This window comes from Dyella jejuensis, from assembly GCF_044904675.1.
GTDB lineage: Bacteria > Pseudomonadota > Gammaproteobacteria > Xanthomonadales > Rhodanobacteraceae > Dyella_B > Dyella_B jejuensis.
In genome coordinates this window covers 1-115343 of record NZ_JADIKJ010000005.1, presented here as the reverse complement: position 1 = coordinate 115343, position 115343 = coordinate 1, and the positions used below count along the sequence as shown (strand labels likewise).

General features: G+C 63.4%; 90 protein-coding genes and 1 riboswitch (1 of these 91 running past the window's edge). Of the genes, 43 read left to right on the top strand and 47 right to left on the bottom strand.

The features are described 5' to 3' along the window. From ISP15_RS06315 to ISP15_RS06290, 6 genes are all read right to left on the bottom strand, one after another. A protein-coding gene (locus tag ISP15_RS06315; RefSeq protein WP_404546217.1) for a hypothetical protein crosses the window boundary here: on the bottom strand, positions 1-1176 show its 5' portion. 156 nt of this gene lie to the left of the window's left edge; only the first 1176 of its 1332 coding nucleotides appear in the window; its start codon is at positions 1174-1176; its stop codon lies beyond the left edge, outside the window. Positions 1177-1221: 45 nt separating this feature from the next. Beyond that, positions 1222-1749, bottom strand: coding sequence for a molybdopterin-dependent oxidoreductase (locus ISP15_RS06310; protein ID WP_404546215.1), 528 nt, complete (start codon positions 1747-1749; stop codon positions 1222-1224). A 98-nt stretch (positions 1750-1847) separates the two neighbouring features. Continuing rightward, positions 1848-2642 (bottom strand): TOBE domain-containing protein, encoded by a 795-nt coding sequence (locus ISP15_RS06305; protein ID WP_404546213.1) that lies wholly within the window; start codon positions 2640-2642, stop codon positions 1848-1850. Positions 2643-2853: 211 nt separating this feature from the next. After that, positions 2854-4359, bottom strand: a complete 1506-nt coding sequence (locus ISP15_RS06300; RefSeq protein ID WP_404546211.1) for a hypothetical protein — start codon at positions 4357-4359, stop codon at positions 2854-2856. Between the two features lie 226 nt (positions 4360-4585). After that, entirely contained in the window at positions 4586-5482 is an 897-nt protein-coding gene (locus tag ISP15_RS06295; protein WP_404546208.1) for a terpene synthase family protein, read from the bottom strand. A gap of 614 nt (positions 5483-6096) precedes the next feature. Then, on the bottom strand, positions 6097-7719 hold the full coding sequence (locus ISP15_RS06290) for an alpha-glucosidase family protein (RefSeq protein ID WP_404546206.1): 1623 nt from the start codon (positions 7717-7719) through the stop codon (positions 6097-6099). Positions 7720-8167: 448 nt separating this feature from the next. On the opposite strand from ISP15_RS06290, the gene ISP15_RS06285 reads away from it, so the two are divergent. From ISP15_RS06285 to ISP15_RS06265, 5 genes are all read left to right on the top strand, one after another. Next, positions 8168-11065, top strand: coding sequence for a TonB-dependent receptor (locus tag ISP15_RS06285; protein WP_404546204.1), 2898 nt, complete (start codon positions 8168-8170; stop codon positions 11063-11065). 191 nt (positions 11066-11256) lie between these two features. Continuing rightward, positions 11257-12819 (top strand): alpha-amylase family glycosyl hydrolase, encoded by a 1563-nt coding sequence (locus ISP15_RS06280; protein WP_404546203.1) that lies wholly within the window; start codon positions 11257-11259, stop codon positions 12817-12819. 140 nt (positions 12820-12959) lie between these two features. Beyond that, on the top strand, positions 12960-15329 hold the full coding sequence (locus tag ISP15_RS06275) for a TIM-barrel domain-containing protein (RefSeq protein ID WP_404546201.1): 2370 nt from the start codon (positions 12960-12962) through the stop codon (positions 15327-15329). 116 nt (positions 15330-15445) lie between these two features. Then, on the top strand, positions 15446-17626 hold the full coding sequence (locus ISP15_RS06270; protein WP_404546199.1) for an alpha-L-rhamnosidase-related protein: 2181 nt from the start codon (positions 15446-15448) through the stop codon (positions 17624-17626). Beyond that, entirely contained in the window at positions 17623-19098 is a 1476-nt protein-coding gene (locus ISP15_RS06265; protein ID WP_404546197.1) for an MFS transporter, read from the top strand. Before ISP15_RS06270 ends, ISP15_RS06265 begins: the two co-directional genes overlap by 4 nt. A 358-nt stretch (positions 19099-19456) precedes the next feature. Here ISP15_RS06265 and ISP15_RS06260 read toward each other — a convergent pair whose 3' ends face one another. From ISP15_RS06260 to polA, 3 genes are all read right to left on the bottom strand, one after another. After that, complete coding sequence (locus tag ISP15_RS06260) at positions 19457-20524, bottom strand: LacI family DNA-binding transcriptional regulator (RefSeq protein WP_404546195.1); 1068 nt, start codon at positions 20522-20524, stop codon at positions 19457-19459. A gap of 247 nt (positions 20525-20771) precedes the next feature. Then, a complete protein-coding gene (locus ISP15_RS06255) occupies positions 20772-22772 on the bottom strand; it encodes an alpha/beta hydrolase family protein (protein ID WP_404546193.1) in 2001 nt (666 codons plus the stop codon). 303 nt (positions 22773-23075) lie between these two features. After that, the gene (gene polA, locus ISP15_RS06250) at positions 23076-25835 is read right to left on the bottom strand and encodes a DNA polymerase I (protein ID WP_404546191.1); all 2760 of its coding nucleotides are present in this window, start codon (positions 25833-25835) and stop codon (positions 23076-23078) included. 193 nt (positions 25836-26028) lie between these two features. Here polA and ISP15_RS06245 point away from each other — a divergent pair, with 193 nt between their 5' ends. Together ISP15_RS06245 and ISP15_RS06240 are read left to right on the top strand one after the other, a co-directional pair. Then, positions 26029-26559: a DUF2782 domain-containing protein gene (locus tag ISP15_RS06245; RefSeq protein ID WP_404546189.1), complete on the top strand. Its 531-nt coding sequence runs from the start codon at positions 26029-26031 to the stop codon at positions 26557-26559. A gap of 105 nt (positions 26560-26664) precedes the next feature. Further along, complete coding sequence (locus ISP15_RS06240; protein ID WP_404546188.1) at positions 26665-27096, top strand: EamA family transporter; 432 nt, start codon at positions 26665-26667, stop codon at positions 27094-27096. Positions 27097-27132: 36 nt separating this feature from the next. Here ISP15_RS06240 and ISP15_RS06235 read toward each other — a convergent pair whose 3' ends face one another. Further along, entirely contained in the window at positions 27133-27843 is a 711-nt protein-coding gene (locus ISP15_RS06235; RefSeq protein ID WP_404546186.1) for a glutathione S-transferase, read from the bottom strand. A 45-nt stretch (positions 27844-27888) separates the two neighbouring features. Continuing rightward, complete coding sequence (locus tag ISP15_RS06230) at positions 27889-28791, bottom strand: LysR family transcriptional regulator (protein ID WP_404546184.1); 903 nt, start codon at positions 28789-28791, stop codon at positions 27889-27891. A gap of 91 nt (positions 28792-28882) precedes the next feature. Here ISP15_RS06230 and ISP15_RS06225 point away from each other — a divergent pair, with 91 nt between their 5' ends. Continuing rightward, positions 28883-29890 carry a bile acid:sodium symporter family protein gene (locus ISP15_RS06225; protein WP_404546182.1) on the top strand — a complete coding sequence of 336 codons (1008 nt, stop codon included), beginning with the start codon at positions 28883-28885 and terminating at the stop codon, positions 29888-29890. A gap of 43 nt (positions 29891-29933) precedes the next feature. On the opposite strand, the gene purH is transcribed toward ISP15_RS06225, so the two are convergent. From purH to ISP15_RS06160, 13 genes are all read right to left on the bottom strand, one after another. Continuing rightward, a complete protein-coding gene (purH, locus tag ISP15_RS06220; protein ID WP_404546180.1) occupies positions 29934-31544 on the bottom strand; it encodes a bifunctional phosphoribosylaminoimidazolecarboxamide formyltransferase/IMP cyclohydrolase in 1611 nt (536 codons plus the stop codon). A gap of 119 nt (positions 31545-31663) precedes the next feature. Beyond that, positions 31664-31951: a helix-turn-helix domain-containing protein gene (locus ISP15_RS06215; RefSeq protein WP_404546356.1), complete on the bottom strand. Its 288-nt coding sequence runs from the start codon at positions 31949-31951 to the stop codon at positions 31664-31666. Between the two features lie 203 nt (positions 31952-32154). Then, entirely contained in the window at positions 32155-32952 is a 798-nt protein-coding gene (locus ISP15_RS06210; RefSeq protein ID WP_404546178.1) for a zinc-ribbon and DUF3426 domain-containing protein, read from the bottom strand. A 154-nt stretch (positions 32953-33106) separates the two neighbouring features. Then, positions 33107-34015, bottom strand: a complete 909-nt coding sequence (gene prmA, locus ISP15_RS06205; protein ID WP_404546176.1) for a 50S ribosomal protein L11 methyltransferase — start codon at positions 34013-34015, stop codon at positions 33107-33109. Positions 34016-34200: 185 nt separating this feature from the next. After that, complete coding sequence (gene accC, locus ISP15_RS06200; RefSeq protein ID WP_404546174.1) at positions 34201-35574, bottom strand: acetyl-CoA carboxylase biotin carboxylase subunit; 1374 nt, start codon at positions 35572-35574, stop codon at positions 34201-34203. A gap of 14 nt (positions 35575-35588) precedes the next feature. Continuing rightward, on the bottom strand, positions 35589-36029 hold the full coding sequence (gene accB / locus ISP15_RS06195; RefSeq protein WP_404546173.1) for an acetyl-CoA carboxylase biotin carboxyl carrier protein: 441 nt from the start codon (positions 36027-36029) through the stop codon (positions 35589-35591). Between the two features lie 73 nt (positions 36030-36102). Further along, the gene (aroQ, locus tag ISP15_RS06190) at positions 36103-36555 is read right to left on the bottom strand and encodes a type II 3-dehydroquinate dehydratase (protein WP_404546171.1); all 453 of its coding nucleotides are present in this window, start codon (positions 36553-36555) and stop codon (positions 36103-36105) included. Between the two features lie 148 nt (positions 36556-36703). Then, positions 36704-37249 carry a TlpA family protein disulfide reductase gene (locus ISP15_RS06185; protein WP_404546169.1) on the bottom strand — a complete coding sequence of 182 codons (546 nt, stop codon included), beginning with the start codon at positions 37247-37249 and terminating at the stop codon, positions 36704-36706. Positions 37250-37319: 70 nt separating this feature from the next. Next, the gene (locus ISP15_RS06180; protein WP_404546167.1) at positions 37320-39482 is read right to left on the bottom strand and encodes a protein-disulfide reductase DsbD family protein; all 2163 of its coding nucleotides are present in this window, start codon (positions 39480-39482) and stop codon (positions 37320-37322) included. A 78-nt stretch (positions 39483-39560) separates the two neighbouring features. Beyond that, the gene (locus ISP15_RS06175) at positions 39561-40469 is read right to left on the bottom strand and encodes a DMT family transporter (RefSeq protein WP_404546165.1); all 909 of its coding nucleotides are present in this window, start codon (positions 40467-40469) and stop codon (positions 39561-39563) included. 95 nt (positions 40470-40564) lie between these two features. Continuing rightward, positions 40565-41272, bottom strand: a complete 708-nt coding sequence (locus ISP15_RS06170; protein WP_404546163.1) for a glutathione binding-like protein — start codon at positions 41270-41272, stop codon at positions 40565-40567. Positions 41273-41382: 110 nt separating this feature from the next. Next, entirely contained in the window at positions 41383-41724 is a 342-nt protein-coding gene (cutA, locus tag ISP15_RS06165; protein ID WP_404546161.1) for a divalent-cation tolerance protein CutA, read from the bottom strand. 21 nt (positions 41725-41745) lie between these two features. Further along, positions 41746-42426 carry a class II aldolase/adducin family protein gene (locus ISP15_RS06160; protein ID WP_404546159.1) on the bottom strand — a complete coding sequence of 227 codons (681 nt, stop codon included), beginning with the start codon at positions 42424-42426 and terminating at the stop codon, positions 41746-41748. A 232-nt stretch (positions 42427-42658) separates the two neighbouring features. Between ISP15_RS06160 and ISP15_RS06155 the strand changes: the two genes are divergently transcribed. Beyond that, on the top strand, positions 42659-42952 hold the full coding sequence (locus ISP15_RS06155; protein ID WP_404546157.1) for a co-chaperone GroES: 294 nt from the start codon (positions 42659-42661) through the stop codon (positions 42950-42952). Positions 42953-43062: 110 nt separating this feature from the next. Next, positions 43063-44706 carry a chaperonin GroEL gene (gene groL / locus ISP15_RS06150; protein ID WP_404546155.1) on the top strand — a complete coding sequence of 548 codons (1644 nt, stop codon included), beginning with the start codon at positions 43063-43065 and terminating at the stop codon, positions 44704-44706. Positions 44707-44893: 187 nt separating this feature from the next. Here groL and ISP15_RS06145 read toward each other — a convergent pair whose 3' ends face one another. From ISP15_RS06145 to cysG, 3 genes are all read right to left on the bottom strand, one after another. After that, positions 44894-45670 carry a M23 family metallopeptidase gene (locus ISP15_RS06145; RefSeq protein ID WP_404546154.1) on the bottom strand — a complete coding sequence of 259 codons (777 nt, stop codon included), beginning with the start codon at positions 45668-45670 and terminating at the stop codon, positions 44894-44896. 301 nt (positions 45671-45971) lie between these two features. Next, positions 45972-47876, bottom strand: coding sequence for an LTA synthase family protein (locus ISP15_RS06140; RefSeq protein WP_404546152.1), 1905 nt, complete (start codon positions 47874-47876; stop codon positions 45972-45974). Between the two features lie 164 nt (positions 47877-48040). After that, positions 48041-49480 (bottom strand): siroheme synthase CysG, encoded by a 1440-nt coding sequence (gene cysG, locus ISP15_RS06135; RefSeq protein ID WP_404546149.1) that lies wholly within the window; start codon positions 49478-49480, stop codon positions 48041-48043. A gap of 295 nt (positions 49481-49775) precedes the next feature. Between cysG and ISP15_RS06130 the strand changes: the two genes are divergently transcribed. Together ISP15_RS06130 and ISP15_RS06125 are read left to right on the top strand one after the other, a co-directional pair. Next, positions 49776-50783 carry a LysR substrate-binding domain-containing protein gene (locus tag ISP15_RS06130; RefSeq protein ID WP_404546146.1) on the top strand — a complete coding sequence of 336 codons (1008 nt, stop codon included), beginning with the start codon at positions 49776-49778 and terminating at the stop codon, positions 50781-50783. A 217-nt stretch (positions 50784-51000) separates the two neighbouring features. Next, a complete protein-coding gene (locus tag ISP15_RS06125; protein ID WP_404546145.1) occupies positions 51001-51507 on the top strand; it encodes a DUF4019 domain-containing protein in 507 nt (168 codons plus the stop codon). Between the two features lie 96 nt (positions 51508-51603). Here ISP15_RS06125 and ISP15_RS06120 read toward each other — a convergent pair whose 3' ends face one another. The 4 genes from ISP15_RS06120 to ISP15_RS06105 form a co-directional block, all read right to left on the bottom strand. Then, positions 51604-53349 (bottom strand): bifunctional sulfate adenylyltransferase/adenylylsulfate kinase, encoded by a 1746-nt coding sequence (locus tag ISP15_RS06120; RefSeq protein ID WP_404546143.1) that lies wholly within the window; start codon positions 53347-53349, stop codon positions 51604-51606. Between the two features lie 62 nt (positions 53350-53411). Then, a complete protein-coding gene (locus tag ISP15_RS06115; RefSeq protein WP_404546142.1) occupies positions 53412-54134 on the bottom strand; it encodes a phosphoadenylyl-sulfate reductase in 723 nt (240 codons plus the stop codon). After that, positions 54131-55828: an assimilatory sulfite reductase (NADPH) hemoprotein subunit gene (cysI, locus tag ISP15_RS06110; RefSeq protein WP_404546140.1), complete on the bottom strand. Its 1698-nt coding sequence runs from the start codon at positions 55826-55828 to the stop codon at positions 54131-54133. The genes ISP15_RS06115 and cysI overlap by 4 nt, the downstream gene beginning before the upstream one ends. A gap of 9 nt (positions 55829-55837) precedes the next feature. Then, positions 55838-57667: an assimilatory sulfite reductase (NADPH) flavoprotein subunit gene (locus tag ISP15_RS06105; RefSeq protein ID WP_404546138.1), complete on the bottom strand. Its 1830-nt coding sequence runs from the start codon at positions 57665-57667 to the stop codon at positions 55838-55840. Positions 57668-57864: 197 nt separating this feature from the next. Between ISP15_RS06105 and ISP15_RS06100 the strand changes: the two genes are divergently transcribed. The 6 genes from ISP15_RS06100 (at position 57865) to glnE (ending at position 66141) form a co-directional block, all read left to right on the top strand. Beyond that, complete coding sequence (locus ISP15_RS06100) at positions 57865-59073, top strand: OprO/OprP family phosphate-selective porin (protein WP_404546136.1); 1209 nt, start codon at positions 57865-57867, stop codon at positions 59071-59073. Between the two features lie 189 nt (positions 59074-59262). After that, positions 59263-60264, top strand: a complete 1002-nt coding sequence (locus ISP15_RS06095; protein WP_404546134.1) for a sulfate ABC transporter substrate-binding protein — start codon at positions 59263-59265, stop codon at positions 60262-60264. 5 nt (positions 60265-60269) lie between these two features. Further along, complete coding sequence (gene cysT / locus ISP15_RS06090) at positions 60270-61094, top strand: sulfate ABC transporter permease subunit CysT (RefSeq protein ID WP_404546132.1); 825 nt, start codon at positions 60270-60272, stop codon at positions 61092-61094. After that, the gene (cysW, locus tag ISP15_RS06085) at positions 61094-61948 is read left to right on the top strand and encodes a sulfate ABC transporter permease subunit CysW (protein WP_404546130.1); all 855 of its coding nucleotides are present in this window, start codon (positions 61094-61096) and stop codon (positions 61946-61948) included. The genes cysT and cysW overlap by 1 nt, the downstream gene beginning before the upstream one ends. 23 nt (positions 61949-61971) lie before the next feature. After that, positions 61972-63117, top strand: a complete 1146-nt coding sequence (locus ISP15_RS06080) for a sulfate/molybdate ABC transporter ATP-binding protein (RefSeq protein ID WP_404546127.1) — start codon at positions 61972-61974, stop codon at positions 63115-63117. Between the two features lie 171 nt (positions 63118-63288). After that, positions 63289-66141: a bifunctional [glutamate--ammonia ligase]-adenylyl-L-tyrosine phosphorylase/[glutamate--ammonia-ligase] adenylyltransferase gene (gene glnE / locus ISP15_RS06075; protein ID WP_404546125.1), complete on the top strand. Its 2853-nt coding sequence runs from the start codon at positions 63289-63291 to the stop codon at positions 66139-66141. A gap of 18 nt (positions 66142-66159) precedes the next feature. Here glnE and ISP15_RS06070 read toward each other — a convergent pair whose 3' ends face one another. After that, on the bottom strand, positions 66160-67131 hold the full coding sequence (locus ISP15_RS06070; protein ID WP_404546123.1) for a mitochondrial fission ELM1 family protein: 972 nt from the start codon (positions 67129-67131) through the stop codon (positions 66160-66162). Positions 67132-67262: 131 nt separating this feature from the next. On the opposite strand from ISP15_RS06070, the gene ISP15_RS06065 reads away from it, so the two are divergent. From ISP15_RS06065 to ISP15_RS06035, 7 genes are all read left to right on the top strand, one after another. Next, a complete protein-coding gene (locus tag ISP15_RS06065; protein ID WP_404546121.1) occupies positions 67263-67856 on the top strand; it encodes a malonic semialdehyde reductase in 594 nt (197 codons plus the stop codon). Positions 67857-67902: 46 nt separating this feature from the next. After that, positions 67903-68619, top strand: a complete 717-nt coding sequence (locus tag ISP15_RS06060) for an MgtC/SapB family protein (RefSeq protein ID WP_404546119.1) — start codon at positions 67903-67905, stop codon at positions 68617-68619. 15 nt (positions 68620-68634) lie between these two features. After that, positions 68635-69228: a YceI family protein gene (locus tag ISP15_RS06055; RefSeq protein ID WP_404546117.1), complete on the top strand. Its 594-nt coding sequence runs from the start codon at positions 68635-68637 to the stop codon at positions 69226-69228. 202 nt (positions 69229-69430) lie between these two features. Continuing rightward, on the top strand, positions 69431-69637 hold the full coding sequence (locus ISP15_RS06050; protein WP_404546115.1) for a zinc-finger domain-containing protein: 207 nt from the start codon (positions 69431-69433) through the stop codon (positions 69635-69637). Between the two features lie 87 nt (positions 69638-69724). After that, a complete protein-coding gene (locus ISP15_RS06045; protein WP_404546113.1) occupies positions 69725-70849 on the top strand; it encodes a glycosyltransferase in 1125 nt (374 codons plus the stop codon). A 51-nt stretch (positions 70850-70900) separates the two neighbouring features. Further along, complete coding sequence (locus tag ISP15_RS06040; RefSeq protein WP_404546111.1) at positions 70901-72160, top strand: O-antigen ligase family protein; 1260 nt, start codon at positions 70901-70903, stop codon at positions 72158-72160. After that, a complete protein-coding gene (locus tag ISP15_RS06035) occupies positions 72150-72935 on the top strand; it encodes a glycosyltransferase family 2 protein (protein ID WP_404546109.1) in 786 nt (261 codons plus the stop codon). The genes ISP15_RS06040 and ISP15_RS06035 overlap by 11 nt, the downstream gene beginning before the upstream one ends. 80 nt (positions 72936-73015) lie before the next feature. Here the strand turns inward: ISP15_RS06035 and ISP15_RS06030 are convergent, their stop codons facing one another. The 3 genes from ISP15_RS06030 to lpxL form a co-directional block, all read right to left on the bottom strand. Then, a complete protein-coding gene (locus ISP15_RS06030; RefSeq protein WP_404546107.1) occupies positions 73016-74092 on the bottom strand; it encodes a glycosyltransferase family 4 protein in 1077 nt (358 codons plus the stop codon). Then, positions 74089-74865, bottom strand: coding sequence for a polysaccharide deacetylase family protein (locus tag ISP15_RS06025; protein ID WP_404546105.1), 777 nt, complete (start codon positions 74863-74865; stop codon positions 74089-74091). Before ISP15_RS06025 ends, ISP15_RS06030 begins: the two co-directional genes overlap by 4 nt. A 419-nt stretch (positions 74866-75284) precedes the next feature. Continuing rightward, positions 75285-76220: an LpxL/LpxP family Kdo(2)-lipid IV(A) lauroyl/palmitoleoyl acyltransferase gene (gene lpxL, locus ISP15_RS06020; protein WP_404546354.1), complete on the bottom strand. Its 936-nt coding sequence runs from the start codon at positions 76218-76220 to the stop codon at positions 75285-75287. Between the two features lie 106 nt (positions 76221-76326). Between lpxL and waaA the strand changes: the two genes are divergently transcribed. Next, positions 76327-77592 (top strand): lipid IV(A) 3-deoxy-D-manno-octulosonic acid transferase, encoded by a 1266-nt coding sequence (waaA, locus tag ISP15_RS06015; RefSeq protein WP_404546103.1) that lies wholly within the window; start codon positions 76327-76329, stop codon positions 77590-77592. Between the two features lie 72 nt (positions 77593-77664). Here the strand turns inward: waaA and ISP15_RS06010 are convergent, their stop codons facing one another. Together ISP15_RS06010 and ISP15_RS06005 are read right to left on the bottom strand one after the other, a co-directional pair. Beyond that, positions 77665-79002 carry a TolC family outer membrane protein gene (locus ISP15_RS06010; protein ID WP_404546102.1) on the bottom strand — a complete coding sequence of 446 codons (1338 nt, stop codon included), beginning with the start codon at positions 79000-79002 and terminating at the stop codon, positions 77665-77667. A 34-nt stretch (positions 79003-79036) separates the two neighbouring features. Then, entirely contained in the window at positions 79037-79696 is a 660-nt protein-coding gene (locus ISP15_RS06005) for a protein-L-isoaspartate O-methyltransferase family protein (protein ID WP_404546100.1), read from the bottom strand. 467 nt (positions 79697-80163) lie between these two features. Between ISP15_RS06005 and ISP15_RS06000 the strand changes: the two genes are divergently transcribed. The 4 genes from ISP15_RS06000 to ISP15_RS05985 all read left to right on the top strand — a co-directional run bounded on the left by ISP15_RS06000 (position 80164) and on the right by ISP15_RS05985 (position 84201). Beyond that, positions 80164-80814, top strand: a complete 651-nt coding sequence (locus ISP15_RS06000) for a TetR/AcrR family transcriptional regulator (RefSeq protein WP_404546098.1) — start codon at positions 80164-80166, stop codon at positions 80812-80814. A gap of 42 nt (positions 80815-80856) precedes the next feature. Beyond that, positions 80857-80951, top strand: a riboswitch (TPP riboswitch). A gap of 91 nt (positions 80952-81042) precedes the next feature. Beyond that, positions 81043-82920, top strand: coding sequence for a phosphomethylpyrimidine synthase ThiC (gene thiC / locus ISP15_RS05995; RefSeq protein ID WP_404546096.1), 1878 nt, complete (start codon positions 81043-81045; stop codon positions 82918-82920). A 202-nt stretch (positions 82921-83122) separates the two neighbouring features. Next, complete coding sequence (locus ISP15_RS05990) at positions 83123-83512, top strand: DUF3224 domain-containing protein (protein ID WP_404546094.1); 390 nt, start codon at positions 83123-83125, stop codon at positions 83510-83512. Positions 83513-83628: 116 nt separating this feature from the next. Continuing rightward, positions 83629-84201: a ferritin-like domain-containing protein gene (locus ISP15_RS05985; protein ID WP_404546092.1), complete on the top strand. Its 573-nt coding sequence runs from the start codon at positions 83629-83631 to the stop codon at positions 84199-84201. Positions 84202-84340: 139 nt separating this feature from the next. On the opposite strand, the gene ISP15_RS05980 is transcribed toward ISP15_RS05985, so the two are convergent. Together ISP15_RS05980 and ISP15_RS05975 are read right to left on the bottom strand one after the other, a co-directional pair. After that, the gene (locus ISP15_RS05980; RefSeq protein WP_404546353.1) at positions 84341-85357 is read right to left on the bottom strand and encodes a zinc-binding alcohol dehydrogenase family protein; all 1017 of its coding nucleotides are present in this window, start codon (positions 85355-85357) and stop codon (positions 84341-84343) included. A 184-nt stretch (positions 85358-85541) separates the two neighbouring features. Beyond that, positions 85542-86729, bottom strand: coding sequence for an MFS transporter (locus tag ISP15_RS05975; protein ID WP_404546351.1), 1188 nt, complete (start codon positions 86727-86729; stop codon positions 85542-85544). Between the two features lie 124 nt (positions 86730-86853). Here ISP15_RS05975 and ISP15_RS05970 point away from each other — a divergent pair, with 124 nt between their 5' ends. Beyond that, complete coding sequence (locus tag ISP15_RS05970) at positions 86854-87813, top strand: LysR family transcriptional regulator (protein WP_404546090.1); 960 nt, start codon at positions 86854-86856, stop codon at positions 87811-87813. 508 nt (positions 87814-88321) lie between these two features. Further along, positions 88322-90820 carry a YadA family autotransporter adhesin gene (locus ISP15_RS05965; RefSeq protein ID WP_404546088.1) on the top strand — a complete coding sequence of 833 codons (2499 nt, stop codon included), beginning with the start codon at positions 88322-88324 and terminating at the stop codon, positions 90818-90820. Positions 90821-90966: 146 nt separating this feature from the next. Here ISP15_RS05965 and ppa read toward each other — a convergent pair whose 3' ends face one another. The 5 genes from ppa to ISP15_RS05940 all read right to left on the bottom strand — a co-directional run bounded on the left by ppa (position 90967) and on the right by ISP15_RS05940 (position 98652). Further along, positions 90967-91497 carry an inorganic diphosphatase gene (gene ppa / locus ISP15_RS05960; protein ID WP_404546086.1) on the bottom strand — a complete coding sequence of 177 codons (531 nt, stop codon included), beginning with the start codon at positions 91495-91497 and terminating at the stop codon, positions 90967-90969. A gap of 113 nt (positions 91498-91610) precedes the next feature. Beyond that, positions 91611-93044 (bottom strand): MocR-like pyridoxine biosynthesis transcription factor PdxR, encoded by a 1434-nt coding sequence (gene pdxR / locus ISP15_RS05955; RefSeq protein WP_404546082.1) that lies wholly within the window; start codon positions 93042-93044, stop codon positions 91611-91613. A gap of 339 nt (positions 93045-93383) precedes the next feature. Then, a complete protein-coding gene (locus ISP15_RS05950; protein ID WP_404546079.1) occupies positions 93384-94235 on the bottom strand; it encodes a 2OG-Fe(II) oxygenase in 852 nt (283 codons plus the stop codon). 70 nt (positions 94236-94305) lie between these two features. Beyond that, a complete protein-coding gene (locus tag ISP15_RS05945; RefSeq protein WP_404546077.1) occupies positions 94306-96429 on the bottom strand; it encodes a prolyl oligopeptidase family serine peptidase in 2124 nt (707 codons plus the stop codon). A 195-nt stretch (positions 96430-96624) separates the two neighbouring features. Continuing rightward, positions 96625-98652 carry a sodium-translocating pyrophosphatase gene (locus tag ISP15_RS05940; protein WP_404546075.1) on the bottom strand — a complete coding sequence of 676 codons (2028 nt, stop codon included), beginning with the start codon at positions 98650-98652 and terminating at the stop codon, positions 96625-96627. A 314-nt stretch (positions 98653-98966) separates the two neighbouring features. Here ISP15_RS05940 and ISP15_RS05935 point away from each other — a divergent pair, with 314 nt between their 5' ends. Both ISP15_RS05935 and ISP15_RS05930 read left to right on the top strand, forming a co-directional pair. Next, on the top strand, positions 98967-99773 hold the full coding sequence (locus ISP15_RS05935; protein WP_404546073.1) for a class I SAM-dependent methyltransferase: 807 nt from the start codon (positions 98967-98969) through the stop codon (positions 99771-99773). Positions 99774-99860: 87 nt separating this feature from the next. Further along, the gene (locus ISP15_RS05930; protein WP_404546071.1) at positions 99861-102344 is read left to right on the top strand and encodes a LapA family protein; all 2484 of its coding nucleotides are present in this window, start codon (positions 99861-99863) and stop codon (positions 102342-102344) included. A 332-nt stretch (positions 102345-102676) separates the two neighbouring features. On the opposite strand, the gene ISP15_RS05925 is transcribed toward ISP15_RS05930, so the two are convergent. Continuing rightward, entirely contained in the window at positions 102677-103948 is a 1272-nt protein-coding gene (locus tag ISP15_RS05925; protein ID WP_404546069.1) for a 6-phosphofructokinase, read from the bottom strand. A gap of 209 nt (positions 103949-104157) precedes the next feature. On the opposite strand from ISP15_RS05925, the gene ISP15_RS05920 reads away from it, so the two are divergent. The 7 genes from ISP15_RS05920 to ISP15_RS05890 all read left to right on the top strand — a co-directional run bounded on the left by ISP15_RS05920 (position 104158) and on the right by ISP15_RS05890 (position 112143). Next, positions 104158-104742, top strand: coding sequence for an adenylate kinase (locus tag ISP15_RS05920; RefSeq protein ID WP_404546067.1), 585 nt, complete (start codon positions 104158-104160; stop codon positions 104740-104742). Positions 104743-104804: 62 nt separating this feature from the next. Beyond that, the gene (gene mpl, locus ISP15_RS05915; protein WP_404546065.1) at positions 104805-106175 is read left to right on the top strand and encodes a UDP-N-acetylmuramate:L-alanyl-gamma-D-glutamyl-meso-diaminopimelate ligase; all 1371 of its coding nucleotides are present in this window, start codon (positions 104805-104807) and stop codon (positions 106173-106175) included. A gap of 46 nt (positions 106176-106221) precedes the next feature. After that, positions 106222-106824: an LON peptidase substrate-binding domain-containing protein gene (locus tag ISP15_RS05910; RefSeq protein WP_404546064.1), complete on the top strand. Its 603-nt coding sequence runs from the start codon at positions 106222-106224 to the stop codon at positions 106822-106824. A 10-nt stretch (positions 106825-106834) separates the two neighbouring features. Next, complete coding sequence (locus ISP15_RS05905) at positions 106835-107653, top strand: SDR family oxidoreductase (RefSeq protein ID WP_404546063.1); 819 nt, start codon at positions 106835-106837, stop codon at positions 107651-107653. Between the two features lie 249 nt (positions 107654-107902). Beyond that, positions 107903-109243 carry a sigma-54 dependent transcriptional regulator gene (locus tag ISP15_RS05900; protein ID WP_404546061.1) on the top strand — a complete coding sequence of 447 codons (1341 nt, stop codon included), beginning with the start codon at positions 107903-107905 and terminating at the stop codon, positions 109241-109243. 1210 nt (positions 109244-110453) lie between these two features. Then, entirely contained in the window at positions 110454-111689 is a 1236-nt protein-coding gene (locus ISP15_RS05895; protein ID WP_404546059.1) for an acetylornithine transaminase, read from the top strand. 34 nt (positions 111690-111723) lie between these two features. After that, the gene (locus ISP15_RS05890) at positions 111724-112143 is read left to right on the top strand and encodes a VOC family protein (RefSeq protein ID WP_404546057.1); all 420 of its coding nucleotides are present in this window, start codon (positions 111724-111726) and stop codon (positions 112141-112143) included. Between the two features lie 12 nt (positions 112144-112155). Here the strand turns inward: ISP15_RS05890 and ISP15_RS05885 are convergent, their stop codons facing one another. Both ISP15_RS05885 and hemL read right to left on the bottom strand, forming a co-directional pair. After that, the gene (locus tag ISP15_RS05885; protein WP_404546055.1) at positions 112156-112977 is read right to left on the bottom strand and encodes an ion transporter; all 822 of its coding nucleotides are present in this window, start codon (positions 112975-112977) and stop codon (positions 112156-112158) included. A 46-nt stretch (positions 112978-113023) separates the two neighbouring features. Next, positions 113024-114307: a glutamate-1-semialdehyde 2,1-aminomutase gene (hemL, locus tag ISP15_RS05880; RefSeq protein ID WP_404546053.1), complete on the bottom strand. Its 1284-nt coding sequence runs from the start codon at positions 114305-114307 to the stop codon at positions 113024-113026. Between the two features lie 148 nt (positions 114308-114455). Between hemL and ISP15_RS05875 the strand changes: the two genes are divergently transcribed. Continuing rightward, complete coding sequence (locus ISP15_RS05875) at positions 114456-114650, top strand: rubredoxin (RefSeq protein WP_404546051.1); 195 nt, start codon at positions 114456-114458, stop codon at positions 114648-114650. A gap of 95 nt (positions 114651-114745) precedes the next feature. Next, positions 114746-114922: a hypothetical protein gene (locus ISP15_RS05870; protein WP_404546049.1), complete on the top strand. Its 177-nt coding sequence runs from the start codon at positions 114746-114748 to the stop codon at positions 114920-114922. Positions 114923-115343: the final 421 nt, after the last annotated feature.

The window sequence follows — 115343 nt, the reverse complement described above, 5'->3', positions numbered from 1 at the left end:
ATGGCTGCGGCCACGGTAATCGGTGATGTATTTCGCGTAGGCGGTAGTCAATTCCAGCTTCTTTTCGAAAAAGTCGTAGGTGAACTTGCCCTTCCAGGCGCGGCCCGGGCCAGCTTCCACCAGGCCGCGGATCATCGAGGTGGTGAACAGCGGATCGGTGCCGTAATTGGTGGTATAGGGCGAGATCAAGGCGCCGCCGCCTACCGCGCCATCTTCATGCGCGAGCTTGTTGTAGAGCACATCGAAGCGGCCGTCGGGAATCACCAGGCCCAGGTCGCCGCCGATCGCCTGGCTTTTCACGTGGGTGCCCGGTACGCCGAACAGGCTGGTGTCCGTTTGCGTGAAGCGATTGTCGGAACCGTCGTTCTGCGACAGGTATTGCGCGCCGATGACCGGGTCGAAGCCCGTACCGGTGTTGAAAACGTAGCTTCCCACCGCATAGCCGGTGCGTGCGAAGTGCATGAAGTCGTAATAGCGCAACTGCGCGCTGAGGCCGCCTTTGACGTAAGTGGTGCCGCCCTCCCAGGTGCCTGGCGCGGAACGCGAGTCGAGCGGCAGCGAGCCGTTGTTGCCGTAGGACGAATCGCCGTCGTACTTGGACGGGTAATACAGGTTGTCCGGATACATGCCATACGAGGTACGGCTTTTCCAGCTGTACTCGCGCAGGGCGAACACATTCCATCCGGCCAGCGGCGTCACCTGCACCAGCAGCGCGTTATACGAGGAGGGGATCACGCGCGAATCGTTGTTGCCCATCCACGGATCGTCGGCAAGGTACTGGTAGCCGCCGCGGAACAGGAACATGTCGTTCTTGTATTGCAGGTAGGCCTGGCTGAAGGCGCCGATCGAATTGTTCGGTCCGGCCAGGGTGGTGTCGATTTTCGCGGCATTATCCGAATGGGTGCCGAGCGAATTGGCGGTGACGAACGATCCGCCGATGCTGAAGCCGCCGAAGAATGTGCCGGTCTGCGCATTGATCAGCGCGGCGGCGGAAAACGCGCTTGCGTTGGGCGTGGTCTTGCTGTCGTACAGGCGATTGAAGTTGTACAGCCGCAGGTCGCCATCGACGTGGCCGTTGGTGAAGATGTCATCCAGGCCATAGTCGTCCGCATATGCGCTGGCGCCGGCAAGCGCCAGGACCAGGACGGTGGCGGCAATCGTGCATGACTTCAACATGCGGAATTCTCCTTGCGGATGGATGCGCGTTCGGTATGGAAAAAATCAGTGCACCGAGGCATCGCTGCCTGCCTCGACAGTGGTCACGCTACGAACCCATCTGGCCGGGCGCCGGTCGCCGGGCACGATCAGCCGGAACGGGCCGCTGGTGGTCAATGCGTGGCCGTCCTGCGTATCGGCCAGCAGCACGGGCTCGTGGCCGAGCGAAGGATCGAGTTCGCCCAGGCTGAAAACCACCTGATAGTGATCGGCAGCGATAACGCGCACGATGGTAGTCATGGCGTGTCCGCGCAGGTGTTCGCCACCGGGCGCGCCGGCGCGTTGCAGCAGTTCTTCCAGCGCGACGCCCTGCCATTGCGCGGCGGGTTCGTGATGGATCGCCGGCGTATTGACGGTGGTGCGCGGCATGGCTGCCAGCGCGGCGCGATCCAGCGTGATGGCCGCTCGGCCATCGACCAGTACGCGAATGGATGGCGCCGATGGCGCTGCGTCCCGCCCCAAAGCCGGCCAGGCAACGCAGGCCAGCGCAAAGGCTGCCGACAGCGAGCGAGCGTGCCCCTTTCCGGACCCCATCAGGTGCCTTCCCCTGCTATCTGACGTTATAAAGTCGAGTATATGACGACTCATTGTGAAGGAAAGGACTGCGCTGCGCTCTGGCCGGAGCGCTGAATTCAGCGGGTCGTGCCGATGATCACGCTCGATGCCTTGACGATCGCCACCACCGCCAGGCCTTCCCGCAGTTGCAGTCGCGATACGCTTTCGGTCGTCACGATCGCGCTCATGATGCTGCCGCCGGCCAGCTGGATGCGTACATCCGCATTCACGGCCCCGGCGGTCACCCGGATAACCGTGCCCGCGAACTGATTGCGCGCCGACAGCCGCAAGCCATCGTCCGGCAATCCCACCAATACCGAGGAAGCCTTGATCAGCGCGATGGCTTCGGTGCCGACCTGCAGGCCGAGGTCGACGGTACTTTCGCAAGTAAGGGTGGCGACGAGGCGTTCGCCGCCGCCAAGTTGCAGCTCAACGGTGTCGTTTACCAGGCCCTTGTGGATGGCTACGACCTGGCCTGAAAGCTGGTTGCGGGCACTGGTGCGGAACATGAGGCCTCGTATCAGTTTGATGTCGGAAGCCGATGCTTCCGTCAGCGTGTCGAACTGTTCCAGGAAACGCCGATGCATCTCTTCCAGCGCGGTGAACGCCTCGACCAGCCGCCTGCCGCGTTCGGTCAAGCGCGTGCCGCCCCCGCCCTTGCCACCGGTGGCGCGCACGACCAGGGGTTCGTCCGCCATATTGTTCATGGCATCGACCGCGTCCCAGGCGCCTTTGTAGCTCATTCCCACGGCCCGTGCCGCCGCCGTGATCGAGCCGGTTTCGGCGATCTTCGCCAGCAACGCGATACGGTCCGCGCCGCCCAGCGCGTGATCGCCGGACTGCAGCGAAAGCACGCCTTTCAGCTTGAACATGTCGCACCGGCTCCGTGCATGGCATCGCGATGGAGCGAGTCTACTCGCCAAGCGCGCACCACGAACAAGCCGAGCTTGTCGTGCCTGCCGCGTGAGCGAAAGGCTTGCTGTCCGGGCGAGCACAGACGCTTTTTCACGCGCAAAAAAAAAGAGGACTGGCATGCCGTCCTCTTTTCGTTGTGGGCGACGGCGCGAGGCCAGGCGAGCACGCTTATTGGGCGAACTCGTAGTAATCGACGCCAAGGTCCTGGAAGCTCGTCTCGTAAGTGTCGCCCGTGCGAGCGATCACGAACTGGTCGCGCGCCGGGCAGTCAAGTTCGACGTGCTTGCCATCGTGCAGTGCCTCGTACTGGTGTTGGGACAGGTCGACGGAAGCGGCCAGCGCGCTGCGGAAATTGATCTTGGCGGCGGCTTCGCGCCATGCCGGCACCACTTTCAGCGGCACGGATTCGGCGGCATCGCCGCTGCCGTAGCCGATCGCCACCAGCTGGGCATTGGCCAGTTCCGTGTCTTGCGCCAGCGCCTGCTCGAAGCCTGCGGCGATCCAGGCGGGCAGGGCCGCGGTGTAGAGGTTGCCCAGTTCCATCGCCCAGTCGGTGCCAAGATGCACGCGCGTGGCGAGCAATTGCTGGAACGCGGGGCTCTTGCGGACCATGCCGGCGAGCTTGGTGGTGAGCGGATGCGGCTCCTGTGCCGCCTCGGCATGGCCGCCCAGGCGCAGGAATTCGCCGAACAGGTCCGGCTCGTTGCGGCATTCGTCGCGCACGCCTTCCGCCGGCACGCCGGCCTGTTCGCACAGCGCCTGGAATTCCGCATGCGGCTGCGGCGCGCGTGCCAGCGCGCGGGCATAGATAAAGGCCAGCGCCTGTAGCGGCATCATGTGGTAGGGACGATGGAAGAACATGCCGCGCACGGAGGCGAGGAAGTCGATATCGGAAATGCCCAGCCGCTCGATCATGGCATCGAAAGCCTGGCCTGTCTCATCCAGATAGGCGAAGGTGGAATACTTGCCGCTGAAGATCGGAAAGTCATGCAGCCGCTTGCCGCGCTCGGCATATTCGTGGTCGAAATGGCGCGCGAACGGCTTGCGGAAATCCGGGCCGCGGTAGTCCGAGGCGCTGCCGGCGTGGGCCAGGTCCACTTCGAACAGCTTGGGCTCGGCTTCCACCAGCATGGCGACAGCGCCAGCGCCCTGGGTCTGTTCGCCGGTGGAGCCGCGTTCGTATTCGGCGATGTCGCTGCACACCACGATCGCCTGCCGTCCCTCGGCGTCGAACGCCGCGTAACGCAGCGCGCTCTTCAACGCATAGATGCCGCCGAGGCAGGCATGCTTGAACTCGGGCACTTCCAGCTGGCGGGAAAGGCGCGGCAGGCCCTGGCGTTCCAGCTCGCGATCGACCATGCCGCGCACGATCACCGCGCCGGCGGAATTGTCCTTGCTGCTCTCGGTGCCGAGCGCAAGCTGGCCGATCCGGCGCGGGTCGAGCCGGTAATTGCGGATCAGCCGCAGCACGGCGGTCGCCGCCATGGTGTAGGCGTCTTCGTAAGGCGCCGGACGCCGGAAGCTGCGGCCGACCACGGCTTGCACCTTGTCCCAGGAGTTGCCCGTCCACTCGCACCAGTCGCGCAAGGGCACGCGAGGCTGGGGTACGTACAGGGCCATGCCGCTCACGCCGGGGTTGCGCCGCTGTGCTGCCGTATCGTTCGCTGTATTCAAAACCTGAGTTCCTCGGTGATGTCGGGCAATGGCCGGCCGCTACGTCCACGCCATGCACGCGCGGGCGTGCACAGTACATGGGCATGGGGAGCGCGTCGAATGCCGGATCTCAGGATCTGCCTGCGGTCACTAAAGAGCCGTCCAAACGGGGATGATGCGTGCGCCCGGCCGGAACTACGGGATTTTAACCGCTTATCCGTCCTTGAGCGAATAGATCGGCGCATTCTCAGGTATGTACAAGGTCGCGGTCATCCGCGTCCTCGCCGACGAATGCGCGCGCATAGCGCCGCGTATCGTTGGTGACCCACGCTTCGTAGCCTGCCATCCACCGTTCCAGGCCTTCGATATAGCCGAGGATGGCGGTACTGGCGTGGTCCCGGAGAGCCGTCGCCTCATTTACGAACGCCTGGATCTCGCCGCGGATCCTATCCGCGGTGCGGTCGACGCCCGCCTGGATCGAACAACCCTGGGCCATGTAGATCGCCACCATGTTCTTGTTCTGGCCGGGCTGGCTGATTTCCATCGCAAGGCTATGCAGGTCATTGCTCCAGGAAATGACGTTGTTGGCGTGCCGCCTGAGCTGCTGCACGTCCGGCCGATGGTACTCATCGGGTGAGAGCGGGTTCCCGTTGGCGAAGTCGATCAGGTCGAGGCTGGGGTTTGCCCCGCTGATATGACGCCGGATGGTCTCGTATTGGCGAAGCCCGATCGGTTGATTGTGGATGTGCTCGATGATCTGCAAGCCGGCAGCGCCTGCCCACATCTGCATGCCGTGGGCAAAGCGCCAAAAGTGTTCTGCCGACATGTGCGGCTTCATCCGCTGGCAAAGGTCCACCCAGGCCGCCTCGCCGTAGACCGGTTCGCTGCCCAGGCGATCCAGGTCAAACAGGGCGATGATGGCAGTGAGGTTGGGGATGGTTTGCGATGAAACGGTTTCGACGCGATCGACAAACAGATCATCGGTAAGAAAATACAAGCCGAAATAGCAGGCGATGATCTGCAGGCGCTCGATGGATGCATAAGGGTAGCAACGCGCGGCCAGCCAGCCATAATTCGCCCTGGCAATGCGGGCGCGCATGCGATCGCTCTGCACGAGCCCGTAATTTTCCAGCCATTCCCTCATCCGAAGTTCGATCGTCGGCGCGAATGGGGCACATGCATGGGCCCATGGACAGTCTGGCTCTGGCATGCGTAGGCCTTCGAGCACGTTCCCGGATGCATGGTGTTCGAGCAGAGAATTCGTGGGCTCGATGGTGGCGGAAGCCTGGTTCGTCGAAGGAATCACGGTGATCTCTCCTTGAAGTTCGATGTCGCATTGCATCGGAAGCGCACGGAAGGCGCCCATCCTCGACGGATGCTGGTTGAATCGCAGAGTCGTACCAAATGCTATGCGCGCAACGCGGCGCGGATCAGGGGTTCTTCTGCCGTGGCGCTCGTCGGTGAAACATAGTGACGCAAGCGTTTTGACGCGGTGAATTTAGACGTCCAAACGTGTTTAAAGGCATGCTTCAAGCACGGAATAAGCGGGACGGATCGCGAGTAACGGGGACGTGTCGGGTTAGGAGTGGCTTATGGCTTTGCGCGCCGCGTCGCGGGGTTGCCGGGTTGTTGCCTATGGCGTGGCCGTGGCCGCGATCGTTGTCCTGCCGGAGTGATCGCGCATGCGGCACCGCCGGCATTTCTGCGGATAACGATGCATCGACTGTCAGCTATCGCAGACGATGCGGATCGTTTTGCTCAGCTGCCGGCAAGGCGTGCAAACAAAACGCCATGTCCAGGCAGTTGCAGCTGGCTGCCCTGCAACGTGCCCTGTGGCAAGCCATGTCCGGCAAGGAGCTGGGCTGGGCCGATGCTCGCAAGGGCAAACGCCTGCGGCTGTTTGCCGAGGTTGAATACCGCCAGCACTTGCTCGCCGGCATGGCTGCGCACGAAGGCCAGCACGGGTTCGGGTGTGTCGAGGAAGCGGATGCTGCCGCGACGCAGGCAGGGCTGAGTGGCTCGCCATTGCATGAAGCGGCGAAAACCTTGCAGCACCGACTCCGGATCGGCTTCCTGCCGCGTGACCGCCAGCAGCTTGTGCGCTTCGTCGATCGGCAGCCATGGAACGGTGTCGCTGAAGCCGGCGAGCGCGCTGTCATCCCACGGCATCGGCGTGCGGCAACCGTCGCGGCCCTTGAAATTGGGCCAGAAGGTAATGCCGTAGGGATCGCGCAGGGCCTCGAATGGCACCTCCGCTTCGTTCAAACCAAGCTCTTCGCCCTGGTAGACGCAGACCGATCCGCGCAGCGAGCACAGCATGGCGGTGAGCAGGTTCGCCAGGCGCGGCGACGCATCGCCATTGCCCCAGCGTGTGAGCACGCGCTCCACGTCATGATTGGAGATGGCCCAGCACGGCCAGCCTTCGCTCATCTGCGCTTCGAGCTGTTCTACCGTGCGACGGATGTATGCGGCACTGAAGTCGCTGCTCAGCAATTCGAAGCTGTAACCCATGTGCAGGCGCTGGCCGCGCGTGTATTCGGCCATCGTCGCGAGCGAATCTTCCGAGGAAATTTCGCCCAGCGTCACGGCGGCCGGGTAGCGATCGAGCAGGGTGCGCAGCTCGCCGAGGAAGTCGAGGTTTTCCGGCTGGGTGTTGTTGTACAGGTGATATTGGAAAGCATACGGGTTGTCCGCGCTGAAACCGCGGCCAATCCGCTTTTCCTTGGGCTTGGGCGGATTGTCGCGCAAGGCACGATCGTGGAAGCAGAAATTGATCGCATCCAGGCGCAACCCATCCACGCCCTTGTCCAGCCAGAAGCGCACATTGTCGAGCACGGCGACGCGCACATCCGGATGATGGAAGTTGAGGTCCGGCTGGGAGGCCAGGAAATTGTGCAGGTAGTACTGGCCGCGCCGGGGCTCCCATTGCCAGGCGGAGCCGCCGAAAATCGATAGCCAATTGTTCGGCGCGCTGCCATCGGGCTTCGCGTCCGCCCACACGTACCAGTCGGATTTTGGGTTGTGCCGATTCTCGCGGCTTTCCTTGAACCAGGCGTGCTGGTCGGAGGTATGGCTCAATACCTGGTCGATCATCACCTTCAAGCCGAGGCGATGGGCCTTGGCAAGCAACTGCTCGAAATCCTCGAGCGTGCCGAACAGCGGATCGACATCGCGATAGTCGGCGATGTCATAGCCGAAATCGGCCATCGGCGAGCGGAAGAACGGCGCGATCCAGATCGCATCGACACCCAGGCTCGCGACATAGTCCAGCCGCTGGATGATGCCGGGCAGGTCGCCCACGCCGTCGCCATTGGTATCCAGGAAACTGCGTGGATAGATCTGGTAGATGACGGCACCGCGCCACCAGGATGCATCGCTCATGAAAAACCCCACTGTAAGCGGCCGGCTTCCGTAGCCGTCCACTGCGAACGGTGTGCAGCTTAGCCGCTGCCCTGCAACGGATCGCAGAGGTTTGCATACGTATTCATTTATGCTGCGATTGCGTCAAAAAGGCGGAGCGTGCAAGTCCCGCTTCGTTTCCCGGCTATCGCCCGAGACTGGAAAAACGCGATAATTGCCGACTTTTCCCGCGGTTTTACCATCGTCACGGCAGATCGCGCGAACGTCATGTTGCAATGCGACGACCGCGGCAGGGGTGCGGTTATGAATACGTATGCGTGAAGTGGTTTGCACCGAAATGCACGCCCTACCATCCGCTCACGCGCCGGCATGATCCGTCTGCGTGCAAGCGGCCAGGTTATCGAACGAGCCATGGCGGCTGGCGATCAAGAACGAGGCGACTACAAATTTTTTTGGGGGAGGGGAACACGTGATTCTCAAGCGCAATTTGCTCGCGGTGGCATTGGCAACGGGACTGTGCACGGCATTCGGCGCGCAGGCGGCAACCGGCGATACCGGCCAGACTGTGCCGGGCTCGACCGCGCAGACCAGTGCGGCCGGTACCACCACTACGGCCGCGACGACCAATGCCGATACCAGCACCACCACCAGCAACCAGAAGAGCCAGCAGCAGCTCGCCAAGAGCCTGTCTACGGTGACCGTTACCGGCTTCAGCGGCAGCGTCGAGAAATCGATCGACTATCAGCGCTACGCCGATACGATCCAGAGCGTGGTGACCGCGGCTGACATTGGCGGCCTGCCTGACCAGTCGATCGCCGACGCGCTGACCCGCCTGCCGGGCGTCTCGGCCGAGCGCATCGCGGGCCAAGCTTCGCAGATCAACTGCCGCGGCCTTTCCGGCAACTTCATCGAAACCACGCTGGATGGCCGCGAGCAGCCTTCCACCAGCGGCACCAACTACATCCAGTTCGACCAGTATCCGTCCGAGCTGATCAACATGGCGACGGTATACAAGACCTCGCAGGCTTCGCTGATCGAAGGCGGCGTGGGTTGCACCATCGGCATGGAAACGGCCAATCCGCTGGACAACAAGAAAGACCAGTCGTTGAACGTCGACGCGCGCGGCAGCTATGACGGCCAGGCGCACGACGTAACCGGCGCCAACGCGATGGGCTACCGGATGAGCGTGGCCTACCAGGGCAAGTTCCTCGACAACACGCTTGGCGTGGGCCTGGGTTTTGCGCAGATGTACCAGCCGCACGTGTCCGAGCAGTACGTGGGCGAAGCGTCGAACGGCAACTATGCCTACCTCAACCAGCCCGCTGCGAGCGGCCCGCAGGCTTATATTCCGTCGGGCCTGCAGTTGCAGCAGAACGGCGGCGAGGAGCGCCGTACCGGTTATCTGGCCACGGTGGTGTGGCGTCCTGACGACCACTGGCAGATTACCGGCGACACGTATTACTCCAGGTTCGACGATACTTCGTTCGGCTACGGCTTCCGGTCGCAGACCTTCAATGGCGGCAGTGCCATCGTTACCAATCCGATCTACGGTCCGGGCAACACGTTGACCGGCGGCACCGTGACTGGCGCGGGCACGCAGTTCTCCAACGAAACCACGGCGGACAACGACACCACCGATACCGGCGTGTTCTCCGGCGGCTTGAACGTGAAATGGAACAATGGCCCATGGCACGTGGAAGCGGATGCATCGCTGTCGCATGCGATGAGCAACGACGTCAACGTGGATACCACGGCCGATCCGTACAATGGCCTGGGTACCGCAACGCCCACGCTGATGAACCAATCCACCAACTTCGCGTTCAACGGCACGAAGATTGGTTCGGCGTCGTTCGCCAACCCGGGCATGTATACCAACCTCAATGACATGGGGCTGGCCGAGTACGGCGTGTATCCCTACGTTTATCACGACCGCGACAAGGGCTTCCGCACCAGCGTGCAGTACGACCTGGAAGACAATTCGATCTTCACCGACCTGCAGGCCGGCGTGTACATCAATAACCACGCCTATGAAGCCGATCGCACGGCGTGGGTCTACGGCGCGGAATACACCGGCGGCGGGACGAGCCAGCCGGTGCTGCCGCTCAGCGGCAGCGATACGTCGGTGGTGTGCTGGAGGGGCTCGTTCAGCGGCTTCCCCTGCTTCCTGAAGATCAATGCGCCGGCGGTGCTGGCGGCTTACGGCCTGAAGCCGAATCCGCAGCTTGACCTGAATCCGAACGGCCAATCCTGGACGGGCGTGGAAAGCGGCACCGTAAGCGAAAAGGTGCGTGACCTGTTCTTCCAGGCCGACATCGACACCACGCTGTGGGGCCACTCGCTGACCGGCAATATCGGCCTGCGCGCGTCGCACACCTCGCAGTCCAGCTCCGGCCTGGAAGAAGTGCCTACCGGCACCGGCGTACCGATGACGGATGGCTTCGGCTATACCTCCACCAGTTACGATCCGATCAACCTCGGCATGAGCTACACCAAGTGGCTGCCGTCCTTGAACCTGATTTATCACTGGGACGACAACGACCAGACCCGCTTCGCGGTCTCCAAGGTGCTGTCGCGCCCGACCATCAACTACATGCTGGCCGGCGCCGGTTCCTATGAAACCAATGGCACCACTTTCAACGTGTGGGGTGGCTACAGCCCCTTGCTGCGGCCGTTGACGGCGATGACGTATGACCTGGATTACGAGCATTACTTCGACAATTCCAGCGGCCTGTTCACTGCCGGCGTGTTCGCCAAGCACGTCAACACCTTCATCGAGCAGGTGACGTACAACCAGTTCAACTTCGCGTCGATCGGCATCAGCGTGCCGATCAATCCGGCGACGGGACAGCCGTACCTCGACGGCTCCTACAGCACGGCCTTCAATGCGCCGGGTACGACCTTGCGCGGTTTTGAAACGTCGTTCCAGAAGACCCACTTCCTGCCGGGCATCTGGTCGAACCTGGGCTTCGGTGCGAACTATGCGTTCACCCAGAGCCCCTACGGCAGCACCACCAACCTCGGCGGCCCGAACGTGGTGACGGCGTTGCCGGGACTGTCGCGCAACGTGGCCAGCGCGCAGGTGTTCTACGACAACGGCACGTTCTCGGGCAACATCACGGGCACCTACCGCTCGAAGTTCGTCTCCGACTCGCAGATCGCCGTGACCAACCAGCTGGTCTACTTCGACTCGGAAACCACCTATGACTTGCAGACGGCTTATAAGCTTACGCAGAACGTCAGCCTGCTGTTCCAGGTGCTGAACTTGACCAACACGCCGACCCGCACTTACTTCGGCGTGCCCTCCAATACCGGTACGCTGCAATACTTCGGCCGCACGTTCTACGCCGGCTTCAACCTGAGCCTGTAATCCCCGCCGCCGGCATTGTCGCGGTGATGTCGGCCGGTTTCCTCTGCCCGGTTTCGTGCTTCCACGAAGCCGGGCTTTTTTTCTGCCAGTCTCCGGATGAAACAGCCGCCACGGACGGACCGGGCTGAGCCCATGCTGGAGCTATGTCGTATCGCGGCGAGCGATTCCTCACCCCGGGAGATCGATCCATCATGTTCACGCTTCAAGTCCTGTTCCGTCGCGCCGCCCTCGTTGCGGCGATGGCCTTCTTTTGCGCTTCGGCGCTGGCGCAACCACCGGCCACGCAGACCGCCGCACCGGCCTCGGGCGTCTACTACGAAATCTTCGTGCGCGCCTTTTACGACAGCAACGGCGACGGCATCGGCGACCTCAACGGCGTCACCGCCAAGCTCGATTACATCAAGTCGCTGGGCGCCAGCGGCATCTGGCTGATGCCGATCAATCCGTCGCCGAGCTATCACGGCTACGACATCACCGACTACGAAGGCGTCAATCCGCAGTACGGCACGTTGCAGGATTTCCACCGGCTGGTCGAGCAGGCGCACAAGCGCGGCCTCAAAGTGGTGATCGACATGGTGATCAACCACACCAGCGACCAGCACCCCTGGTTCAAGGCGGCGCTGAATCCGAACGACCCGCATCACAACTGGTATCTGTGGGCCACCCCGAACACTGACCTGCACGCCATCAGCGCGGTGGGCGGTCCCGCCTGGCACCGTGCGCCGAACGGGCAGTACTACGAGGGCACGTTTACCGGCGCCATGCCCGATCTCAACTACGACAATCCGGCGGTGCGCCAGGCCATGATCGACGTCGGCCGCTTCTGGCTGCGCGAAGGCGTGGACGGTTTCCGGCTGGATGCCGCGCAACACATCTATGACGACTTGCGCACGGACATGGATAGCCCGGTCGCGCTCGAAAAGAACCTCGCCTGGTGGACCGAATACCGCCATGGCCTGGAAGCGGTGGATCCCAAGGTGTGGCTGGTCGGCGAAGTGGCGCGGCAGAATCCGGATGACCTGACGCCCTACATGGGCCCGTTGAGCACCGTGTTCAATTTCCCGGTTGCCACGCAATTGATCGACAGCGTGAAGCAGGAGCGCAACCTCGGCATCGGCCGCGGCTTGCAGTACACCTATGCGGCCTACCGCGCGCATGCGAACGGCGCTTTCGACGATGCGCCGTTCCTGTCCAACCACGACCAGGACCGCGTGATGAGCCAGCTCGACGACAACGTGGCGCACATGCGCGTTGCCGCCGCGTTGCTGCTCACGCTGCCGGGCCATCCGTTTGTCTATTACGGCGAGGAACTCGGCATGCAGGGCAGCAAGCCCGACGAAGACATTCGCGAGCCGATGCGCTGGTATCGCCACGGCAAGGGTCCGGGCATTGCCAGCTGGAAAGGCTGGAGCAGCAAGGATGGCGCGGATATTTCCGTGGAAGCCGAGCAGGCCGATCCCGCCTCGCTGCTCAACCTCTACCGCAAGCTGATCGGCTGGCGCGAGCAGGTTGGCGCGCTGCGCGATGGCGTGCTGCGCAACGTGCCGCTCGACGATCCGCATCTGCTGGCCTATACGCTGCAGGATGCGCAATCGCGCGTGCTGGTGGTGCACAACCTGTCGCGCGATACGCGCCGCGTCGTACTGGATGCCGGTGCAAAGGTGTCTTCGGTGCTGGGGCAGAGCAAGCCGGGCGTCGTGCTGGCCTCCGGCACGCTGACCCTGCCGCCGTATGCGAGTGCGCTGCTGCATTGAACGGGGTCGGCCGAGATCGTTGCAGCGCGGTCCACACATTTGTCCCCGTTGCGAATGACAGCGGCTATATTCGGGCGATTCCTCCGCTGTCCCCTTGCCAGCAAGGCGGCGGGAATCCTGCAATGAAGAAGGATGGTTGGATGACAATATTGCGCAATCTGGCCATGTGCGGCCTGCTGTTGGCGCTCGCTCCGGCAATCCATGCCGCGCCTGCCAGCTCTGGCGATTCGACGTTCCAGCTGGGCCGCATCGATGCGAGCGGCCTCGAACTGGTGCATGGCAAGGATCGGATCACGCTTCGCCTGGTCGCGCCGAATGTGTTGCAGATCCATGGCATGCCCGGCGGTTTGGCGACGCGGCCGGGCATCGTGATGGATCCGCATGCCGCGCGCGCCATGCTCGCGAACCTGCGTGTCAGCAACCGGGACGGCCAGGCCACGGTGGCCAGCCGCGCGCTGGCGGTCAGCTGGGATGCGCATACGGCGCGCCTGGCGATCGCGGATGCGCAAGGACATGTGGTGCTGCAGACCGATCCGGCCGACCTGATGAAGGGCCGCATCGACCTGCAGCACGCTGCCGCCGACACGCTGTACGGCATTGGCGGTTACGATGCGTTCGAGCCGGCTAAAGGCGGATTGACGCGCAGCGGCGTGCTGATTGCCAAGGCCGGCGAGCAGGGCTATCCCGGCGGGCCGTTCGTGTGGAGCACGCACGGCTATGGCGTGCTGGTCGATACGGTCGGCGCCAGGTTCGATCTCGCCAGCGGGCACATCGAGGTCAGCGGGATCGACCGCCAAGACATCAGCTACGACGTGATCGTGGGCGCGCCGCGCCAGATTTTCGCCGCGCTCGCCGATCTCAGCGGTGCGCCGCCGATGTTCCCGAAATGGTCGATGGGGTTTACCAACAGCCAATGGGGCATCGACCAGCAGGAACTGCTGGCGATCGTGCATGGCTATCGCGCGCGGCATATTCCCATCGACAACTTCACCTTCGATTTCGACTGGAAGGCGTGGGGCGATGACAACTACGGCGAATTCCGCTGGAACGCAGCGAAGTTCCCGGGCGGTCCCGGCGGCGCGCTGAAAGCCACGATGGACCAGCTGGGCATGCACATGACCGGCATCATGAAGCCGCGCATCCACGTGGACACGGTCGAAGGCCGCTACGCGCAGCAGCATGGCTTCTGGGCGGCCGGTCGGCCGCAGACCACGGACTATTTCTCGCTCAAGCCGGTGCGCGAGGTCGACTTCGACCAGGCCGCGGTGCGCGCGTGGTTCTTCAACCCGGCGCTGAAGCATGCCTTCGATACCGGCATCGTCGGCTGGTGGAATGACGAAGCGGACGACACCAACAGCAATACCCAGTTCCTCAACATGCAGCGGGCGCTGTACGACGGCCAGCGCGCCCATGCGCCGGTCCGCGTGTGGTCGATCAATCGCGATTTCTATCTCGGTGCGCAGCGCTATGCCTATGGCTTGTGGTCCGGCGATATCGATACCGGTTTCGACAGCATGGCCGCGCAACGCCAGCGCATGCTCAGCGCGATCGACGTGGGCGAAATGAAATGGGGCATGGACAGCGGCGGTTTCAAAGGCCATCCCGATAACGAGAACTACGCGCGCTGGATCGAGTTCGCCGCCTTCGTGCCGATTTTCCGCATGCACGGCACGCTCAACGAAAAGCGTCAGCCGTGGCTGTACGGCGCGGCCGCCGAGCAGGCGGCGAGCGACGCCATCCGTCTGCGCTATGCGCTGATTCCGTATATCTACAGCTACGAGCGAGCGGCAAGCATCGAAGGCGTGGGGCTGGTGCGTCCGCTTACCTTCGACTATCCGGACGACCCGCAAGTACGCAACGACGTCGACGCATGGATGTTTGGCGACCACCTGCTGGTATCGCCGGTGGTGGTCAAAGGACAGGCGGAGAAAGACATCTATTTGCCGGCCGGGCAATGGACCGATTATTTCACCGGCAAGGTCTACCAGGGCGGGCAGGTGATCCACTACGCGGTGGATAGCAAGCGCTGGCGCGATATCCCGCTGTTCGTCCGCGAAGGCGCGATCATTCCCACCCAGCCGGCGATGGACTATGTCGGCCAGCGGCCGGTGAGCGAATTGACGGTCGACGTCTTTCCCGCGCGCCAGGCCACGCACTTCGATTACTACGATGACGATGGCGACACCTACGCCTACCAGCATGGCGCTTTCTTTTCGCAGCGACTGACCACCCAGCGCAACGGCGACGATGTGCAGTTCGACACCGACGCCGCGCACGGCAGCTTCAGGCCGGCGCTGACGTATTACCTGGTGAAAGTGCATGGCATCAGGGCGGCCGAGGTGAATGCTGGCGCCGAGGCGCTCAAGCCCTACGCGGATGCCGCCGCCTTGCTGGCGGCAGCGGGCGAGGGCTGGGCGGTCGATCACGATCGCTACGGAAGCGTGACGCTGGTACGGTTGGCTGCCGCCGGGGCGCGCAAGGTGACATTGCGGAATACGGCCGGGCACTGAACCACGAACCACTTGCCGCGAGCGATGGATCCCGCAGTCGGCTGCTTTTTTTCCTGGCTGGTTCGAGCGCGGTCGATACCAGCGGGTTGCGGATATCATCGATACGCGGAGTGTGCATGCTGAGCGTTGTGCTGATGGCGGCGTTGGCCGCGAGCGTCCATGCCGATGCATGGCGCGACCAAATGGCCTGGCGCGGCGAGCAGGTGCGCATGAGCGTCGTGGCCGGCGGAGGCTACCGCTTGAGCGGACCCTTCGGCCGGCGCGATATCGGCGCCCAGCGCATGCGCGCGGCTACCGCCAGCCCGCTGTTCGATGGTTTGTTCGCACTGGCACAGGACGACCTGGCGCAGGATTCGGTCGCCGCGATCCGCGACGACGCCTTCGACCATGGCCGGCCGATCCCATGCACTTGCTTCGTGACCGGTGCGAAATGGCCTTATGTGTGGACGCGCGACTTGTCCTATGCGGTCGATTTGGGCTTGTGGCGGATCGATCCGCTGCGCGCGCGCAACGGCCTGCGCTTCAAGCTGTCGGACGTGCGCGATCCATCCTCGCCGCAAGGCCTGTACGTGATGCAGGACACCGGTTCGGGCGGGAGCTGGCCGGTGAGTACCGACCGCATCGTGTGGTTCCTCGCGGCGCGGCACCTGCTCGATGACCAGGCGTTCGCCGGTGACGTGTATCGCGCCTTGAACGACACGCTGGCGCAGGATCGCCAGTATGTATTCGATCCCGCCTTTGGCCTGTATCGCGGCGAGACCTCGTTCCTGGATTGGCGGCAGCAGAGCTATCCGGCCTGGACGGCGGCCAACGTAGTGTTTATTGCACAGTCTTACGCGCTTTCCACCAACGTGTTGCATTACCAGGCGCTGCAACTCGCCGCGCAATTGGCCCAAGCACACGCGGACGCTGCCGGCGCCAAGCGCTACGGCGAACAGGCCGCCGCGCTCAAGGCGGCGATCAACGCGCGGTTCTGGCGTGCGGACCGCGGCATGTACATGAGCTACCTCGGCGGCGACGGCACGCCTTACGACACTTACGACTTGCTCGGCACGTCCCTGGCCGTCATCAGCGGCGTAGCCGAGGGCGAGCGTGCGCGCCAGGCGCTCGCCCATTATCCGGCGTGGCCGGCGGGCAGTCCGGTGATCTGGCCGGAGCGGGTCGACCAGCCGATCTACCACAATCGTGCCATCTGGCCGTTCGTGAGTGCCTATGCGCTGCGGGCCGCCAGGACGGTGGACGATCCCGTGCGTATCGACCACGAGTTGCGTTCGATCATGCGTGGCGCGGCGATGGCCGGCTCCAACATGGAGAACTATGAGCTGATCACCCAGTCCACGCATGTCGACGACGGCAAGCTCAGCGGCCCGGTGGTCGATTCGCCGCGCCAGCTGTGGTCGGTGGCCGCCTATCTGGACATGGTGAGCGAGGGCGTGTTCGGCCTTGCCGAGGATGGCCGCATCGAGCCCAAGCTGCCGGTATCGCTGGTGCCCATGTTGTTCGGCGAGCGCGACAGCATCAGCCTGAACATGCCCGGACGCACGATCACATTGCGTCGCCCGCGCACGCTGCACGGCAACTTGCTGGTGGCTGGCGCGATCCGTCAGCGCGGCGCGGAAACGGTGGTGACCTTGAAAGCCATCGAGGTGCCTGCCATGCCCTTGCGCACCGACGCGCCGCTGTACGCGCCCGTCGCGCCGGATGCACCGGTGGTGGTTGCTGCCGATAACGGTTGGCGTGTGCAGGTGGATGGCAAGGTGGTGCTCTATGCCGATGGCCAGCGCGTAGGCGATATCGATGGCAGCACGTATATCGCGCAAGGCGGGAAACCGCCTTGTGTCAGCGCCACGCGCAAGGGGGAACAAGGCATCGAATCACTGCATAGTCCGATCGTTTGCGCCGGCGATCCGGTCACGCTCGGCGACGGCTGGCCGCGCACGTGGACGGTGCCCGCATCCGGCAGCTACCGCGTTGCGCTTCGCTACGAGAACCGTCACGGTTCGATCGAGACGGGCATCACCGCTGCGGTAAAGATGCTGGTGGTGCGCTGCGACGGCGATGCGCCGCAGCGCCTGCCGATCGTGATGCCGCATAGCCTGGGCGAGCAGCTTTCGACTTATGGCATCGTCACCGCGAAGGCCGGCGCGTCTTGCCGGTTCGCGCTGGAGCAGGGGTTCAATATGAGCGACCTGAGCCATTTTTCGCACTACACCGGCGGCAAGGGCGGCAGCGACGGCCCGGTCGACGATGCGCTCATCGGCGACCTGTTGATTGCGCCGGAGACGCGCGCGCCATGAATCGCAAACCCCATTTGTCGTTCTGGCAGATCTGGAACATGTGCTTCGGCTTCCTGGGCATCCAGTTTGCCTTTGCGCTGCAGAACGCCAACGTCAGCCGCATCTTCCAGACGCTCGGCGCGAGCGTGGGCGACATTCCCATCCTGTGGGTCGCCGCGCCGCTGACGGGCCTGATCGTGCAACCGCTGATCGGCCATGCCTCCGATCGCACCTGGAGCAGACTCGGCCGGCGCCGCCCTTATTTCCTGATCGGTGCGCTGCTGACTACGCTGGCGCTGTTGTGGATGCCCAATTCCAGTGCGCTGTGGATCGCGGCCGCGTTGCTGTGGGTGATGGATGCGTCGATCAACATTTCGATGGAGCCGTTCCGCGCCTTCGTGGGCGATCAGTTGCCGAGCGGCCAGCGTCCGCTGGGCTACGCGATGCAGAGTTTCTTCATCGGCGTGGGCGCGGTGGTTGCTTCCTTGTTGCCTTACGCGCTGGCGCATCTGGGCGTGAGCAATGTGGCCGCGCCCGGCGGCATCCCCGCCACCGTGCGCGATGCGTTCTACATTGGCGGCGCGGTATTGCTTGCCTCGGTGTTGTGGACGGTGCTGTCCACCAAGGAATATCCGCCGGAACAACTGAAGACGTTCGGCGACGCGGTAACACCGGTCGAGGTTGCGGTAGATCGGTCCCGCGCATGGCGGCATGGCGTGCTGTGGCTGGTGGCCGGCGTGGTTGGTATCTGCCTGGTGCGCGCTTACCGCCTTGAGCACGAGCTGTATCTGCTCGCCGGTGGCCTGGTCGCGTTCGGGTTGTCGCAGCTGTGGCTCAGCATGGCGCGACATGGTGGCATCTTTACTCAGGTGATGGCTGACCTGCACGCCATGCCGCAGGCGATGCGCCGCCTGGCCTGGGTGCAGCTGTTTTCCTGGTTCGCCATGTTCGCGATGTGGATCTACACCACGGCCGGCGTGGCGCAGGTGCATTTCGGCAGCACCGATCCCGACTCGGCGGCGTATAACGATGGCGCCAACTGGGTCGGCGTACTGTTCGGTGCCTATAACGGATTCGCGGCGCTGGCCGCGCTGGTGATTCCGCTGATGGTGCGGCGCCTGGGCCTGCGCATCAGCCATCTGGTGAATCTCTGGCTGGGCGGTGCCGGCCTGATCGCGTTCTTGCTGATTCGCGATCCGCACTGGCTATTGCTGCCGATGCTCGGCGTAGGCTTTGCGTGGGCGTCGATCCTGTCGCTGCCGTATGCGCTGCTGTCGGACAACTTGCCGGCGCAGAAGATGGGCGTATACATGGGCATCTTCAATTTCTTCGTGGTGATTCCGCAGTTGCTCGCCGCCAGCGTATTGGGCGTGCTGCTGCGCGTGTTCTTCCACGGCCAACCGATCTGGGCGCTGGGCCTGGGTGGTGTCAGCTTGCTGCTGGGCGGCCTGTGCGTGCTGCGCGTGAGCGAGCCGGTGGCTGCGGGAGCCTGATACTCCCGCTTACCTGCGTTGAACGGCTGCATCCTTGCAGGCAGTGGCGCGTTGTTGCAGAAAGTTGCGTTCGCGCGTGTTGCGTGCCAGCGCGGCGGCACGCTCGAATTCATGGCGTGCCTCGTCGTGGCGATGTGCGACCAATCGGTGCCCTCGGCGGTGCGCGCTCGCGCATGGCAGGCGGCGATGGCTGCTTGCAGCGCATAGGGGCCGGCCGAGCCGCCGAGTTGTTCGATGCGTTCGAGCGCGGCAAGGCCGCGACGGATCAACAACGGATCCCAGCGGCACCGATCTCGGTCAGGCAACAGGATCGGTTTGCCCGTGGACGTGGCGCGCGCGCGCAGCAGGCGGCGAGTGCTCAGCGTTGAACGCTGGCGGGGCAGAACTGGCTCGACCGGCGCACGACCAGTTTCACCGGCAACAGGCGCGTTTCCACCGGCTCGTTGCGGATCAGCCGCAGCAGGTTGTCGACCAGTGTTTCGCCCGCCAGCTTGGTGTCCTGCAATACGGTAGTCAGCGGCGGATTGAGGAAACGGGCCATCGGGATATCGTCGAAACCGGCCACGGCGACCTGTTCGGGCACTTTGATGTCGTGGTCGGCCAGGGCGCGCATGGCGCCGATGGCGATCAGGTCGCTGGCGGCGAACACCGCGTCGAACGGCACGCGGCGTTCCAGCAGTTGTTCCAGCGCCGTATAGCCGGCCTGTTCGGTGCTTTCGGCGGCATCGACCTGCAAGGCGCTATCCGCCTGCACGCCGCCTTCTTCCAGCGCCGCGGCATAACCGCGGTAGCGGCCGAAGAATTCGGGGTAATGGCTTGAAGCATCGCCCAGGAAGGCAATGCGCCGGCAGCCCCGTTCCAGCAAATGCGCGGCCACGGCATGGCCGCCCTGGAAGTTGTCGCAGCCGATGGAAACGTCCGGCTGGTCCGGCAGCACCGCGCCCCAGCGTACCGAGCGCGTGCCTTGCGCGGCCAGTTTCTGCAATTTGTCGAGGTAGGCCAGGTAATCGCCGTAACCGAGCAGGATGATGCCGTCGGCTTTCTTGGTATCGGCGTAGTCCGCATGCCAGTCGTAGGACAACTGCTGGAACGAAATCAGCAGGTCGAAGCCACGCAGCGCGCAGGCGCGGGTGATCGAGCCGAGCATGGACAGGAAGAACGGGTTGATGTGCGAATCGTCCGCGGTGGGATCTTCGAACAACAGCAAGGCGAGCGTGCCCGAATGCTGCGAGCGCAGGTTCGAGGCGTTTTTGTCCACCTTGTAGTTGAGCTGGTCCGCCGCCGCCTTGATGCGCTGGCGCGTTTCCTCGCTCACCAGCGGGCTACCGCGCAGGGCGCGCGAGACCGTGGATTGCGACACCCCCGTGAGATGGGCGATATCGAACGAAGTGGCTTTCCCTTTGATCTGCACTGCGCAGGAACTCATGTGGACGAACGGCGGGCGGCAGCCGCTCCATAACGCCATCCTAACGGTTGGCCTGTCATCTGTCCTGACGCAGGGCAAGAAAAAGCCCCGAGAGCTTAGGGGGAGCTCTCGGGGCCGGTGGAAGCGGAACCCAGGGGAGAGGTCCGATTCCGGTTTGGCAACCCAGGGAGGTGGGTGCCGGGGGATGCCGTTGCGTGCATCCGATAGGTTGGAAAGCGATCCAGCCTGAAAGTTGCAGCCGGCGGAACTAAAGTCCCGAATTGGTCAGCCGCGATTCATCTGAATCGGCCGGACTCTGTCCCAGATATTTGCCTAAAAAGGTTTGCAGGTGTTGCAGGAAATCGGTGTTGTCGGTTTCGCTGTAGAAACCGTGCAGCTCCTTGGGCTTTACCAGCCATTCGTAAGGCTTGCCGGACTTCTGCAAGGCATCGCGCAGTTTGGTGGCGTTTTTCAGGGGCACCCGCGGATCCTCCTCGCCATGCACGATCAGCACGGGCACATTGAACTGGTCGAGATGGTAGAGCGGCGAAATCGCCTTGATCTGGGTGGTGTCCATGCCGAGCGCCTGATGGAGGTAATTGCGTCCGCGCTCGGTGTGCTCGATGTCGCTTTTGTCCTGCTCGATCGCAAAATCGCTGATCCCGGCAAAATCGATCGCGCACTTGAACATTCCCGGTGCGCGGATCGGCGCCATCAAGGCCGAATAGCCGCCGAAGCTGGCGCCGAAAATGCAGACGCGGTCCTTGTCCGCGTAGCCCTGCGCCACCGCCCAGCGCACGCCGTCGAGCAAATCCTGCTGGATCCCCGTGCCGAATTGCCGGTAGCCGGCGAGCTGGAAGGCCGGCCCGCGCCCAGACGAGCCGCGATAGTTGACCTGCAGCACGGCATAGCCACGGCTGGCCAGGAATTGCGCCCAGGCGTCGTAATCCCACCTGTCGCGCAGGCCGATCGGCCCGCCGTGCGGAATCAGCACCAGCGGTAGCTTGCCGGCGCTGGAGGGCAGGGTGAGATAGCCATCCAGGATGGTGCCTTCGGTGTTCGCGAAACGGATCGGCGTGCGCGGCGCCATCCGTGCGGGATCGATCCACGGCGCCATCTTGAACAAGGGCGTGAAGCTCACCGGGTTGAGCGTGAACAGCGCGTACAACCCAGGATCCCGGTCGCTGTCGGCCTGCACCAGCACGCGCGTGCCGTCATCGCTCATGGCGGCAAAGCGGAGCAGCAGGCCGGGGAACTGCTCGCTCAGCGCTTTATGGATGGTGGCGCTGGTGTCGTCATCGAGGTAGATGGTTTTCGGATGACCGGTGTCGATCGTGACTGCGAAGGGCTTGCGTGGGTAGGGCGTCCACATCACCTCGCCCACCGAACCGAAACTGTCCGACGCCAGGATCTTCAGGCCCGAAAGATCGAAGTTGCTTTCCGCCAGCGCATACGGACCGCCGTCGACGCTGTATTGCCAATAGACGCGCGTGCCATCGTCGCTGATCTGCAACGGGATCATGCTGCGCGCGTGGACATCAAGCTTGCGCCATGGTTGATCCTTGCTGTCGCGTTCGAACAGCACTTCCTTGTTCTGGTCATCGATGCCATAGGCAATGCGGGCGAGGTCGTCGTGGGCGAACAACTGCATGCCGTCGTCGTTGATGCCGCCGAGTGATGCCGCGATACCCGTCTGGGCATCGACGTCGTAGAGGTCCGATCTTCCCTCGCTCACTTTGTCCGATGGATTGCTATGTATCGTCCAATAGAAATGCCCATTCGGCCTGGGCGGCAGGCCGCTGAATACGCCGGGGCCGATGGGCAGGCCGTGTGCTTGGGCCGCCCGCAAAAGGTTGTTCATGCTCCGCTGGTTGCGGCCGTCATAGTCGACGGTAAAAAAGTCGCCCGTGCGCTGTGGTTCGTCGAGCCAGCCCAACTGGAGCGCGGGTATCACGATCAGCCGGGTATTGCTGACCCATGCGATCTGGGCCGGCATCGTCTTCCGCGGCATGTCCATGCGGCTGACCGGCTTCATGTCCGGCAGATGGAATACGCCGACCTCATATTTGTCGTCTTCGGCGGCATCGGCTTCGTCATGGACAGAGACGGCCAGGTATTCGCCATTCGGCGACATGCTTGGCACGCCGTACAGCGAATGCCTGGCGAAATCCGCCACCGGTATGGGCGGCGGCGTTTCAGCGCATCGCGACGCGGTCAACCAGCCCAAGCCCCCTACGACTACCAGCACCTGCATGCCGCGCCATGTCATCCCTGGCTCCCCTTGCCTGATGCGCCATTATGGGCATGGCCGCGAGCTATGGAAATAGCGTGTACCCGGCTTTGAGGAGCGAGGAAGGCAGACTGGCTGTCTGTCGAGACGATGGACCGCAGGGATGCGGACAGACAGAGCTGGCCCCGACATGTTGAATTTAAAGCGATGGGGTGATGCCCAGAAGGCTCGCAAAGTGCGCCGCGCGGCTTGGCAAGACGGCCAGTCTTCCCGGCGCCGCACAACACACTCTGCAAGCCTTCTGGACATCATGCCGCCTGCGTAGCATGGATCAGAGCATCCCTAGTGCGCCTCGTCCCAATTCTTGCCCACGCCGATATCGACGATGAGCGGCACGCGCAACTCCGCGGCACCGGCCATGCGCGCGCGGATCGCCTCGCGCACGGTATCGACGGCGTCGGCGCGGACTTCGAAGACCAGTTCGTCGTGCACCTGCATCAGCATGTGGGCATCGTCGCGACCCTTCAGCCAGGCGGCCACGGCAATCATCGCGCGCTTGATGATGTCCGCGGCCGTGCCCTGCATCGGCGCGTTGACCGCGGCGCGCTCGGCGCCGGCGCGCAGGGCCTGGTTGCGCGCGCTGAGGTTATCCAGGTAAAGGCGCCGGCCGAACAGCGTCTGGACATAGCCGTCGCGATGCGCGCGTTCGCGCGTGGCTTCCATGAAGGCGTGCACGCCCGGATAGCGCGAGAAGTAACGCGCCATGTAATCGCTGGCTTCGCCGCGATCGACGCCGAGCTGGCGCGCCAGGCCGAAGGCGCTCATGCCGTACATCAGCCCGAAGTTGATCGCCTTGGCGGCGCGGCGTTGGTTGGCGGACACCGCTTCGGGCTCCAGGCCGAACACCTCGGCCGCGGTGGCGCGATGGACGTCGCCGCCCTCCTGGAATGCGCGCACCAAGCCTTCGTCGCCCGAGAGATGCGCCATGATGCGCAGCTCGATCTGCGAATAGTCCGCCGCCAGCACCCGCCATTCTTCCGGCGCGATGAACGCCTGGCGGATGCGCCGGCCTTCTTCGGTGCGCACCGGAATGTTCTGCAGGTTCGGGTCGGCGGAGGAAATGCGCCCGGTTGCCACCGCGCCCTGGTGATAGCTGGTGTGCACGCGCCCGGTGCGGGGATTGACGATCTCGGCGAGTTTCTCGGTATAGGTCGAGCGCAGCTTGGCCAGTCCGCGGTAATCGAGGATCAGGCGCGGCAGGGCGTGCTGGTCGGCGATGGCCTCGAGTGCTTCTTCGTTGGTCGACGGTTGTCCGGTCGGGGTCTTCAGCTTTGCCGGCAAGCCGAGTTCGTCGAACAGGATTGCCTGCAATTGCTTGGGCGAATCGAGATTGAATTCATGGCCCGCCGCTTGCCAGGCTTCCTGCTGCAGCTCGTGCATGCGCTTGCCCAACTGCTGGCTCTGCTTGCGCAGCTCGCCCACGTCGATCAGTACGCCGCGCTGTTCCATGCCGGCGAGCACCGGTACCAGCGGTATTTCGATCTCTTCGTAGACCTTGCGCAACGCCGGCTGCCCTTCCAGCAGCGGCCACAAGGCATGGTGCAGGCGCAAGGTAATGTCGGCATCTTCGGCGGCGTAACGGCAGGCTGTTTCCAGGTCCACCTGCGAGAACGAGATCTGCTTGGCCCCCTTGCCGGCCACTTCCTCGTATTTGACGGTGTCGTAGCCGAGGTACTTCTTTGCCAGCGAATCCATGTCGTGGCGTGTGGCGGTGGCGTTCCACACGTAGGATTCGAGCATGGTGTCCTGCTGCAGGCCCTGCACCGCAATGCCGTAGTGCGACAGGATATTCATGTCGTACTTGGCGTGCTGGCCGACCTTGGGACGGGCCGGATCTTCGAGGATCGGCTTGAGCGCGGCGAGCACTTCTTCGCGCGGCAGCTGCGTGGGCGCGCCGGGATAATCGTGCGCCAACGGAATGTAGCAGGCCTGGCCGGGTTGCACGGACAGGCTGATGCCGACGATGTGCGCCTGCATCGCGTCCAGGCTGGTGGTTTCGGTGTCGAAGGCGATCAAGGGCGCATCGTGCAGGCGCACCAGCCATTGTTCGAATTGCACCTGCGTGGTGACCAGTTCGTATGCAGCGGCCAGGGCCGGCGCCTGCGGTTTGGGTTCCGGCAAAACGGCCGCGGAGGTTTGCGGCGCGATGGCTTGGCCTTGGCGGCCGATGCCGGTTTCCGCCAGCGTGGTGCCGGCCGCGCCCTCGTCCAGTTCCTTCAGCGCCGCCTTGAATCCATAGCGCGTAAACAGTTCGCGCAGTGCTTCGACGTCGCGTTCGCGCAGCATCAGCTGTTGCACGGTGACATCCAGCGACACGTCGGTCTTGATGGTCACCAGCTGGCGCGACAGTGGCAGCGTCGGCAGTGCCTCGCGCAGGTATTCGCCGATCTTGCCGCCGACTTTGCCGGCGTTGGCGATCACGCCATCGAGCGAACCGTATTCGGCCAGCCATTTCGCCGCGGTCTTGGGGCCGCACTTGGTCACGCCCGGCACGTTGTCCACCGTATCGCCGGTCAGGCTGAGGAAGTCGATGATCTGCGCGGGCGTCACGCCGAATTTCTCTACCACCGCGGCATCGTCCATGGTGGTGTTGGTCATGGTGTTGATTAGCGTGATGCCGGGACGCACCAGCTGCGCGAGATCCTTATCGCCGGTGGAAATCAGCACGTCGATGCCATGTTCGTGCGCCTCAAGGGCCAGCGTGCCGATCACGTCGTCCGCTTCCACGCCGTTGACGCGCAGGATGGGAAAACCCAGGGCGCCGACGATTGCCAGCATCGGCTCGATCTGCGCGCGCAATTCGTCCGGCATCGGCGGGCGATTGGCCTTGTATTTGTCGTACATCGCATTGCGGAAGGTCGGCCCCGATGCATCGCTGACGAAAGCCACGTAATCGGGTCGCGCCTTGAGCGTGGTACGCAACATGTTGACCACGCCGAACAGCGCGCCGGTGGGCTCGCCATTGGCGTTGCTCAAGGGCGGCAGCGCGTGGAAGGCACGATAGAGATAGGACGAACCGTCGATAAGCGTAAGGTTTGGCATGGCGGGAGTTTATAGGGGAGCGCGCAAAAAGCGGCGAAACAAGCGCCGGTGCGGCGCTCGCATGGCGTGCTCCATGCTTTGGGGGCGCTTGCGCGCGAGCATGCGCAGGGACTTGGGGCGGCGCGGTCTTTACGTTCCTTGATCCGTTCTACGCCTCGCCGCTGCTATGCTTGCCCCCAAAAAGGTGCCCTCCATGAAACAAGCCGCCTGCCTGTTCGTCCTGTCTGTCCTGGCCGCTTCGCCGGTCGTTGCGCAGACCTCCTCCTCCTCGACCGCGGCACCGCATTTCGCGCCCGTGCCGCCACCGCCGGGGATGGACGATCCCGGGGTCAATCCATCCAGGGAGCCGATGTCGGCCAGTTCAGCCGCGCCCGCGTCGACGCCAGCCGAACTCGAACCCAGCCAGTTGCCCGGCAAGCCCATTCCAGCGCCCAAGCTGCCCGGCGCGCCGGCCGGCCATGACGCCAACGGCCAGCCGCCGCCGGAGGTGTCGGTGCGCCAGGAGGGCGAGAACACCATCCAGGAATATCGCCAGAACGGCCGCGTCTACATGGTGGTGGTAACGCCCCAGCACGGTCCGCAGCAGATCTACAACGTCGATGCGGACGGCCACATGCTCGATCCGCATGGACAGCCGCCGGTGAAGCCGGTGATGTACAAGATCATGCAGTGGGGCGGTAGCAAGCCGGCGTCGTCATCGTCGGCGGAAGGCGACGGGTCCTGACCTTCTTCCCCGCATGGGCCGCAACGTAAAGCACCCGCAGGAAAACGCTGTTTTCTGTTGGTGCGCGTTACGGCTTCCGATTCGCCACGCTTGGGTCGGCACACGATGAACCTGCGCGAAAGCTGGCTGTTGTTTGCCCTCGGATCGGCATTCTTCGCGGCGCTGACGGCGTTGTTCGGCAAGTTGGGCGTGGCGGGGATCAATTCCAATCTCGCCACCTTTATCCGCACGCTGGTGATCCTGGCGGTCACGGCAGGCATCCTCAGCGTGCGCTCGGAATGGGCCAGGCCTTCGGGCTTGCCGTGGCATAGCTGGATGTTCCTGGTGCTTTCCGGTATCGCCACCGGCCTTTCATGGTTGTGCTACTACCGCGCGTTGCAACTGGGCCCGATCAGCAAGGTGGCGCCCATCGACAAGCTCAGTGTTGCGATAGTGATCGTGCTCGGTTTGCTGGTGCTGGGCGAGAAGCCTGCTTGGCCGGTGCTGATCGGCGGCTCGCTGATCGTGGCCGGTTCGCTGGTGATCGCCTTGTTTTGACTGCCCGGCGGCTTTCTTCCTTGCAAGGAAAAGCGATCACGCTGTCGGGTCCAGTTCGGGATAGTGGCGAAAGATGCCATCTTCGTTGAACGGGATGCGTCGTGGCGATGCCAGGTACGCGGCGATATTCGGCCGTTCATCGATACGCTGGGCAAGCGCCCGCAGGCGCCTGGTGCGCGTTTGCAGACGACGCATGGCATTGGGAAAGGCGTAGTCCAGTCCACTGATCAGCTGGAACAGCGACAAGTCCACATACGAATGACGCGAGAGCGCTCGCTGGCCGTTGCCGCGTTCGAGCACCTGCTCGAAGTAACCGAGGAATTTGGGCAGGCGTTCATCGCGGAATGCCTGCGTTCGCTTGCGCGCAGCCGCGCGCTGGTCTTTGTAATATTGGCTGCTGGCGATAGGGTGATGCGTGTCGTGAATCTCCGCTACGAAATCGGCAATCGTCAATTGCAATTGCTGCGCGTAGATCTCGGCGGACTGTCCACCCGGAACCAGGCCCAGGCGTGGGCCGAGATAAGCCAGGATGATCGAGGTTTGCGCAATCACCAGGCGGCCGGCCTTGAGGAAAGGCGGGGCGAAAGGCAATGCGCCTTCCTGCTTGCCGTGCAGGAACGGCATGATCGCTTTATCGCCGCGCTTGCGGGCGACATCGATGTAATCGGCGCCCGCATCTTCCAGCGCGAGCCGGACGAATTCGCCGCGGCCCTGGATGCCCGTCCAGTAATAAAGCTCGTAGCGCATGCTGGCAGCTCCGCCGGATGACGCTTTAGCTTAGGAACCCCGCGTTCAATGCGGCGTGAGCGTACCGGTCTTCGCCAGTTCGCGCAGGCGGTTCCACACCAGGGCTGCCAGCGGTGACAACGAGCGTTGGCGGCGATGGATCAAGGTGACGGCGCGCTGTTCGGCAGGGGTCAGCGGCCGTATGGCGAGCGTGGAGGGCGGTGACGACAACGCCGGCGTAATGGTGACGCCCAGCCCGGCCTCGACCATGCGGAAAGCGGTATGGGTATGGCCGGTCTGCTGCACTACGTGCGGATCGACACCGTACTTGAGCAAAGCGTGATCGATCAGGCGCCGGCTGCCGGAGGAATAATCCAGCAGGATCAGCGGTTGTCCTTGCAGCTTTTTCCACGACACGCTCTTTTGCCGCGCCAGCGGGTGATCCGGGCGGCAGGCCAGGCAGAACGGATCGCGCATGATGGTTTCGGCATCGAAATCGCCGCTTTCCGGCGGATCGATGGCGATGCCGAAATCCACTTCGCCGCCGCGCACACTGTCCAGTACCAGCGTTTGCGCCTGATCGTGCAACTGGATGGTCAGTTCGGGATATTCGCGCGCGCAGTCGGCGATGCACGCTGGCATCAGCCCGGCGGACAAGGTCGGTACCGAAGCGATGCGGATCTTGCCGCGCCGCCGCTCGCCCTCCGAATGAAGGTGCCCCAGCACGCCCTCCAATTCGTCGAGCACGCGCTCGATCGCGCTTTCCAGATAGCGCCCGGCCTCGGTGGGGACCACTTCGCGGGTGCTGCGATCGAACAGGCGCACACCCAGCTCGGCTTCGAGGTCGGCGATATGCCGGCTCACGGCCGGCTGGCTCAGATGCAAGTGCTCCGCCGCGCGCCGGAAATGGCGCTGTCGCGCCACGGCGAGGAAGGCACGTAGCTGGCGCAGGCTGATATTCATGCTCATATGGCATCAATGCATACAATAAAGTGATTTGATTTATCAATAGGCGAGGCGTGAAATAGCGCGCATCCCCGCTTCCCTACGCCTTTTCGCCATGCCAGTGCGCCGCTTGCTGCCGGATAACTTCACGCTTTGCCTGATCGCCACGGTGATCGGCGCCAGTTTGTTGCCGTGCCGCGGCGCGGCCGCCGACGTGTTCGAATGGCTGACCAAGCTGGCGATCGCGCTGTTGTTTTTCCTGCACGGCGCCAAGTTGTCGCGCGAAGCCGTGGTGGCGGGCCTGACCAACTGGCGGCTGCACATCACCGTGCTCGCCAGCACTTTCGTGCTGTTCCCGCTGCTGGGCATGCTGCTGAAGCCGGTGCTGACGCCGCTGGTTACGCCCGCGCTGTATGTCGGCATCCTGTTCCTGTGCACCTTGCCTTCGACGGTGCAATCGTCGATTGCCTTTACCTCGATCGCGCGCGGCAATGTATCGGCGGCGGTCTGCTCCGCGTCGGCGTCCAGCTTGATTGGCATCGTGGTGACGCCTTTGCTGACGGGGCTGGTATTGCAAGCGCACGGGCAGGGCGCGATGTCATGGCACTCGGTAGGCGAAATCGTGCTGCAATTGTTCGTGCCGTTCGTGGCCGGACAGGTGGCACAGCGCTGGCTCGGCGGCTGGGTGCAGCGTCATCGCCCGCTGGTCGGGCTGGTCGACCAGGGTTCGATCCTGCTGGTGGTGTACACCGCGTTCAGCGCGGCGGTGCTGCAAGGCTTGTGGAAGCAATTGCCGCTATCGGTGCTGGGCGGCCTGCTGGTCGTCAATGCGGTATTGCTTGCCGCGGCGCTGCTGGTAACGCGCTACGGATCGCGGGCGCTTGGTTTCGATCGCAAGGACGAGATCACCATCGTGTTCTGCGGTTCAAAGAAAAGCCTTGCCAGTGGCGTGCCGATGGCGAACGTGCTGTTTCCCGCGCACGCCCTGGGCATGATCGTGTTGCCGCTGATGCTGTTCCATCAGATGCAGCTGATGACGTGCGCGGTGTTGGCGCGCCGCTATGCGGAACGCGCCGACAAGTACGAAGTGGCGGCCACGGTGGACAGCGCAACCGTCGACTGATTTATCAAGTGCGCACCGCAGGACGCGGTGCGCGATGCGAAGTCTAGTGGCGGAAGTGGCGCATGCCGGTGAACATCATCGCCATGTCGTGTTCGTCGGCAGCGGCGATCACTTCGGCATCGCGCATCGAACCGCCCGGCTGGATCACGGCGCTGATACCGGCGGCAGCGGCCGCATCGATGCCGTCGCGGAACGGAAAGAAGGCATCCGATGCCATGACCGAACCGCGTACTTCCAGTTTCTCGTCGGCGGCCTTGATGCCGGCAATGCGCGCGCTATAGACGCGGCTCATCTGGCCGGCGCCGATGCCGATGGTCTGGCGATCGCGCGCGTAGACGATGGCATTGCTCTTGACGTATTTGGCGACCTTCCAGGCAAAGATCAGGTCATGGACCTGCGCTTCGGTCGGTGCGCGGCGGGTGACGATCTTCAGGTCGTCCGCCGTCACCATGCCGCGGTCGGCGGTCTGGATCAGCAGGCCCGAGCCGATGCGGCGCGAATCGTTGCCTGGGTGCGCGCGGCTGAGGTCGCCATGCGCCGGCGGCGGAATCTGCAACACGCGCACATTGGTCTTTTTGGCGAATGCCTTCAGCGCGTCATCGGCATAGCCGGGTGCCAGCACCACTTCCACGAACTGGCGCTCGACAATCGCGCGTGCCGTGGCGCCATCCACCTCGCGGTTGAAGGCGATAATGCCGCCGAAGGCGGAAGTGGGGTCGGTCTGGTAGGCAAGATCGTAGGCGCGGCCGATGCCGTCGAGGCTCACGGCGACCCCACACGGGTTGGCATGCTTGACGATCACGCAGGCCGGCTTGCTGAAGCTGCGCACGCATTCCCACGCGGCATCGGAATCGGCGATGTTGTTGAACGACAGCTCCTTGCCCTGCAACTGGCGGAAGGTGGCGAGCGTGCCGGGTTCCGGATGCAGGTCGCGATAGAACGCAGCCTGCTGATGCGGGTTTTCGCCGTAGCGCAGATCCATCAATTTTACGAAACGGCCATTGGTTTGGCCGGGGAAGGCGTCATGGCTGGCGATGGCATCCTGTGCGTCATTGAGCTGCAGGCCGGACAAGTAATCGCTGATCGCGCCATCGTAATTCGATACACGATTGAAGGCGGCGACCGAGAGCCTGAAACGTGTCGCGCGGCTGAGGCCGCCATGCTGTTCGATTTCGGCAAGTGCGTCCTCGTACTGGTCGGGCGCGGTGAGCACGCCGACGTCGTTCCAGTTTTTCGCGGCCGAACGCAGCATGGCCGGACCGCCGATATCGATGTTCTCGATCGCCTGCTCCAGCGTGCAACCGGGCTTCGCCACGGTGGCTTCGAAGGGGTAGAGGTTCAGCACCAGCAGGTCGATGGGCGCAATGCCCAGTTCCGCCATCACGGCGTCGTCGGTACCGCGCCGGCCGAGCAGGCCGCCATGCACCTTCGGGTGCAGGGTTTTCACGCGGCCGTCCATGATCTCCGGAAAGCCGGTGACGTCGCTGACGTCCTTGACCGCGATGCCCGCATCGCGCAGCGCTTTGGCGCTGCCCCCGGTGGAAAGCAGTTCAGCTCCGGCCGCGACCAGGCGTCGTCCGAGTTCGACCAGCCCGGTCTTGTCCGAAACGCTGACCAGGGCGCGGCGAATGGGAGTGATGGCGGGTGCGGACATGGCGGCTTCCGGAGCGGTAAAGCCGTGCATTATAGCGCGGCGCCGCAGGCGCTGCCGTGGCCCGAAAGGAAACTGTTTGGACGGCTAAACGAGTGTGACGGCGCGAGGCTGGCGATGCTTCACAGCAGGCCGTGGGCGGCAAGCTTCTTGCGCAGCGTGGCGCGGTTGATGCCGAGTACGGCCGCGGCGCGGCTCTGGTTGCCGTCGTGGAACGCCAGTACTTCGCGCAGCAGCGGACCCTCGACTTCGCGAATCACCAGTGCGTGCAGACCTTCGTCGCACGGGGTGTCGCCGATGTCCGCAAGATAGCGGCGCACGGTGCGACTGACGCATTCACTCAGTGCGCTCTGTGACGAGGTTTCGCGAATGGCCTCGTTGACAGGCAGTCTGACGGCGTTCAAGAACATTCCCCTCACGTACTTACGCAACGGCTGCATGGGCCGTCACCCTGTTTATGGCAGTTACCGCGTGTGCGGCGGATCGAAAGTCGCGCTTTGTCTGCGCGAGGGGACCGAGTGTACTCGCCGCCGGGGACAAAATTAAGAGCCTTCGGGCCGGAAAATCATAAGCCCATGCCGAACAGGGACTAAGCGCGACTTGTGCGCGTGGCTTATTCAAAGCCGAGGTCGAAGGCGACGGCGCGATGGCCCGGATCCTCCACTTCGAAGACCAGTGCCGTGCTCGCACCGGCTGCAAGACCGCGGTGCAACGCATCCGTATCGTCGAGGTATTCCTCGGGGTTGAGTCTGCGCATGGCGATCACTTTGCCGTCGCCGTCGGACAGGCGAATGACCACCACCGGCCATGGCTGCGTGAAGGATGCATCGTTGCGCAGCGTCGCGCTGATCAGCAGCGCACCGGGTACCGCAGGATGTGTTTGCACGTCGCGTGCCAGCCATCGAAGCTGTTCGATATCGCGTACCGGCGGCAGTTGGCATGACAGCGCGGCACAGGCCTGTCGCAGCAAGGCTCCGGTGGTAGCGTCGGCGACCAGGCTGTCGCGCAAGGCCCACGCAAGCTGCGCGGCAAGGCCCAGCAACAGCAACAGGCATGCGGCGATCCACGGCCAGCGGCGGGCACGGTCGGTACGCCGGTCGCGTGCGAAACGGGGTGTGACGACCAGGTCGGCGAAGTCATCGCGCAGCTCCGGCGCAGGCTGTTCTTCGGCGGGCGGCGCGACGGTTTTCGATGGCGGCCGGTACACCACCAGCTCGATATGCGGCGGTTCCACGCCAGGTTCGTGCGAAGGCAGTTCGATGAAAGGTTCGGCCGGCAGTTGATCCGCCAGCGTGGCGATGCAGTCGAAGCCCGCGCCGCAATATCCACACATGACAAAGCCGTGCGCCTGCGCAAGCGTGCGCGCGTCCACCGAAAACACGGACAGGCATTCAGGGCACTGCGTATACATGCGTGAGAATGGCTCTTTGCATTCGCGTCTTCGTGTGCGCTTGCGCGTTCAGGGGCGAAACAGGGAGTGGCAGCGGGTCGGCTCAGTGCGAACGAGCCTGGGTCGAAGCGTACTTCGAATCACCCCGCGCAAGAAGGCGGCTGCCTCTCAGCTTTCAGGCGGCCGGGTTGGCGTTGCGATACCCGCTGATGCGCACCCAGTCCTCGCGGCTATCCACGCGCAAGCCCTCGAACCATTCGCGGTAGCGTGCGAGCAGTTCGTCGTGTTGGCCTTGCAGGATGCCGGAGATGGCAAACGGTGCGCCGGGCCTGGCCGCGGCCGCGAACGCGGGCGCCAGTTCGCCCAGCGGGCCGGCCAGGATATTGGCGACAAACACATCGGCCGGTTCGCCCGCGAAATCCTCGGGCAGGAACAGCGCCAGCCGATCGGCGACCTGGTTGCGCTCGGCGTTATCGGCGGAAGCGGTGAGCGCCTGCGGATCGTTATCCACGCCCATCGCCAACGCGGCGCCCAGCTTGAGCGCGGCGATAGCCAGGATGCCCGAGCCGCAACCGTAGTCGATCACGCGCTGGCCTGCGAGCTGGAGGCCATCGAGCCATTCCAGGCACAGCGCGGTGGTCGGATGCGTGCCGCTGCCGAAGGCCAGGCCGGGATCCAGGCGCACGATCACGCTGTCGTCTTCCGGCGGCTCGATGTTCCATGGATAGATCCACAGCCTGCGCCCGAACGGCATCGGCTTGAATTGATCCATCCAGGCGCGTTCCCAATCCTCGTCGGCGACGTCACGAAAGCTCAGTTGGTCCGGTTCCAGCCAGGGCAGCAGGTCGCCCAATGCCTCGGCCAAGCCCCGGCGATCGGTGTGGGCCTCGAACAGCGCGTTCAGGGTGATCGTCGGCCATAGCGGCAACTCGCCCACGCCGGGCTCGAAAATAGCTTGTTCGTCCGGCGTTTCCGCGTCGGCGTCCTGTAGCGTGATCGACAGTGCGCCGAGGTCGTCCAGCGCTTCTTCCGCGCGAGGCTGCTGTTCGGCGCGGACGATCAGGGAGAGTTCGAGCCAGGGCATATCGAGTCCGAGAAGCGAAGATTCACCGCGATTTTCGCGCTCGCCTTCGAGAGCGGAAGGGCTGAGCAGCCAAGCCGGCGATAAGGTTCAGGCGAACTGGCTTCGAGAGCCGTTGCCGCATGCCTGCCTCTCGCCCTCGTCCTCCCTTCTGCGGAGAAAGGAGGCGAACGCGAAAGGCATGTTGCTCAATGGCCGCCATGCGGATGTTCTTTATGTTCCGCCATGCGTTTTTCCAGATAGTGGATGTTCTGCCCGCCTTGCTGGAAGCCAACGTCGGACATGATGCGCTGCTGCAGCGGGATATTGCACTTCACGCCTTCGATCACCGTCTCGGCGAGCGCCAGGCGCATGCGGGCGATCGCGGTTTCGCGGTCCGGCCCGTGCACGATCAGCTTGCCGATCATCGAATCGTAGTTCGGCGGAATCTTGTAGCCGTCGTACAGATGCGTGTCGACGCGCACGCCGGGGCCGCCGGGAGCCTCGAAGCGCTTTACCGTGCCGGGCGAGGGCATGAAGGTGTCGGGATCTTCCGCGTTGATGCGGCATTCGATCGCGTGACCATTGATCTTGATGTGTTCCTGCCGGATCGACAATTTTTCGCCGGCAGCGATCAACAGCTGTTCGCGGACCAGGTCCACGCCAGTAATCAGTTCGGTCACCGGATGCTCGACCTGGATGCGCGTATTCATCTCGATGAAATAGAACTGGCCGTTCTCGAACAGGAACTCGAACGTGCCCGCGCCGCGATAGCCGATGCGCAGGCAGGCATCCACGCAGACCTTGCCGATCTGCGCGCGCAGTTCCGGCGTGATGCCTGGCGCGGGCGCTTCTTCCACCACTTTCTGGTGACGGCGCTGCATCGAGCAGTCGCGTTCGCCCAGGTGGATGGCTTGTCCCTGTCCGTCGGCGAGCACCTGGATTTCCACGTGGCGCGGATTTTCCAGGAATTTCTCCATGTAGACCTGATCGTTGCCGAACGCCGCCTTGGCTTCCTGCTTGGTCATGGTGACGGCATTGCCCAGGTGCGCTTCGGTGCGCACCACGCGCATGCCGCGTCCGCCGCCGCCGCCGGCCGCCTTGATGATCACCGGATAGCCGATCTCGCGCGCGATGCGCATGTTCTCTTCGACGTTGTCGCCGAGCGGGCCGCCGGAGCCGGGCACGCACGGCACGCCCGCGGCCTTCATGGCGCGGATCGCCTCCACCTTGTCGCCCATCAGGCGGATCACGTCGGCGGTCGGGCCGATGAAGATGAAACCGGACTGCTCCACCTGCTCGGCAAAATCGGCACGTTCGGACAGGAAGCCGTAGCCGGGATGGATGGCGTTGGCGTCGGTGATTTCCGCGGCCGCGATGATGCGCGGGATATTGAGATAGCTTTCGGCCGAAGGCGCGGGGCCGATGCAGATCGCTTCGTCCGCCAGACCGACATGCTTCAGGTTGCGGTCCGCGGTGGAATGCACGGCGACGGTCTTGATGCCCAGGCTGTTGCATGCGCGCAGTACGCGCAGCGCGATCTCGCCGCGATTGGCGATGACGACCTTTTCGAGCTTCTGCATAGTCGTAAGGTCGCTCAGGCAATCACGAACATGGGTTGGTCGAATTCGACCGGCTGGCCGTTGTCGACCAGGATGGCTTGCACGGTACCGCCCACGTCCGCTTCGATCTGGTTGAACATTTTCATCGCTTCGATGATGCCCAGGGTCTCGCCAGCCTTGACCTGCTGGCCGACTTTCACGAACGCCGGCGCGCCGGGACTGGCGGATGCGTAGAAGGTTCCGACCATCGGTGCTTTCACCACGTGCCCGGCCGGCAGGTTGCTGGCCGGTTCGGCGGCGACCGGTGCGGCAGCTGCCGGGGCGGGTGCCAGCACGGGCGCCGCGGCAGCGACGGTAACGCCGCCCTTGGGTACGCGCGAGAGGCGGACGACTTCCTCGCCCTCCTTGATTTCCAGTTCGGCGAGGTTGGATTCCTCGAGCAGGTCAATCAGTTTTTTGATCTTGCGCAGATCCATAGGGCTTGCCTTCTTAGGGTCTGGGGGCCATCAGCTTGGTGGCCATCAGGTGAAAAGAACTGGTATTGATGAACTAGCCGGCAGGCTTCGGTTCAAGTTTGGCGATGGCGGCATCCAGCGCCAGCCGGTAGCTATCGCTGCCGAAACCGCAGATCACGCCTACCGCCAGATCCGACAAATAGGAATGGCGACGGAACGGCTCGCGGGCATGCACGTTGCTCATATGCACTTCGGTGAACGGGATGGCTACCGCGGCCAGCGCGTCGCGCAAGGCGACGCTGGTATGGGTGAAAGCGCCGGGATTGATCAGGATGTATGCGATCCGCTCGTCGCGCGCCTGGTGGATGCGGCCGATCAGCTCATGCTCGGCGTTGGACTGGTACCAGGCCAGCTCATGGCCCGCGCCCTGGGCGCGCTGCGCAAGCTGGCTGTTAATGTCGGCCAGCGTCTCCCGGCCGTAGATATCCGGTTCGCGCACACCCAGCAGGTTGAGGTTGGGTCCGTGCAGGACCAGCAGCTTTGCCATGATTGGCTCCAGGCCGCCCCCGGGCGCCTCGGAATCCGCGCAGTGTGCGCGGTGCTGCGAATATTGTCCAGTTCGGCGCAGTTCGGCGATGTTTGGCGGAGAAGTGGCGCCTGCACCGTGCGTCAACGTATGTAGGCACGAAACCGCGTCAGGGCGCGCTTGCCGGAGAAAGCCAGCGCGCCAGCTGTGCTTTGCCGAGCGGGCCGCGCTGGGTCGCCAGGACCCGGCCGTTCCCATCCAGCAGCACGCTGAAAGGCAGTACTTCATCGACGTCGCCCAGGCGCAGGGACGTGCTGGGCGATTCCAGCCGGCCGACCAGCACAGGGTAGGCGGTCGGATGCGCAGTCAGGTAGGCACGCATACGCGATGGTTCATCCATGGCGATACCCAGCACGATCGCCCCTTGATCGCCGAATTTGCGCTGCGCCGCGTTCAGTGCCGGCATCTCGGCCAGGCACGGTACGCACCAGCTGGCCCAAAAGTTGATGAGTGTCCGCTTGCCATGGAATTCGGACAGGCGACGTTCGTGCCCTTGCGGATCGAGCAAGGCGAGGTCCGGACGAACATCGCCGACGCCAGCAACGCGAACGCCGGCAGGCACGCGCGCCAGCCGGCTTGCATGCTGCAACCAGCCGCCCGCGGCGGCAACGGCGAGGGCGAGGCCGAGAATGAATAGATTGCTGCGGCTCAACATGGCTGCGAGTCCATCTTCATCTCGCGCTGTTCGCCCGTTGCAGGAAAGGTGCGAGCCACATGAATGGCCATTATTTCGCCGCCTCGGTCAAGGCTTCTTCTACCAGCGATGACGTCAGCACGGTCGGCAACTGGCGGCCTGGACCGCCATGTTTCGGGAACACCACATACAGCGGTACGCCCGGCGAGTGGTATTGCTGCAGGAAGGCCGAAATGGTGGGATTCACGTCAGTCCAGTCGCCTTTCATATAGACGGTGCCGGTGCGCTTGAGCAGCGCCTGGAAGCTGGCGCCGCTGAGTACGGCGTGTTCGTTGGCCTTGCAGGTGACGCACCAGTCGGCAGTCATGTCGACGAAGATCGGCGTGCCGGCCTTGCGCAGTTCGGCCAGCTTGGCCGGCGAATAGGCGATGGTGCCATCGTCGCCGCCGGCAAGCGGCGCTGCCGGCAAGGTCGTCAGGCCATACAGCGGCAGCAGCGTCAGCAACGCCAGCAGGACCGCCAGTCCGCGGCTGGGCAAGCCATGTCCACGGCTGCGCTCGAACCACCACAGGGTCATGGCCAGGAGCACGGCGGCGACCAGCAACAGGCCCACCGCGTCGGCGCCGCGTTGATGCGCCAGCACCCAGGCCAGCCACGCGGCCGTCAGGTACATCGGAAAGGCCAGTACTTCCTTCAACGTCTCCATCCAGCGGCCGGGGCGCGGCAACCAGCGCGACAAGGCGGGCACCAGGCCCACCGCAAGGAACGGCAGCGCCAGGCCCAGGCCCAATGCAAGGAACACCGAGAGGGCGCTCAACAGCGGCGCGACCAGGGCGTATGCCAGCGCGGTGCCCATAAAAGGGGCGGTGCACGGGCTCGCCACGACCACGGCCAAGACCCCGGTAAAAAAATCACCGAGCGGGCCGCTGCGGCTGGCCAGCGCACTGCCCGTGTTGCCCAGGGACGCGCCGAACTGCACCACGCCCGACATCGAAAGCGCCACCGCCAACATCACCAGCGCCAGCAGCGCAATCACCAATGGACTTTGCAGTTGCGCGCCCCAGGCGGTCTTAAGCGCAATAACGATCGCACCGAGCACGACGAAACTGATCAGCACGCCGGCCGTGTACATCAGCGCATGCAGGCGGCGGCGCGCCGGATTTTCTCCGCTTTCCAGCAATCCGATGGCCTTGATCGATAACACCGGCAAGACACACGGCATCAGGTTCAGCACCAGTCCGCCGCCGAGCGCGAGCAGCAACGCATACCCAAGGCTTACATCGAATGAGCCGTCCTTGATTCCGGGGGGCGGCATTTCGGGCGCCGGATCGGGCGCCGCCTCGCTGGTTGCCGCGCTGCCGCCGGCAAGCTCGATACGTACATCGCGGGTCATCAGCGGATAGCACAGGCCGCCATCCTGGCAGCCTTGGAAACTGGCGGCCAGCGCGAGCGATGTCAGGCCGGATACATCACCGTTCAGCGTGACCGGCAAGGTCAGTTCGCCGAAATACACGGTGGTGTTGCCGAAGTGCGCATCCCGATGCAGGGTGCCGACCGGCCAGTTGGGTGTCAGCGAAAGTTGCGGCGCATGCTTGAGCGACAGCGTGGTCTGGTCGCGATACAAGTAATAGCCTTTCGGCAAGCTCCAGCGCAGCAGCAGATGGTGTGCATCCTGCGCGATGGCATCGAACGGAAAGGCCTGTTCCGCCGGCAACGCCGCGCCGCTGCTTTCGCCGAGTGCCTGCGCATGCGCATCGAGCAATGCGCTCAGCTTGTTGTTGGCTGGAATAGTTCCAGCCGGTAGCGGCAGATCCAGTTGCTCGGTATGCGGTGGATAGCAAATCTTCGGATCGGTTTCATGGCAACCCTGGTAACGCACGCTGAGCGCGAGCCTGGTGGTGCCGGGCGCGAGCGTATAGGGAATGACTGCGTCGATGCGGTGGTGATACGTCTCCACCGGACCGAGATACGGATCATCGTGCTTCTCGCCGTCGGGAAGTTGCGCCGTGCCCAGGCTGACGCCTTCGCCGCCCTTGAAATTCATGCGGCCGCGATAGAGGTAATAGTCTTGCGCGATCGTCCAGTGCAGTTTCACCACGCCGGGCATGCTGCTATCGGCGGTGAGTTTGTAGGCCTCGGTAACCGGCAGCAGATTGCTGGTGTCCTGTGCGCACGACAATGCCGGTACGCCAAGCAGCACGGTGAACAGGACCAGCAGCCAGGCGGCCGCGCGGCGATGATGGAACGAGTACATTCCGGCTCCAGCTTGGGGTCGCGCAAGCGCGAAGGGAGGAATTATGGCCCAGCTGGCTTGCAATGCCCGAACAGACCCCTAAGTTTTTTCCGCCGCGATCCGTGCGGGCACGACGGCACGAGGGCGCACCATGCCGGTGGCCAGCGCCACGCCGAGCAGGATGACCGCACAGCCGCCCGCCATCGCCAGCGTGATTTTTTCGCCCAGGAACATCGCACCCCAGGCAACGCCGAATACCGGAATCAGATACAGCACGGTCATGGCGCGCGACGAACCGATGCGGGCCAGCAAGCGATAGAACAGCACGTAGGCGAGCGAGGTGCAGGCAGCGGCCAGCCCGAACATGGCGAACCACGCCTGCGGGGTCGGCATCCGCGCGGGCCACAGCCACACGGTGAAAGGCAGCAGCATCACGGCTGCGGCCACTTGGCTGCCGATGGCTACGGTAAGCGGCGAAACGCTTTGCATGCGCCGGTGGCTGTAATGCGCGCCGAAGGTGTAGCAGACATTGGCGCCGACGCAGGCTGCCATGGCCCAGCCGGACGATGCGCCGCCATGTCCGAGGCCCATGCTGCCGCCGATCAGCCAGACGACGCCGGCCAGGCCGATCAGCAAACCGCCGGCGCGCGGCGCGTCGAGACGTTCGCCCAGCCACAGCCAGCCGGACGCGGCCACCAGCAATGGGGCGATCGCGTCGAAGATGGCCGACAAACCCGACGGCAAGCTCTGGGCCGCGTAGGAAAACAACACGAACGGCAACGCTGAATTGCTGAGCCCGATCAGGATGATCGGCCACCCGTTCGCGCACATTTCCGCCAGGCGCTGACGCGAGGCAAGCAACGGGATCGAACAGATGGCCGCACCGATTGCCCGCATCCCGGCCAGCGGCAGGCTGCCGAATTGAGCCGCGCCCATGCGCATGAACAGGAACGACGCACCCCACAAGGCACCTAGCCACAGCAAGACGGCGACATCGGATTTCTTCATGGCGGATAGATTCCGGAAGGCTGGCGAGAACCTTAGTGGACGGGAGTGACAGAACCTGTCAGCAGCGTGGTCGCGACCGTTGTCGTCCGCACGCGCTATGCGCGCGTCGCGGGGTTTCCGTCCTGGCCGAACAGCACGCGCCGCTCTTGTTCCGACATGGCCGGCTGCTGTGGCGCATAGACATTCGCAACGCCTTCGTAAGTACGAAGCGTGGCCGGCCTCGAGGCCATGCTCTCGAACCAGCGCTTGAGGTGGGGAAAGGCGTCCAGATCCTGGCCATGTGCCGCATGCGGCACGATCCATGGATAGCAGGCGATATCGGCAATCGACAATTCGCCCGCCACGAACGCGCGGTCGGCCAGCCGCCGATCGAGCACGCCGTAGAGCCGACTGGTCTCGCGCGTGTAGCGGTCGATCGCATACGGTACTTTTTCAGGCGCATGGACATTGAAATGGCCAATCTGCCCGGCCATCGGTCCCAGCCCCGCCATCTGCCAGAACAGCCATTGCAGCACCTCGGCGCGGCCGTGGGTGTCCGAAGGAAGATAGCGGCCGATCTTCTCGGCCAGATACAGCAGGATCGCGCCCGATTCGAATAGCGTTACCGGTGCCCCGCCACCCGCCGGGGCGTGATCGACGATGGCCGGAATCTTGTTGTTGGGCGAAATGGCAAGGAACGCCGGCGCGAACTGCTCGCCCTTGCCCAGGCTCACCGGCAGCACGCGATAGGGCAATTGCGCTTCCTCGAGGAACAGCTTGGTCTTCAGCCCGTTGGGGGTGGCGGCGAAGTAGAGATCGATCATGCGGCACGCCTTGGATTCACAGTGAGTGGTGCCCGCATCCTAGGCGCCTCACCGGCCTGGCGACAGGTCCAGATCCGGCAAAATCCATCGGTCCAATCGCTCGCCAAGGGTTATGGCACTGAAGGAGCCGAGCCCGCGCCGCGCACCCAGTCCAGGTAGGCGCCATGGCCGAGCTCCACCGGCACGGCGATCAATTCCGGCAGTTCGTAGGGATGCAGGGCCAGCAGGCGTTCCTTCAGGGCTTCGAACTGCTCGCTGGTGGTCTTGATCAGCAGCAGTTCCTCGGAGTCTGTGGTGACCTCGCCTTTCCAGCGATAGGTCGAGTGGATGCCGGGAACGCGGCTCACGCAGGCGGCCAGTGATTCGCCGACCAAGGCATTGGCCAGGTGCTGCGCGCTGGCGGCATTGGGACAGGTGCAATAGCAAAGCAGCACATGGCTGGCATCGGACATGGCGGTTCTCTCCCGGTGGCCTCAGGCTGAGGCGGAGCGTGCCGCCATCAATCCATAGTTGCCGAATTTTTCCAGCGCCTGCGTGACTTCCGCGTCGCTCAGCACAACCGGCTTGCCGGCCTGCAGCGCCAGCGTGTACTGGCGCGCCAGCGCTTCCACTTCGACGCCGCGCCACATGGCCTGCTCCATGGTGGCGCCGGTCGCGATCATGCCGTGATTGGCCATCAGGCAGGCGAAGCGCCCTTCCAGCGCCCGCAACACGGCGTCGGACAATTCTTGCGTGCCATAGGTGTAGTAATCCGAGCAACGGATCGAATCACCGCCGCTGATGGCGATCATGTAATGCACGGCAGGAATGTCCAGCCGGCAGATCGCCAGCCCGGTGCTATATGGCGGGTGGGCATGGACCACGGCATGGACGTCCGGGCGGGCGGCGTAGATATCGCGATGGAACCGCCACTCGCTGGAGGGGCGCAGCCGATGCCGGTAACTGCCGTCCAGCGCAACCTGGACCACGTCCTCGGGACCGATTTCCTCGTAGGGCATGCCACTGGGGCTGATCAGGAAGCCGTCGCCGGAGCGAACACTGAGGTTGCCCGAGGTGCCCTGGCTCAGTCCGCTCGGTGCCAGCTTCAATCCGTAGGTGACGATTTGCTCGCGTAATGTCAGGTCCATGTTCACCAGCCAGCTGGCCATAGGCATGCGGTCCATCATCGTTATCGTTCTTGCGTTGGGTGTCGAGAGGGCATGGCGCCCTTGAAAGCCATCCGGCCTGCCCCATCTCGAGCGGTACGACCCGTCCGCCCCCTGTTGCAGGGGTTTTTTTGGCGGCTAAAATTGGCACTCACGTACCCTGAGTGCTAACAACGCCTTCCAAGGCAGGTCCGGGGTCCAACAACTTTTCCATCCCTAGCCATTAGCTGGAGTTCGTCCCATGAGCAAACTGCGTCCGCTGCACGATCGCGTCATCGTCAAGCGCCTGGAAGAAGAGCGTGTCTCCGCCGGCGGCATCGTCATCCCCGATAGCGCCACCGAAAAGCAGACTCGCGGCAAGGTCATCGCTGCCGGTACCGGCCGCATCCAGGAAGACGGCAAGGTCCGTCCGATGTCCCTGAAGGAAGGCGATGTCGTGCTGTTCGGCAAGTACGCCGGCCAGGAAATCAAGATCGACGGCGAAGAGCTGGTGTTCCTGAAGGAAGACGACATCGTTGCTGTTATCGAAGGCTGACGGATGTGACGGTGCGAAAGTTAATGCCGCACCCGTCGCCTTCGGCTCCTTCCGCAGTTTTTTCGCAAGATTTTCCGCACTTAATTTAATTTTTTTGAGGCAAAAAAATTATGGCAGCTAAAGAAGTCCGCTTCGGCGAAGACGCCCGCGCCCGCATTCTCAAAGGCGTGAATACGCTGGCGAACGCCGTCAAGGTCACCCTCGGTCCGAAGGGCCGCAACGTCGTGCTGCAGAAGAGCTTCGGCGCTCCGACGATCACCAAGGACGGCGTCTCCGTCGCCAAGGAAATCGAACTGGCCGACGCCTACGAGAACATGGGCGCGCAGATCGTCAAGGAAGCCGCTTCCAAGACGTCCGACAACGCCGGTGACGGCACCACCACCGCCACCGTGCTGGCGCAGGCGTTCATCCGCGAGGGCCTGAAGGCCGTCGCCGCCGGCATCAACCCGATGGACCTCAAGCGTGGTATCGACAAGGCCGTGATCGCCGCCGTCGAGGAGCTGAAGAAGCTCTCCAAGCCCACCGCTGACGACAAGGCCATCGCCCAGGTCGGCACCATCTCCGCCAACTCCGACGCCGCCATCGGCGACATCATCGCCACCGCGATGAAGAAGGTCGGCAAGGAAGGCGTGATCACCGTTGAAGAAGGTTCGGGCCTGGAGAACGAACTGGACGTGGTCGAAGGCATGCAGTTCGACCGCGGCTACCTGTCGCCGTACTTCATCAACAACCAGCAGTCGCAGCAGGTCGAGCTGGACGATCCGTACATCCTGATCCACGACAAGAAGATCTCGAACGTCCGCGAAATGCTGCCGGTGCTCGAAGCCGTCGCCAAGGCCGGCAAGCCGCTGCTGATCGTCGCCGAGGAAGTGGAAGGCGAAGCGCTCGCCACGCTGGTGGTCAACACCATCCGCGGCATCGTCAAGGTTGCCGCCGTGAAGGCGCCGGGCTTCGGCGACCGTCGCAAGGCCATCCTGGAAGACATCGCCATCCTCACCAATGGCCAGGTCATCTCCGAGGAAGTGGGCCTGCAGCTTGAGAAGGCCACGATCACCGATCTGGGCCGCGCCAAGCGCGTGGTGATCACCAAGGAAAACACCACCATCATCGACGGTGCCGGCGAAGCTGCCCGCATCCAGTCGCGCATCGGCCAGATCAAGGCGCAGATCGAAGAGACCTCCTCCGACTACGACCGTGAGAAGCTGCAAGAGCGCGTGGCCAAGCTGGCCGGCGGCGTGGCGGTGATCAAGGTCGGTGCCGCGACCGAAGTCGAAATGAAGGAAAAGAAGGCCCGCGTCGAAGACGCCCTGCACGCCACGCGCGCAGCCGTTGAAGAAGGCGTGGTTCCCGGTGGTGGCGTGGCGCTGATCCGCGCACTGAAGGCGGTCGAAGGCCTGAAGGGCGACAACCACGAGCAGGACCTGGGCATTGCCATCACCCGCCGTGCACTGGAAGCCCCGCTGCGCGAGATCGTGTTCAACGCCGGCGCCGAGCCGTCCGTGATCGTCAACCAGGTCAAGGAAGGCAAGGGCAACTTCGGCTACAACGCCGCCACTGGCGAGTTCGGCGACATGGTCGAGATGGGCATCCTGGATCCGACCAAGGTCACCCGTTCGGCGCTGCAGTACGCCTCCTCCGTCGCTGGCCTGGCGATCACCACCGAAGCGATGGTGGCCGAGCTGCCGAAGAAGGAAGAGCACAACCATGGCGCCCCGGGCGGCGGCATGGGCGGCATGGGTGGCATGGACTTCTAAGTCCTGCGCTCAAAAACGCAAAGTGTTGGAGAAAACCCCGCGCGAGCGGGGTTTTCTCTTCTGTTCGGCAGAGTAGCGCCGGCTTGAAGGTGATGCTGTTTGCTTGCGGCGGGGAAACGGAATGCCTTGAAATCACGTCCGCGAACTCGTCAACGCTACGGGGGATATGGCCGCCAGGTGAGAGGCCTTACAACACCGCGAGATAGGGATAAGGATCCACCTGCTTGCCATCGCGATGTATTTCGAAGTGCAGGTGCGGGCCGGTAGAACGGCCGGTGGATCCGACTTTGGCGATGGGGTGTCCGACCTTGACGCGATCGCCGACCTTCACCAGCAACTGCGAGTTGTGCGCATACAAAGTGCGATAGCCGTTGTGGTGATTGATGACCACGAATTTTCCATACGTTCGATCGGTGGCGGCCTTGACGACCGTGCCATCGGCGACCGCCTGCACCGGTGTGCCTTTAGGTGCCGCCATATCGATACCGCGGTGGAAAACGTGGCCTTTCCCAAACGGATTGTTGCGCTGTCCGTAGTTCGAAGTGATACGCGCGAGCGCGATTGGCATGCCCGTATCCACGGCATGAAACTTCGCGATCTCATCGTGCAGCGGCTTGGCGGGCTTGGTTGCCTTGGCGGTGTCCGCCGGGGCGCGGTAGATACGTGTCAACGCATCGAGATAAGGCGAGGGTGCGTTCGAAGCGATGCCGGCAACGAAAGGCTTTTCAGCGAAGGCGCGAGGCAGGAATGCCGGAGCATCCGGGACATCCTGCTGATGGTTCAGCGCATGCCTCGAAGCTTGGCTGACAGGCAGCGGCGACGGAGCGGTCAATGGATCGGCGTGCTTTTCCAGCACCGTGGCGGCGCAGGCAGTCAGCACGGCGGCGAGCGTTCCGCCGAGCATCGCTCGCCAGCGAAATCGTCGGGCATGGGCGATAGCGAAGCATCGATCGATAGCGAACATCAGCTTTTCCGGCACGCGGATACACGAGACCCGCTTCCTGGGTGCCTCGTCATCCTGTGGGGAGAATCGGCGGGAATTCCCTCATCCCGCGGCAAATGTGCGCGTGGTAGGCACCTGCTTATTCGGCCAAAAAAAGGCTATGGGAAGTATCGGATCGGGCTTAAAAGGGAATTGGAGTAGCGCAATTTCCTTACGATAAAGTTAAGCATTAATGCTTGTGCAAGGGTCTTCACATAAAAAAACTGCGCCCGGCCGGACGCAGTTTTTTATGTGAAGGCCTGGGGCTTGAACGCAGGCGACTTCAGCGATGAATACCCATGGCCGCCGATGCCGGAGCCTCTTCCTCAGTATCGTCCTGCGTTGCCACGGCGGTATTGGCGGGCAGCAGGTTTGCCGGCAGCCAGTGATCCAGTTTGCCCTTCATGCGCAGCACCGCGATGCTTGCCATGTCGTTATCGAACTGCTGTTGCTGCGCGTCGAGGGGTACGGGCGGCGCGCCGGGCGCCCGTGTCAGGCTTGCCAGCGACGGGGCGAGCACCTGGGTGATGGCGAAATAGGCGTCGTCATGGATGCCCGCGCGTTCCAGCAGCAGGCCGGGCAGCATCCAGGAGGCCATGTCGATGCGCTGCGGACGACCGGGATTGCGCGGATCGATCAGCAACCAGGTGCCGGCCTGGCTCAGCATGTCCTGGCCATTGACGAAACCGGTCTCGCGGTAAGCATCGTTCAGGCCGGGCAGGTGATCGCCGTAGAACAGCAGCAAGGTTGGACGATTGCGCCTGGACAGCAGTGCGGCAAGGCGGCCGAGTTGCTGATCCGCGTGCTGCATGTGATAGAGGTAATTCTGTACTTGCCGCTTGTCCTTGGCATCGATAGCGGACGGCACCGGGGTGGCGTCGCGCGCGGACGGATCCGACGGCGTCACGTCATACGGGCCGTGTGCTTCCAGGCTGATCGCGAACAGGAATTGCGGCGGGCCGGAGTCTTTCAATTGCGCCATGATTTCGTCGGTCATCGCGCTATCGGCCATGTACTTGCCATCCATCGCCGCATTGGCCGGAAAGCCCGACTGCGAGACGAACCGATCAAAGCCCAGTGCCTTGAAAGCCGTGTTGCGATTCCAGAACGTGGGATCGTTGCCGTGGATGGCGACCGTTTCATAGCCATGCGAACGCAGCACGCGCACCATGCTCGGTACCACCTTGTCGTTCAATTGCAGGTACGGGAACTGCATCGCGCTGAAATAGCGCAGCGACAAGCCGGTCAGTACTTCGAATTCGGTACGGATGGTGCCGCCGCCGAAGGTGGGCACGTGCAACGGGCCGCTCATGCCTTCGCCGGCAAGACGATCCAGGTTGGGCGTGAGCCTGGCGTTTTCGTAACCGCGCACGATGCTCGGATCGAAGAACGATTCGCTTTGCACCACCACGATGTCAGGCAGCGCGGTGCCCTGGTCGACGGGAGCCTGCATCCGCGCCCGCACCGCGTCACCCGTCGTTTGCAGCAGCTTGCTCACCGCTGCCGGATCGGCTTTTTCTTTGGTGCGTCGATCTTGCAGATGAAACATCACCAGGGAGCTGACCAGCCCGGAATGGTTGGTCGTGGCCGCGGCGGACCACGGTTCCAGCCAAAGCTTATGGCCGTTGTAGAGATTGCCCCAGCCGGGCACGCCAATCAGCAGCGTGCCCAGCGTGGCGCCGAGCAGCGCGCCGGCAACGATCCGACGGCCACCCGTGCGGCGCGCGAACAGCGGCGGTTCGTAGCGCCACATCGCCACGACCACGGCCACGCCACCGAGGATCACCAGGTAAGGCCATGGGCTGTGCGGCAGGTAGCTGCCCAGCACGTGCAAGCCACCTTTGCGCAGTTGGCCCGCCATGCGGAAATCCGCTGGCAGCAAGGGCGTGCCGAGATTGGCCACTTTCAGGGCGTTGATGCCATACATCAGGCCCTGCAGCAGGTACGCCAGGCCAAACGAAAGCAAGGTGCGCCGGGTGAGGGCCAGCAACAGCAGCGCCAATAGCAATCCAGGCATGGCATTGGCCAGCGGGAACACCGGCTGCGTGAGCAATTGTGATGGCGATACGCCGTCATGCCCGTCGAGCAAGCCGGTACCCAGGACGAACGCGATCATCATCGCGAACGCCAACGCGGTACGGGTGGCGACCGTGCGTCTCGAAAGCCAGGTAGAGGGAGCCAGCGCCATGCAATCCGTCATTCGTCATCTTGGGAGATGAGAACTGTAACGTTACCGACATGAATCGGTTGTCAGGCGACTGGCGAAACGGCGCGACGGGAGGCTTTGCGTAAGGGTTAACTCACGGAAATTTCGCAAGAAAATCCGGGTTGGCGCAACCGGGCTGTGCTATGTCACGCCGCGTCAGCCAGGGCGTTGGAAATACCTGAATGCGGGGGCGTCGGGCCAAGCAGTTCGCCGTACCAGTGCAGCGCGGGGGCGAAGTCCGCTACCTCTCCAAGGATCAGCAGGGCCGGCGCGCATACCGCGTGGTGGCGGGCAAGCTTCGGCAGGTCGCCCAAGGTGCCGACCAGCGTGCGCTGGCCCGGCAGCGAACCATTCTCGATCAGCGCGAACGGCGTGTCGGACGGACGTCCATGTGCCAATAACTTCCCGGTGAGTTCCTCGAGCTTGCCCACGCCCATATAGACGGCCAATGTCTGTCGCTCGCGAGCCAGCTCCACCCAATCCAGCGTATCCAGCGAATGCTGGCAATGCGCTGTCACCAGCCGTACCGAATGCGCGTGGTCGCGGTGCGTCAGCGGCACGCCGCCGTGGGCGGCGCAGGCGAGCGCGGCGGTGATGCCTGGGATCACTTCGTAGGCAATGCCATGTTCGCGCAGGAAGGCCAGCTCTTCGCCGCCGCGGCCGAAGACAAAGGGATCGCCGCCTTTCAAGCGCACCACCCGGCGTCCGGCCTGGGCATGTTCGAGCAGCAATGCGTGGATCGCCTCCTGCGGCGTGTGCGTGCCGCCGCCGCGCTTGCCGACGGCAAGCTGCAAGGCATCGCGGCGGGCCAGCTCCAGAATCTGCGGGCTGATCAATTCATCGTGAAGAATGACATCGGCTTCATTCAATGCACGCAGCGCGCGCAAGGTCAGCAAACCCGGATCACCGGGGCCGGCGCCGACCAGGGCGACCGAACCCGATCCTCGCGGTGGCTCGCGGTCGGCCAGTGCGGCCACCAACTGCTGCTCCGCGCGCATCGGATGGGCGGCACGCAGCAACGCGCTGACCGGTCCGTCATGCAGCCAATCATAAAAGCGGCGACGTGCACCGAGATCGGCATGGCGGGCGCGGATGCGCGCGCGGTAGCGTTGCGCGAGTTGCAGCAACGGACCCAGCGCGGGATCGAGCAGGCTCTCGATGCGTTCGCGCAGGCGGCGCGCCAGCACGGGCGCCGTGCCGCTGCTGGAGATCGCCACCAGCAGCGGCGAACGATCGATCACCGCGGGCACCTGGAAGCTCGACAGCGCAGGATCATCCACGACATTGACCAGCCGCTGCCTGGCGTGTCCGTCTGCGGCGATGCGCGCGTTCAAGCGGCGTGAACGTGTCGCGGCGATCGTCAGCCACATGCCATCCAGCCATTCGGATTGATAGGCGCACGCGCGATAGGTAATGCGTCCCTGCTGCAACAGTTCGCGCAGCTCCGGGCCCAGGACCGGCGCGCCCACCGTCACCCTGGCGCCGGCGCGCAGCAGCATCGAGGCTTTCCTGGCCGCCACGTCGCCACCGCCCACGACCAGCGCCGGACGGTTACTCAGATCGGCGAACAGCGGATACAGCTGCATCGGCAGCTCCAGTAGGCCAGGGCTTTGGCTCGTCACGGTAACCCTGCGGCAAATGCGACGGAAATGGCTGCTGGTGCCGAGGATATGGCGTTATGGCATGGGCCTTTTCATCACACTTCAAAGACAGCTAGATGTATAGACGTCCAAATAACGCTGTGTTAAGGTCCGGAGACAACCGGTATCATGCCGGTGCGGAGAGCATGATGAAACGCCGTCCAGGGTGGTTCGTGAGCTGTATGTGCTGCGCCATGCGCAACGCACAGCCCTGCACGCGACCCATCCTGGAGCCGATCTCATGACCCTCACGCAACTTCGCTACATCGTCGCCATCGCCGACGCCGGCCTGAATATCACCCTGGCCGCCGATAACGTCCATGCCACCCAGTCCGGCATCAGCAAGCAACTCAAGCAGTTGGAAGGGGAGCTGGGCTTCCAGGTATTCACCCGCCGCGGCAAGAGCCTGGATGCGATCACGCCCGCCGGTGCGCAAGTGCTGGAGCGGGCGCGCAGCATCCTACATGAGGCACGCAACATCCGTGCGCTGGCCGCCAACCTGCGCGAGGAAGCCCACGGCGAACTGTCGGTAGCCACTACCCATACCCAGGCGCGTTTCGTCCTGCCCGAGGCGATCGCGCGATTGAAGCAGCACTATCCCGAGCTTGGCGTGCACATCCGCCCGCAGGGCGAGGGCCGCATCATCAGCTTGTTCGAAAGCGGCGAGGTGGACCTGGTGCTGGTCAGCACCAGCGGCCAGCCGCCGGAAGGCGGCATCGCCGTGCCGCTGTTCCGCTGGTACCGCCGCGCGATCGTGCCGCTCGGTCATCCGCTGGCCAAGCTTGGTCGACCGCTGCGGATCCAGGACCTGGCCGAATATCCGCTGGTGAGCTACGAATCCTCGCTGCAGCCCGAATCCTCGCTGCGTCGTTCCTTCGCCGCGGCCGGGCTCGTGCCGCGTATCGCTTGCACCTCCGTCGATGCCGATCTGATCAAGACCTACGTGCTGGCGGGATTGGGCGTGGGCATCCTGGCCGAGATGGCCGTGGGCGCCGCCGATGCGCGCGAACTGGTCACGCTCGACATCGACGACCTGCTGCCGGTTTGCACCAGCTGGCTGGTGCTGCGTCGCGACCATGTGCTGCGCAGCTACGTGGCGCAACTGGCCCGATTGGTGGCGCCCCAGATCGATGAAGCGGAACTGCGCCGCGTCGTTGCCGGGCATGCCGAGCCGCATTGGCCGGAGCCGCCGTTGTGGAACGAGTTACCGCAGCGCGGAGTCCGGCGTACCACATCGCGGGCAGCCTGAGTCGGGCAGCCCGTGCATCCGAGGCGCTTTTCCTGCGCCGGGCCAACGCGCCGGCAGGCGCATGCGGCGACGCTGACGGACAATCATTTAAGCCAAGCCTGAAGGCGGGCCGCATGCCGTCGTGACACGATGGGTTGCGCATCTCTAACGCGCAAACCACGCAGTCGTGGGGCTATTCGGGGATGAGTAGCTCCATCTTATTCATGGAGAGATATGTATGACGCATGCAACCCGTAATCCGACGAAGCTCGTCCGCCGTGTGCTGGGGGGATGTTTCGTTTCCGCCGCGTTGCTCGGCACCGGCGCCTCGCTGGCCCAGCAGGCTCCTTCAGGTCTGGAGAAGGCCTCCACCATCGCCGCCAAATGGGTGGTCCAGGCCGATGCCGGCCAGGCCGACGCGATGTGGAAGAGCAGCAGCCCGACCATGCAGAAGAGCGTGAACCAGGCGGACTGGGCCAAGTATGTCGCCAATCTTCGCCAGCAACTGGGTGCCGAGCAGAGCCGTCAGTGGATTGGCGTGAACAAGGTCGACAATCCGCAGGGCATGCCGCAGGGCGAATACCTCAACGTGGTCTATTCGACCCAATATGCCAAGCTCGCGACCTTTGAAACCGTATCGTTGAGCAAGAGCGGAAGCGGCTGGCTGCCGGTCGGGTACGTCGTGCGGCCTGCGCAGGCCGCGGCGGGCAACGCTGCGCCAAAACCGGCGGCAGGCGGCAAATAACGGCTCGCAACGAATATCCCGCATGCAGGGGAAGGCGGCCGCTACGGGCTCCATGGCGCGGCTGCCTTCCTCTTGTCGAGCAGGTCGGAGATCTGCTTACGCCAGGTCCTCCGCGCGCAACCATGCGATGACACGTTCGGCCGCCTCGTCGACGCTCACCTGGCTGGTGTCCACGCGCAGTTCTGGCGATGCGGGCGTCTCATAGGGATCGTCGATACCGGTGAAACCCTTGATCTTGCCCGCGCGCGCCGCGGCATAAAGCCCCTTGCGATCGCGCGCCTCGCATATTTCCAGCGGGGTAGAGACGTGGACTTCCACGAAACGCCCCTGCGTCTGCACCAGTTGCCGCGCCTCGGCACGCGCGCCGGCATAGGGTGCGATCGGCGCGCAGATCGCAATGCCGCCATGTCGCACCACTTCGCTGGCGACGTAGCCAATGCGAGTGATATTGGCATCGCGGTCCTCGCGCGAGAAACCCAAGCCCTTGGACAGATGCCGCCGCACTTCGTCGCCGTCCAGCACGGTCACGGGCCGGCTGGCAGTTTCCAGCAGGCGCGCCAACACCGCTTGCGCCAAGGTGGATTTGCCCGAGCCGGAAAGGCCGGTAAAGAACAGCGCAAAACCCTGGCGCGCGTTGGCCGGATGGCGCTCACGCAGAATCCTTGTCACGTCGGGGAAGGTGAACCATTCCGGGATCGCTTCGCCGTGATGCAGGCGCCGGCGCAGTTCCGTGCCGGAGATGTCACGGATTTCATCCTGCGCATCCACTTCATTCTGCGGCAGATACGCATCGCGGTTGGCGGCATAGACCATCGCCGGAAACGGCACGATGCGAATACCCAGCTCATGCTCATGCTGGGCCAGCAGTTGCTGTGCGGCGTATGGATCGTAGAACGGGTTGCCGTGCGCATCCTTGCCGGGACCGGCGTGATCGCGCCCGACAATGAAGTGACTGGCGCCATAGTTCTTGCGGATGATCGCGTGCCAAAGCGCCTCACGCGGGCCACCCATGCGCATCGCCAGCGGCAGCAGCGACAGCGTTGCATGCTCCTTCGGATAATGTTCGAGCAGCGCGCGGTAGCAGCGCACGCGCGTGTAGTGATCGACATCGCCCGGCTTGGTGCGTCCGACCGAAGGCTGGATCAGCAACTTCGCTCCGACCTGCCCGGCCGCGCGCAAAGTCAGTTCGCGGTGCGCGCGATGCATCGGGTTGCGCGTCTGGAACGCCACGATGCGATACCAGCCATGCTGGCGGAACCAATCGCGCAATTGCCGGGGACTGTGCCGCAGCGCGGTGAAGTCGTAATGCGCCGGCGGCTGGATGCCTTGCAGGCGTCCGCCGAGGTAGACCGACCCGGTGCGATCCAGCAGTTCGGCCACACCCGGATGGGTGCGGTCGGTGGTGCCGAACACGGAGCGTGCTTCGGCGATCCGATCCGGAAAATATACGTCCTGGACAGTGAGCACGGCCAGCGGCGTGCCTTGCGTATCGTTGAGGCTGACCTGTGCATGGTCCGGCAAGCTGGCGGCGAATGCCTCGTCCACGTCCAGCGTGATCGGGATCGGCCACAAGCTGCCATCGGCCAGCCGCATCTCCGCGACGACGCGATCGTAGTCGGTGCGTACCAGGAAGCCCTGCAGCGGCGAAAAGCCGCCATTGAGCAACAGCTCCAGGTCACACAGCTGGCGCTGGTTGAGCGTCCACTGCGGCAGCGAGGCACTGTGCCGCTTGAGCGCTTCGGCTTCCGCAGAAGGAAGGTAGAGTTCGCGCAGCACGCCGCCATGTGGCGCGACCAGCGCATCGTGTTCGGCCGAGGCGGTCTCGGCGGCAAGGGCTTTCATGCGGTTTCCTTATCGGGGTCGTTCTTTTTGGGTGACGTTTTGTTATGGCGTGTTGCCGACGGCTACACGTCCAGGTGCAATCCGCATTCGCGCTTGAGGCCGAAAAAGCGGGTGTCCTCCTCGCGCATGCCTGGCTCCCAGCGGCGTGTGGTATGCGTATCGCCGATCGATACGTAGCCCTTGTCCCACAGTGGGTGATAGGGCAAGTCGTGGCGGCGCAGGTATAAGCCAATGTCGCGATCGGTCCAGTCGATGATCGGATGAAGCTTCCAGCGACCGTGGCGATGATCGATGACCGGCGTCGCCGCGCGACTCAACGATTGCTGGCGGCGCAGTCCGGCGATCCAGGTGCTTGCGCCAAGTTCGGACAGCGCACGCTGCATCGGTTCGACCTTGGCCAGGCGGTTGTAATGGTCGAGTCCGTCGCGGCCCCGGTTCCACAGTTCACCGTGGCGAGCCTCCAGCCACGCGGGCGACAGTACGGGACGGACAATGTGCAGGTTCAGCGACAGCCGCTCGGTCAGCTCATCGATGAAACGATAGGTTTCGGCAAACAGATAACCGGTATCGACCACGATGACCGGAATGCGCGGCAATCGCTGCGTCAGCAAATGCAGCGACACCGCCGACTGCGCACCGAAGCTCGACGAAAGCACATGCAGGCCCGGCAGTTGCTGCAACGCCCAGTCCACGCGCTCTTCGGCAGTCAATGCCAGCAACCAGGCGTCGAGCTTGACCAGCGCACGCGCATCGCGGGCAGCTTGCTCGGGGGTAGGCTGGCTCATGCGAAAACGTCCACATCGATGGCGTGAGCGGCCGCAGGTAGCGTACCGCTGCGCACGAGAAAATCGCCAAAGTGCTCCTGCGCTTGCCGTTCGGCGGCGTAGCGTGCGAACAGTGCATCCAGTTCGGTCAGGATGCCCGCTTCGTCGATGTTCTCGCGCAACGTGCGGTTGAGCCGCTGCCCGGCGAAATCCGCGCCCAGGCGCAAGTCGTAGCGGCCTATGGCGCGGCCGACCAAGGCGATCTCGCCCAGGTAAGGACGGGAGCAGCCGTTCGGGCAGCCGGACAGGCGCAGCAGGATCGGTTCGTCGTGCAAGCCGTGGCGATCGAGCAGGGCTTCCAGCTTGGGCAGCAACTGCGGCACGTAGCGTTCGCTCTCGGCCATCGCCAGGCCGCACGTGGGCATTGCCACGCAGGCTACGGCGTGACGGCGGATGCCGCTGAGATGGCGATAGCCGTCCAGCTTGTATTCGGCCGCCAGCGCGTCGATAGGTTCGCGCTGCGCGGCCGGCACATTGGCGATGATCAGGTTCTGGTTGCAGGTCAGCCGGAAATCACCTCGATGTTGCTCGGCGATCGCGCGCAGGCCGCTGAGGTGTGGCCGGTCCGGCAGGTCGGCGAGCCGGCCCGATTCGATGTGCAAGGTCAGGTGCCAGCGCCCGTCATCGCCTTCCGTCCAGCCGTAGCGGTCGCCGGTGTGCTCGAAACGGTAGGCGCGCGAGGATTGCAGCGCAAAGCCGATACGGCGTTCAAGTTCAGCCTTGAAGGCAGCCAGGCCCATGCGATCGATGGTGTATTTCAGGCGCGCGTGCTTGCGCTCCTGGCGATTGCCATGATCGCGTTGGACCTCGATGATGCCTTCGGCGGTGCGCAGCAATTGTTCCGGTACCACGAAACCGATCACGCTGCCCAGCCGTGGATAAGTGCTCGGGTCGCCATGGCTCGCCCCCATGCCGCCGCCAATCGCGATATTGAAGCCAAGCAATTCGCCATGCTCGATGATGGCGATCAAGCCAAGGTCCTGCGCGAATACATCCACGTCATTGGTGGGCGGCACCGCTACGCCGATCTTGAACTTGCGCGGCAGATAGGTCGGTCCGTACAGCGGTTCGCTCTCTGCTTCGCCGCCGGCAACCAATTGTTCGTCCAGCCAGATCTCGTGGTACGCGCGCGTCCTGGGTTTGAGGTGTTCGGACAGGCGTTCGGCCCAGCGATACGCCACGCGATGCGCGGGAGTCGATACCGGATTGGCGCTGGCAACGACATTGCGGTTCACGTCGCCGCATGCCGCGATGGTGCTGACCAGGGCGTCGTTCATCGCCGCGATCGAACGCTTGAGGTTGCGCTTGAGCACGCCATGCAACTGGAACGTCTGCCGCGTGGTAATGCGCAGCGTGTGATTGGCCCAGGTGCGGGCGATATGGTCGAACGACAGCCATTGCGCGGGACTGAGCACGCCGCCCGCCAGGCGCGCGCGCACCATGAACTGGTACGCCGGCTCCAGCTTTTGCTTGCGGCGTTCCTCGCGCAGGTCGCGATCATCCTGCTGATAGCTGCCATGGAACTTCAGCAGCTTGTTATCGTCATCGCTGATCGCGCCGGTGACCGGGTCGGCCAGGCTCTCCACCAGCGTGCCGCGCAGGAAGCGGCTGTTGGCCTTGATGCGTTCAAATTCGGAAACCGTGCTATCGCTCATCGTAAGGCCTCAATACACGTCGCGGGCGTACCGGCCCTGCTGGATCAACTGGTTCAACCACGCCTCGGCATCTTCTGCCGTGCGGCCGCTCTGTCCGGCGACGATCGCGATCAGTGTCTGGTGTACGTCTTTCGCCATCCGGCTGGCATCGCCGCAGACGTACAGATGCGCGCCGCTATCGAGCCATTCGTACAGGCGCCGGCCTTGTTCGCGCAGGCGATGCTGGACGTAGATCTTGTCGGACTGGTCGCGCGAAAACGCGAGATCGAGCCGGTGCAGCTGGCCGTTCTTCAGTGCTTGCTGCCATTCCACCTGGTACAGGAAGTCCGAATCGAAATGCGGATTGCCGAACAGCAGCCAGTTGCGCCCGCTCGCGCCGCGTTCGGCGCGTTCCTGCACGAAGGCGCGAAACGGCGCCACGCCGGTGCCGGGCCCGATCATCACGATGTCGCGCTCATCCGCCGGCAGGCGGAAACGTTCGTTGGCCTCGATGAAGACCGGTGCGGTGTCGTTTTCGCTGCGCCCGGACAGATAACGGCTGGCGGCGCCCCAGCGAGCTTCGCCATCGAGCGCGTAATCGACGTGGCTGACGGTAAGGTGTACCTCCTCGCCGACCACCGCCTGGCTGGAGGCAATGGAATAGAGGCGCGGCGCCAAGGGACGTAATGCAGCGACCAGCGCATCCGCGGTCCATGGCGCGGGATGGTGGCGCAGCAGATCCAGCACCTGCCAGCGGGAGAACAAGGTCGCCAATGCATCGCGCGAGGCGGGCTGCAGCAGTTCGCGCAGCGCAGCGTCGCCACAGCGTTCGGCGTGCGCGGAAAAGAACGGGCGCGTCAGCTGGGTCAGTTCGCGGCGATCGCTCAGCCATGCGCGCAATGGACGTTCTTCCTCCGCCACCCGCACGGCCATCTCGCCATCAAGCTGTACGGCGCGCAGCAGCGCATCGACCAGGGCCGGCGACTGGGTCGGCCATACACCCAGCGCGTCGCCCGGCGCATAGCGCAGTCCGGAACCTTCCAATGACAGTTCCAGATGGCGCACGTCGCGATCGCTGCCGCGGCCGGTAATGCGCTGATTGAGCAGCACGGGTGCCTCGAACGGCTGCTCGCGGTGCCAGGCGGGCACGCTGCGCGCCGTGCGCAACGGCGTGACTTTGGCCAGCGGCGTGGACGTTTTCAGTTGTTCGCGCGCATGTTGCAGGGCTTGCTCCAGCCACGGCTGCGCCACCGTTTCCACGTCGACGTCCGCTTCACCCGCCGGCAGCAGGCGCTGCGCGTTGAGCGCGGCGAGGCGTTCATCCAGCTGGCGGCCGATGGCGCAGAAGTCCGGGTAGCTGGAATCGCCCAGGCCAAGCACGGCGTAGTGCAAGCCATCGAGTTTCGGGGCGCGCTGGCTGCCGAGGAATTCGACCAGGGTACGGGCATCATCCGGCGGTTCGGCGTCGCCTTGCGTACTGATCACGATGTAGAGCAGGCGTTCCTGCTTGAGTTCACGCAGCGGATACACATCGGCGCGAACCACGCGCGCGACCAGCCCGGCGCTGCTGGCGCGGCGGCCGAGTTCCTCGGCCAGACGCTTGGCGTTGCCGGTCTGGCTGCCATACACGATGGTCAGGCGGGCCTGCGTTTCCGCGACGGAGACAGGCTCGGCTGGCGCGGGCCTGCCACCGCCCTGGCGCTGTACCGCGACACCCGCCAGGTAGCCGGAAAGCCACTGCAGGGCCGGCGCTTCCAGTCCGTCGATCAGCCGCGCGACCAGCGGCTGCTTGTCTTCGGGCAGGGGTGATACGGTGGCGGCCGTCATCGCTGGATCGTCCTTGGACGTATAGACGTCCATATGATTCCAAGGATGTTAGAACTTCGTTTACCGGCGAAGAAATGATGGGGCGGCATATCCGCATGCCGTTCGCTCCTTTCTTTGCGCAAAACAGGCCGGGCAGGATGGAGTCAGGGCGCCGTTTCCCCGGGCGCTCCGATCAGGGGCTTTTCACCTATTCATCATGGGCGCCGCGTGCGGCGGCGCCGGAGCTATGCATGCCGCGAAGATCGAAGCTTGCCCACGTCATGATCACCTTGGCCGCATGGTCGGCGATGACCCTTTGGGCTGCCGGTGTCGCCCGGGCCGGCAACGATGACTGGCTCACTGATTGGCCCACCCACGCGCAACTGAGCGATGGCACGGATATCGGCCTGATCTTGCGCTATCAGTACGATGTGAACGACTTTTCGCACGACGACGGCAAATTCACGGATGCGCACACCAACCGGCGCAAATACCTGGGTCTCTATGTCAAGAAACCGGGCGTCTACGATGGCACGCTGTATTACGACTTCCAGTCCAGGCAGTGGCAGGATGCTTTCCTGCGCCTGCAGACGAAGGCCGTCACCGGTGACGACGATTTTGGCGCGATCCGATTCGGGCAAAGCAAGACGCCGGTGAGTTTCGAAGGCGTCACGACGTCGACGCAAACCACCTTCATCGAACTGGCGCTGCCCTCGCAGGCGGTCTACGAGAATCGCCGGATCGGCGTGGACTGGGCTATCCAGCGCACGCATTGGTTGGCCAGCCTGGGCTATTACAGCCACAACATGCAAGGGAAGGATCCAGGGCATACGCTGGCCGCGCGGGCCGCGTGGGTGCCCATCCATCAGGCCACGCATGTGCTGCACCTGGGCCTTGCCGTCTCGCGCGAACATCCTTATGGACTGGTAAATGCGCTGGGCGTGCAGCAGCCGGCCACGGCCAGCTTCAAGACGACGCCGGAAGCGGGGCTGACCACGGTGACGCTGGTCAGTTCGGGCACGCTTAGCGGCGTGGATCATATCGATCGCCTGGGCCTGGAAGGACTGTGGATCGACGGCCCCTGGTCGGTGCAGAGCGAATACCTGCAGGCGCAGACCACGTTCGACACCGGCAAGCCGCACTACGACCTCAGCGGTTATTACGTCTATGGCACCTGGGTGCTGACCGGGGAATCGCGCCAGTACCACGACGGCAACGTCAGCAACGTGATTCCCTCGCGTCCCTGGGGCGCGGTGGAATTTGCCGTGCGCTACAGCGAGCTGGACCTCAACGACGGCACGGTGCTGGGCGGCAAGGAGCATGACTGGACCGCCGGCGCGAACTGGTATCTCGGCACCCATCTGCGGTTCCAGGCGAATTACATCCGCGCCTTCAGTGACCGACGCGGCCTGGTGATTAATCCGCAAGTGGTGGAGTTGCGTGTGGAAGTCTTCATTTAAGGGACCATCCATGCTGCATGCGGCGAAAGAGACTCGGCATGTCGACAGCGGCCAGTGTCGCGGATTCTCGCTCGGTCATCGGAACTGATCGGCACTATGCATAGGACGAACCGCGATTTCGGCCATCCAGCCGTCCAAACCTATAGTCCAGCGTGGGTGTTCTCGCTCTGCTTACGGAGGTCGTTACGCATGAAACGAACATGGCTCATGCTTGCCGCGTTGCTTACCATGGGAGTTGGCCATGCCGTTGCCGCGGACACCAAGCTGCTGAATGTGTCCTACGATCCGACCCGTGAGTATTTCCAGGACGTGGATGCCGCCTTCAAGGCGCAATGGGCCAGGCAGGCCGGACAGAGTGTCACGGTCACCACGTCCAATGGCGGTTCGGGCAAGCAGGCGCGCGCGGTGCTGGATGGCTTGCAGGCGGACGTGGTGACGTTGGCGCTGGCCTATGACATCGACGTGCTGGCGGACAAGGGCCTGCTTGCCGAAAACTGGCAAACGCGGCTGCCGAACCATAGCTCGCCTTATACCTCGACCATTGTATTCCTGGTGCGCAAGGGGAACCCGAAGAAGATTCGCGATTGGCCTGATTTGGTCCGGCCCGATGTGCAAGTGATCACGCCCAATCCCAAGACCTCCGGTGGCGCGCGCTGGAATTTCCTGGCTGCCTGGGGCTGGGCTGCACGCCAGTCGAACGGCAACGCCGATAAGGCGCGTGCTTATGTCACGGCGTTGTACAAGAACGTTCCGGTGCTGGATTCGGGCGCACGCGGCGCCACCAATACCTTTGTCCAGCGCGGCATCGGCGACGTGTTGATCGCGTGGGAAAGCGAGGCACTGCTGACTTTGCAGGAATTCGGCAAGGACAACTACGAAGTCGTCGTGCCGTCCACGACGATCCTGGCCGAGCCGCCGGTAGCCGTGGTGGATTCGGTCGCCGCCAGGCACGGCACGCAGAAGGTTGCGCAGGCTTACCTGCAATTCCTGTACAGCCCGGAAGGCCAAGCCATTGCCGCCAGGCACTTTTTCCGGCCGCGGCTGGCGTCGGCCGTGGCCCATTACGCGACGCAATTCCCGGCAGTGAAAACCTTCACCATCGCCGAGCAATTCGGCGACTGGCGCAAAGTGCAAGCGACTTATTTTGCCGACGGCGGCGTGTTCGACCAGATCACCGAAGGGGAGCATTAGGCGCCGTGGGCCGTCATCTGCTGCCCGGATTCCGTCTCAGCACCGGCTATACCTGCGCGGTGCTCGGCAGTTGCGTGCTGGTGCCGCTGGCCGCGCTGCTGTGGACCGCGTGCGAACTCGGGCCCGCCGGCTGGTGGGCACAGATCGGCACGCGGCGCGTGCTGGCATCGTTGCGCCTGAGTTTCGGCGCCGCGTTGCTTGCTGCCAGCATCGACGTATTGCTCGGCCTGCTGGTGGCGTGGGTGCTGGTGCGCTACCGCTTTGCATTTCGCCGAGTGTGCGATGCATTGGTCGATCTTCCGTTCGCCCTGCCCACCGCGGTGGCCGGCATTGCGCTGACCGCGCTGTATGCACCCAATGGCTGGCTGGGCAGTCGCCTGGCGCCGTTCGGCATCGAGGTGGCGTATACGCGGCTGGGGGTGCTGGTGGCGATGGTGTTCGTGGGTTTGCCATTCGTCGTGCGCACGTTGCAACCGGTGCTGGAAGGCTTGGAAAGCGACCTGGAAGAAGCGGCCTATACCTTGGGTGCCTCGCCGTTGCAGCGCTTCTTCCGCGTCGTGCTGCCATTGCTGCTGCCCACTTTGCTGGCCGGCTATACGTTGGCATTGGCACGCGCCATCGGCGAGTACGGCTCGGTGGTATTCATTTCCGGCAACCGGCTGTTTCGTACCGAAATCGCGCCTTACCTGATCGTGCAAAAGATCGATTCGCAATACGACTATCGCGGCGGCGCCGCGCTAGGCACCGTGATGCTCGCGGCGTCCCTGGTGCTGCTGGTGGCGCTGGCCGTGCTGCAACGCTGGACGCGCCGCTGGGCGGTGTTGCGCTGATGGCGGTGGTCGCCGCCTCGCTCGGTGGCCGTCCCGCCTGGACGGTCCGCGCGGCGCGCGGCGCCCTGGTCGGCGCTGCGTTGATCGTGATGGCGTGGCTGCTGGTGCTGCCGCTGCTGGCAATTATCGCCGAGGCCTTTCGCCAAGGCGTCGCCTTCTATATCGATGCCATCCGCCAGCCGGACACGCTTGCGGCGGTCCGCCTCACCTTGACCATCGCCGCGATCGCCGTACCCCTGAACCTGGTCTTCGGGCTGGCCGCGGCCTGGTCGATGACGCATTTCGACTTTCGCGGCAAGGCCTTGCTCGGCGCCTTGATCGACCTGCCGTTTTCAGTATCGCCAGTAGTGGCAGGCATGATGCTGGTCCTGGTCTACGGCAGATACGGATGGTTCGGGCCATGGCTCGAAGCACATGGCGTACAGGTGATTTTCGCCATGCCCGGCCTGGTGCTGGCTACCGTTTTCGTTACCTTGCCGTTCGTGGCGCGTGAGTTGATTCCGCTGATGCAGGCGCAAGGCTCGGAACAGGAAGAGGCCGCGCTCACGCTCGGTGCTGGCGGATGGCAGATTTTCTTTCGCGTGACCCTGCCGAGGATACGCTGGGCGCTGCTCTATGGGGTGCTGCTGTGCAATGCGCGCGCCATGGGCGAATTCGGTGCGGTCTATGTGGTTTCCGGTCACTTGCGCGGCCTCACCAACACGCTGCCGCTCCAGGTCGATCAGCTTTACGAAGAAAATTTTTCCGCCGCCTTTGCAGTGGCTTCACTACTGGCCCTGCTTAGTGTGTTGACGCTTGGCATCAAGCGCCTGGTGGAGTGGCGGCATGGCAGCGTATTGCATGCGGTTCGCTAGGACTGCTGAGGAAGCGCGGAAACATGGGTATCGAGATCTCCCGTTTGCGTCGCCAGTTCGGTCAGTTTGCCGCGCTGGACGACGTCAGCTTGAACATCGCCGATGGCGAATTTGTCGCCGTGCTCGGTCCGTCGGGCTCGGGCAAGACCAGCCTGTTGCGTATCCTGGCCGGCCTGGATCATCCCGATGCCGGCAATGTACGGCGCGATGGCCAGGATCTGCTCGCGCTGGATGCGCGATGCCGCGGGGTGGGTCTGGTGTTCCAGCACTATGCGCTGTTTCCGCACATGACCGTGGCGCAGAATGTGGCGTTCGGCTTGCGCGTGCGGCCGTGGCGATCGCGGCCGCGCGCAGCGGTCATCAAGGCCAAGGTGGAAGAACTGCTGCGCCGGGTGGAGCTGGCCGACTTCGCCCACCGTTATCCGGCCCGGCTTTCCGGCGGCCAACGCCAGCGCGTGGCGTTGGCGCGCGCGCTGGCGATCGAGCCGCGCTTGCTATTGCTGGACGAGCCCTTCGGCGCGCTGGATGCACAGGTGCGTGTCAATCTGCGCCGATGGCTGCGCGAGTTCCATCGTTCGCTCGGTATCACGACGTTGTTCGTCACCCACGATCAGGAAGAAGCGCTGGAGATGGCCGATCGCGTGGTGCTGATGAATCGCGGCCGCATCGAGCAGATCGGCACGCCGGAACAGATTTACCGTCAGCCCGCCACGCCGTTCGCTTCGCGTTTCATCGCGCGCGGCCAGCCGCTTCCCGGTACGGTCGAGGATTCGACCTTGTGCATGCTCGGCCAGGCATTACGCCTGGAAGGCTGGGTCTCCGATGGCGTACACGATGTGGCAGTGCACGTCAGGCCGGAAGATATCCTGCTGATGCCGCCGCAGCATGGAAGCCTGTCCGCACGTTTGCTGAGCCTGCGGCATGTGGCCGGCAGCGTGCGCGCGGCACTGCACCTGGATGGCGTGGAACAGCCACTGGAAGCCGAGTGGAGCGAGCGCGACTGGGACCGGCATGGCGGCGTGAACGGCGAGGAAGTCAGCGTGCATTTTCAGAAGCTGACCGTCTTCGGCGAAGACGCGGATGGCCGCGTGCGTGTGCATGTGCATTGCCATCCGCCGCATTCGGATTCGCCCGTGACGATAGGGCCATGGCGCCGCGCCGAAGCGTGAATGCGAAGCCGGTGGAATGGTTAGCCCGATGTGCCCGATAAGGCGGGCGTCCATCGCAGCGGCTGCCACGGGCCAGACTCACCGGATTCTGCTTTTCCAATAGGATCGATAGGCAGGGCGGCGTGGCGCAAGGCCGCTGCTGTGGCCTGGGCGATCGGGCCATAATGCGCCATGGCCGTTACTTCCATTGTTACCGAATCTTCCGCGCTGCGCGCGCTGATCGATGACCGCTACGCGCAGCTGGTCGCGCGCTGCCGTGCCGCAGGCGTGCCGTTGCACGATGATGCGGGCGTGGCCGAACGTATTCGCCGCACCCTGCTGGCCAGCGATTTCGCGTTCGAGACATGGCGCAACCAGCCGCAGTTGCTTGCGCCGCAGGGACTCGAACGCCTGCGTTCGGGCAGCGATGCAGCAGCACGCATCGACGCCTTGAAGCTGGACGCGGATGAGGCGGCCAGCATGGCCGCCTTGCGCAGGTTCCGCCACGCCGAAGCCCTGCGCTTGGTGTTTCGCGACGTAAACGGGTTGGATGAGCTGCCGGAGATCCTTTCCGCCACCAGCGTGTTGTACGAAGTCCTGCTTGGCAGCGCACTGGAATGGTCCGAGCATATGCTCGCCACGCGCTACGGTCATGCGCGCGCAGCGGACGGCACGTTGCAGCGGCTGGTGGTGATCGGCTTCGGCAAGCTCGGTGGCAGCGAGCTGAATTTTTCTTCCGACATCGACCTGGTGCTCGCTTATCCGCATGGTGGCGAGAGCGATGGCGCGCGTGCGCTGGATAACAGCGAATATTTCGTGCGCATGGGAAGGCAACTGGTGCGCCTGCTGCACGAGCCGACCAACGACGGTATCTGTGCCCGCGTGGATTTGCGCCTGCGTCCGTTCGGCAGCGCCGGGCGCCTCGCGCTGCCTTTCAGCGCGATGGAACAGTATTACCAGCGCGAAGGCCGCGACTGGGAACGCTACGCATGGATCAAGGCGCGCACCGTGGCCGGCGATCACAGCGCGGGCAAGCCCTTGCAGGAAATGCTGCGGCCATTCGTGTATCGCAAGTATCTGGACTACACCGCCTTCGCCGGCTTGCGCGAGATGAAAGCGCTGATCGATGCCGAGGTGGCGCGCAAGGACCTGGCGGACAATCTGAAACTGGGCCCTGGTGGCATCCGCGAGATCGAATTCATCGTGCAACTGGTACAGCTGATTCGCGGTGGCCGCGAACCGGCGCTGCGCGTGCGCGGCTTGCTGCCGGCGCTGACCGCATGCCAGGCGCGCGGCCATATTCCGGCGGCGCGCGCGCGCGCATTGCGTGAAGCGTATGTATTTCTGCGCCGGCTGGAAAACCGTGTGCAAATGTTGCGCGATGCCCAGACCCACGATTTGCCGGGTGATGCGCTTACTCGCGAGCGGCTGGCGCTGGGGCTGGATTACCCGGCGTGGGAACCCCTGGCCGAAGAGCTTGCCAGGCACCGCGAGATCGTCGCCACCGAATTCGCCGCCGTGCTGATGCCCGAGGGCGGTGCCAAGGCCAGCGTGCCGGCGGGCGATGCGATCTTGTGGAAGCGCGCGTGCGACGAATCGCTCGATGCCGGCGTGCTCGAAAGTTCGGGTTTCATGCCGGGCGCGGACGCCGCCGAGGCCCTGCTCAAGCTGCCGCAGGCGCCGCAGTTGCGCGCGATGTCGGCGCGCGCGCGCGCGCAGCTCGATCACCTGATGCCGCAGTTGCTGGCCGTGGCTCGCGGTACTTCCGCGCCGGTAGCATGCCTGCTGCGTCTGTGCCGGCTGGTGCAGACCGTGGCGCGCCGCCCTTCCTATCTCGCCCTGTTGGAAGAACAACCCGCGGCGCGCAAGCGCCTGGCGCAACTATTTGCCGACAGCGCCTTTCTTGCCGAGCGCGTGATCGCGCAACCGCTGTTGCTCGATGATGTGCTCGATCCGCGCATCGACCAGCTGCCGCTCAAGCGCGCCGACATCAGCGCCGAGATCGCGCACGTACTGGCAACCCTGGACGAGCGCGAGGCCGAGGCGGAGCTCGAGCGCATCAATGAATTCAAATCGAGCATTGCGTTCCGGCTGGGCCTGGCTTTCAACGACGGGCGCGCCGATGCGGTCGCCACGGCGCGCCGGCTTGCCGCGCTGGCCGAAGCGGTGGTCAATGCGGTAGCCGCGCTGGCCGAACGCGAAATCGCGGCCCAGCATGGACGGCTGCCAGGCGAGGGTTCCGGTTTTTCGATCCTCGGTTACGGCAGCCTGGGTGGCGAGGAGCTGGGCTTTGCGTCCGACCTGGACCTGGTCTTTGTCTTCGACGGCCAGCGTGCCCAGTTGATGAGCGATGGCGCGCGTCCGCTGGAAGGTTCGCGCTGGTACCAGCGGCTCACGCAGCGGGTCATGAACTGGCTGACCGTGCTGACCCGCGCGGGCCGCTTGTATGAAGTGGATACACGGCTGCGGCCGGACGGTTCCAAGGGTTTGCTGATCGGCAGCCTGGAGGCGTTCGTGGCCTACCAGGAAAGCCGCGCCTGGACCTGGGAGCACCAGGCCTTGCTGCGAGCGCGGCCGGTGGCCGGCGACACGGTGTTGAATGCCGAACTCGCCGACGTGCGCCGTCGCACGCTGGCGGTGCCGCGCGAGCGCGCGGCGGTACTGGCGGAGGTAAGCAACATGCGGCAGCGCTGGCGTGCCGAACGCGATCGTTCGAGCGCGTCGCTGCTTGATCTCAAGCAAGGCCGCGGCGCCTTGCTCGATATCGAATTCGCATTGCAGGGCCTGGTGCTGGCGCATGCCGCGAACTCGCCGGCGTTATTGTCGATGACGGTCAATGCCGGCCTGATCGAAGCCTGCCGCGATGCGGGATTGCTGGATAGCGCGCAGGCGACGTGCTTCGTGCGCGCGCACGCCGAGTTATTGCGGCGCGCGCTGCTATGCACGCTGGATCTGCGTTCGCGCATTGCGCCGCGCGATGCCACGTTGGAAGCCCTGTGCGGCGAAGTCAGCGTCATAACGCATGCGCTGGGCTTTGCGTTCTGAGTTGTCCGCAAAACATCCCTAGGCCGCGAGCATGTGCCTGCGCAAGGCATCGGCGATCGACGCGGTTTCGCGCAGCGGGTGCTGGCGGGTTGGCGCTTGGCTGCGTAGATCGTGCAGCAGGCCTGCATCGCGCAGGCTGCGATGAAAGCGCGCGAGCTTGGCCGGCAGGGGCGTATCGACCAGCGTTTGCACCGCGCATCCCACGGCGCAGGCTTCGCTGAGCATGTTCACCGAATCAGGCGTTACCACCAGCCGGTCGGCCCAGCCGAGCACTCCGGGATAAGGATTGCTGCCGTCGTCGGGTCCGGTCCACAGCAAGCCGGGAATGTTGTGCAAGGCGGCGCGCATGACCTGCGCCACCGGGCCTGGCGTGCGGCGCGAGGTCAACACCAGCAGGCTGCCGCCGTCGACGCGCTGGCGTGCGAGCAGCAGGTCGGCCAGGCGTTGGGCATAGCCGGCATCGATGCGCACGCCCGTGCGTGGACCGCCCAGCAGCACGCCGATACGTGGACGCGGCAGATCGCTCAGCAGTGGCGTGGACTCGCGGCCGTCTTCCAGCCATGCATCGTCGACCGGATTCAGCGAGCCGAGCGGGGTCAGCACGTTGGGGCCCGTCAGGCCGTCGTGGCGCGGCGCGATGACGGTGTCCCAGTGCACTGGGTCGATGCGCGGATCGAGAATCTGCACGGTGTAGCAGTGGTGGTCGGCAAGTGCTCGCAGCATGCGGGTCAGCAACGCAGCGCTACGGCCACAACCGATGGCGACGGCCGGCCACGGCGGCGCGAAGCTGGCGCGTTGTGCCGCGGGCAGGGCGAACCGGCCACCGGCGGTCAGGCGCGGCGACAGCCACGACCACGGCGCGCGGGGCGACACCACCAGGTGACGCACCGGCATGCCCAGCCGCTCGGCCAGCGCCAGGGCCTGGCGCTGGTTGCCGGCGGCGTCGTCGGTGATCGCCCAGCATTCGCCCTGCGGCTTTGCGGCATTCATGCCATGTCCGTCGCGATTGTCGTCGGATCGTGCACAGTACGTTTCGCCTCGTTCGTCTCTGTTCGGTCCGGCTTGCGCTTACACTCTGCGCTGGTTGCGCCGCCCAGGCGCTCTTCATGCAGAGGATACCCATGAGCGAGAAGCTTGCCGAGGCAGCATTGGACCAATTGTTCCGCAGCGCGCGCACCTATAACGCCTTCCTGCCCAAGGAGGTGGACGACGAGCAGTTGCAGGCGCTGTATGAACTTGCGAAGTTCGGTCCGACCAGCGCCAATTCCTCGCCGATGCGCCTGGTATTCGTGAAGTCCGCGGCGGCCAAGGAAAAGCTCAAGCCATATCTCTCCGAAGGCAATCGCGCCAAGACGCTGGCCGCGCCAGTCACGGCGATCGTGGCCAACGATCATGCGTTCTACGAAAAGCTGCCGCAGTTGTTCCCGCATGCCGATGCCCGCAGCTGGTTCGTGGGCAACCAGGACCTGATCGATCGCACCGCGTTCCGCAATGCGACCTTGCAGGGCGCTTACGTGATCATGGCCGCGCGTGCGCTGGGCCTGGGCTGCGGCCCGATGTCGGGCTTCGACAATGCGGGCGTGGACGAGGCGTTTTTTGCCGGTACGTCGATCAAGTCGAATTTCCTGATCAACATAGGTTATGGCGATGCCAGCCGCGATATGTTCCCGCGCAGCCCGCGCCTGTCGTTCGGCGAAGCCTGCCGCGTGGAATGAAGCGGCTGCCGATGGCCGGCATGCGCTTCTCGGCTATGCTGACGTGATGATCCAACCGCTCGAAATCCTCTTGCGCCTGGCCCTGGCCGCGACGTTGGGCGCCGTGATCGGCCTCAACCGCAGTCGCAACGAATGGGCCGCCGGCATGCGCACGCACATGCTGGTGAGCGTGGGTGCGGCGCTCGCGATCATCGTATCCGCGTTCGGCTTCCGCGATGTGCTGGGGCAGCCGGATGTGGTGCTGGACCCGTCGCGTATCGCGGCCCAGGTGGTCAGCGGCGTGGGCTTCCTGGGCGCGGGCACGATCCTGTTCATGCAGCGCGAGCAGGTGGTGCGCGGGTTGACCACGGCAGCCGGCCTGTGGGCAACCGCATCGATCGGCCTCGCCGCCGGCAGCGGCCTGCTTGCCGCCGCGGTGATCGCCACCGGGCTGATCTGGCTGATCCTGGCCCTGCTCAAGCCACTGGAGCGTCGCCTGCTGGCATGGCGTCGCCGCGAAGGACCGAAGCTGCGCCTGCGCCTGGCCGACGCCACCGCGCTGGGCTCGGTCGAGGCGATCGTGACGCGCCAGCATTTGCCGTTGCGGAAAATGGTCCTGCGCCGCCAGGAAGATGGCGACGACCAGCTCGAATTGTTGTTTGGACCAGCCATGCGCACCGACCAGCTGACTTCGCTGGCGGACGAATTGCGTGAGTTGGAAGGTTTGCAGTCCGTGTCATTCGAGTCGGCACCGCAAGCGCCGCTCGTTCCCCCAACCGATTAAGGCAGGAGACTTTCCATGCGTACCCTTCGCTACGTGATGTTGGCCGGATTGCTCGGCGCGGCGGTGTCGGCCCAGGCCGCGCCGGTGACCTACAAGCTCGATCCCGGACACACCATGGTGCTGTTCAGCTGGAGCCACTTCGGCTTCTCCCATCCCACCGCCGATCTGGGGATTGCCGATGGCACGCTGGTGTTCGACCAGCAGCATCCGTCCCAATCCTCGGTGGAAGTGACCATGCCGCTGAGCAACCTGGATACGCATGTGCCGGCGCTCGACCAGCACCTGAAGCAGCCGGACTTCTTCAATGCGGACAAATATCCCGAGGTAACCTTCAAGAGCACCAGCGTGCAGCCGCTGGGCGGCAAGCGTTACAAGGTGACCGGCAATCTGACCGTGCACGGCGTGACCCGACCGGTGGTGCTCGATGCCACGCTCAACAATATCGGCACGCATCCGATGACCGGCCAGCCGGCGATCGGCTTCAATGCCACCGGCACGCTGAAGCGTTCGGATTTCGGCCTGGGCGCCTACGTGCCGAAGGTCAGCGACGAGATCCAGCTGAACATCACCACCGAGGGATCGGTGCCGAAGGCCGGCGCCGGGCACTGATGCAGGATGCCTCCCCGCCTTTCCGTGGAGAGGCTCCGGGTGAGCGGAACGTGTTGATGATGGATTCTCTTCGAGCGTTGCTGCGCGAGGAGGCCGTTGCGCCGAGCTGGCCCGCTCGGCGCAATCTTCCAATGACGAGCGGCAAGCGGGGCATCGCCCTGCTAACATTGCCAGCCCCAAGTCTTGCCCGGAGCTACACCCCATGTCGGGTTCCTCTGCCACCGCCACGCCCATCCTGGCGAATGCCGAAAATCGTTATGAAGTGACGCGTTCGGACCTGCCATTGTCCTGTCCGATGCCCGGCATGGCGTTGTGGAACTCCCATCCGAAGGTCTATCTGCCGATCGTCGAGGATGGTGGGGAGTCCGTATGTGCCTACTGCGGCGCACGTTACGTCTTGCGCGACTGAGCACTGGCCGCCATGCTGGCGCGGAAGGCGCCGCACGGCACGATTGGTGCTTGGTTTTTATGGATGAGAGTCGCGAATGAGGGAACCATGTCTGTTGCCGCCACGCCGGCCAGGGTGCTGACTGTTGTGCAGCTCATCCCTGCGCTCCGCGCGGGGGGAGCAGAGCGCTCGGTGCTGGAGATGGGACAGGCGCTGGTGCAGGCCGGCCATCGCTCGGTGGTGATCTCGGCGGGCGGGCGCATGACGGCGCAGCTGCAGGCCGAAGGCAGCGAACACATCACGCTGGATCTCGGCCGCAAGTCGTTGCGCACGCTGGGCCGGCTCGGCCGCTTGCGGCAGCTGTTGCGCGAATTGCAGCCGGACATCGTGCACGTCCGCTCACGCCTGCCGGCCTGGATGGGCTGGTGGGCGATCAAGGGCATGTCGCCCAAGCCCCATTTCATCACTACCGTGCACGGGCTCAACTCGCCGGGGCGCTATAGCGCCATCATGCTGCGCGGCGAGCGCGTGGTGGTGGTTTCGCAGACCGTGCGCGACTATCTGATCAGCCATTACCAGAAGCTGGATACCGCCCGCATCCGCATTATCCCGCGCGGTATCGATCCGGCTGCCTTCCCCTATGGGCACCGGCCGGACGAGGCCTGGCAGAAAGCCTTCTTCACGCAATATCCCGATCTGGCCGGCGCGCCGTTGCTGACCTTGCCCGCACGTGGCACGCGCCTGAAGGGCCATCACGATGCCGTCGGGCTGGTGGCTGAACTCAAGCAGCGCGGTATCGAAACGCGCCTGCTGCTGCTGGGCGTGATCGAGCCCGGCCGCGAGGCATACCTGCATGAACTCGAACAACTGGTGGCCGCGCGCGGCGTCGCCAGCCAGGTGGTCATGACCGCGCCGCGGGAAGACGTGCGGGATATCTACGCCATGTCTGCGCTGGTATTGCAGCTGTCGAACAAGCCGGAAGCTTTTGGCCGCACCGTGGTGGAGGCGCTGTCGCTGTGCCGGCCGGTACTTGGCTATGCCCATGGCGGCGTCGGCGAGCTGCTGGCCGAACTCTATCCGGCAGGCCGCGTGCCGCCGGGCGACCGGGAGCGCCTGGTCGAACGCGCCGCCGAGCTGCTGCGCGTTGCGCCACCCATTCCGCCGTTGCAACGCTATCGCCTGATCGACATGCAGCGCGCGGCGCTGGCGTTGTACGAAGAAGTCGCCGGCTAAACGTCCGCCGGTCGCGGCGCCTACAATGCGCGGTCGCCGTAATGGATCCGCATGAACGCCCCACTGAAACGCCTGTTGCGCTCATCGCTGCTGCCGTACTGGCTATTCGTGGCATTGCTCCCGTTCGGGCGTAGCGCCGAGCTGGTCACCTTGCTATGCCTGGTCGGCGTGCTGGTGGTCTGGCGAAACGATGGCCCAGGGTGGCTGGCCCAGCCCGGTGCGCGTTTATGGTTGTCGCTGCTGGCGTGCTACATCGGTGCCGCCTGGCTTTCGGCATTTACCGCAGTCGTGCCCGGCAAAAGCTGGAGTACGGCGCTGGCGTTGCTGCGCTATTTTCCGCTGGGCTGGTACGTGTGCTACGCCTTGCGCGGCGAACGACGCCTGCATGGGTTTTATCTTGCGCTAGCGATCGTTATCGCCGTCTGGGTGCTGGATGCGTGGATGCAGATGCTGACCGGCTGGAGCTTGCGCGGTCATGCCGAGGCGGAGCGCATCTCCGGCCTGTTCGGGGCGGATGACCCCAAGCTTGGCCCGACCCTGGCGATGCTCTCGCCATTCGTGTTGTGGGCGGCACGACAGCGTTGGAATACACGTGGCCTCGTCGTGGCCTTGCTGCTTTTGTTGGGGCCGGTGATGCTGAGCGGTTCGCGCGCGGCATGGATCTGCTTCGGCCTGGTCGCGCTGGCGTTCATCTGGCGCGAAGCTGGCTCGCTCGCACGCTTTGCCGGCGCTTGTATCGTGGCCGTGGCGATCGTGCTTGCCGCGGGGGGCATAGCCTGGAAAACCTCGACGCGGTTCGACGTGCGCATGCAGCGTACCCTGGCCGCCCTGGGCGGTAACGAAAGCGACATGAACGAAGCCACTACCGGACGCATCGACATCTGGCGCAACAGCCTGCGCATGATCCAGGCGCATCCCATCACGGGCGTGGGCGTGCGCGACTTCCGCTATGCCTATCCGCACTATGCGCCGGCGAACGACCATTTCATCGTCGCCGAGCACTGCGGCGAGGGCGAAGGGGCCTGCCATCCGCACCAGCTCGTACTGGAAATCCTCACCGAGACGGGCGCGGCCGGCTTGCTGCTATGGCTGCTCGGTCTGACGTTCGCATGGCGCGCGTGGCGGCGCGTCGACGCCCGCTGTCGCGCGGCCGCGTTTCCGGTGACAGTGGCGCTGGCGGTCATGCTGTTTCCGATCAATACGCATCTGGCTTTTTATTCGGCCTGGTGGGGCTTGTTGTTCGCCTGGCTGCTGGGATTATGGTGCGCGGCATTGTTTGCCGCGACGAAGGAGCCGTGCGATGGCGCGTGAACCGCTTTCGGTCGTGCTGATCACCTACAACAATGCCGACACGCTGGATGCCTGCCTGCGCGAAGTGGATTGGGCCGACGAGATCATCGTGCTCGATTCCGGTTCCACCGACAGCACGGTGGCGATCGCGCGCACGCATGGCGCGCGGGTGGAAGTGCATCCGTTCGACGATTACGGCCCGCAGAAACAGCGCGCCTATGAGCTGGCGCGCAACGACTGGATCCTGAACCTCGACGCGGACGAAATACTCTCGCCCGGTACCCGCGCCATCATCGAGCGTGCGCTCGACGATCCTTCGCATGCCGGCTTCCGCCTGCCGAGGCGGGAGCGCATGTTCTGGACCGTGCAGCATCGGTGGAGCCATCGCAATGGCCACCTGCGGTTGTTCAATCGCCAGCGCGGCGGCATGAACGACGTGGAGGTGCACGCCGCCGTCGAGGTCAAGGGGCCGGTCAAAACGTTGTGGGGCGCGGACTTCATCAATAACGGCGATGGCGAGGTGGCCGCGCGCGTGGAAAAGATCAATCGCTACAGCAGCGGCATGGTGGCGCACAAACTGCGTCGCGGGCAGCGTTTTACCGGTGTGCGCATGGTGATCTACCCGCCGTTGTTTTTCCTGCGCCAGTTCGTGCTGAAGCGCTATTTCCTCAGCGGCTGGGCGGGGTTTATTGCCAGCGTGCTCGGCGCCTTCTATGTATTCCTCAAGTACGCCAAATTGCACGAAGCGCGCAGGGCGAAAGGGCCGGCCTCCTCTTCGCTCCGAGGAGAGGATTGATGAGGAGGGGTGCATCCGCGGCCAAGTCGCATTGTTGCAAGGTTGCGCACGGCCGCCAGCCTTCTCAATGGAGTGAGCGGTCAGCCATTTCCGAGCAAGCGTACAAACTCGCTCGCGATCACGCGCGTGCTGAAGTGACTGTCGACGAAATCGCGCGCCGCGACGCCCATCGGCTCACGCACTTGAGCATCGCACAAGCGCAGGATCGCGTCGCGCCATGCGGCGACGTCGCCGGGCGGCAATAGCAGACCGGTAACCCCAGGCGAAAGCGTTTCGGGAATGCCACCGATGTCGCTGCCGAGTACCGGTGCGCCAGCTGCCTGCGCTTCGACGGATACACGCCCGAAGGTTTCGGTAGCGATCGACGGAAAGGCCAGCATCGAGATGGCGCTGTAGTAGGGATGCACCTCGTCGATCCAGCCCAGCATGTGATGGCGGTGTGCGAACGGTCCCGCTTCGATGCGTTCGCCCAGTGCCTGTGAGTCCGGACCGTGGCCAAGCCACATGCAATGCAGTCGCGGTTCCTGCGCCATCGCGCCGTCCATCGCTTCGAGCAGCGTATGGATGCCCTTGCTGCCATGGATACGGCCAAAGTAGCCAAGCACGATCACATCCCGCGGCATGCCGAGCCGATGCAGGATTGCGTTGCGCCGCTGTGCATCGGGCCGGCACAAATTCATGTTCACCGGGTTGTACAGCACGCGGACGAGTTGCGCCGGCACGCCGCGATCGAGATAGGCCTGGCGGGCATGCTGGGACACGGCAAAAAAACGTTGCGCCAGGCGGGGCAGCAGATAGCCGGAGATCCGGCTCATCGCCGGAGTGCGATGCCGGAACAGGGCTACCGGAATGCCCAGCAGGCGACCGATCAGGATCAACGGCCAATATTCCTTGCCGAAATTGCCGACCAGCCAATCCGGGCGAAGCTCGCGCGCGGCCTTGAAGGTGGCGCGATAACCGCGCAGGTCGAACACGTTGCGGAACTTGGCCGGATACAGACGCACGCCCGAATGAGCCAGGCTATGGGCAATCAGTCCATCTGGAAAGACCACCGCGCTGACTTGATGGCCCGCTTCGACCATGGCCTGGGCGAGTGCCACGAAGTGCGTGGCCGCCCCGGTGTTTTCCGGGTTGGTGCCGACAAAAAGGAATTTCATCCGTGAACGCTCGCTCGACGTCGATGTTCGTGACGCCTGTTTTCATAGTCGGTGAAAGCGCGCATGGCGAACTGCGGCAACACATGGTGTCGCGCAACCTGTACGCGCGGCAGCCGCCACAAATCCATGCCGGCCGTCGCGCGACCGCGCTGGGTGGTGGTCGCGGCGGCATAGCCCGATGCCTGGGTGAATGCGGCCACGCGGTCGTCCATGTCGCCGTAGGGATAGCAAAATTGGGTGACAGGCGCGCCGAGCTGATCTTCCAGTTCCGTCTTGCTGCCGGCGATCTCGTCGCGCAGTTGCGCGTCGCTGCATTGGGTCAGGCGCGGATGGCTGCGAGTATGCGCACCGACTTCCATGCCGCCGTCGTGCCATGCGCGCAATTGCGCGGCATTCATCAGCGGCTTTTCGATACCAAGCTTTTCCGCGTCCCAGCTGTTGCAGCGGCCGATGCCGCCGCTGACCACGTAACAGGTGGCCGTGAAGCCGTGGCGTTGCAGGATCGGTAGCGCGGACTCCAGGTTGTCGACGTAGCCATCGTCCAGCGTGATCACGGCGATGCGCCCGTGCCGTTCGCCGCGCAGGTAAGGCATGGCATCGTTCATCGACAGGCCGGTGTAACCCCATCGCGCGAGCAACCACATCTGCCGTGCGAAGGCGCCCGGACTCACGTACAGGCTGCGCCAGCGCCGCAGGTTGCGCGGCGCCCGGGCGATGTTGTGGTACATGAAAATCGGGCAGGCATGCGCCCTGGACTTTTCGCTCGGACTCATGCGGCACGTCCTGCCGGCTGCGCACGGAAGCTTGCGGCAATCGACGTTGCCGGGCGGCGTGTTGACCGGCGGGATGGGCGGTGGTTGGGCATGGAGACAGGCGCGAGCAAAAAGCCAGCGTGCTATCTACCGGGCAAGGCTGTCGTTGGCCTGTCGAGGCAAGCGCCCGTTCGCACTATTCGCGTAACCCGCGTTAGCGTTGGGTGGGTGCCAGGCCGTAATGCGCGGCGCAGGCTTGGCGTGGCAAGTCGTGCGCTGCCGCATGGCGGCCACGCAACGCCAATCCGAAGGGCCATGTTTGTTGCCCACCAGAGGGCGTCGTCATTCGGTCGTGTACGAAAGTACACGCCCTTGTTCTTTCTTGCCTGGCGAGCAAACAACCCCCCCGGCGCGGGCCACGCGAATAGTGTGGACAGGCCCTAATAGATCGGGGGAGTTCCTGGTGGCTGCGTCTTGAAACGCTTGTGCACCCACAGGTATTGCTCCGGCGCTTCGCGCACCATGTCCTCGATGCAAAGATTAATGCGCGCCGTATCGGCTTCGGCGTTGCCGCTGGGCAGGTTTTCCAGCGGAGCGCCCAGGCGCAACACATAGCCCTGGGCGCCAGGTAGCCGTCGATGGAAGAACGGAATGACCGCCGAGCGCGACATCCGCGCCAGGTGATGCGTGCCGGTAATGGTGGCCGCGGTGACGCCAAAGAAAGGCACGAAGGCATTGTCCTTGCTGCGCATATCCTGGTCGGGTGCGTACCAGAGCGTGCCGCCGCTGCGCAGATACTTGACCGTGCCGCGGATATCGTCCTTGTCGAACATCGCTCGCGCATAGCCCAGGCGTGCACGCAGTACCGTCCATTCGAACACCGGGTTATCCATGCGACGGTACATGCCGGCGATGCGGATGCGTTGCGAAACCAGCCGTGCGCACAGTTCCAGGTGCGAGAAATGTCCGCCGACCAGCAAGACGCCGCGTCCCTCGGCGTGTGCGGCCTGCAGGTGCTCGAGCCCTGCAAATTGCACCGGAATTTTCGCGATGGCGCGGTCGGAGCCCATCCAGCCGAGCGCAAATTCGATCAGCATCATGCCGATATCGCGCAAGTGCGCGTCGACCAGCCGCGCCTGTGCCGCGGCGTCCAGTTCGGGAAAGCACAGCGCGATATTGGTGGCGGCGACCTGGCGCCGTGGCGAGGGAAAGCGTTCGATCGCCGCGCCCAGGGCACGGCCGATCGCCATCAGTGCCGCGAACGGCAGCATGGCGATCAGCTTCATCACGCCCACGCCGATCCACGCGGGCCAGAGGCGTGGCGAGAGCAGCGAGCGGGTAAAGACAGGGCGGGGCGTTCCGGGCATCCGGCGCATTGTACCGGCAGGGAACGCATGGCGGATCATGGCGGCGCGGCCTGTCCACCTCCACAGGCGATGGGCGGCGCCCTTTATACTTTCGCGTCCCAGGCAGGAATGTCCATTGCGCTATCTGTATACGATCCTGATGTATCTCGCCACGCCGATCATCGTGATGCGGCTGCTGACGCGCGGCATGCGCTATGGCAATTATCACCAGCGATGGCCGGAGCGCTTCGGTATTTTCAAGGCGCCTGATCTGCGCGGCAGTATCTGGGTGCATGCCGTATCGGTGGGCGAAGTGAATGCCGCCGAGCCCTTGATCAAGGCACTGCGCGAGGATTATCCGAACGCTCCGCTGGTGGTCACGACCGTGACGCCGACCGGCTCGGCACGGGTGCAGCAGCTGTTCGGCGACAGCGTGTTCCATGTGTATTTGCCGTATGACTTGCCCTTTTCGGTACATCGCTTCCTGACGCAGGTACGGCCGCGGCTGGCGCTGATCGTGGAAACGGAGATCTGGCCGAACCTGTATTTCGGCTGCTATCGACGCGGCATTCCGCTGATGATCGTCAACGCGCGCCTGTCCGGTCGGTCGCTGCGCGGTTATGCGCCGATGCGTGCACTGCTACGTTCGGCTTTGCGCTGCGTTCGGCAAATCGCCGCGCAGTCGCGCACGGATGCGGCGCGCTACCGGCTGCTGGGCGCCGATCCGGCCATCGTTACCGTAAGTGGCAATCTCAAGTTCGATATGCCGGTGCCGATGGGCGCCGTGGAAGGCGGTGAAGTTTTCCGCGAGCAATGGGGACGCCTGCGGCCGGTATGGATCGCCGCCAGCACCCATGAAGGCGAAGAGCTGGCGGTGCTGGAAGCGCATCTGGAAGTACTCAAGCGACTGCCCGATGCCTTGTTGCTGATTGCTCCGCGTCATCCCGAACGCTTTCGCGTGGTCGAGCATTCCGTGCGCAGCCTGGGATTTACGATGGCAACCCGCAGCGCGGATTGCATTCCCGGCGAATCGCATCAGGTTTTCCTGATCGATACGATGGGCGAACTGATGCCATTTTTCGCAGCTTCCCATCTTGCGTTCGTAGGCGGCAGCCTGGTGCCGATCGGCGGCCATAACGTACTCGAGCCGGCGGCCTTGGCCCGGCCGGTGCTGGTCGGGCCGCATACCTTCAACTTCGAGGAAATTACCCTGACCCTGATCCGCGGCGGCGGCGCCAAGCGGGTGCTGCAGAACGATGTGCTGGGCGCGGAGGTACTCGAGCTGTTGCAGGACGAAGCCCGCTGCAAGCAAATGGGGCGGCAGGCGAGGGTAGTGTTCGACAGCGAGCGCGGCGCGGTGGGCAGGGTGATGAAACTGATCGATCGCATGCTGCAGGAATGAACGCCCGGGAAGCCGCGAGTCACGAAAAAGGCCGGGAAAATCCCGGCCTTTTTTTTGATCCTGTAGCGTGAATTACTGCAACAGTGAATTTGCGTATTCGAGGTCTTTGTAGTCGATCGTGCCGGCCGATTGCCTCAGCAAAAGACGATTGAGCACCAGCTGATGGCGTGCCACCGAATAGGTGCTTTCCGCCTGGGTAAGCGTCTGGATGGCGGTCAACACGTCCAGCATGATCTGCGTGCCGACCTGGAAACCGGCCTTGGTCGCGTCCAATGACTTTTGCCCGGCGTCCACGGCGGCTTTGCCCGATTCCACTTCGCTGATGCCGGCCATGACCGAGTTGTAGTAGTTCAAGGTGTTCTGGGCGGTCGCACGGCGCGTGGATTCCAGGGAGTCCTGCGCCTCGTCGCGCTGGTAGATCGACTGGCGGACCCGCGACTGGATGGCGCCACCGGAGAAGATCGGCACCGAGAGCGTCACGCCGATGGTATTGCCGTAGCGGCCGTTGCCGATGACGTTGTAACTGCCGTTTTCCAGCCAGCTGCTGCTCTTGGCGCGGCTCAGGCTGGCCGTGATCGTCGGCAAGTGGCCGGCGCGCGCGGCATTGATGCTGTGTTCGGCCGAATCGACCGAGAATTGCGCCGCAAGGATGTCCGGATTGTTCTTGAGCGAGCTATCCACCCAAGCCTGGGGATCGGCCGGTACGGGTGCGTCCATCGGCAAGTCGGGCCGTAGCTTCTTGAGTTCGCCGACCGGCTTGCCAGTGATGACGGTCAGCGCCTGGCGATCGTTGGCCAGGGTGTTTTCGGTACTGATGGTGGTGGCCTTGGCCGACTCGTAGAACGATTTGGCCTGGTAGACGTTGGTCACGGCGGCAATGCCCACCTTGTACTGCTGCTCGGCCTGGTCGTAGGTGACCCGGTAGGCTTCTTCGTTGGCCTTGGCGTAGGTCAGCTGGTCCTCATCGTTGAGGATGGTGAAGTACGCCGTGGCAACGCGGACGAAAAGATCCTGGGCCGCGGCCTGGTAGGTCTGTTCCTGCGCATCCGCGGTCGAGTGCGCGGCCTGCAAGTTGGCAATATCGGCCAGGTTGAGGATGGTCTGGTCCAGCTCTACGCCAACCGAGCGGGTGCGTATATGACCTGGATTCAGCGTGGGAGATGCGTACCCTTCATTGGAAGCGTCAACGCCGCTCTGCTGCTGCAGGCTCATGGTGCCACTGATCTGCGGCAGCAACAGCGCGCGCGCCTGCGGAATGCCTTCGTGGACCGCCAGGCGGGTAGCGTCGGCTTGCGCCAGTACAGGGTCGTTCGCACGCGCCTGACGGTATGCATCCAGCAAATCCTCGCCGTGGCTGGGCAGGGAAACTGCGGCCAGGGTCAGGGCAAGGGTCAGAAGCTTCAAGCGCATGGGTTCGCCTCGTGGTCGGGGATCGGTAACGGAATCAGAAAGTGAAACGACGGGGTGGTTCGGCATGGGCGAGATAGGGCAAGTCCGTCTCGAACAGGTTTTCTTCGTGGTAGCGGCCATTGCCTTCGTGCGTCAGCAGCAAGGCCTGCTGCACCGGCGACTCGCCGCGGACCGCAAACAACCGGCCGCCCGGCTTGAGCCAGCCGAGGAAGCGATCGGGAATACGGTAGACGGCGCCGGTGATGACCACGGCATCGAACGTACCTTGCGGCTGCCAGCCATTCACGGCTTCGCCGGTAGCCAGTTGCACGTTAGTGATGCCTGCGGCCTGCAGGCGCTGGCCGGCGGCAGCGGCGAAATCCGCATGGATATCCACGCTGGTGACGTGCGCGGCGAGATTGCCCAGGCAGGCGCTGAGAAAGCCCGAGCCGGTGCCGATTTCCAGCACGCTATCTGCAGGCTTCAGGTCGAGCGCCTGCAGCACCCGGCCTTCCACGATCGGCTTCATCATCACTTCGCCATGCCCGATCGGCAGGCACAGGTCCGCGAACGCCAGCTGGCGATGCGCAGGCGCGACGAAATCCTCGCGACGGATGCGGCCAAGCACCTCCAGCACGCGGCCGTCCAGCACCTCCCAGGGACGCACCTGGTTCTCAACCATGTTTTGACGCGCCTGATCGAAGTTCATCGCCATCTGAAAGCAAGCCTATGTGAATCGAAAAAAAGATCAAAAAGGATAAGTGTTTAGACCCTGTTTCGACAATGGTTAGCGTGCGGTCGCAGGTGGTTGGCACGAAGTGCCGGAAGTCATCGCGACCACCTGACGTAAGTCATGCAAATGCCTATGTCCGCGGACACTTATGCGTTTTTCCGATGGTTGCGCAGCACCCCAGGGCCTATGCCGGCAGGCAGGCGTCGCAGCGCCGTTTGAGCGCTTGCGCCACGTGCATGGTCCAGTCGCGTGGTACGCGCGAGCATCGATTTGCCGTATCCATGGGTCGCCAACCGGGCTGCCAGTGGACGCCGGGAATGACGATGGGAGGCGCCAAGCCTCAGTTCCGGGGCGGTTACACACATAGGACGAATATTCGGTATCATTCAGGAAATAATTAAACCGTCCCGTATAATAAATTGGGTTTTCTGATTTGTGAAGGTGCATCCATGAACTCGATCCCGCTGACCAAGCCGCACGGGCCAGGCCGCCCGAAGGACATGGAAAAGCGAGCCGCCATTCTCGAGGCAGCCAAGGCCCTGTTCATACGCAACGCCTTTGCCGGCACCAGCATGGATGCGATCGCCGCCGAGGCGGGCGTTTCCAAACTTACGGTCTATAGTCACTTTGGTGATAAGGACAACCTGTTCCGCGAGGTCATCCGCGCGCGGATCCAGGATCTGCTGCCCGAAGAAACCTATAGCTTCGATCCCCGTGCCGATATCGGCGATATCCTCAACCGCATTGCCCTGATCCATGCCCATCTCGATTGCGACCAGGAAAACGTGGGTACCTTCCGCGCGATCCTCAGCGACTGCCGCCAGGGCAATCCTCGCTACGGCAAGCTGATGTGGGAGGAAGGCCCCATGCGCAGCCGCGTACTGATGGAACGCCTGCTGCAGCAGGCGGTTGACGCCGGCAAGCTCGATATTGCCGATGTGTCCCGCGCCGGCATCCAATTCATGGCGCTGATCAAGGGCGAGATGATGATGCGCCGCATGTTCGGCTGCGGCGATTGCGTGCAAACCTATGCGCGCGAGGTCGAAGAAAATGCCCGCGCCGGGGTGGCGATGTTCCTGCGCGCCTACGCGCCGCGCTGAGCCCTGCACTCGTTTATCACCCCGCTTCGTGTTCCAATAGCGCTTTGGAAGCGGGGGTGCCGACCGCAGTCGGCTGAGAGAGTCCCTTCGAACCTGATCCGGCTAGCACCGGTGTAGGGAGCTTCGCCGCACGGACCATCGTGCGTTGGCGCCGTCGCTTCGGTCCTGTGTGGATACTCCGCACACATTCCGCGCAATCATGCACGGACACCAGAAGGATGAATGCCGATGAATGCCTTGCCCTCCGATCTCGTGCGCGCTGCGCAAGAACTTTCCGAAGCCGTCACCCGGCCCATTCCTGGTTCGCGCAAGACCTACGTGCAGGGCAGCCGTCCGGACCTGAAAGTGCCGATGCGCGAGATCGCGCAGGCGCAAACCCCCACCCTGTTCGGCGGCGAAGCCAATCCGAACATCACCGTCTACGACACCTCCGGCCCCTATACCGATCCGGATTACGCCGTCGATCTTGCAGCAGGATTGCCCGCGCTGCGTGGCGCCTGGATCGCCGAGCGCGGCGACGTGGAACAATTGCCGGGGCTGACTTCCGCCTTCGGGCGCGAACGCGCGGCCGACGCCAGGCTCGATGCCGTGCGTTTTACCCACACGCGCACGCCGCTGCGCGCCAAGGCCGGCGCCAATGTGACGCAAATGCACTACGCGCGGCGCGGTATCGTCACGCCCGAAATGGAATACATCGCCATTCGCGAGAATCAGCGCATCGAAGCCCTGGGCGATAGCGCATTGCGCAACCAGCACCCGGGCGAGTGCTTTGGCGCCGCGCTGCCCAGGCTGATCACGCCGGAATTCGTGCGCGACGAAGTGGCGCGCGGCCGCGCCATCATCCCCGCCAATATCAACCATCCGGAAAGCGAGCCGATGATCATCGGCCGCAACTTCCTCACCAAGATCAACGCGAACATCGGCAATAGCGCCGTGTCGTCGGGGATCGCCGAGGAAGTGGAGAAGCTGGTGTGGTCGATCCGCTGGGGCGGCGACACCGTGATGGATCTTTCCACCGGCAAGAACATCCACGAAACGCGCGAGTGGATCATCCGCAATTCGCCGGTGCCGATCGGCACAGTGCCGATCTACCAGGCGCTGGAGAAAGTCGGCGGCGTGGCCGAGGACCTCACCTGGGAATTGTTCCGGGATACCTTGATCGAACAGGCCGAGCAGGGCGTGGACTATTTCACCATCCATGCCGGCGTACTGCTGCGCTTCGTGCCGCTGACCGCCCGGCGCGTCACCGGTATCGTTTCGCGTGGTGGCTCCATCATGGCCAAGTGGTGCCTGGCGCACCACAAGGAAAATTTCCTCTACACGCACTTCGAAGACATCTGCGAGATCATGAAGGCGTATGACGTGTCCTTCAGCCTGGGCGACGGGCTGCGTCCAGGCTGCGTGGCGGATGCGAACGACGCCGCGCAGTTCGGCGAACTCGACACGCTGGGCGAACTCACCCAGATCGCGTGGAAGCACGATGTGCAGGTGATGATCGAAGGTCCCGGCCATGTGCCGATGCAGTTGATCAAGGAAAACATGGAGCGCCAGCTGGAGAAGTGTCACGAGGCGCCGTTCTATACCTTGGGGCCGCTGACCACCGACATCGCACCCGGCTATGACCACATCACCAGCGCCATCGGTGCGGCGATGATCGGCTGGTTCGGTACCGCCATGCTTTGTTACGTCACCCCCAAGGAACACCTGGGCCTGCCCAACAAGCAGGATGTGCGCGACGGCATCATCGCCTACAAGATCGCCGCGCACGCCGCCGATCTCGCCAAGGGCCATCCCGGTGCGCAAGTGCGCGACAACGCGCTCAGCAAGGCACGCTTCGAATTCCGTTGGGACGATCAGTTCAACCTCGGCCTGGATCCGGAAAAGGCCAAGGAATTCCACGATGAAACGCTGCCCAAGGATGCGCACAAGTCCGCTCATTTCTGTTCCATGTGCGGGCCAAAATTCTGCTCGATGAAAATCACCCAGGACGTGCGTGACTACGCCGCCGAGCATGGTGTCGACGAAACCGTCGCGCTCGACGAAGGCATGGCCGAGAAGGCGGCCGAATTCCGCGCGCAAGGCGCGAAGGTCTATCACAAGGCCTGACGCGCTGCTTCCAAAGCAAGGATGTTCAGGCGGCGATTGGTAGTGCTCGCCAATTGCCGCCTGATTTGCTTGCGATGATTGTCCTGCCTGGGCAAGCGCCTCAGAGTTGCCGAAGGCAGGTTTTCCCGTCGCCTAAGGTTGTCGTCGATAGGCATCCGTGCGAATAGTCCGTCTGCTGCTATTTACTGGAGAGAAAAACATCATGCGCGCAACCGGATCTTTCGAAGTAAGCCTCACGCCACAGACGCCGACCGCCGGCATCGAGCCGGCCAATCTCGGGCGAATGAGCATCAACAAGCAATTCCATGGTGAACTTGAAGCCAACAGTCTTGGAGAGATGTTGTCGGCCATGGGCGAAGTGCAAGGCTCCGCCGGCTATGTGGCGATCGAGCGAGTGACCGGCACATTGCATGGCAAGCAGGGCAGTTTTGTACTGCAGCACCATGGGGTCATGCATCGCGGCGCGCCTCAGCTGTCGGTAATCGTCGTGCCCGATTCCGGTACCGAGGAACTCGCAGGCTTGAATGGTTCCATGCAGATCGCCATCGAACAAGGCGATCACACCTATGTATTCGATTACGAGCTTGCGTGAAGCGATACGCCTGAATGCGAAGACGGAGCGGCCACTTTATTTTCACTGCTGCTTCGCAGCCGTGAAGACAGGATGGGCGGCAACTACGATCAGCCCTTCGTGCATAGGAGACAGTCATGACGGACAAGCCTTTCCTGATGGACATCCAGACCATTCGCAAGCGTGCCCGTGAACATATCGAGCAAGGCGCAATCACCGAGGGCTACAAGGCCGATCGCGATACCGTCATCAAGCTGCTCAACGAGGCGCTGGCCACTGAACTGGTTTGCACGCTGCGCTACAAGCGGCACTACTACATGGCATCGGGCATCCACGCCAAGAGCGTGGCGGCGGAATTCCTGGAGCACGCCAGGGAAGAACAGGAGCATGCCGATCAGATCGCCAGGCGCATCACGCAGCTCGAGGGCGCTCCGAACTTCAATCCCGAGGGGCTATTAAGCCGCAGCCATGCCGATTATGTGGAAGGCGATGATCTGGTCGACATGATCAAGGAGGACTTGGTGGCCGAACGTATTGCTGTCGAAAGCTATCGTGACATCGTGCAATACCTGGGCAATGATGATCCGACCACGCGCCGCATGATGGAAGAGATCCTGGCAAAGGAAGAGGAACATGCCGAGGACCTTTCGACGCTGCTGGAGGAACTCGGAAAAAAAGGTGAGCCGGCGAAGCCGGCTACGCAGCATTGAGCCAGGCCTCCAAGGCTAATCTTCATCGTTGTTCTGCGTTGGAATTCCAATAGTGCACGATTCAATGCCCCTCCTTGTGCGCAAGGGAGGGCATGTTGGAAATAGTGTGGGTGACTTGGGAGCGACCGGGGCGCGGGTGCTACCACCCTGACACCACAAGTTTGCCGATGGTGCTGCCCGATTCAAGGCGTCGGTGCGCTTCCCGCAGGTTCTCCGCATTGATCGGGCTGAGCGATTCGCGCTGGATGCCGCGCAATTCGCCGTCGTCGATCAGCGTCGCGACGCGCTCCAGGATGTGTCCCTGCTCGCCCATGTCCGCGGTCTTGAAGCGCGGCCGCGCGAACATGAATTCCCAATGGATGCCAATGCACTTGCTCTTGTAGGGATCGCCCAGATTTACCGGCGTCTTCGGTTCGACGATCAAACCAAGGTGTCCTTGCGGCACGAGCACTTCGCCCAGTTCATCCCAATAGTGCGAGGTGTCGGCGAGGTTGATGGCCGCATCGACATGCGCAAAGCCGGCTGCTTGCAGTTGCCCAGTCAACGGTTGGCGATGATCGATCACATGTTGCGCGCCCATCGCACGGCACCATGCCTGGGTTTCCGGACGTGAGGCGGTGGCGATGACGGTGAAGCCGGCACGGCGCGCCAGCTGGATCGCCATTGAACCTACGCCGCCCGCGCCGCCAATCACCAGCAACGATTTCCCGTCGCCACCGGCTTCGGGCTTGTAAGGCATGCGCTCGAACAACAACTCCCACGCCGTGATGGCGGTCAGCGGCAGCGCCGCGGCGCCGGCTGCATCCAGCCTGCGCGGACGCTGCGCCACCAGACGCGCGTCGACCGCCTGAAACTGCGCGTTGCTGCCTGCGCGGGTAACGTCGCCGGCGTAATACACCGCGTCGCCGGGAGAGAATCGGCGAACGTTCGCGCCGATTGCCGCCACTGTGCCGGCGGCGTCGAAACCGAGTACGCGCGGCTGCGCTTCGACTTGCGGCTTGGGCGCGCGCAGCTTGGTATCGACCGGATTGACGGATACGGCCTCCACGCGCACCAGCAGGTCGTCGGCTCCGATCTGTGGCGTAGGCAATTCCACATCGAGCAAGGATTGCGGGTCATCGATGGGCAAGTAGTGGGTCAAGGCGACGGCTTTCATCATGTTGTCTCCATGGGGATGAGCGAGTGTTCCGATAGCGGACAGCTGGCGCTGGTGATGATGCGTTCTCGAACGTGTAGCGGAGATAGGCGATGGGATCGGCGTTGATGACTTCAAGCCGCGGTTCGCCGTGGGGGCGCGAGTCCGTCCGGCCGGTCCGCGCCACGATCGTTGGCCGTTGGCATTACGGCTCAGCGTTCGGGCGTGCATTGAGGGGCAGGCGTTCGATGGGGGTTTCGCGCTGCCGGCCCCACAGCGCGACCAGCAGGCCGGCGAAGGTGACGAGGGCCGCCACCCAGGTCAGTGCGCCCAGGCCCAGGCCCTGGGCGACCACTTCGCCACCCAGCCATGCGCCCAAGGCGTTGCCCAGATTGAAGGCGCCGATATTCAGGCTCGACGCGAGGCTTTGCGCTTCATCGGCCTGGTGCAATACCCACAGTTGCAATGGCGGCACGGTGGCAAATGCGGCGATACCCAGCAATCCAACGAACAACACCGTCAATGTTTTGCTGTGCAGTACGAAGGTCATGGCGCCGAGTACCAGGATCAACACCACCAGGGTCAGCAACAGGGCCGGCATCAGTTTGCGATCAGCGAGCTTCCCGCCCAGCAGGTTGCCGGCGATCAGGCCTACGCCGAAAATCAGCAGGATCGGCGATACCGCCGTTTCGGCAAATCCGGTGACCTGGGTGAGGATCGGCTGGATATATGTGAATACCGTAAACACGCCGGCGAAGCCGAGCACGGTCATCAGCAATCCCCGCAATACGGCTGGATGGCCAATCGCGCGCAACTCGTCGCGGACTGCAATGCCCTTGCCGTCGCCGTGGCTTGCCGGCACCAGCATGGCGATCACCATCATCGCGATGACGCCGATCACGGCCACGGCCCAGAACGTGGAACGCCAGCCGAAATGCAGCCCGAGCCAGGCGCCCGCCGGCACGCCGAGCAGGGTTGCCAGAGTCAACCCGGTAAACATGATGGAAATGGCCGAAGCGCGGCGGTCCGCCGCGACCAGTCCGGTGACCACCACCGCGCCGACGCCAAAAAAGGTGCCATGGGCGAGCGCGGTAACCACGCGCGCGAGCAGCAGCGTGAGGTAGTTCGGCGCCAGCGCACAGCACACGTTGCCAAGCGTGAAAATCGCCATCAAGCCGATCAGCACGCTCTTGCGTGGCATACGGCTGGTCGCCACGGTCAGCACCGGTGCCCCCACGAATACGCCCAGGGCGTAGCCGGAGATCAGCAGGCCGGCGGTCGCAATGCTGACCTTCAGGTCGGCCGCCACCTGCATCAGCAAACCCATGATCACGAACTCGGTGGTGCCAATGCCGAACGCGCCGGCGGCCAGGGCATACAGCGCCGCCGGCATGCGGCGGGAGGAAGAAGCGGTAGTCACGTGGAGGTTCCATCGGAGGGATAGTGTGCAGCGTAAGCGCTTGCATATCCTTCAGAAACAGCCAAGATGGCTAATCACTTTCAACAAATAATTGATAATGGATCGTGTCGGCGACCTCATCCTGTTCATGCGCGTATTGGACCAGGGCTCGATCAGCGCCGCCGCGCGCAGCCTGGATCTTTCCGTAGCCGTCGCCAGCCAGCGCCTGAAACGCCTGGAGCAGCAACTGGGCGTGCGGTTATTGCATCGCACGACCCGCCGCCTGCATCCCACTCCCGAAGGCTTGGCGCTGGCCGAACAGGGACGTACTTTGGTGGAGGACCTGGAAGCCTTGACCACCAGCCTGCGCCAAGGTGCCGCGGACGTTGTCGGCACGTTGCGCCTTACCGCCTCGGCTTCGTTTGGACGCCAATACGTCTCGCCGCTGTTACCCGCTTTCATGGCGCGCTATCCGCGCGTCCGGCTCAGCGTGAACCTTACTGACGAATTGCAGGACCTGGTCAGTTCCGGTTACGACCTCGCCATCCGCATCGGTGCGCTGCACGACTCGCGGCTGGTCGCGCGCAAGCTGGCGATCAATCGGCGGGTGCTGTGCGCATCACCGGATTACCTGCGGCGCTTCGGCATGCCACGCACGCCCGAAGAGCTGGCGGCCCACGAGTGCCTGATGCTGGTCGGCAGTGTGGGGCGGCAGGACGTCTGGCGCCTGCATGACGCACAAGGCCATCTTCATACCGTGCGGGTCAACGGACGATTTGAATCCAGTCTGGGCGAGCTGTTGCGTGATGCGGCGCTGGCGGGCCAGGGTATTGCCCACCATTCGACCTGGCACGTATGCAACGATCTGCGCGAAGGCCGCCTTGAATTGGTGCTGCCGAACTACACGATTGCCGACACCGGCATCTATGCGGTGATGCCACAACGGCGTTTGCTGCCGCTGCGGGTGCGCGCCTTCGTGGATTTTCTGGCGGAACAGTTCGGGGACGTTCCGCCGTGGGAACGTGGCGGACATTTCTCTGAAGCCGGTCAATCAAGCGAATCGTTCATCAGCAAGTAACTGTCAAATAGGGTTGTCGCTTCTATAAGTCGCTTACCAGGAAATTGTGTAGGTGATTTCTGAGTGCGGCGTGGTCATCGACTACCTCTTTCCAGTGAACTCCTATTTAACGAGTAACGCTACGTAGTTAGCATCCGGTTTCGCATATAGGCGTTGTCCGATTGCGTAACGTGCGGTTACGCACTTCGTGCTGGCGCGACCTTATAGCCGGTGTCCTCCGGGCGAGGGCGCTACGACGTCTTGCGAAAGACATCTCCATGGAGTGGTAGTGATGAACAAAATCTGCAAAGCAGTCTGGAGCGGCGCGACAGGAAATCATGTGACCGCCCCCGGGCTTGCCAAGGGGCGCAAGAAGAGCACGAATGCAGCGCGATGGGCGGTCTTTTCACTGGCGTTGGGAGCGAGCACGCCTTTGGCGGCATCCGCGTCCGATTGTTTCAGTCCGGATCGACCTGGCGAAGATCGAGAGACTTGTGTCGATCAGGGCGCAATGGTTGCGCGCTCGGCCATGACGCCCGACTACGCGGTGGGTGGCGGTAGCGACAGTGGTGATGCCGACGCCATTGCGATCGGTGCAGCAGCATTGACGACAGGTGTTCGAGATATCGCGATCGGTGCTTCAGCAAAGGCGGATAGCGGCAATGCGCCAGGTACATCGCCAGGCGACTATTCATTGGCAGTGGGCTATAGCGCGCAGGCGGTCGGCGGAGGAAACACTGCTCTAGGTCCGGGTGCCTCGGCCGGCAATGGTGATAGCGTGACCCGTTCGAAAGCCACTGCCATTGGAGGGAACGCATCGGCCATTGCGCTCAATAGCGTGGCGCTGGGCTACGGTTCCGTTGCGGACGTGGCCAACGCTGTCTCGGTGGGCAACGTGGGCGCGGCGCGCCAAGTCATCAACGTTGCTGTCGGTACGCGCGGTACCGATGCCGTTAACGTCGATCAGATTGCGCCAGTTGTCGGCAGCTTTGGTGGCGGCGCGACGTTAAATGCCGATGGCACTCTCGCCGGCCCCAACTACCATATACAGGCCAGTACGCAAACCACCGTCGGCGATGCGCTGGATGCGCTGGATGCGGGGATCGATCGCCGGGTGGCCTACGATCAGGGGGCCGATGGCTCCGCCGATTACAGTAACGTCACTCTTGGCAACGGCCCGCTTGCCGGACCGGTAGCGTTGCATAACGTCGCGGCCGGAAATATTTCCGCCAGCAGCGCGGATGCGGTGAATGGTTCGCAGCTGTACGCCACCAACCAGGACGTTACGGCCAACGCCCTGGATATCAAGGAACTGGGCAGCCGCGTCACGTTCAACGAAGGCGACATCCATGACTTGCTCATCGGCCACGCCGGTCTGGTGCAGCAGGCCGATGCCAACGCACCGGTGACGGTGGCTGCCCATAGCGGCGGCGCGACGGTAAGCATGGCCGGCGCTGCCGGCGATCGCCGGATCACTGGAGTGGCCGATGGCCTCCAGGACCATGATGCAGTCAATGTGAGCCAGCTGAAGGAGCTGCAAGGCTATGTGGGGGATAGCAGCGTACTGGCCGTGAAGTACGACGGCACCAATCGAACCTCCGTCACGCTAGGTGGTGTGGGAACTGCCGCGCCGGTAGCCGTGCAGAACGTCGCCGATGGCGGACTATCAGCCACCAGCCACGACGCGGTGAACGGTTCGCAGCTGTACGCGACGAACGAACAGGTGCGCACGAACACCGGCAATATCACCAGCCTTGATGGTCGTGTTGCGGCCAACGAAGGCGACATCGGCAACTTGTTGCTCGGTCATGCCGGTCTTGTGCAGCAGTTGGACTCCTCCGCTCCGGTAACGATTGCCGCCAATAGCGGCGGTACCTTGTTGAAGGTGTCGGGTACCGGTGGCGACCGGCAGGTTCGCGGAGTGGCCGATGGCACGCAAGATGATGACGCGGTGAATCTTGCCCAGTTGAAAGAACTCCAGGGTTATGTGGGAGATATCGGTTCCTTGGCCGTGATGTATGACGACCCGGCCAAGACCTCGGTCACCCTGGGTGGCGCAGGTGCCACGACGCCGGTAGCGCTGCATAACGTAGCCAGCGGCATAAATACGCACGATGCCGTGAATGTCGGGCAACTTTCCAGCCTGCAGCGGGATCTGCAGAATCAGCTCGGTAGTCTTGATGGCCGGGTGACCATTCTTGAAAGCACGGATCGTGCTCCTTCCTATTTGGACGGCGCTGGCGGCGTTGGCACTAACGACAAGGCGAATGCGGGAGATACTCCGGGCGTTGCGCTGGGCTACAACACCGTAGCCACCGGCGATAACGCTTCAGCCGTGGGCCACAATGCTCAGGCGCTCGGCACCTATGGCCTGGCGGTAGGCAACGATGCTTACGCCGCCGGCGAGAATGACACTGCGATCGGCGGCAGTGCCAAGGTCAATGCCGACAACAGTGTGTCCATCGGAGCTAACAGCACTGTCGTCGCGCAGGCGACCAATGCGGTTGCCGTAGGCGCCAACAGCAGCGTGAGTGCGTCGTCGGGCACGGCCATCGGCCAAGGGGCATCAGTCACATCCCATGCCACCAATGCAGTAGCGCTCGGAGCGGGTTCGGTAGCCGACCGCGCCAATAGCGTTTCGGTGGGAGCTGCGGGGAGTGAGCGCCAGATCACCAACGTAGCGGCGGGCACGCAGGCTACCGATGCGGTCAACGTCGGACAGTTGCAGTCCCTGCAGGACTGGACAGGCCAGAAGGTCGAAGACCTGCAGCAGCTGATCAACCACAATCAGCGCCAGGCCAACCGTGGCATTGCTTCCTCGGCGGCGCTGGTGAACAACATGCCCTACGTACCAGGCAAGGTTGCGTTGAGTGCCGGTGTTGCCAGTTATCGCGGGGAAAGCGCCCTGGGTATGGCGATGTCGCGTTGGAGCAAGGACGGTCGCGTGAATCTCAATGCCGGCGTTTCCGCTGCGCGCGGCGATTTGCCGATTTTCCGTGTCGGCGTCGGCGTGGTGCTGGGCGATTGAGGCGAACAAGGCGAGCATCTGCCGTGCAGGATGTTTCGGCGCTACGCAGCACATAAAAAAAGCGCGCTGCCTCGACAGGCGGCGCGCTTTTCCTGGATGGCGAACGTGGCGTCCCCGGTGTTACTGGACCGGACGCGGATCGATCTCTACTTCTGCTTGATGCGCTCCACGCCGGCCCTGATTTCAGCCTTGGCTTCCTCGGCGCCTACCCAGCCCTCGAGCTTCACCCATTTGCCCTTTTCCAGGTCCTTGTAGTGCTCGAAGAAGTGACCAATGCGCTCCAGCCAGTGCCCGGACACGCCCTTGATATCGCTGATATGGGCATAGCCGGGAAAAATCTTCGGCGACGGGATTACCACCAGTTTTTCGTCGCTGCCGGCTTCGTCGGTCATCTTCAGCATGCCGACCGGATGGCAGCGGATCACCGAGCCCGGAACCAGCGGCAGCGGCAGGATCACCAGTGCGTCGAGCGGATCGCCGTCGCCGCCCAGCGTACCCGGCACATAGCCGTAGTTGCAGGGGTAGCGCATGGGCGTGGAGAGAATGCGGTCGACGAAGATCGCGCCGCTTTCCTTGTCCACCTCGTATTTGACAGGTTCCGCATCCTTCGGAATCTCGATGACGACGTTGATTTCGTTCGGCACGTCGCGGCCGGCGCTAACCGTATCCAGGCCCATGGGCACTCCTTACGTCAAAACCAAAGCGGGGAAAGCCGCTCAGGATACGGCAAAGCTTGACGCGGCGCACCACGTCCCAGTTGGGGCCGGAACGGCGAGGCGCCAGCGGAACCTCACTGAGTATCAAAATGATCCAGGCAATGGCCGAACAGTTGCATGGCTTCGCGCAATTCATTGACGGAAAGCCCGCAATAGCCCAGCAGCAGCCCTTCGCGCGGCGGGGTATGCAGGTACAGCGGCGCGATCGGATACAGGCCCAGGCCGCGCTCGTGGGCGTAGTCGATCAGGGCCCGGCAGCGTGCCGCATCGTAGCCGCGCAGCCAGGCCACCAGATGCATGCCGGCTGGCGTATCGGCGATATCCACGCGAGCGCCGGCGTATTCCTTCAATCCGGCCATCAAGGTTTCCCGGCGCGCCTTCAGCTCCTTGCGCACCAGTCGCAGGTGGCGTTCGAAGCCACCGTCTTCCATGAAGTGCGCCAGCGCCGCCTGTTCGATCACGGGACAGGTGATATCGCTGAGGTATTTGGCGTTGAGGAAATCCTCGCGCAGCGCGGTGGGCATGACCACATACGCCAGGCGCAAGCCACCGAACATCACTTTGGAGAAGGTACCGACATAAATCACACGGTCGCCTTCATCCAGCGATCGCAAGGCTGCCAAGGGATGTGCGTCGTAACGGAATTCTCCGTCGTAGTCGTCTTCCAATATCCAGCACTGGTGCTGCTGCGCGTAATGCAGCAGCTCGATGCGTCGCTGTAATGAAAGTACGGCGCCAGTCGGAAAATGATGCGATGGCGTTACATAGATCAGGCGCGGCGCTTGGTCGGGCAGGGACTGGCAGAGCAGGCCCTGTTCGTCAGTGCCCACGCCGACCAGATTGGCGCCATGGGCAGTGAGAGCCTGGTGCGCAAGGAAGTAATGCGGCTCTTCCAGCACGACGCTGTCGCCCTCGTTCAACAGCACGCGCGCGGTCAGGTCGATCGCTTGCTGGGAGCCGCTGACGATCAATATATCCGTGGGCTGCGCCTGCACGCCGCGCCGGCGGGCGAGGTAGTCGCAGGTCTGCCGGCGCAACGCTTCCAGGCCGTTGGCCTCGTTGATGCTCAGCGGCGTGTAAGCGGCGGCGCGGGCCAGTTCGCGGCCCCACACGCTGTTCAGGGCAGGATTGATCAGCGGATAGCCGTATTGCAGGTTGTAGCGCACATGGCGATGCAGGCGCGGAATACTCCAGTCCCGAACGTCGCGCGCGCGCTGCGCATAACGGGAGGGAGGCGCAATCACGGTGTTTTCCTGCCGCACTGCCAATCTCGCTTGCAGGTGGCTGACATAGCTGCCGGAGCCGACCTTGCCGTCGATGAATCCTTCGGCGCGCAATTGTTCGTAGGCCGCAAGCACGGTCGTGCGCGAAAGCTCCAGTTCATCGGCCAGGTCCCGCGTGGGCGGCAACTGCGCGCCGGCAGCGATGCGGCCGTCGAGAATGGATGCCTTCAGCGCGCGAGTCAGCTGGTCATAGAGCGGCCCGTGGCCGTCGAGTTCTAGATACACGCAGCGCTCTCCAATTGGCCCTGAAAAAATACGGGCAATTGGCTATGGAGGGAAGGTGCCGAGATACCTAGTCTTGGTCCGTCGCAAGATGCTCGACAAAACCATCTGCCAGCCTTCCTCGGCAGGCAGTCCAGCGGCGACGGATGTCTCCTTCACTCCCCGCCCGCGAAACGGCTCCCCACCGCTTCGTGGGCACTTTCGACTTTCGGAAATTATGGCGGCGACACCGTTGATTCGCTTGCGTTGCCCGGGCACCGGCGAGCGAGCCGGACTGCTTCGTCCTGCCCTTCGATTGCCCTGAGTGCTCGAAGGACTAAGGCGGTTAAGGCCGGTAACTGTTCACCGTGGCGCTAGCTGAAATGGCTGCTCGCGCAGCCACTTGGTGGCGATCCATTTTTCGCCTTTCTGCACCGGCAGGCCGGCATGCAGTGAAGCGGTATCGCCCGTGTCGTAGGCGAAATAGACGGCTGAACCGCGCAGGGCCGTCACTGTCAGGCCAACCTCGGGAAAGGCCGTGCCGCCGCCGGCCTCGGGAGTGTTGAGATACATCACCAGACTCGCGATACGTTGGCCGCCCTTGGCGGTAATCGCGGCGAAGCCGGGTTGTTCCGGATCGAACCAATCATAATGCGGCTCGTATTGCTGGCCCGGCAGATAGTGCAGCACCTGCAGGCCTTCGCCGTGATCGACAGGAATGCTGAGCAGGGTGGCGATGCGCCGCTCGATGTTCCGGATCAGCGGCGACTCGCCAATACCGAAGAACATGCCCTCGCTGGTACGACGCGCATCGACCTGTTGCTTGCCTGAGCTATCCACCGTCTTGGCGCGCTGCAAGCGCGGCATGGCCTGGTCGATCAACGCCTGGCATTCCTGGTCGGAAAGAAAGCCGTTGAGCACGCGCAGTACGGGAGATTCCATGCTCACGCCAACATGGATGGCGCGGCCGTCGACGACGGTACCTGGCGCATCCGGGTGGCGCGTGCGGCGTCCCGGGGCCCTGCCAGGCTTTTGGGCGCGCGCATCCAGAGCAGTGACCGGCATGTTCAGCACCGTGGCGATGATGCTGCGGCTCTGCCGAGGGTCGTAGCCGGTTTCCTGCATCAGCTTCAGCACGGCCTGGACACTGTGGCCGGCGCGCGTGGTGGAAAGGATCCATTCGCGCAATTCGGGGCGGATCGGCAGTGATTTCATATCAAGGTGCGGGAAATAAAAATGGCGAGGGCATTTTAGCGCCCCCGCCACCGATCACTGGAACGACAGCTTATTTCAAGCGGTTCCACAGGAAATCATAGGCGAGTGCATGCATGTGGGCAGCCTGCCTGTTGTCGGCGCCTGCGCCGTGGCCGCCCTCGGTATTCTCGTAGAACCACACGTTCTTGTAGCCCATGCCTTCCATCTTGGCGGCCATCTTGCGCGCCTGTACCGGGCCCACGCGATCGTCGCTGGTAGTGGTGTAGAACAGTACGGCGGGATAGCTCACGTCCGGCTTGAGGTTCTGGTACGGCGAGAAATGCCGGATGAAGGCCCATTGCCTGGGATCGTCCGGATCGCCGTATTCGGCAATCCACGATGCGCCGGCGGAAAGATGGGTATAGCGCTTCATGTCGAGCAGCGGCACCTCGCAGGCGATGGCGCCGAACAGTTGCGGGTACAGCGTCAGCATGTTGCCCATCAGCAGGCCGCCGTTGCTGCCGCCTTCGGCGCCCAGGTGCGTGGGCGAGGTCACGCCGCGCTTGACCAGATCCTGCGCCACGGCGGCAAAATCTTCGTAGGCGCGAAGACGATTGGCCTGCAACGCCGCCTGGTGCCAGCGCGGGCCGTATTCGCCACCGCCGCGGATGTTGGCGACCACGTACACGCCGCCGCGATCCAGCCATGCACGGCCGACGCTGCCGCTGTAATAAGGCTGTAGCGATACCTCGAAGCCACCGTAACCGTAGAGCAAGGTGCGATGCTTGCCGTCGAGCTTGAGATGCTTGGGCGCGATCTCGAAATAAGGCACCTGCGTGCCGTCCTTGGAGGTGACGAAGTGCTGGCTTACCTCGAAGCGGGACGCATCGAAAAATGCCGGGCTCTGTTTGATCGTCCGCGCCGGACCTTCGCCCAGCACGCCGCGCTCGAGCGAGGAGGGCGTGAGGAAGCCGGTAACGCTCAACCAATATTCGTCGCTGTGATCGGGATCGGTATCAACCACTGTGACCGTACTGAACGTGGGCGCGTCAGGCATGGCTTCGTGCACCCATCGGCCATCTGCCTGCGGCGTCAGTACATCGAGACGGCTTTTCACGTCGTCCATGATGTCCAGGATGAGATGGTGCTGCGTCCATGCATAACTGGACAGGGCCGTGTGCGCGTCGGGCGCGAACAGCGTGGTGAACTGGCGCTTGCCGGCCATGAAGTCATCGAACTTGGTGGCAATCAGCGCTCCGGAAGGGTAGGTGACCCCGGCGACTGTCCAGGCGTCGCGCAATTGCACCAGCAGCCATTCGCGATGAGGATCGGCATTCGCGTCCGTCGGCACATCGAGATGGATCAGCTTGCCGTCTTTGAGTTGATAGGTATCGCTGTGGAAGAAATCATGCGCGACGCTGATGAAGTCGCGTTCGAAGCCGGGCGTGCGATCGTGCGAGGCGCTTACCGCGAGGTCGCCGGGCTTGCCTTCGTATACGGTGGCCGCCGCACTGAGCGGCGTGCCGCGGGTCCATACTTTGGCGATGCGCGGATAGCTCGAGGTGGTCATCGAACCTGGACCGAAATCGGTGCCGACATAGAGGTGGTTTTCGTCGATCCAGCTCGCCTGCGTCTTGGCGACCGGCAGTTCAAAGCCGTCCTTGACGAAGGACTTGCTGGGAATGTCGAACTCGCGCAGTTCGATCGCATCGCCGCCATCAGGCGATAGCGATAGCAGGCATCGGTCATAGGCCGGCTTGAGACAGTCGCTTCCCTTGAACACCCAGCGCTTGCCTTCCGCCTGGTTCAAGGCATCGATGTCGAGCAGCACCTCCCAGCTGGGATTGGCCTTGCGGTACTCGGCAAGGGTGGTACGCCGCCAGATGCCGCGTGGATGCGCTTTGTCCTGCCAGAAGTTGTAAAGGTAGTCGCCGCGCCTTTCGACATAGGGAATGCGGGCATCGGAATCGAGTACTTCCAGGATGCGGTCGCGCGTCTGGCTGAACTCGGGGCCGCTGGCGAACTGCTTTTCGGTGACGGCATTCTGGGCTTTTACCCAATCCATCGCGCGCGTGCCGTGGATATCTTCCAGCCAGAGATAGGGATCGTCCGTACTTGCCGCCGTGCCGGGGGCTGGGGTGTCGTGGGCCTGGGTCATGCCACCCATTATGACGGCGAGCGCGAGGGCAAGCCGAACCGATGTCTTCAGACGCATGTTTCCGCTCCATAGACGCGATGTCATCGCGCGGGCCTGCCAGCATGCACGGCCGCGGGAAAAACGCCAGTGGTGAAAGTCTGGATGTGGCGGGGCCAGGATGGCATGGGATTGCGCCATGCTGGCGCTGCAGTCGTATCCGTTTGACTGAATCCCCAGGCATCGCGCTCCGCGATGCCTGGGGATGGAAACGCATTACAGCAGTGGAATCAGCAACAAGGCCACGATGTTGATGATCTTGATCAGCGGGTTCACGGCCGGGCCGGCGGTATCCTTATAGGGATCGCCCACCGTGTCGCCGGTGACCGCGGCCTTGTGCGCGTCGGAACCCTTGCCGCCGAAATTGCCGTCCTCGATGTACTTCTTGGCGTTATCCCAGGCGCCGCCGCCAGTGGTCATCGAGATCGCCACGAACAGGCCGGTGACGATGGTGCCGATCAGCAGGCCGCCCAACGCAACCGGGCCGAGCGCGAAGCCGACAATGATCGGAATCAATACCGGCAACAGCGAGGGCACCAGCATTTCGTTGATCGCCGACTTGGTGAGCATGTCCACCGCCCGCGAATAATCCGGCTTGGTGGTGCCTTCCATGATGCCGGGGATTTCGCGGAACTGGCGGCGCACTTCTTCCACGACGGCCCCGGCCGCACGGCCAACGGCTTCCATCGCCATGGCGCCGAACAGGTAAGGGATCAGGCCGCCGATCAGCAGGCCGACGATCACGCGATGGTCGGACAGGTCGAAGGTGAAGATCTGGCCTGGATGATCCAGTGCAAGCCGATGGGTGTAGTCGGCGAACAGCACCAGCGCGGCGAGACCGGCCGAACCGATGGCGTAGCCCTTGGTGACGGCCTTGGTGGTATTGCCTACCGCATCCAGCGGATCGGTCACGCCGCGTACTTCGGGCGGCAGCTCCGCCATTTCGGCGATGCCGCCGGCGTTATCGGTGATCGGGCCATACGCATCCAGCGCCACCACCATGCCGGTCATCGACAGCATGGCCGTGGCGGCGACGGCAATGCCATAAAGGCCAGCCAGCGCATAGGCGCCCCAGATGGCGGCACAAACCGCCAGTACCGGGAGCGCGGTCGATTTCATCGATACGCCGAGCCCGGCGATGATATTGGTGGCGTGGCCGGTGGTGGAGGATTTCGCCACATGGCGCACTGGCGCGTATTCGGTGGCGGTGTAGTACTCGGTGATCACCACGATCACGCCGGTCAGCACCAGGCCGATCAGCGCGCTGCCGTAAAGCCGTGTGACGCCAAGCGTGGCATCGGCCATCAATACTTTCGTAATCGGCCAGAATGCGATCGCCGCCAACAACGCCGAAACCATCACGCCCATGTACAGCGCGCTCATGATCTTCGCGCCGCCCCTGGCACGCACGAAGAAAGTGCCGATGACCGAGGCGATGATCGAAGCGCCGCCCAGCAGCAGCGGATACAGCACCGAGTTCGGACCGGCCTGTTCGCCGAGCACGCCCCCCAGCAACATGCTGGCGATCAGCGTGACGGCATAAGTCTCGAACAAGTCGGCCGCCATGCCGGCGCAGTCGCCCACATTGTCGCCTACGTTGTCGGCGATCACGGCGGGGTTGCGCGGATCGTCTTCCGGAATGCCGGCCTCGACCTTGCCGACCAGGTCCGCACCCACGTCCGCGCCCTTGGTGAAGATGCCGCCACCCAGGCGCGCGAAGATCGAGATCAACGAGGATCCGAAGGCCAGGCCAACCATCGCATGCAACGCGCGGTCGGTGTCGTAGCCGAAATGCGTCAGCAAGCCGTAGTAACCGGCCACCCCAAGCAACGCCAGGCCAACCACCAGCATGCCGGTGATCGCGCCGCCGCGGAACGCTACGTTCAGTGCCGAAGCCAGGCCGCCGCGGGCCGCCTCGGCCGTGCGCACGTTGGCCCGCACGGAAACATTCATGCCGATGTAGCCGGTGGCACCCGACAGAATGGCGCCGATCGCGAAACCGATCGCCGTGCCCCAGTCCAGGGCAAATCCGATAATGACCAGCAACACCACGCCTACCAGCGCGATGGTGCGGTACTGACGGTTGAGGTAGGCGCGCGCGCCCTCCTGGATGGCCGAGGCAATCTCTTGCATACGTTCGTTGCCCGGCGATTTCGCCAGCACCCAACGTACCGAAAATGCTCCGTATAAAATTGCCACGACCGCGCAAGCCAACGCGATCCACAAGCCATACTGCTGCAGCATCGGTGCCTCCCCATCAGTTGTGAGCCAGCGTGCCGGTGCGGTGCGCAGCCGGCGTCATTCACCTATATGCAGGTGGTGCCGGAGAGTATAGGCAGAGGTATGCAGATTCCGTGTTGTGCGACGCAGCGGTCGGCGCTGACTGGCTAACGCGGCATGCGATTTAGGGCGAGTCCGATATGTCTCGCCGGGATGCATGACTAATCTAGATGGCATATGGACGTGACGAGCGTTGTTGCCTCGTTGTCGCTCCCTCCAGCCCTGGCTGGACTTCCATCTTTTTCCTTGATTGCTTACTTATCCATGTGGGGTTTGTCATGAGCCAAGCTGAAATCAGTACAAAAGAGGTGGTTGCTAACGACGCTGCCGCGACCGTCGCCAAAGCGCCGTCACGGCCGGGGAACAATCCTGGCGTATCCCTGTGGAGCACGCGCTACGGCATTGTGCAGGCGCGCCAGGCGGATGACGTCGTTGCCCGCTCGCTTTCCAAGTACGGCGAGTGGATCGAGCAGGAGCTGGATACTATCGGAAGCTTGCTCGACGATGGTGCCGTCGCGCTGCAGTACGGCGCCGAATATGGCGCGCATGCGCTGTATCTCTCCAGCCTCGTCGGCAACAGCGGCGAAGTGCACGTCGTCGAGCCGCATCGCCTCGAGCACATTGCCCTATGTACAGCGGTTGCGCTCAATAACTTGCGCAACGTCTACCCGCACCACGTCGGACTGGGCGATCGCGCGGGTCGTATGGATATCCCCGCATCGCACGGCCAGCCAGAGGAGCGTGCGCGCATGGTCCCGCTGGACTCGCTGGAGCTGGCGAACCTGCACCTGCTGAAGATCAATCCTCCAGGCGCGTTGATGTCGACGCTGGCCGGCGCCGTCGAGACCTTGCGGCAGCACAAGCCTGCGATCTATTTCCGCCTCTCGAGCATGGAACTGGCAGCCAACGAAGTGGCCGCCCTCAAGGCCCAGGACTATCGCTGCTGGTCGCACTTACCCTATCTGTACAACCCATCCAATCTTTCCGGCAACAAGCAGAACATTTTCCCGGGATGGGCATACCAGAACGTTATCGCGGTGCACCGGGATGCACCGGCCGAGTTCGGGCATTTGCCAGAACTCTGAGTCATCGCCATGGGTCATGCCAATCGTGCCCGGCAGCGGCTCCGTGGCCGTCAGCCAGACATGAAAAGGTGGAGGCTTCTGATCCGGATGCCGCTGCTGGCCACGCTGGCTGGTGGCGGCATTGCTGCATGTATGGTGCGGCCGGGCGCGCAAGAAGCAGAAACGACCCAACACACGGCAAGTCCGGATGCCGAAAAGTGGTATTCCGAGAAAGTTGGTACTCGGAAAGTACGATCGCCAGCACTTCATACCAAAGTGCGAATCGAGGACCTTGCCGATCCTGCACAAGAGAGCGACCTGCTGCTCGCTGACAGTGCCGGCTTTGCGACAGGCCATCAGGGCCGGATGGCCGATCATTCCTCGGATGAGCCGTTAGCCGGCGAGTCGGCCGATGCAGGGACGCCGACGCCGGATGAAACAAATGCCGAAAAAGCGTCCGACACGGATGCAAAGGGAGTTGCTGAAAACGACGCATTACCTGTCATGAAGGAAGCGCTGCCGGCTTCCTCGCTGCCCATTGCCTCGAGGAAATCACCCATGCTGCTGTTTCTAGCATTTTTGATAGGGCTTGCGCTCGGATTGTTCCTGAGCGTCCTGTCGTTGCTCCGCCGCCGTGAAAAATCGCACTTGCAACGTGTTGCAGCGCTGCCGGACGAAGAGAGCCGGACGCTGGGGCAGCGGAACGAAGGGATGAACCAATGGGGTTCCCAGCAGCCGCAGGTAAGCCAGGTCGAAGAGTCTGCGCCAACTCCTGAACGGGCTGTGCCGCTCGGGATCTTTGCAGAGCGAACAACTTGCCAGCATCCCCCATCCATGACGGCAAGTGGCGCGACGTGGACATCACGCATGCCATGGCCGGATCAAGCGATATCGCCGGTGCCAGAGCTGACAGCTACCTGGACCATGACCGCACAGCAGCCGGTATCGGCAGAACCCGTTGTCGAGATAACACTGGCGCCTGGAGCACAAACAGCTGCGCCTTCAACCCAGGCGGCGCCGGATGCGCATGCCATCGCCAGTGACCTGCAGCATGCCAAGCTGCTGCTCGAACAGGGCGCATTGGAGCCGGCGCTGGCGCTGATCGAGCCGCACCTTGGCGTGCTTCGCGTCATGCCCGAATCGGTTGGGTCAGGTACTGGATCGCCTGATGTCCGACACGTCGACGGTGCCGGTTCCCTGGCCTACAAGCTGGCAAAACTCCATTCGGATATCCGGTGGGAGATGGCTATCCGGACTCCGGATGGCGAGGGTTTCGAGAGGGCGGCCAGTGCGCTGGAGACCTGCTTGACGATGCAGCCCGACGACATGGCAGTGCGCCTCTGCCTGGGTCACTGCCTGATCAACCTGGTGGATCGGCAACCGGATGAGATGGAAAGGGTGGCGCTGCTGCAGTCCTGCATTGATCTCCTGCACGACATCGATGCCAACGATGCGTTATCCAACCTTGTCCGACTTGGCATGCTGGGCGAGGCCATTTGTCGTCGCGCCCTGCTGGATGTCGTGGTCGATCAGTCGCTGCTGGCCGAGGCCGAGCACATTTTGCGCCAAGCGCTGGCGAAAGGTGCCACGGACGATTCGGGCGCCGCATGGTGGTTGCAGACGTTGCTTGGGACCCGGTTATCCGGCCTCGCTCCGCTGGCGGCAGCAGGGCGCTTCCAGGAATCCCTCGCGATGCTGCGCCGCGGTCTATCAGCAAGCGGCACTTCACCTGCGCGGGTGCGCTGGCAGGCCGCATTGCTACGTGCAGAACTCGAAGAAATACGCCGTAGCGATCTGAACGCTGCATCGCGCCGCCTGCGTTTGCGCGATCTGTATGCGCGCTATGCGGATGACATGGTGGCCGAACAGTCGCCTAGGGTATTGGCGGCATGGGTCGAATTGCTCTGCGCCTTGGCCGAGCCGATGGTGGGAAATGCTGCCGTGGCACGTTATCGCGAGATCGATGGCGTGCTCGGCCGCCTGTCGACCGAGGATCAGGACGGCTGCCTGTATGCGTCAGCGTGGATGCAGATGGTGCACAGCAGGTTCCCTATCGAAAACGAAAGCGGGCGAAGGGAACTGCTGGCGCGAGCCACGGCCGTGCTCGAGCCATGTCTCGAGTCTGCAGACGAGCCGCTGCGTTTGCAGGCAAGCAAGCTGGCCCTGGAGCAGGCTGCCTTGGCTGCTGAGCCGGCGATGCGGGACATGGCCTACGCGCGCGCGCTCGAGTTGGCCCGTCCGCTGACCGCGGTGCCGTCGGTTGCGGTACCCGCGCTAGGGTGCGCGCTGAAGGCGCTGCTCGCCATGCAGGAGGATAACGAGCGCCGGGTCTACGCAAACTGCCTGAGTGTGTTCTCGCCCGAGGACGCCGAGTCGCTCGAGCTGCTGGCGAAATGCGCCTATCGTGATGGCAGGTTCAGCGAAGCTTGCCGTTATCTGGAGCTGGCCTGGTTGAAGCGCGAGAAGGGGCTGCCAGCGGACCTGCTCGATATCTGGCAGGTGGCTCATGGGCATTGGTCCGCGCAGGATGGCGACATCCAGGCGCGCGAACGTAACCTGCGTCACCTGCGCCAGGCCGACAACCGGCGCTGACGGTAGCGCCGGCTCGGCTAGGGATGCTCTGATCCATGCTACGTAGGCGTCACCGGCTCTGTCTGTTCGCAGACCATAGGTCCGTCGGCGATGGCAGACTGGCCGTCTGTCGAGACGACGGGCCGAAGGGATGCGGACAGACAGAGCTGGCCCCAACACGTTGAATTTAAAGCGATGGGGTGATGTCCAGAAGGCTCGCAGAGCGCGCCGCGCGGCTTGGCAAGACGGCCAGTCTTCCCGGCGCCGCACAACACACTCTGCGAGCCTTCTGGTCATCATGCCGCCTGCGTAGCATTGATCAGAGCATCCCTTACGCGCGGTGGGGCAGAGGCTTACGTATTGAACACGGGAAGCTTGCGCGCCACTGCAACATTTTTAAGCTGCGCATATTTCGGAAGGCCGTCGCGGCCATAAGGGGGCGGTGCTTCGCCCTGGATCAAGGGCGACAGATAGCGACGAGCGGCCGCCGTAATGCCGAAGCCATCGCGGGTAAGGAAGCCGGACGGCATTTTTTTCTCGCGATTGGCGATCTTCTCCAATGCCGCCGGCTCGATCTTCCAGCGGTAGGGCATATCCGACGTGCGCACGATCACCGGCATGACTGCATTCATGCCGGCCAGCGCGTAGTCCACGGCGGCCTTGCCCACCGCGTAGGCTTGGTCCACATCGGTTTTCGATGCCATATGGCGTGCCGAGCGCTGCAGATAGTCAGGCAGCGCCCAGTGATACTTGTAGCCGAGTTGTTCCTTGACCAGCGCGGCGAGTACCGGAGCCACACCGCCCAATTGCGCGTGACCGAACGAATCGCGTGTGCCCGCCTCGGCGAGGAACTGACCCTCGGCGTTGCGAATGCCTTCGGAAGCCACCACCGTGCACCAGCCCACACGTTCCACCGTGGCCTTCACCTTGGCCAGGAACGCGGCCTCGTCAAACACGCGCTCGGGAAACAAGATCACATGTGGCGGCGCGTCAGCCCCTTCCCCGGCCAGGCCGGCCGCTGCGGCGATCCAGCCGGCATGCCGCCCCATCACTTCCAGAATGAACACCTTGGTCGACGTATCGGCCATGGAGGCGACGTCCAGGCTGGCCTCCAGCGTGGAAACCGCCGTGTACTTCGCCACCGAGCCGAAGCCTGGGCAGCAATCGGTGACGGCCAGGTCGTTATCCACGGTCTTGGGTACGCCGATACAGCGAATGTCGTAGTCCATTGCCTTGCCGAGCTGGGAAATCTTAAGCGCCGTGTCGGCTGAATCGTTGCCGCCGTTATAGAGGAACCAGCGGATGTCATGCGCCCGCAGCACATCGATCAGGCGCTCGTACTCGACGCGGTTGGCATCCAGGGACTTCAGCTTGTAGCGACAGGAGCCGAATGCGCCGCCCGGAGTGTGGCGCAGCGCCGCGATGGCCGAGGCCGATTCCTTGCTGGTATCGATCAACGCCTCGCGAAGGACGCCCAGGATGCCGTTGTGCGCGGCATATACCGGAATGCGATGCGCGCGCGCGTTCTGGATGACGCCCGCGGCAGTGGCATTGATCGCGGCAGTGACCCCGCCGGACTGAGCGTACAGAAGACGGCCGGTGGCAGGACGGGCTTTGGACTTCATGGTGTGCTCCAGAACCTATGCAATATGAAGGAAAGGTGCGTGACGATCCGGTGTCAAACGCGGACCGCATATACATCAGCGACTTGGCTGCCATTCGGCCGATACGCGGTTTGACGGCACCCCCTGCAGACGCTACCTTGGCCGCTATTCGTCTAGGAATCCATGGACCCGTCGCAGTGTGCGGCAGAACATGGATCTTGTGGAGCTTTATGCGACTTGTCCTCCTTGGTGCGCCCGGTTCGGGCAAGGGTACCCAGGCCGCCCGGCTTAAGGCCGAACTGGGCGTGCCGCACATCTCGACCGGCGACATGCTGCGCGCGGCCGTGAAAGCCGGTACTCCTCTTGGCGTGAAAGCCAAGGCGGTCATGGACGCCGGCCAATTGGTCTCCGATGACATCCTGCTTGGCATGCTGGAAGAGCGCCTCGCCCATCCGGACGCCAAATCCGGCTTCATCCTTGACGGTTATCCGCGCAATCTCGCGCAGGCCGACGCGCTGGACCATCTGCTGACCAAGATCGGCCAGCCGCTGGACGGGGTGGTGAAGCTTGAGGTGCCGAACGAAGTGATCGTCAAGCGCTGCGAAATCCGCTTCGCCGCCGAGCATCGCCCGGATGACAACCCGGACGTGGTGCGCGGCCGCCTGAAGGTATACGCGGAGCAAACGGCGCCGGTTGCCGATTTCTATTCCCGCCGCGGCAAGCTGCAGATCGTGGATGGCGTGGGTGAGCTCGATGAAGTCACCGCCCGCGTCAAGCGCGCCCTCGCCAACGAAACGGCAGCGGCCAACGGCTGAATCTGCTTTCCTCTCTCCCTCGGACGCGGGGGAGAGGCTCCCGGTACGTAAACAGGTCTTTCATGCGTCTGCATATCCTTGGCATCTGCGGCACTTTCATGGGCGGCGTCGCGGCCCTGGCGCGCGAGCTCGGCGAAACGGTGGAAGGCTCCGATGCCAATGTCTACCCGCCGATGAGTACCCAGTTGCAGGCGCTGGGCATTGAGCTGATGCAGGATTACCAGGCCGCCCATTTGCAGCCGGCGCCGGACCTGGTGGTGGTCGGCAACGCGATGGTGCGTGGCAATGCGGCGGTCGAGTACATGCTCGATCAACGCTTGCGCTATATCTCCGGTCCGCAGTGGCTCGGAGAGCGTCTGCTGGCCGAGCGCGAAGTGCTGGCGGTGGCCGGCACGCATGGCAAGACCACGACCACCAGCTTGCTGGCGCACCTGCTGGAAAGCGCGGGGCTCGCGCCCGGTTTCCTGGTCGGCGGGGTGCCCGGCAACTTCGGCATTTCGGCACGGCTGGGACAGGGCCGGCATTTCGTGATCGAAGCCGATGAGTACGACAGCGCGTTTTTCGACAAGCGTTCGAAATTCGTGCACTACCGGCCGCGCATCGCCATCCTCAACAACCTCGAATACGACCACGCCGATATCTTTCCCGACGTTGCCGCCATCCAGCGCCAGTTTCACCATCTGGTGCGCACTGTGCCGGGCAATGGCCGGTTGATCGTCAATGCGCACGATGCACGGCTCGCCGAGGTAGTGGCCATGGGGTGCTGGACGCCGGTGGAAACCTTCGGCATCGGCCGGGGGGATTGGCAGGCCACGCTGGCCGCCGCGGATGGTTCGGCATTCTCGGTGCAGTACCGAGGCGAGCGGATTGGCGACGTGCACTGGCCACTGCTGGGTGAACATAACGTCATGAACGCCTTGGCAGCCTTGGCTGCGGCGACGGCCGCAGGTGCCGATCCACGGGCGTTGCTATCGGCATTCAGTCATTTCGAGAGCGTCAAACGCCGCATGGAAGTCGTAGGCAACGTCGATGGCATTCATGTCTACGACGATTTCGCGCACCATCCCACGGCGATCGCCACCACCCTCGCGGGCCTGCGCGCGAAAGTAGGCAAGGCGCGCATCCTTGTCGCGCTGGAGCCGCGCTCCAATTCCATGCGCCTGGGCGCGCATGCCGAAGGGCTGGCGCCATCGCTGGCCAATGCCGATGCGGTGGTGTTCCTGCATCGTCCGGAATGGCCTTGGGATGCCAGGCGCGTGACCGATGCCCTGCATGGCCGCGCCCATACCGCCGCCACCGTCGACGATTTGCTCGCTTCGCTCAAGGCGCAGGCGCGACATGGGGACCACGTGGTATTCATGTCCAACGGCGGCTTCGACAATGCACCACGCCGCTTGGTCGAGATGCTGGAAGGCGTTGCCACTTCCGGCTGACCAAGCCTGCGCCAGCTGCGCTGGCACTTGCGCTTAAAATGATGGCATGGCCGCCCAGCTCCCACTCGCCGACTTGCCGTTGTTTCCGCTCAATACCGTGCTTTATCCGGGCGGCCAGTTGCATTTGCGCATCTTCGAGCCGCGTTATCTGGATATGGTGCGTGAATGTGCCGGCACGGGCGCGCCCTTTGGCGTTTGCCTGATCTTGGAGGGCGGCGAAGTCGGGATGCCGGCGCAACCGGCTGCCGTGGGCACGCTGGCGCGCCTGACTGATTTTAGCCATCGACAGGACGGTTTGCTCGGAATCGTTGCCGAAGGCGACAGTCGTTTCCGGGTGCTGCGCACGCGCGTGCGCTCGGACGGTTTGCTGCGCGGTGCGATCGAGCTGTGGCCGGATGAGACGCCTCATCAAGTGCCGGTGGAATTCGCGCTGCTGCAGACCATCCTGGAGCGCCTGATCGACACCATGGGGCCGCACTGGCGACACGCGCCGCGCGATGCTTACGACGATGCCGGCTGGCTCGGCTTCCGGCTGGCCGAGCTGTTGCCATTGGCCACCGAGGAACAACAGCAACTGCTGGAAATGACCGATCCGCTACGGCGGCTGGCCGCCTTGCGCGATATCTTGCCGCGCTTCCAGAAAGCGTGAGGACACCATGATGAGCCATCTCGCCGGCAAAACGTTGTTCATTACCGGCGCCTCGCGCGGTATCGGGCTGGCGATTGCGCTGCGTGCCGCACGCGATGGCGCCAATCTCGTCATCGCCGCCAAAAGCGCGGTGCCCAATCCCAGGCTGCCCGGCACGATTCACACGGCGGCGGCCGAAGTGGAAGCGGTGGGCGGCAAGGCGCTCGCCTTGAAAGTCGACATCCGCGACGAAGCCAGCGTCCACGCGGCCGTCGCACAGGCGGCGGAGCGCTTTGGCGGTATCGATATCGTGGTGAACAATGCCAGCGCCATCTGGCTGGCAGGCACTGAAGGTACCCCGATGAAGCGCTATGACCTGATGCATCAGGTCAATACGCGCGGTACCTTCATGGTCACGCAGGCGTGCCTGCCGTATCTGAAGCAGGCGGACAATCCGCATGTACTGATGCTCGCGCCCCCGCCAAATCTCGATCCGAAATGGTTCGCGCCGCACACCGCGTACACCATTGCCAAGTACGGCATGAGCCTGTGCGTGTTGGGCATGAGCGCGGAATTCGCGCCGCTGGGTATTGCGGTCAACGCGCTATGGCCGCGCACGGTCATAGCCACCGCGGCGATCGGGATGATCGAGGGCGTAAGGCCGGAACAGTGCCGCCGGCCAGAGATCGTTGCCGATGCCGCATATGCCTTGCTGGTTCAGCCGGCCAAGTCATGCACCGGGCGCTTCGCGATCGATGAGGACGTCCTGCGCGAAACGGGGACACAAGATTTCGACAAATATGCCTATAAGCTCGGCACGCCCTTGTTGCCCGATCTGTTCCTGAACTAGCTCGTTCAAGATAGCTGCCGGGTGTCATCGGGTCGCCGTCATTGGCGCGTACTATCCGATCGCACGCCTGATGAGGGGATGGCGAACGGAGAGAGCTTGATCAAAAAATGATCACCCGACCGGATTGGGTGTATATTTTGTGAAATGCATCCCATTTTATAGGGTGCTCGCTGGCTTTGGGGATGGTGGAAACCTGCGACTGGGATGTGGCGGGGGTGTAGGTCAGCATTCCTGGAAGGAGGCGTTGCGATGATGGGCGACACGTCGGTCCGCTGCATCGTTTGGTTCGGTGAGCCAACGAACAGCGAAATTACACGCTTGGCACAGGCCGGTTGGCATACGCGCGTAGCGGATGCCAGTGCGCAAAGAGGGGGTGTGGGTATCCGGCGCGGCGACACGGTGGTAGCGATGGCGGACTTGCGCCAGGCTAATGCCGAGACGTTGCGCGGAATGGCCAGGTTGATGGCGGATCATCCGCGCCTGGCCTGGCTGGCTTTGCTGTCCGCCGATACGGTGGTGCAGGCGCCAGAAGTGGAGCGCATCGTGCGCGCGAGCCTCGATTTCTTTACCGCGCCGATCGATCTGCAGCGATTGGTCGACACGCTCGGCACGCTTGCAGGCGATATCGCCATGCCCGTTTCGCACAGCGATGTGCCGGGCATAACCGGCAGCAGCGCGGCGATGATGGCGGTGGTGGCCAGCTTGCGCAAATACGCACCGGTGGATTTGCCGGTGTTGATCACTGGCGAGACCGGTACCGGCAAGGAAGTTGCGGCGCGTGCGTTGCACAAGCTTTCGCCGCGCAGCGACCGCCCGTTCGCAGCGATCAATTGCGGCGCCTTGCCGGCGAACCTGGTGCAGTCGGAATTGTTCGGTCATGAACGTGGCGCATTCACGGGCGCCAACGCGCGACGTGTCGGCCATTTCGAAGCGGCAGCCGGTGGAACCGTATTCCTGGATGAAGTCGGCGACCTTCCGCCCGATGCGCAGATCAGCCTGTTGCGGCTGCTGCAGGAAGGCACGCTGGAGCGCGTCGGGTCCACGCAATCGATCAAGCTGGACGTGCGCGTGCTGGCCGCCACGCACGTGGACCTGGAAAAAGCGGTAGCGCAAGGCCGCTTCCGCGAGGACTTGTATTACCGGCTCAACGTGCTGCGGCTGCGCATGCCCGCATTGCGCGAACGTGCCGACGACGTATTGCAGCTGGCGCAGATTTTTCTGGACGCTTTCCGTAAGCAGCACGACTGCCATGCACGCACCTTCAGTCCGCTCGCACGCAAAGCGCTGCGCGACTTCGCATGGCCGGGCAACGTGCGTGAATTGCTCAATCGGGTGCAACGTGCCGCAGTCGTGGCAGAGGGTGCGCAAATCAGCGTAGCGGACCTAGACTTGCAGGAGGCAATCGCTACCAGGAGTGGACATTCCAGCCTCGGCCTGACCCGTACCTCAGCCGAGCGCGACGCGGTGGTGGCGTGCCTGCGCGAAACCCGCTTCAACATCAGCGAGTGCGCGCGACGTCTGAAAGTATCGCGTGTCACTATCTATCGACTATGCAAAAAGCACCAGTTGGTGCTCGAAGACATGCACTGACATACATGCGACGCCGCTAAGGACATATAGAAAGCTTGAACGTCAGCGTGAAGTCTGGCGCATTCGGGGTTGGTTTCATCGAGCCTCCTGCACCGCCTTGCTCATAACGCGGTCGATCGCGATATGCCGAGGAAGATCGCGTTCCGTGCTAAAAGCCGTTGAGCGTCAGCTCGGCGCGATCGTGTGGTTGCGATCGTGTGGTTTTGGATAAGATCGTTTTCGAGCGTTATCTTGCGATCGAGACCGTGTTCTGTTGCTGCTTCAGGGCATCTTGCACACTTCGAGTTTGCGAGGATTTGCTCGACTGCGCTGTTTGCGTCGTCGACGCGGCCTGGATATTTTCCGCTGCGCGATGACTGAGTTTTCGTCCACATCAGGGTGATAGCCATAGTCAGGGCGGTCGCGAGCGCGGCGGCCTCGCAGCTTTAGTCGGTATGCGGCGCACGGATATGGGCGAAATGCAGTTGCTGCAGGTTGTCCACGGGCATGCTTATGGCGCGCCATCAGGAAGCCTGCCTCGCCCGCGCACGGGCAGGTTCGCGCGAGCCGTGGCGAGCGCAAACAAGCCAAGAATAATCGAGAAGACGCATCGCACGTCCATTGGCCGCCAATCCTAGCGAAAGGGAAGACCCCCGACCCGCAGGGGACGGGCCGGGGGCTTCCACATGGTGCCCGGCGGCATGTCGCCGGGTTACCGCCCTCATTGCCGTCTTGCGACGGCGAATTCCATTTGCGTGAAGCAGCTGCCTTACGGGCCAGTTGCGCCAGTACCTGTACCATCGGCCAAAGACAATGCCGGCACTAGCGCGAACACAGCACGCCGGCAGCCAGGGTCTGGCTACGGATAAGGCGATGCGAGCGCGCGAGCAGGTTGTCCATGGGCTACGTCCTAATGTTTCCTGAGGAACAGATGGCAAACAGCGTGCCAGCGGGGGAAACACCAGGAAAATGGCGGTGTAGCAAGGAACCAGGAAGTTGGCGTAAGCGGCGCCTGTGACACCTTGATACAGGCAGCAGGCTGCCTGGGCGCTTGCGAGTGGCGCCGTAGCGCCACTTTCGGCGATGTAACAAGGCTGTTACAGGCTGTTCGCCAGGGAACAACGCGCGCGTATGGTGCCGGGCTGGCGCCGGCAAGGCGTGCTGGCTAGGATGCGATGCTTCCCCCTCTCGCCCAATGGTGCGGCCGCCGCGGCCGTACCAGGAGTCACGCATGCAGCCTGCGCAGGAATCGGTTCCATCTCTCATCGATCTCGGCAAACAATATTGGCTGCCGGTCTATAAACCGCGCGAACTGGTGCTCGATCGCGGCAAGGGCGCCCGGGTGTGGGACACACATGAGCGTGAATACATCGATTTCGGCGCGGGCATCGCCGTCAATGCGCTGGGGCACCAGGATCCTGATCTGCTTGCCGCATTGACGGCGCAAGCGAGCAAGCTCTGGCACAGCAGCAATGTGTTCTACACCGAGCCGCCATTGCGATTGGCGCAGGAGCTCGTCGATGCATCGGGGTTTGCCGAGCGTGTCTTCTTGTGCAACTCCGGTGCGGAAGCCAACGAAGCTGCCATCAAGCTGGTGCGCAAGTGGGCGGCTACGCAAGGCAGGCCGCCGGAGCGGCGGGTGGTCATTACGTTCCGTGGTTCGTTCCATGGGCGCACGCTGGCGACCGTGACCGCCACAGCGCAACCGAAATATCAAGAAGGTTACGAACCGCTGCCCGGCGGCTTCCGCTATCTGGATTTCAATGATGCGTCCGCGCTCGAGAATGCATTCAGTGCGGGCGACGTGGCGGCAGTATTGCTCGAACCCGTACAAGGCGAGGGTGGAGTGGTGCCTGTCGCTCCGGCATTCCTGCGGCGCGTGCGGGAGCTGTGCGACGCCCACGATGCGCTCTTGGTACTGGATGAAATCCAGTGCGGAATGGGGCGCACGGGTACCCTGTTCGCACATGTGCAAGATGGCGTGGTGCCGGACATCGTGACGCTGGCCAAGGCACTGGGATGCGGCTTTCCCGTAGGGGCGATGCTGGCTGGCCCGAAGGTGGCGCAGGTCATGCAGTTCGGCGCGCACGGCACGACGTTCGGTGGTAACCCGCTGGCCGCGGCAGTCGCGCGAGTCGCCTTGCGAAAGCTGGGCTCGACGGAAATTCTGGCTAACGTGTGGCGCCAATCGACGAGGCTGCGCGAAGCGTTGCAATCGATCGCTACGGAGTCGGCGCTTTTCGCTGAAGTCCGCGGCCGTGGATTGATGCTGGGCGCGGTACTGACCGAATCCCATAAAGGCAAGGCCAGCGAGATACTCGATATGGCCGCGACGCACGGTTTGCTCCTGCTACAGGCCGGCCCGGACGTGCTGCGCTTCGTGCCACCCTTGAACATCACGGATGAAGAACTGGACGAAGGCCTGGCGCGCCTGCGTATCGCACTGCGTGCATTCATCGCGCGATAATGCCTGCCGGGTGTAACGATCGGGAAGCGTCGCAATGAAATATCTACACAGCATGGTCCGCGTGCGTGACCTGGAAGCTTCTCTTCGTTTCTACTGCGAGGGACTTGGCCTCAAGCAGGTACGCCGCATGGACGTGCCCGAAGGCAACTATACGTTGGTTTATCTGGCTGCGCCGGATAGCCCCGGCTCAGAAGTCGAGCTGACCCATAACTGGGGCTCGGAAGAGGATTACGGTTCGGCACGCAATTTCGGCCATCTGGCTTTCCAGGTCGAAGATATCTATGCGACGTGCGAGCACCTGCAGTCGATGGGTTACACCATTCATCGTCCGCCGCGCGACGGTCATATGGCGTTCGTACGCTCGCCAGACCTTATTTCGATCGAGCTGCTGCAAAATGGCCGTCTGCCACCGCGTGAGCCCTGGGTTTCGATGCCCAACACCGGCAGTTGGTGATCTCGCGCAGATTCAACCACTTTCGAGCGGTAGCTTGGCGCCGCACATCCTGCAATGGCGCGCATCGTCTTCGTGATCGGTGCGGCCGCAACGCGCGCAAGACATCAGTTTCCGCTTTTTTGTGCGCATGCCTGCGGCAAGTTCCGCGGTGAAGATGCCGGTGGGCACGGCGATGATGCTGTAGCCGATCAGGATGATCAGTGATGTCAGCATCTTGCCCAGGATGGTTTTTGGCGTAATGTCGCCGAAACCCACCGTGGTCATGGTAACGATGGCCCAATACATCGAGGTCGGAATCGAGGTGAAACCATCCTCCGGACCCTCGATGAGATACATCAATGCTCCGAAGATCAGCACTAGTGTAAGGATGGTGCTGAAGAAGATCAGTATTTTCCGGCGCGCCCGGACCAGCGTGAGCCACAGCAGGTCGGCCTCGCCGACATAACGGGTGAGCTTCAGGATCCGGAAGATGCGCAAGATGCGTAGCGCGCGCACCACCAGCAAGTATTGGCTTCCGGCTGCCACCAGGCTGATCCAGGTAGGCAGCACGGCCAGCACATCGACGATGCCGAAGAAGCTGCGCATGTACCGCCAAGGGCGATCGACCACCACGATGCGCATCAGGTATTCAAGCGTGAAGGCCAGGGTGAAGATCCACTCCAGCACATAGAAGGTCTTGCCGTAGCGCGCGTGCGCTTGTGCCACGGTATCCATGACCGCCACCGCGATGCTGGCGAGGATCGCCATGATCAATAGCAGATCGAAGCGGCGCCCCGCCATGTCCTCATGGCCGAAAATGATGTGGAACCAGTGCGCCCGCCACCTGGCTCCCATTGCGGGTCCCGGTGGTTCGGTAGAAGGTTGGGCGCCGGACACGCGATCAGCCCTCGCGCGCCAGGCGCATGGCGCCGCGGGCGGCATCCAGTGTGGCGGCGATGTCCTCGTCGCTGTGCGCGGAGGAAAGGAAACCTGCTTCGAATGCGCTAGGTGCAAGATAAACGCCGCGCTCGAGCATGCCATGGAAAAACCGGTTGAACATGTTCGTATCGGCGGCTAACGCCTGCGCGTAGCTGCCTACTTTCTCGCGTGTGAAGAACAGACCGAACATGCCACCCACCCGGTTGGTGCTGAAGGGAATGCCTTCGCCGTCGGCAACCGCTTGCAGGCCGTCGGTAAGCAGGCGCGTGCGTGCGGATAGCGTGTCGTAGAAACCAGGTTCTTGTACCAGTTCGAGCATCGCCAGGCCGGCGGCCATCGCCACGGGATTCCCGCTCAGGGTGCCAGCCTGATAGATCGGGCCGGCCGGTGCGATCTGCTCCATCAAATCGCGCCGACCGCCGTAGGCGCCTACCGGCATGCCGCCGCCGATGATCTTGCCGAACGTGGTGAGATCGGGCGTTACGCCGTAATGCGCTTGCGCGCCGCCAAGCGCGACGCGAAAGCCAGTCATGACTTCATCGAAGATCAGCAGGGTGCCGTGGCGCGTGCAGAGCTCGCGCAGGCCCTGCAGATAGCCTTCCTTGGGCGCAATGCAATTCATGTTGCCGGCGACTGGCTCGATGATCAGCCCGGCAATGTCGCTGCCGTGCTCGGCGAACAGCGCCTGCGCCGCCTGGAAATCGTTGTAGGGCAGTGTCAGTGTGAGATCGGCGTTGGCCTTCGGCACGCCTGGCGACGTAGGGACGCCAAAAGTGAGCGCACCAGAGCCGGCTTTGACCAGGAAGCTATCCCCATGGCCGTGATAGCAGCCTTCGAATTTCACGATCTTGGTGCGACCGGTGGCGCCGCGCGCAAGGCGGATCGCCGACATGGTTGCCTCCGTACCGGAGTTCACCATGCGCACCATATCTATGGAGGGCACGAGTCGCACGATGGTTTCTGCCATGGCGACTTCGGCCGGGCAGGGAGTGCCGAATGACAGGCCGTTCTGGATCGCGCGCTCGACCGCCGCGCGCACATGCGGGTGGTTGTGCCCCACCACCATCGGTCCCCACGAGCCGACATAATCGATGTAGCGCTTGCCCTCTACGTCCCACAGATAAGCTCGGTCGGCGCGCGCAGTAAAAAAAGGTTCGCCGCCTACGGATTTGAAGGCGCGGACTGGGGAGTTGACTCCGCCCGGGATCAAGGGCAGGGCGCGTTGGAAAAGGGCATGGTTCGTCATCAGGCGGCTCGATCTGAGAAGGCGCCATTGTCCGGCGTGCTATCGCCGATCGCCAGTCGCAGTACGCCCTGTGCAGCGGAGGCGGCTGGCTTTCGCATCGACGGAGGAGTTGCGAGAATGCTCTTTTCCCTAATCCGGCACTGTACCTATGAATCAAGCCTCCACCGACACCACCCTGCGCAAATGGATGTGCGTGGTCTGCGGCTTCATCTACGACGAGGCCGTGGGGCTGCCGGAAGAAGGTATCGAGCCCGGCACGCGCTGGGCGGACGTGCCCGACACCTGGACATGCCCGGATTGCGGGGCGACCAAGGATGACTTCGAGATGATCGAAATCGACTGATCCGCCGCACCCTGCCTGTAAATCGCCCGATTTCGCCGGTGCACGGGCCGTTCCCTCTGCTGGAATGATCCTGCGATAGCCATCAAGGAACAGCCATGCAGCAATTTATCCCTTTCGAAGATGACTGGGACGCACTGGAACAGTTGCGACCAGGGATGCTGGTCCCTTATCGGGTGGGGTTTATTCCGGCGCGCGAGCCCGAGCGGTGGTTTCAAGGCGATGGTGTGGCCGCTTGGCGGCGCGTTCAGCCAGTTGATGGCGCCGACAGGTAGAGTTCTTGCCCGACTGTTGTCGAATGCCGTGGCAGTCCAATCGTTGCTGTTAGCAGCGGGCATATTTTTTTTCGCTCGGGCCGAATTTGCCTCTTCACAGATTCGTCAGGCGGCGCTATGATTTCACCCCCTTCGACGAGTAGCCCGTCGACGAAGGTTCCCCTTCCAGCTCAACTAACTTTTTGTATTTTGAGTGTTGACGGAAGTAGAAAGGGATGTAGAATGGGCGGCTCACCCGGGACGAAAGGTTTCGGGGCGATTCGAAGAAAGGATCGCAAGTAGTTGATCTTTGACAGTATGCGCAGGTGACTTGTGTGGGCGTCTTGCGTTGGGCGGAAAACTGTCCAAGCAATGCAAGCGTCTAACCTAAGAGTCAATTCAAAAGCTTGACGTTTTACGGTTAGGGTAAACGCTTCAGAAA

Coding starts and splice junctions, on each gene's coding strand:
- ISP15_RS06045 (WP_404546113.1), top strand. CDS start 69,725: ATGTCTGTTGCCGCCACGCCGGCCAGGGTGCTGACTGTTGTGCAGCTC.
- ISP15_RS06125 (WP_404546145.1), top strand. CDS start 51,001: ATGACGCATGCAACCCGTAATCCGACGAAGCTCGTCCGCCGTGTGCTG.
- ISP15_RS06070 (WP_404546123.1), bottom strand. CDS start 67,131: ATGAATGCCGCAAAGCCGCAGGGCGAATGCTGGGCGATCACCGACGAC.
- ISP15_RS06160 (WP_404546159.1), bottom strand. CDS start 42,426: ATGCCTATGGCCAGCTGGCTGGTGAACATGGACCTGACATTACGCGAG.
- ISP15_RS06180 (WP_404546167.1), bottom strand. CDS start 39,482: ATGTACTCGTTCCATCATCGCCGCGCGGCCGCCTGGCTGCTGGTCCTG.
- ISP15_RS05945 (WP_404546077.1), bottom strand. CDS start 96,429: ATGCGTCTGAAGACATCGGTTCGGCTTGCCCTCGCGCTCGCCGTCATA.
- ISP15_RS06310 (WP_404546215.1), bottom strand. CDS start 1,749: ATGGGGTCCGGAAAGGGGCACGCTCGCTCGCTGTCGGCAGCCTTTGCG.
- aroQ (WP_404546171.1), bottom strand. CDS start 36,555: ATGGCAAAGCTGCTGGTCCTGCACGGACCCAACCTCAACCTGCTGGGT.
- cutA (WP_404546161.1), bottom strand. CDS start 41,724: ATGTCCGATGCCAGCCATGTGCTGCTTTGCTATTGCACCTGTCCCAAT.
- ISP15_RS05985 (WP_404546092.1), top strand. CDS start 83,629: ATGACGGACAAGCCTTTCCTGATGGACATCCAGACCATTCGCAAGCGT.
- ISP15_RS06060 (WP_404546119.1), top strand. CDS start 67,903: ATGATCCAACCGCTCGAAATCCTCTTGCGCCTGGCCCTGGCCGCGACG.
- ISP15_RS06240 (WP_404546188.1), top strand. CDS start 26,665: ATGAACCTGCGCGAAAGCTGGCTGTTGTTTGCCCTCGGATCGGCATTC.
- ISP15_RS06080 (WP_404546127.1), top strand. CDS start 61,972: ATGGGTATCGAGATCTCCCGTTTGCGTCGCCAGTTCGGTCAGTTTGCC.
- ISP15_RS05990 (WP_404546094.1), top strand. CDS start 83,123: ATGCGCGCAACCGGATCTTTCGAAGTAAGCCTCACGCCACAGACGCCG.
- ISP15_RS05875 (WP_404546051.1), top strand. CDS start 114,456: ATGAATCAAGCCTCCACCGACACCACCCTGCGCAAATGGATGTGCGTG.
- ISP15_RS06170 (WP_404546163.1), bottom strand. CDS start 41,272: ATGATCGATCTCTACTTCGCCGCCACCCCCAACGGGCTGAAGACCAAG.
- ISP15_RS06230 (WP_404546184.1), bottom strand. CDS start 28,791: ATGAGCATGAATATCAGCCTGCGCCAGCTACGTGCCTTCCTCGCCGTG.
- ISP15_RS05940 (WP_404546075.1), bottom strand. CDS start 98,652: ATGCTGCAGCAGTATGGCTTGTGGATCGCGTTGGCTTGCGCGGTCGTG.
- prmA (WP_404546176.1), bottom strand. CDS start 34,015: ATGCCCTGGCTCGAACTCTCCCTGATCGTCCGCGCCGAACAGCAGCCT.
- hemL (WP_404546053.1), bottom strand. CDS start 114,307: ATGACGAACCATGCCCTTTTCCAACGCGCCCTGCCCTTGATCCCGGGC.
- ISP15_RS06155 (WP_404546157.1), top strand. CDS start 42,659: ATGAGCAAACTGCGTCCGCTGCACGATCGCGTCATCGTCAAGCGCCTG.
- ISP15_RS06000 (WP_404546098.1), top strand. CDS start 80,164: ATGAACTCGATCCCGCTGACCAAGCCGCACGGGCCAGGCCGCCCGAAG.
- ISP15_RS06005 (WP_404546100.1), bottom strand. CDS start 79,696: ATGGCGATGAACTTCGATCAGGCGCGTCAAAACATGGTTGAGAACCAG.
- ISP15_RS05970 (WP_404546090.1), top strand. CDS start 86,854: ATGGATCGTGTCGGCGACCTCATCCTGTTCATGCGCGTATTGGACCAG.
- ISP15_RS05965 (WP_404546088.1), top strand. CDS start 88,322: ATGACGCCCGACTACGCGGTGGGTGGCGGTAGCGACAGTGGTGATGCC.
- ISP15_RS06185 (WP_404546169.1), bottom strand. CDS start 37,249: ATGTTGAGCCGCAGCAATCTATTCATTCTCGGCCTCGCCCTCGCCGTT.
- ISP15_RS06290 (WP_404546206.1), bottom strand. CDS start 7,719: ATGAGCGATGCATCCTGGTGGCGCGGTGCCGTCATCTACCAGATCTAT.
- ISP15_RS05885 (WP_404546055.1), bottom strand. CDS start 112,977: ATGGGAGCCAGGTGGCGGGCGCACTGGTTCCACATCATTTTCGGCCAT.
- ISP15_RS06210 (WP_404546178.1), bottom strand. CDS start 32,952: ATGTATACGCAGTGCCCTGAATGCCTGTCCGTGTTTTCGGTGGACGCG.
- ISP15_RS06050 (WP_404546115.1), top strand. CDS start 69,431: ATGTCGGGTTCCTCTGCCACCGCCACGCCCATCCTGGCGAATGCCGAA.
- ISP15_RS05895 (WP_404546059.1), top strand. CDS start 110,454: ATGCAGCCTGCGCAGGAATCGGTTCCATCTCTCATCGATCTCGGCAAA.
- accB (WP_404546173.1), bottom strand. CDS start 36,029: ATGGATCTGCGCAAGATCAAAAAACTGATTGACCTGCTCGAGGAATCC.
- ISP15_RS06115 (WP_404546142.1), bottom strand. CDS start 54,134: ATGAGCCAGCCTACCCCCGAGCAAGCTGCCCGCGATGCGCGTGCGCTG.
- ISP15_RS05935 (WP_404546073.1), top strand. CDS start 98,967: ATGAGCCAAGCTGAAATCAGTACAAAAGAGGTGGTTGCTAACGACGCT.
- ISP15_RS06100 (WP_404546136.1), top strand. CDS start 57,865: ATGCCGCGAAGATCGAAGCTTGCCCACGTCATGATCACCTTGGCCGCA.
- ISP15_RS06215 (WP_404546356.1), bottom strand. CDS start 31,951: ATGTTCTTGAACGCCGTCAGACTGCCTGTCAACGAGGCCATTCGCGAA.
- ISP15_RS06010 (WP_404546102.1), bottom strand. CDS start 79,002: ATGCGCTTGAAGCTTCTGACCCTTGCCCTGACCCTGGCCGCAGTTTCC.
- ISP15_RS05870 (WP_404546049.1), top strand. CDS start 114,746: ATGCAGCAATTTATCCCTTTCGAAGATGACTGGGACGCACTGGAACAG.
- lpxL (WP_404546354.1), bottom strand. CDS start 76,220: ATGCGCCGGATGCCCGGAACGCCCCGCCCTGTCTTTACCCGCTCGCTG.
- accC (WP_404546174.1), bottom strand. CDS start 35,574: ATGCAGAAGCTCGAAAAGGTCGTCATCGCCAATCGCGGCGAGATCGCG.
- ppa (WP_404546086.1), bottom strand. CDS start 91,497: ATGGGCCTGGATACGGTTAGCGCCGGCCGCGACGTGCCGAACGAAATC.
- purH (WP_404546180.1), bottom strand. CDS start 31,544: ATGTCCGCACCCGCCATCACTCCCATTCGCCGCGCCCTGGTCAGCGTT.
- ISP15_RS06120 (WP_404546143.1), bottom strand. CDS start 53,349: ATGAAAGCCCTTGCCGCCGAGACCGCCTCGGCCGAACACGATGCGCTG.
- ISP15_RS05930 (WP_404546071.1), top strand. CDS start 99,861: ATGCCGCTGCTGGCCACGCTGGCTGGTGGCGGCATTGCTGCATGTATG.
- ISP15_RS06130 (WP_404546146.1), top strand. CDS start 49,776: ATGACCCTCACGCAACTTCGCTACATCGTCGCCATCGCCGACGCCGGC.
- ISP15_RS06260 (WP_404546195.1), bottom strand. CDS start 20,524: ATGAGTTCCTGCGCAGTGCAGATCAAAGGGAAAGCCACTTCGTTCGAT.
- ISP15_RS06095 (WP_404546134.1), top strand. CDS start 59,263: ATGAAACGAACATGGCTCATGCTTGCCGCGTTGCTTACCATGGGAGTT.
- ISP15_RS06175 (WP_404546165.1), bottom strand. CDS start 40,469: ATGAAGAAATCCGATGTCGCCGTCTTGCTGTGGCTAGGTGCCTTGTGG.
- ISP15_RS06040 (WP_404546111.1), top strand. CDS start 70,901: ATGAACGCCCCACTGAAACGCCTGTTGCGCTCATCGCTGCTGCCGTAC.
- ISP15_RS06225 (WP_404546182.1), top strand. CDS start 28,883: ATGCCAGTGCGCCGCTTGCTGCCGGATAACTTCACGCTTTGCCTGATC.
- polA (WP_404546191.1), bottom strand. CDS start 25,835: ATGCCAAACCTTACGCTTATCGACGGTTCGTCCTATCTCTATCGTGCC.
- glnE (WP_404546125.1), top strand. CDS start 63,289: ATGGCCGTTACTTCCATTGTTACCGAATCTTCCGCGCTGCGCGCGCTG.
- ISP15_RS05925 (WP_404546069.1), bottom strand. CDS start 103,948: ATGAAGTCCAAAGCCCGTCCTGCCACCGGCCGTCTTCTGTACGCTCAG.
- ISP15_RS06280 (WP_404546203.1), top strand. CDS start 11,257: ATGTTCACGCTTCAAGTCCTGTTCCGTCGCGCCGCCCTCGTTGCGGCG.
- ISP15_RS06270 (WP_404546199.1), top strand. CDS start 15,446: ATGCTGAGCGTTGTGCTGATGGCGGCGTTGGCCGCGAGCGTCCATGCC.
- ISP15_RS06145 (WP_404546154.1), bottom strand. CDS start 45,670: ATGTTCGCTATCGATCGATGCTTCGCTATCGCCCATGCCCGACGATTT.
- ISP15_RS06245 (WP_404546189.1), top strand. CDS start 26,029: ATGAAACAAGCCGCCTGCCTGTTCGTCCTGTCTGTCCTGGCCGCTTCG.
- ISP15_RS05950 (WP_404546079.1), bottom strand. CDS start 94,235: ATGAAATCACTGCCGATCCGCCCCGAATTGCGCGAATGGATCCTTTCC.
- ISP15_RS05910 (WP_404546064.1), top strand. CDS start 106,222: ATGGCCGCCCAGCTCCCACTCGCCGACTTGCCGTTGTTTCCGCTCAAT.
- ISP15_RS05980 (WP_404546353.1), bottom strand. CDS start 85,357: ATGAAAGCCGTCGCCTTGACCCACTACTTGCCCATCGATGACCCGCAA.
- cysI (WP_404546140.1), bottom strand. CDS start 55,828: ATGAGCGATAGCACGGTTTCCGAATTTGAACGCATCAAGGCCAACAGC.
- ISP15_RS06025 (WP_404546105.1), bottom strand. CDS start 74,865: ATGAGTCCGAGCGAAAAGTCCAGGGCGCATGCCTGCCCGATTTTCATG.
- ISP15_RS06305 (WP_404546213.1), bottom strand. CDS start 2,642: ATGTTCAAGCTGAAAGGCGTGCTTTCGCTGCAGTCCGGCGATCACGCG.
- ISP15_RS05905 (WP_404546063.1), top strand. CDS start 106,835: ATGAGCCATCTCGCCGGCAAAACGTTGTTCATTACCGGCGCCTCGCGC.
- ISP15_RS06030 (WP_404546107.1), bottom strand. CDS start 74,092: ATGAAATTCCTTTTTGTCGGCACCAACCCGGAAAACACCGGGGCGGCC.
- ISP15_RS05890 (WP_404546057.1), top strand. CDS start 111,724: ATGAAATATCTACACAGCATGGTCCGCGTGCGTGACCTGGAAGCTTCT.
- cysG (WP_404546149.1), bottom strand. CDS start 49,480: ATGCAGCTGTATCCGCTGTTCGCCGATCTGAGTAACCGTCCGGCGCTG.
- ISP15_RS06275 (WP_404546201.1), top strand. CDS start 12,960: ATGACAATATTGCGCAATCTGGCCATGTGCGGCCTGCTGTTGGCGCTC.
- ISP15_RS05975 (WP_404546351.1), bottom strand. CDS start 86,729: ATGCCGGCGGCGCTGTATGCCCTGGCCGCCGGCGCGTTCGGCATTGGC.
- ISP15_RS06055 (WP_404546117.1), top strand. CDS start 68,635: ATGCGTACCCTTCGCTACGTGATGTTGGCCGGATTGCTCGGCGCGGCG.
- mpl (WP_404546065.1), top strand. CDS start 104,805: ATGCGTCTGCATATCCTTGGCATCTGCGGCACTTTCATGGGCGGCGTC.
- ISP15_RS06035 (WP_404546109.1), top strand. CDS start 72,150: ATGGCGCGTGAACCGCTTTCGGTCGTGCTGATCACCTACAACAATGCC.
- ISP15_RS05920 (WP_404546067.1), top strand. CDS start 104,158: ATGCGACTTGTCCTCCTTGGTGCGCCCGGTTCGGGCAAGGGTACCCAG.
- ISP15_RS06140 (WP_404546152.1), bottom strand. CDS start 47,876: ATGGCGCTGGCTCCCTCTACCTGGCTTTCGAGACGCACGGTCGCCACC.
- ISP15_RS06265 (WP_404546197.1), top strand. CDS start 17,623: ATGAATCGCAAACCCCATTTGTCGTTCTGGCAGATCTGGAACATGTGC.
- thiC (WP_404546096.1), top strand. CDS start 81,043: ATGAATGCCTTGCCCTCCGATCTCGTGCGCGCTGCGCAAGAACTTTCC.
- groL (WP_404546155.1), top strand. CDS start 43,063: ATGGCAGCTAAAGAAGTCCGCTTCGGCGAAGACGCCCGCGCCCGCATT.
- ISP15_RS06295 (WP_404546208.1), bottom strand. CDS start 5,482: ATGAGGGAATGGCTGGAAAATTACGGGCTCGTGCAGAGCGATCGCATG.
- cysW (WP_404546130.1), top strand. CDS start 61,094: ATGGCGGTGGTCGCCGCCTCGCTCGGTGGCCGTCCCGCCTGGACGGTC.
- ISP15_RS05900 (WP_404546061.1), top strand. CDS start 107,903: ATGATGGGCGACACGTCGGTCCGCTGCATCGTTTGGTTCGGTGAGCCA.
- ISP15_RS06255 (WP_404546193.1), bottom strand. CDS start 22,772: ATGACATGGCGCGGCATGCAGGTGCTGGTAGTCGTAGGGGGCTTGGGC.
- ISP15_RS06105 (WP_404546138.1), bottom strand. CDS start 57,667: ATGGACGTCTATACGTCCAAGGACGATCCAGCGATGACGGCCGCCACC.
- ISP15_RS06065 (WP_404546121.1), top strand. CDS start 67,263: ATGAGCGAGAAGCTTGCCGAGGCAGCATTGGACCAATTGTTCCGCAGC.
- ISP15_RS06235 (WP_404546186.1), bottom strand. CDS start 27,843: ATGCGCTACGAGCTTTATTACTGGACGGGCATCCAGGGCCGCGGCGAA.